This is a genomic window from Novosphingobium sp. FW305-C-30-35, assembly GCF_058783135.1.
In genome coordinates this window covers 228,909-344,251 of record NZ_JBYSYJ010000002.1, presented here as the reverse complement: position 1 = coordinate 344,251, position 115,343 = coordinate 228,909, and the positions used below count along the sequence as shown (strand labels likewise).

Sequence of the window (115,343 nt, the reverse complement as noted above, 5' to 3'; positions counted from 1 at the left end):
CCTTGCCGCTCTTGCGCAAATAGGCCGTGGCCAGCCAGTCGCGCAGGCGCGGCTCGTTGAGGTAATCGGAATTGCTGACCAGCACGGTGCTGTCGGTCGCCACAGGCTTCGCACCGCGCGCAAGGTAGGGCAGGTCGTCGGCCATCAGCTTGTCCTCTTTCAGATCAGCGACGCCGGCACGCGCACCGGCATCTCCAGCAGGTGCTGCGCCATGCTCTTGGCCGCCGCATCGAAGCGGGGCGATAGGTTGATCCCACCGCCTTGCGCATCGTGCGCCAGAAAGTTGATCGCATGGACGCCCGGCACTTCGAACCGCTCGACCCGGGCATGGGCCGGCTCATCGAACAGGTGGCGATACCAGTCCGTCACTGCTGCCACGGTCAGGCTCGCCCGGATCCACGGCAGAAATGCCGGATCGCGGGCAATGACCGCGACGTTGAACAGCCGCCCCTTGTCGCCACTGCGTGCCCACGCCAGCCGGATCAGCGGCACATCGACAAGTTCGCCATCGATCACCGCCGCTTCGCCCTCGATCTGCGGCAATGCCGCCGGATCGAACCCCGGCACCACCGGGTCGGCAAAGTCCAGCGCCACTCCATCAAGCGCCACCGCTTGCGTCACGCGGCGCCGGTCGATCAGGCCGAAGAACATGCCCGTCAGCGGAAAGGCGCGCGGCGCGGCGATGATCGGCGCGATCGAGGTGCCGACCGCCATGTTCATGATCGCTGTGGTCTGTTCGCGCCCGAACAGCATGCAGGCTGCCGGATTGGCATGATCGATCACGATCTTGAGCAGCACCTCGCGGGGCTCCAGCGCCTGCGCCCTCGGTCCCCACGCCGTCTCCGTGCCGATCACCTCGACATGGCTCTGCCGCCAAGGCCCCCAGCCGCGCTCCTCCAGCATGGCGGAAACCCGCTCGAGCAAGGCCTCTGCCGTCCGCCGCGCCTTGGCCACAGCATCGATCCCGCTGACCGGAATCAGCGCAACCGAGCGCCAGCCATCGTCATAAGTCCCGCACAGCTTGAGCGTTTCGGGCGCTGGATAGCCCTTGGCCCCGCGCACCAGAACCCGGTCCGGTCCCACTTGCTCCAGCCTGATCCCGGTAAAGTCGCACACCACATCGGGAACGATGTAGGCGCGCGGATCGCCCACTTCATAAAGCAGCTGCTCGGCAATCGTGCCCACCGAAACGAGGCCGCCCGTGCCATCGGGCTTGGTCATCACCACGCTGCCATCGGCGTGGCATTCGCCCACCGGAAAGCCGATGTTCGCCCAGTCCGGCACGTCTCGCCAATCGGTGAAGGTGCCGCCGGTCGCCTGCGCACCGCATTCCAGCAGGTGCCCCGCCACCGTGCCCGCTGCGAGCAGATCCAGATCGTCCGGTCCCCAGCCAAACTCATGGATCAAGGGCCCGAGGATCAGCGCGGAATCGACCACGCGCCCGGTAATCACCACGTCTGCCCCGGCATCCAACGCACGCGCGATCCCGAACGCGCCGATATAGGCGTGCATCCCGATCTCGCCCTCGGGCAGGGGCGCGCCGCTGTACATATCCCGTAAACCCTCGGCGCGCAGCTGCGGCACTAGATGTTCGACGTCGTCGCCAGTCACTGTCGCCACGCGCAAGGTCAGCCCCTGCTCGCGCCCGCGTTGGCGGATCATCTCGGCCAGGCCTTCCGGGTTCATCCCCCCGGCGTTGGCAGTAACGCGGATGCCGCGCGCCTTCAGTTCCGTGAGATATGGCCCGATGTGGATGTCGACGAAATCCGGCAGGAAGCCTGAGCGCGGATCGGCCTGCTTCATCCGCCGGAAGATGCCCATCGCCCCTTCGCCCAGGTAGTCGAAGGCAAGGTAGCTCAGCCCCTCGACCTTGAGCAGCCCCGGCACGGCAATCGCGCTGTCATTCAGCGCCCCGCTCGCCCCGCCGATGCGGACGACCTTGCCCGCTTCAGTCATTGGCCCCGGTCAGGTCCCGCGCCGCGACATAGCCGAAGGTCATTGCCGGCCCGATGGTCACGCCCGCACCCGGATAGCTTTCGCCCATCGCCGATGCCGCGTTGTTGCCAACGGCATAGAGCCCGGCAATCGGCTGCCCTGCATCGTCAACCACCTGGGCCTTGGCATTGGTGCGCAGGCCTCCGTTTGTGCCGATGTCGCCGGGATAGATTGGCATGGCGTAGAACGGCCCCTCGGTCAGCGGTCTCAGGCAGGGATTGGGCTGGTGGCGATAGTCGCCATACATCTTGTCATAGGCCGCCTCGCCGCGATGAAATTCGGGATCCTCGCCCTTGGCCGCGCCTGCATTGAACCGTGCGATCTGCAGCTCCAGCGCTGCCGGATCGACGCCCATGTCCCGCGCCAGCTCGGCGATCGTGCGCCCCTTCTTGAGGATCGACTTGACTGCACCCGATTGCAGCCAGTCCGGCACCAGTGGCAGCAGCGGCCCCATCGGGAACTGGTGGCGATACTTGTGGTCGAACACCATCCAGCTGGGGCTGGCATCGCCGAATTCGCGCTGCCGCCGGGCCATCTGCTGGCCGACGATGTGGTACGAAGCCGCCTCGTTGAGGTAACGCTGGCCCTTCTGGTTGACCATGATGCACCCCGGCAGAGCGCGCTCGATGGTGCACAGCCGCCCGCGATCCTCGCCGGGAACATGAAAGACCGGCGCGGCCCAGGCCGAATGCATGTTCATCGTGCCCGCGCCCACGGCCTGCCCTGCCCGGATCGCATCGCCTGTGTTGCTGGTCACCCCGCCCGATGCCCAGGCCTTGTTGTAGAGCGGCGCGTTCGCATCACGCATCTGCTGGTTCTTGTCGAACCCGCCCGCCGCCAGCACAACGCCCTTGCGCGCGCGGATGGCAAAGGGCTTGCCGTCCTTTTCCACCACCAGCCCGGCGACACGCCCGTTCTCGGTCACCAGCTCCTTCATCGGTGTCTTGAGCCACACCGGCACGCCTGCCTCATTCAGCGCGACCCGCAAGGCGCCGGTCAGCGCATTGCCCAGCGTCAGCCGCCGATCTTTGCGCGAAGTGAAGCGCAGCGGCCAGTCGAACCAGTACTTCGCCATGTTCTTCGCCAGCCCCGTCAGCCAGCCGGGACCGCGATAGAGCAACTGGTAGGTCTCGGCGAAGGTCCAGTTGAGATAGCCGAAGAGGCTCGCCGCAGGCGATGGCAACCGCTGCGTCTTGAGGTCCTCGCCCAGCAGCGTGCCGTCGAACATCTCGGGCAGGTGGGTGCGGTATCCGGTGACCGATCCCCCGGGGTTCTCGGCATGATAATCGGGATAGGGCTGCGAGGTGTAGACGACGCCGGTGTTTGCCGTCACCCAGCGCAGCATCGGCGCGGCGTTCTCGACATAAGCGCGGATGTTCTCGTCGGGCACGTTGTCAGCCGAAAGCGCGCGGACATATTTGAAAGCATCGTCCAGATTGTCCTCAAAGCCCATTGCCTTGGCCTGGTCGCTGCCCGGAATCCAGATGCCGCCGCCAGAGGTGGCGCTTGTTCCACCCCACAGCTTGTCCTTCTCAACCACCACGACTTCCGCACGGTTCTTTGCCGCCACCAGCGCGGCGAGCATCCCGCCTGCGCCCGATCCGACGACGACAACGTCGACCTCGCTCTGCCACTCCATGCCCATCTCGATCCTGTCCCGGATTCCTTGGCGGAAGCCCTTGCTATCAGGTAACGCAGATGCCGCCACAGATCTCCCAATGTCAACACCATGCGTAGCCGTGAAGACATGTTTTTACGAATATTCGAGAGAAACGCGAGAAATGCGCGTCTCCATGGGGAAATTTGGCCCAGATATTCCGCAAGATGCCAAAAGCCTCCGCTTTCCACCTTGATTATCGTAGGGCAATCAGCCATGGATTACGCAATAATGGACAATATGACGCTGCAAGGCAGAATCCTGCACGTCGTAGCCGCTCGGACGAGGAACCGCAAAGTTGTCTTCCAACCTCTACCCCCACCTGCTCTCGCCGGGCCGCATCGGCACTATGGAGACCAAGAACCGCATTGCCGTCACCGCGATGGGTGTAAGCTTGTCGGAAGATGACGGCACGGTAGGCGAACAACTGATCGCCTACCATGAAGAGCAGGCGCGCGGTGGGGCTGGCCTGATCATCTGTGGCGTGGCCGGCGTTGCCTGGCCGGTCGGCGCAGTGGCAATGCAGCAGACCGCGATCTCGGACGATCGTTTCATCCCCGGCCTCAGGGCACTGACGGACCGTGTCCATGCTCACGGTGCGAAGATCGCCACGCAATTGCACCACGGCGGATTCGTTGCCGGATACAGCTTCAACCGCTGGGGCCATAAGCTGTGGGGACCGGCCGTTCCGCCCGCGCCCAAGGGCAGCTTCATCGACTACTTCCTCATGGAGGAACTGCAGGCGCTGGCCGGCATGAAGATGCCCGAGCTCAAGGTGCTCGAACAGGCCGACATCGACCTTGCCGTGCAGCAGTTCGCACAAGGCGCGCGGCGCGCCAAGGAAGCCGGATTCGACGGGATCGAGATCCACGGCGGTCACGGCTACCTCCTGTCCTCGTTCACCTCGCCCTCTACCAACACCCGCACCGACCAGTACGGCGGCAGCGTGGAGAACCGCCTGCGCCTGACGCTTGAGGTCATCGCCGCGATCCGCGCCGAAGTCGGCCGCGATTATCCGCTGTGGATCAAGCTCGATTCACAGGAAGTGGGCAAGCCCGGCGGCATCACGCTGGAAATGGCCAAGGAGCACGCCCGCCTTGTCGAAGCCGCCGGCGTCGATGCGATCACCATTACTTCGTACCACGATACCTCTGTCGGAAAGCTGCACTCGCAGTCTAACATTCCGCATCTCGAGAACTGGAACCTCCCTGCCACGGCCGAAATCCGGAAGGCCGTGTCGATCCCGGTGATCGGCTCAGGCCGGATCGAGGTGGACAGCGCCGAAAGCGCCATCGCCAAGGGCGAGACCGATTTCGTCGCGATGGGCCGCAAGCTGCTGGCCGACCCGCACCTGCCGCGCAAGCTGACAACGGGCGAGACCGAAAAGGTCCGCCCCTGCGTCTATTGCTACACTTGCGTCTCGGCGATCTACATGGGCCAGCCCACGCGCTGCGCGGTCAACGCCAACCTTGCTCACGAGTTCGAAGGCGATGCGCCTGCCGCAAACGGCAATGCTCGTCACGTCGCCGTGATCGGTGGTGGACCCGGCGGCATGGAATCGGCCCGCAGGCTTTCGGCCCTCGGCCACAAGGTCACGCTGATCGAGAAGTCGGACCGCCTGGGCGGCACCCTGCGCTTTGCCAGCCTCGCCTATGAACCGAACGAACGCCTGCTCGAATGGCTGCGCCGTGAGGTGAAGGAGGCCGACATCGACGTCCGCCTCTCGACCGTCGCAACCCCCGAACTGCTGCGCGAACTCGGCGTAAAGACCGTAATCGTGGCCACTGGCGCGATCCGCGACATGCCGCCCATCCCCGGCAACGATCAGGACCACGTCTACTCGGGCGATGATATGCGCCGCATGATGCTGGGCGAAAGCTCTGACGAACTGAAGCGCAAGACCGGCCTGTTCACCCGTCTCGCCACCAAGGTCGGCGCGGCGACGGGTGCCACCGCCAATCTCTCGCTTGTGCGCAAGGCCACCCACGCCTGGATGCCGCTTGCGGATACCGTCACCATCATCGGCGGCGAACTCGTCGGCCTCGAACTTGCCGAATTCCTCAGCGAGCGTGGCCGCATCGTCACCGTGATCGAGGAAGCCCCGCGCATGGGCAAGGGCCTCACTCTGGTGCGCCGCATGCGCCTGATGGCCGAACTCGCCGAACATGGCGTCGGCCTCCACGCGGGCGCAACCACCATCGCCATCGGCAAGGACAGCGTGACCTTCACCGACGCTGCGGGCCAGCCGCAGACCGTTCCCGCCGGCAACGTCATCGTCGCCAAGGGCGCGCGAGGCGACCTGACGCTGGCGGATTCCCTCCGTATCGCCGGTTTCGATGTCCACGCCATCGGCGATGCGGGCGGCGTCGGCTATATCGAGGGCGCAATGCACGGCGCGCGGGCAGCGGTGCGCGCCATTCGCGAGATGGCCTGATGGCGCGTCCGGCAAACGGAACCCGAAGCGCCAGCAGCCTCGCCGCCCGCGTGTTCAGCTTTGACGCTACCGATCAGGCGATCATCCGCGAGTTGCGCAGCAACGGCCGCGCCAACAACCAGCAGATCGCCGAACGCCTCGGCCTTACAGCGACGACAGTCTCCACCCGCATCCGCCGGATGGAAGACGCGAACCAGTTGCGCGTCGTCGCGGTGTCCGATTTCTCCGCCCACGGCTTCAACGTCTTGCTGCGCATCTCGGTCGAGGTGGACGGGCGTCCAGCGTCGGAAGTCGCGGCGGAGCTTGGCGCCCTGCCCGAAGTCTTCGCCGCGCATATGGTCACCGGGCGCTACGACATCGACATGCTCGTCGCCCTGCGCGATTTCGACAGCCTGTCCGATTTCCTGCTGGACAAGCTCTCCACGGTCCGCGGCATCCGTACCCTGACACCGGCCATCGTGGTCGACATCATCAAGTACAAGTTTGACGAGGCCCCGATCGAAAGCCGGAGTCAGGAGGCAAGGCCCTGATGCCGAACGACCAAACTGCGCTCGATGCCCGCCTCAAGCGCGTACTGCGCTTCATGCCAGCGCCGCTGGGAATTGTTACGAGCTTTGACCCCGAAAGTGGCGCGCCGGTGGGCCTCGCCATGTCGGCATTGATGCCGGTATGCCTGGATCCTCCAGCAATGGCGATCTGTGTGAACCGCTCGGGTTCGGCGCACGATGCAATGATGCGGGCCGGACGGTTCTGCATCAACCTGCTGCAGGCTGGGCAGGACGGCCACGTCCGCCCCTTCGCCGATCCCGCTGCGCGCGAAATGCGGTTTCGCCAGGATGATTGGCGCCAACACGTCCACCATGCGCATGAGGGCCTCTGGCACATCGACAAAGCTCCCGCCGCGATCTTCTGCACAATCCGCGAGAATGTCAGATTTGGCACGCACGACCTGCTGGTCGGCGAGGTCGACGATCTAATCACTTCGGGCAGTGACGATATCGTCGGTTGGGCCAACGGCTCGCTCTATCGGCCCACTCCCATTTGCTGAAGGCACGACCATCATGACAGAAGCATCCCTCCTCGCCCGCATCGATCGGCTGGAGTCCCTCGACGCGATCCGCCAGTTGCCTGCCAAGTATTCGCTCGCTCTGGACATGCGCGACGGCGATGCCTGGGTAAACCTGTTCCCCGAAGACGTGCGTGTCGGCGGCGGCAAGACCGGACGCAAAGCCCTGCGCGATTGGTTCGACGAAACGCACTCTATGCAGTTCGACGGTACCAGCCACCATATCGGCGGACACATCATAGACTTCGACGATCCCGATCATGCGCAAGGCGTGGTCTATTCCAAGAACGAGCACGAATGCGGCGCCGAGTGGGTGCTGATGCAGATGATGTACTTCGACCAGTATGAACGCATCGACGGCCGCTGGTACTTCCGCCGCCGCCTGCCGCTCTATTGGTACGCCAGCGACATCAACAAGGCACCGGTGGGTGATCGCAAGATGCGCTGGCCCGGAGTGCCACCCTATCACGGCAGCTTTCATGATCTGTTCCCGAGCTGGAAGACCTACTGGGCCCGACAGGGACAGCCGCACGATGGACCTGTAGAGCCGCCCGCTCCACTCGAGAGGTTCATCGAGACGATGCGGCGTGGCGCGCCACTGCCCAAGCCTCGCGTGCGGAGCTGAGCGCCATGGCCGATGTATTCTCGCCCGTGAAAATCGGCGATCTTGCCTTGCGCAACCGCGTAGTCATGGCACCGATGACCCGCGACCGCGCCGGACCGTGCGACGAACCTACCGAACTCATGGTCGAATATTACCGCCAGCGCGCCTCGGCCGGGCTGATCGTCACCGAAGGCACTCAGCCGTCGCCAACCGGCAAGGGCTACTGGCGCACGCCGGGCATTCATTCGCCGGAACAGGTCGCCGGCTGGCGCAAGGTGGCCGATGCGGTTCATGCCGAAGGTGGCCTCATCGCGATGCAACTGATGCACGTTGGCCGCGCCGCCGTTCGCGCCAACAAGGACCCGGAGGCAGAAACCGTCGCCCCCAGCGCCATCCCCTGCTCCGATCCGATCCCCGGACCCGATGGCGTCCCCGTCGCCACCGAAATGCCTCGCGCATTGGCAGCGCACGAGATTCCCGGCGTGATCGCCGAATATGTCGCAGCTGCGCGCAACGCCCGCGCCGCCGGCATCGACGCGGTCGAACTGCACTGTGCCTCCGGCTACCTGCCGATGCAGTTCCTCTCGTCCAATTCAAACCAGCGCAGCGACGCCTATGGCGGCAACGCAGAGAGCCGCGTCCGCTTCGTGGTGGAAACGCTCTCCGCAATTGCCGCCGCCATTGGCGCGGGCCGCGTCGGCTTCCGCATCTGCCCAGGCGTTACCTTCAACGGCATGGCCGACGCCGATCCAGCCGAGACCTATACGACCCTGCTGAAGGCTGTGGACGGCATGGGCCTCGCATATTGCCACCTGATCCACATTCCCAACGCCGGGTTCGACAGCCTCGAACTCGTCCGCGCCAACTGGCGGGGCGCGGTGATCGAGAACTGCGGGCTCACGCTCGACAAGGCCAACGCGGTGATTGCGCAAGGCAAGGCCGAGGCCGTTTCATTCGGCTACGCCTATATCGCCAACCCCGATCTCGTGGAGCGCTTCCGTTCCGGCGCCCCGCTCGCGAAGGGGGACCGCGCCACATTCTACACCGGCCACGGCGACGATGCGCGCGGCTACACCGACTACCCGCGCGCGGGTTGAGCGAGGACACCATGAACAGACTTAAAGGCAAACGCGCCGTCGTCACCGGCGGAGCGCAGGGCATCGGCGCAGCCATTGCCCGGCGGCTGGCAGATGAAGGCGCGACGGTCGCCATTCTGGACCTTTCGGCGCAGAAGGCTGGCGCAGTCCTGCCCGCTCCCCACATCGGCGTGGCCTGCGACGTGTCGGACACCGCCTCGGTGGACGCCGCCTTTGCGCAAGTGGCTGACCAGCTTGGCGGGATCGACATTCTCGTCAACAACGCCGGGATCGGAAGCGCGCCGGGCGATGGCATGGCCGAATTCTATGCAGGCCAGGCTGCCCGCGCGGGAGGCGATGAAACTGCCTTTGCCGACCAGACCATCCACTGTGCTGACGAAGGCTGGTCAAAGGTCCTGTCCATCACGCTCGACGGCGCCTTCCGCTGCAGCCGCGCCGCAGTGCGGATGATGGCTTCACAAGGCGCAGGCGGTTCGATCATCAACATCGGCTCAACCGCTGCGCTCGCCGGCAATGGCCCGGTGCCCTATGTCACCGCCAAGGCCGCCGTCCTCGGCATGACGCGCGCCATGGCGCGCGAGCTTGCCCCGCGCGGCATTCGCGTAAACGCGGTCAATCCCGGCGCGACCGAGACTCCGATCTACGCGCCCCTGCCCGAAGAGGTGAAAGCCGCCGTCGCCGCGGATAGCGTAATGAAGCGCCTTGCGCGGCCAGAGGAAGTCGCAGGCGCAGTGGCTTATCTCGCCAGCGAGGATGCCAGCTTTGCCACCGGCAGCACGATAAATGTCAACGGTGGCGCCTGGTTCAGCTAAGCGAGGGCTGCCGACGCCTTCGAACCTGGTCAACGTGCAGCCGCGCCATTGATGAAATTCAGCGATAAGACGCGGATCTTTCGGCGCTATGCGCCACGTTTTCCATGACAACGGTTGGCAGGATGACGATGCAGGCCAGGACGTTGATCACGACGGCCAGTTCGAATGCGATCAGTAACCGCTCATCCGCGGCGTTAAAGCCAGTCGGGCCGACCGCCTCGGGGCTCCGCGTCTTTCGCTTCAGGACCATGAGCCACCTACACGATTAGAGACATCAGGACCGCCTTTCTACGCAAGAAGCCATTGGTTTCCAAGGAAGATTTTAAGTGACGGGATGCGTCTCGGCTTGTGTCGCCCCCTCTGCATGGTCAAAGTTGACCAAAATGCCGCAAAAAGCGGTGGGTTGCGCCTAGAAAGGCCGATATACGAAATTGTAAAGCTGTTATTTTGCGCATTAGGTTGACATTGGCGTGGCAACAGGTGCATTTGCGTTGAGATCAAGGAATCGGGAGAAGCAAAGCAATGGCTCATGACATGACCGGCCAGGTGGCCGTGGTCACCGGCGGTAGTGACGGCATTGGCCTTGCCACCGCCAAGCTGCTGGCAGCGCGCGGGGCCACGGTCGTGATCTGCGCCCGCCGCGAGGACAAGCTTGAAGCGGCCCGGGCCGAGATCGCGCAAGTCGGGAAGGTCGAAGCAGTCCGTCTCGACGTTTCCGATGATGCCGCCTTTACTGCGGTGATCGAAGACGTCGCCGCGCGGCATGGACGGCTCGACATGCTGGTGAACAACGCCATGTCGGTCCACTATGCCCCGATTTCGAAACTGACGCTGGAACACTGGCGCAAGGATTTCGCAGTCAATGCCGATGCCGTGTTCGTCGGCACCAAGGCGGCAATGGCGGTGATGGCGAAGCAGGATATTGATGGTCGCCAGCGCGGCTCGATCGTCAACATCGCCTCCACCTGCGGGATCAAGGCGTTGGCCAACATGGCAAGCTATTCGGCCTCGAAGGCCGCACTGGTCCACTTCACCGCAGCTGCGGCGATGGAAGGTGCCCCGCTCGGCATTCGGATCAACGCCATCGTGCCGGGGCAGGTGCAGACCGCCGCGACGCAGGACTATGAAAGCCGCGCGCCTGATTTTGCGGCCGCAACCACCCGCGCCATCCCGATGCAGCGCGGCGGCGAACCCGACGAACTGGCCGAGGCGATCGTGTTCATGCTCTCCAGCGCAGCCAGCTACATCACCGGCACTGCCCTGCCCGTCGATGGCGGCAAAGCCGCACAGCTCTACATGCCGGGTTGAGGCGCAGCGACATGAAGCTTGGATTTTCCGCCGCCGACGAAGACTTCCGCGCCGAATGCGCCGAGTGGCTGCAGGGCCAGATGGCGGGCGAATTCCGCGATATCAGGGGCGTGACCCAGCTTACCGCCATGCCCGAACGGCGGCGCGAATGGGAGCAGCAGCTCGGCGAACACCGCTGGGGCTGCATCGGCTGGCCGACGCAATGGGGCGGGCGCGATGCTACGCTGGCGCAGCAGGTGATCTTCGCCGAGGAATATGCCCGAGCCGGAGTTCCGGGACGCATCAACCACATCGGAGTGGAGCTGGCCGGCCCCACCATCCTCACATTCGGGACCGACGAGCAGAAGCGCCGCTTTCTTCCGGATATCGCCGCCGGCAAGACCATCTTCTGCCAGGGCTTTTCCGAACCAAATGCCGGGTCGGACCTTGGCAGCGTGCGCACCAAGGGGCGCCTGCAAGATGGCGAATGGATCGTGGATGGCCAGAAGATATGGACCAGCCTCGCCCATATCTCCGACTGGATCTTCGTCGTCACCCGCACCCAAGAAGGATCGCAAGGGCCAAAGGGCCTGACCTTCCTGATGATGCCGCTGGATCAGCCGGGCATCGAGGTCCGTCCCATACGCCAGATCAATGGCGATGCCGAGTTCAACGAGACCTTCTTCACCGAAGCGCGCTGCCCTGCCGACAGCCTGATCGGCGCACCAGGAGATGGCTGGAAGATCGCCATGGGCCTGCTTGCGTTCGAGCGTGGCGTGTCCACGCTTGGCCAGCAGATGGGCTTCCGCAACGAACTGGACGAAATCATCGCCGCGGCCAAGGCCACCGGCAAGGACCGCGATCCGGTAATCCGCCAGCGCATCGCCAGCGCCGAAATCGGCCTGCGGCTGATGCGCTACGGCGCGCTGCGGATGCTTTCGAACAGCGATCATTCCAGCATCGACGGCGCTGCCCTCACCTATAAGATCCAGTGGGCATCATGGCGCCGCCGCCTTGGCGAACTGGCGATGGACGTACTGGGCCAGGCGGGCGAAGTGGCCGCCGGCGGATCTTACGAATGGGACGTCCTGCCCAACCTGTTCCTGTTCAGCCGCGCCGACACGATCTACGGCGGCACCAACCAGATCCAGCGCAACCTGATTGCCGAACGCGGCCTTGGTCTTCCTCGCGAACCGCGCGGCTGATCGCCACGGCCGGCCCGCTTGCCCTTGCCCCGCTGCGTAGCGCGCTCTAGGCTACCTTACGCAAACGGGGGGAACGCCTTGTCTGAAGAAAAGCCGACACGCCGCGCCAAAGGTGCAACGCTTGACGATATCGACCTGCGCATCATCGAAGTGCTGCAGCGAGATGGACGCGCGCAATCCACGGTGATCGGCGAGGAACTGGGGCTGACCGGTAATCTGGTAGCGAACCGCATCCGGGCGATGGATGCCGCCGGGCTAATGCGCGTCGTTGCCCTGGCGGACTTTCGCGTACACGGCTATCGTCTGCTTGCCCGCATCCGCCTTCAGGTGAGCGGCCGCGCCCCGCTCGAGGTTGCGCATGAACTGGCACAGCGCGAACATGTGCTGTCAGTACACCTTACCTCGGGCCGTTACCCGGTCAGCTGCCTCTATGCCTTCCACGCCGCGCGCGAGATGATCGAGGCGGCGCGTGACGTTTCGGCCGGGATCGCAGGCGTCGAGGACGTCGACGTCGAACTGCTTAACACCGTCTACCGCTACAACACCGCCGTTGGCCCCATCGCCGCATGATCGACCAGTTCCCGCAGACCGACGAGCTAGACCGACAGATCGCCGAAGCCTTGGCCGACGATGCGCGTCTTTCTTTCCGCAAGATTGCCGCAGACCTCGGCGTCACCGAAGGCACGGTGCGCGGGCGGGTCAAGCGGCTGCAGACCGCGGGGCTGCTCAAGCTCGTCCCCATCGTCGATATCGCGCGCGGACTGGACGCTACCAACGCCGGCCAACATATGATGTTCGTGACGGTGAAATGCGCCAGCGGCAAGCTCGATGCCGTGCGCGAAGGCCTGCTCGCCCTGCCCGAGGTCCGCGCGCTCTACGACGCCAACGCCGCGCTGCGGCTGATCGCCATCTGCGTCCTGCCCAGCCTTGAAGACGCAGCTGCCGTCACCAACCGGGTGCTGGCGCTGGAAGGCATCCGCGAAGCCGAAACCGAGCTGGTTCTCCAGACGGTAAAATATAATGCCGCCATCGGACCCATCGCCACAGTGGAGGACTTGCGCGGAATGGATGCGAGTGCCGAAGACCAGCCTTGATTCTTCGTCCCCCGGGCTTGACCTGGGGGGTCAGAAAAATGGCTTACATCTTCAGACCTTCGCTCGCCGCCCTGCCCACGGCGCGGCGCGTTCCACCTGCCCAGCCAGCTGGAAGAGCAACCCTTCTTCGCCAAAGCGGCCAGTTACCATGATGCCGATAGGCAGCCCATCTTGCGACATTGCCAGTGGCAGTGACATGCTCGGCTGCCCGGTGCCGTTATAGATGCCGGTAAACGCGGTGAACGTGCCGACCTCGCGGCCCCAGTCCATCATCGAACGGCCGGTATCCAGGCCGATCCGGCCCAGCGGCAGCGGCGGCGCCGATAGCGTAGGCGAAAGAATCACGTCCCAGCGTTCCATGAACTGCGCGATCGTCACGGCAGCCGCCTGGTAGGCGTTGTTCCCGCGCGCAAAGTCCATGCCGGTGTAGCTCTTGCCCATCGCCACGAAATCGAGCGTCGTGCGCTCCAGCACGTCGGGGCCCAGTTCAATGCCCAGCGCCTTGGCCCGGTCCACGCAATCGGCAGCGACCGACGACGCCATCAGCGCAAAGCTGCTCGCCCCGATCGCCGCCATGTCGATCTTCGGCGCTGCCTCCTCGACATGGTGGCCAAGGCTTTCGAGCAGCCTGGCTGCCGCCTTCGTGGCCTCCACCACTTGCGGATCGACCGGCGCGCCAGAATACGGGCTGAGCATCAGCGCGATGCGTAACTTGCCCGGATCGCGCCCGACCTCCTGAAGGAACGGCCGTTCCGGCGTCGGTGCGCTATAGCGCGAGCCCGGCTCCACCCCGTGCGTCGTATCAAGGATCGCGGCGGAATCGCGCACCGTGCGGCTGACTGCGTGGTGGACCGACATGCCGCCCCATCCTTCGGTCCTGAGCGGCCCCATCGGCACCCGGCCGCGCGAGGGCTTGAGGCCGAACAGCCCGCAGGCCGAAGCCGGAATGCGGATAGAACCGCCGCCGTCGGTGGCGTGCGCCGCCGGAATTACACCCGCCGCCACCGCTGCCGCCGCGCCGCCCGATGATCCGCCCGCGATCCGCTCCCGATTCCAGGGATTGCGCGTCGGCCCCATGAGCACGCTTTCGGTCGTGCCGGTCAGGCCGAACTCGGGCGTGGTCGTCTTGCCGAAAATCACGAATCCGGCGCGTTCGATGCGGCGCACCAGTTCGGAGGTCACGCTGGCGCGCTGGCCCATGTAGAGGCGGCTGCCGTTCTCGGTGACTTCGCCGGCAATATAAGTGTTGAGGTCTTTCAGCAGCCACGGCACGCCGCTGAACGGCCCTTGCGGCAGGCCTGCCGCGATCGCCTTGCGGGCGTAGTCGTAGTGCTTCTGCGCCATGAAGTTCAGCTGCGGGTTCAGGGCCTCGGCCCGCGCAATCGCCGCTTCCAACAGCTCGCTGGCCGAAACCTTGCGCATTCTCACCAGCTCGGCAAGCCCGAGAGAATCGTGGGTATCGAGGACGTCGTTCATCGCGTGCGCATTCCCCGGCAGGCCGGCGGTTGCGGCAAGCGCAATTCCGCCGGCAAGGGCTTCCCGTCTGGTCGTCTTCACTTCACGTAGTACCGCGAATAGTACTTGCGGAATTGCGCGATCGGGCCGTCGCCTTCGCAGATCAGGGCATTGGGCTCAAACTTCTGGCGATCCCAGATCACCTTGTCCTGATCGAACTGCTTGCAGATGTCGCGGATGATGGCGCGGGCAACGCCGGCCCGCTCACCCTCGGCTTGAGCCCGGGGCTGGGTAAAGCAGAAGCGCACGTGGACATGGTCCAGTTCGACCGGGGTGATGCAGGCCACCAGCAGCGTCTCGGAAATGCCGGTAAAGCGCGTCCAGCTTTGCCCCGGACCCATCGTGTCATAGCTGATCTGGCCGTCGACCTCGCCCCACGGCGTACCCATCTTGGCCTTGACGTCGGCCCCGCGGCCCCATTCGCCCCAGCGCAGATCGCCCAGCGGCACGTTGGCGGTGCCGTGGATGTACTTGAAGTGGGCCACGTCCACGCCGTTCTCGGCCATGTTCTGGATCGAACCGTAGACGTTCCATTCGTAGATGTCGTAGTCGGTCCACTCAGGATCGGTTGCCTCGGGCAGGTGGACCACGTCGAAAAGCGGCGCGGCGTCCTCGGGATGATACCACACCCAGATCCAGCGGTTCGCCTCGGTGACATGCCAGGTCCGCGTACACTTGCGCTTCACCTGCGGCGGGATCGACTTCGAATAGGGGATTTCCTTCACGGTCCCCTCTTCCCCGTCATAGCGCCATGCATGGAACGGGCACTCGAGCAGGTTGCCATGAACCTTGCCGCCATGGCCCATGTGCGCGCCGAGATGCTTGCAATAGGCATCGAGGACGCGGACCTTGCCGTCCTCGCCACGCCACATCGCCAGGTCCTGCGAAAAATAGCGCAGCGGCTTAACCTCCCCCACGGCAAGGTTTGCCGAAAGGTCGATGGGATACCAGCCGAGCGGGAAGCCGATGTCGAGATTGCGTTCTGCCACCGAAGCACGGCCCGGTACCGGCGCGGTGCGCCAGTCGGTCAGGTCCTTGCCTTTCAGCTTCTCGAGGATCTGCCACACCGCCACTGGAGCGGTGCGGGCATCTGTTGCCACTGGATCCGCCATGGTTTCACTCCTGAATTGCCGGGGCGGGGGTTGTCTCCGCATGCCGGCGATCACTGGGGGGAGCAGACTTCCCGGCTCCCTGGGATTGCTTAGAGCCCGAACACCTTCATCGCGTTTTCGCGCAGGAACTTGGGCCACACCTCGTCCTTGAATGGCACGTTCTGCATGTCGGACATGATGCGATCGAGGCTGAGGCCCATCGGGAAGTAGCCGGCGTAGATCACCTTGTCGGCGCCACGCGTGTTGGCATAGTCGATGATCGCCTTGGGGTAGTGCTTGGGCGCAAAGGCGCTGGTCGAATAATAGAGGTTCGGCCATTTCAGCATCAGCTTCACCGCCAGCGCCTCCCACGGCTCGGCTCCGTGGCGCATGACCACCTTCAGTTCCGGGAAGAACCAGCAGACCTCGTCGAGATGCTCGACCTTCTGCGTCTCCATCGGGATGCGCGGGCCGGGAATGCCGACGTTCAACAGGATCGGCAGGCCCAGTTCCTCGCACGCGGAATAGATCGGCCACATATACTTGTGGTTGATCGCCACCTGCGGGAGCGTGCCCGAGGGGAACACCGAGACGGCGGAGAGGCCGACTTCGGCGTGGATGCGCTTGATCCGGCGGACTTCCTCGGTGCCGTTGTTCGGGTTGACCGGCAGGTCGAAGAAGAAGCGGTCGGGGTAGAGCTCCTTGGCGCGGTACGAGGTTTCGTTCTCGTTCCAGCCGACGAGCGCCTTCTCGACGTTGTGCTTGTCCATCTGCGCCACGGTCCAGGCGAGGTAATCGTCCTGCTTGCCCGACTGCGGAATGTCCTTGAACATGTATTGCGCGGGCATGGCGAACTGGCCCAGCGTCTGCTTGTCCTTGATCAGCGGGCGGAACGGCGCGAACCACTCGGCGCGGTCCTCGGCATCGGGAATGCCGAGCATGCAGTCGATGATGCCGATGTTGGTGGGCATGGCCATTTCGTTATTCTCCAGAGAGTTCCGGCCACAGCTTGCGCAAGGCGATCTTGTCGACCTTGCCCAGCGCATTGCGCGGCAGTGGCGTGGTAGTGACGGCGACCCGGGTGGGCGCCTTGTAGCGGGCAAGGCGGCTGGCGACCCATGCGATCACCCCCGCCTCGTCTATGTTCGGCGCGATGACCACGGCGACCAGCCGCTCGCCCAGCCGCTCGTCAGGCAGGCCGAAGGCAGCGCACTCGGTCAGGCCGGGGATCGTGCCCAGCACGCGCTCGACCTCGGCGCAGTAGATGTTCTCGCCGCCCGAGATGACCATGTCCTTCTTGCGGTCGACGATGAAGACATAGCCATCGCTATCGACCATCCCGACATCGCCGGTGCGCAGCCAGCCATCCTCGGTCAGCACGGCAGCGGTCTCCTCCGGGCGGTTCCAGTAGCCCTGCATGACCTGCGCGCCGCGCACCACGATCTCGCCGGTCTCACCTTCGCCCAGCACCTGCCCGTCCGGCCCTTCGATGCGCACTTCCACCATGGCGAGCTTGCGCCCGGCCGCCGCCGGTCGCGCCATGAACTCCGGCCCCACAGCCTGCGCGATCGCGCCCGAGCACTCGGTCATGCCGTAGCCGGTGCCGATCTGCGCATGCGGGCACAGTGCGTGGACTTCCTCGACGAGGTTGACCGGCAGCGCCTGTCCGCCACAGCCGATGTTGCGCAAGGATGAAAGGCTGGTCCCGTCGATCCGCGCGCGGTGCAGGATATCCCACAGCATCGTCGGCACGGCGCTGAACATGCTGATCTGTTCGGCAGCAATCAGCCGCGCCGCTTCGTCGGCATCCCAGCGGCGCATAATCACCACCTTGCCCCCACCCAGGAAGGGCGAAAGGAAGCCCGAGCCGAGCCCCGAAACGTGGAACAGCGGATAGACCAGCAGCGAGGCCTGCTGCGGCATCTGCGCCATCAGCGCCTCGGGCGTGGTGCCCATCTGCGCCGCCATGTTTCCCAGCACGATCATGCCCGACATCTGCGTCGACATCAGCCCGGTGATGACATTACGATGCGAAAGCACCGCGCCCTTGACCCGGCCCGTGGTGCCCGAGGTGAACAGGATCGCGCAGGGGTCGGCAGCCTTTGCCACACTGGCATCAGGACTGGTATCGGCAGTGCGGCGCGCCAGCTCGTCGGCGTTGAATGGCTTGGTCAGGTCGAGCACCCGGCCCTTGAACCCGGCCTCGCGGATCGCGGCAGTGCGCTCGCTGTCGGCCAGCACCACTGCCGGGTCGACATCTTCGAGCATCGCCAGCACTTCCGGACCGGAGCCACGGCTGTTGACCAGTACCGCCACCCCGCCCGCCTTCATCACGGCAAGGAACGCCACTAGCCATTCGGCGCGGTTGCGCATGGCAATGGCCACGCGGTCCCCGCGGGCGATGTGCAGGATCGGCACCAGCTGGTCGCGCCAGGAAAATACCTGATCGTAGGACATGCGCCGTTCGGCGCCCGCACTGTCGAAATCGACCACGCAAGTGCGGTCTCCAAACCGACGCGCGGATTCGATCAGAAGGTTGAGATCGGGCGGCGCGGCAACGAACTGGCGCAAGCCGTCACGCTCGCCGATCTCGAACGGCGATCCCGGCCCGGTCACGGGCGCCAGCACGGCATCGGGAGAGGCGACCACCTGCGGGCGAGTGTTATCGCGCAACATGTCGGACATCGCTCTCCCAAACCTCGTATCGCCTTGTCTGTCTCCTATGTATCGCGCAATTTGCGTATTTCAAGCGTCTTTTATTTGCGCATATGCCTTTCAAGCCCACACATAAGAGCCGCCCCGCGCAAACTGGCGGAATTGCGCGAGTCGCCTATCCGCCGATGGAGGCCAGCAGCGCGACTAGCTGCGCCTGGCGATGCACCCCGGTCTTGGCAAAGACCGATCGCAGCTGCACTTTCGCCGTGTTGTGGGCGATTCCCAGTCGCCGCGCCGCCTCGACCAGGCTCAGCCCCTCGCCCAGCACTGCGGCGAGACGCGCCTCGGCCATGGTCAGGCCAAGCAGGTCGCGCAGCACCTGAGGATCATTGCCGTTCTCCAGGCCCTTTTCCGGCCCCGCCTGCCGGTGCGGGCGGGCAAGGAACAGCGCCAGCGCCCCGGCCCCGCCGTGGATCGCGTTCAGCTCTACCGGCCGCGCCGTTACCACCAGATCGCCCCGCCCTGGCCGCTCGATGCGGAAGCGGGTAAGTCCGCGCTCGCCCCCTTGCGCCAGCAGCTCGCCCACCAGCTTGTGCTGCGCCGCATCGGCAAGGACCAGCTCGTCGCCCCTCCGGCGCAAGCCTTCGTCCTCTGCCAACAGCGCCTCGGCCAAGGCGTTGCTGCTGACGATGCGCCGGTTGCGATCCAGCACCAGCAGCGCAAGGCCCAGTCCTTGCGCGGTGGCGTGGAACATGCCGTGTTCGGCCCCGGCGAACTGCAGCTTCTCGAACAGCGAAACGGCAATACGCAAATGCTGCGCCAGCGCCTGCAGCCGCGCCCGCTCCTCCCGCGTGAAATCGGGCAGCGAATTGTGCCGGCTGACGCGGAAGCGCGCTTCATAGCGCCCCTCGTCCGGCCGCCCTCCCCTGCTTCCGGCCGAATGGCCGCCGCCAAAGTGCAGGTCGATCCCCAGCACCTGGTCGAACCCGCTGCTCGCCATCGCCTGGCGATAGGTAGCAAATGCGCTGTCCGGAAGCTGCGCCATGAACTCCGCATAGGATGTCACCACCCCGTCGCTCAGTCCCTGGAACGGGTCCTCGGCAAACAGCGTCTCGGTATAGGCGGCATCGAACTCCGCATCCGATCCCGGCGTGAGAAACGTCGCGGGCTGGCGCTTGCCGGGCGCGGTGATGATCAGCGTGGCAAAGCTCGCCTGCATCCACCGCGCCAGCGCTTCCAGAAACCCGCGCCACGGCTCCGCCTCCCCGTCCCCCACCGGGCCAACCCCGGCATAAAGCCGGGCCAGCAGATCCGAAAACCCTTCATCGACAGCGCCGCCCATCTACACAGCATAGGCGGCGCGCGCGCGGACTGACAGGGCTTATTCCGCCGCTTCCATCTCTCCCGCTTCGGCCACTTCGAGCGCCCTGAAGTGCGGGATCACCTTTTCGCCGATGTTGCGGATGGTTTCCATGATCACCTCGTGCGGGATGCCGCCCATCTGGAAGATGAAGAGGATCTCATTGGCGCCGGCGTCCTTCAGCCGCTGGACATAGCGGATGCAATCGTCGGGCGTGCCATAGGCGTCCTGCGCCACGGTGTAGTTGGAAAGGTGCTCGTCCCCCACCGGGATCGCCTCTTCGGACAGGTAGGCGATGGTCGCCTGCTTGCCCTGCTCCAGCACCTTGGCGTGATCCTCGGCGTCGAGGTCCTCGTCGACGGAGGGCTTGGCTCCGCCTTGATACCAGTAGGCGATGGACTCGGCGAAGAAGCGCTGGCCGCGCAGGCCGATCTTGCGCGCCTTCTCGCGGTCATCCAGCACGGTCGCGGCGCAGAGCGCGGCAAGGTGTTCGGTCGGGCGGAAGCCCACCTGATCCTCGGCCTTGCGGGTGCGGAAAGCCTCGCGATAGATCGCGTTCTTCTTGGCAATCTCGTCCGGCCCGGAAAAGCCCAGCACCAGCGCGCCGATGCCGCGGCTGCCGGCCGCCACCAGCGTGTTCTCGCGCGTGCAGGCCATGTACATCGGCGGATGAGGGTCCTGCCACGGGCTCGGGTGGATCGGACGCTTGGGGATCTTGATGTAGGTGCCGTCGTGCTCGATCTCGTCCTGCACCATGATCTTGGGGATCAGGTACATCGATTCATCGATCATCGGCTGCAGTTCGTTCAGGTCATAACCGAAGGTCCCGGCCTCCTGCTGCGTGCCGCCCTTGCCCACGCCGAAGTGCAGGCGCCCTTTCGAAAGAATGTCGAGCGTGGCGATGCGCTCGGCCACCTTGACCGGATGGTTCATCGCCGGCGGTAGGCAGACAACGCCGTGCCCGATGTGGATGCGGCTCGTCGCCCCGGCGATGAACGCCAGCACCGTCTCGGGAGCAGACATGTGCGCGTACTGCGTCAGCGCGGTATGCTCGACGCACCAGATGCAGTCGAAGCCCATCTCCTCGGCGAACTTGGCCTGCTCGACGATCTGGAGGAACACCGCGCGCTCGTTTTCGCGACTGGCATCCACCATCTGCGCTTCATAGATGATCGAGAATTTCATGGGGCATCTCTCCGGGCAGCCCGCGGCTCTTTGGCCTGTTCCTGGGCGTGTTGACGTTCCGGACCGAAAACTATCGCACCTGACACCATCGCGCATAACCCAATAGGGTTAGGCAGTTTTGCGCTTCCAAGTTTCCCTGCTGGATAGGCCCTGCCCTAGGCGTCCGCCGGATCGCACCAAAATAAAGGGCGGCGATGCAACCCGCGGATGTGCAGTCGCAGCACTGATACAGTTGCGCTGAGCTGGCCGGAGTGCCCCGCAACAGCGCAGCACTCCCTGCACAGGCCTCAAGCACATGAAATTCGGCCGACATACGCCTTGCGATCAGGCGTCGTCCGCGGTCGCGAATCCTTCTGTCATATCGTCCGGCTCGTTCGCCACAGGGTTACCAGGCACAAGCAGGGCCATGTCGCTCATGGTAACGTAGTCGAGCTTGCCGGTTCCCAGCACGGGCAGTGCTTCCACCACACGGATGTCACGCGGCACCATCAGTTCGGTCACGCCATTGGCCTTGGCCCAGCCTTGCAGCGCCTTGTGCTCTGCCGCAGTTGCAGTGGTGAAGAGCACGAGTTGTTCACCCTTCTTCGGATCTGGCCGGGTCACAACGGCATGGTCGAAACCGGGCCAGCATCTGGCAGCGTAGCCCTCGACGGCAGGGAGCGAGACCATCTCGCCGCCGATCTTGGCGAAACGCTTGGCCCGGCCACGAATGGTTATGAAGCCTGCCTCGTCAATGGTGACGATATCGCCGGTATCGTGCCAGCCTTCCAGTGGCGGCTGGAGCTTGCCCGGATCGGAGGCGAGATAGTATCCTGCCATGACGTTGGGGCCGCGAATGTAAAGGCGTCCGCCTTCCTCGATCCCGGGCACGGTTTCCAGGCGGGTTTCGATTGCGGGCAAGGCGCGGCCGACACTGCCCGCCATGAAATGCATCGGCGTGTTGACCGCGATGACAGGCGCCGCCTCAGTCGCGCCATAGCCCTCGAAGATGCGCAGGCCGAACTTGTCGGCATAGGTCCTTCGCGTCTCGTCACGCACTTTCTCGGCCCCGGCAAAGATATAGCGCAGTGAATAGAAATCGTAGCTGTGGGCCATGCGGGCATAGCCGGAAAGGAAGGTATCGGTGCCGAACATGATGGTGGCATTGGCGTCATAGGCCAGTGCCGGCACGATGCGATAGTGCAGCGGGCTCGGATAGAGGACCACCCGGATCCCGCTCAACAGAGGCAGCAACGTGCCCCCGGTCAGGCCGAAGGAGTGGAACACCGGCAAGGCATTCAGTACGATGTCCGAGGCGTTGAAATCAATGCGGGCAGCCAACTGTCCGCAGTTCGACAGGAGGTTGCGGTGCGTCAGCACGACGCCTTTCGGTACGCCCTCCGAGCCGCTTGTGAAGAGAATGACCGCAGGCGCATCGGGCGAGATTCCCAGCTTGAGATGCCGGTGTTCGGCACTGCTCGCACCCAGCAGGGCGCGCAGCTTTTCGAATGTCCCGATGGTTGCGCCGATGTCTTCGAGCCACACGATGCGCAGCCCGTCAGCCTCGAGCGCTGCAACCACGTCATGCAATTTGGCCTGATCGACAAAGGCACGGGCGGTGACAACAGTACGGATGGCCGCAGTGGCGCATGCCGAACGCATGTTGGCCGCGCCGACGGTGAAATTGAGCATGGCCGGAACGCGACCGATAGCTTGCAATGCGAAGAAGGCTGCTATCGCGCCATTCACATTGGGCATCAGCAGGCCAACCGCCTCGCCCAGCGCCGTATCGCGGGCCAGTCGTTTGCCGAGAAGGGTAGCTGCGGCGAACAGCTTGTCGTAGCTCATCGGTTCGCGCTTCACGTCCTCCACGACAAGTGCCTTGCCGCCATGGATGGCGCGGGCCTCGGCCAGAGCGCTGAACAAGGTGCGATCGGTGTCCGAGGTCGCGAACATCATCGCGCTCATCTCGTCGTAAAGCCGTCGTCCGGCAATCGCGCGACGCTGGCGCGCGGTCATTTCTCCTTCGATGGCGAAGTGGCGCGGCGGCAGGACCGTAAGCGTGATCTTCGGAAACCAACGCAGGCGCACCTTGCCCTGCATCCTCGAGAACCGCGTATATTGTGGTCCGTCGAGGCGCACCGGAATGATAGGCGCTTCGGCCTTGTCGGCAACCATGCCAGGGCCATCGAAAACTTTCATCAGCGCGCCGGTGCGGGTGATCCGGCCCTCCGGAAAGATCACCAGGGTTCGTCCCTCCTTCACTGCCTTGACCATCGCCTTGGCCGCCATCGGGTTGGTGGGATCGACCGGAAAGGCCCGGAACAGCTTCAGGAAAGGCTTGATCCAGACCGATCGCGCTATTTGGGTATTAACCGCGAAAGTGGGCTTCCCGGGCAGAAATGCCCCCAGCAGCACCCCATCAAGGAAGCTCACGTGGTTTACGACCACTACAGCACGTTCGCCCGCCCGGGGCATGTGTTCCATGCCAGAAACCTCCACGCGATAGAGTATGCGCAAGGTGAGACGGATCACGTCCTTGAACAGCGTCTCTGGCAGCAGCCAGACAGAGGCAAGCGCGACGAACAACGTGGCAAAGCCGAGAGCGCCGATCAGACCAGGTATGTCCACACCGGCGGCCAGCAAGCCCGTGATGGCAAGCACCGCGAGTACCGTGAGTCCGGCATTCACGACATTGTTGGCAGCGATGATCTGCGAGCGCTTGTCCTCGGGGCTGGCTACCTGAAGGATGGCATAGAGCGGAACGATGAACATGCCGCCGGAGACTGCGATCACTGCAAGATCAAAAAGAATATGCCAGGCGCCCGGCGTGCCGAGGAATTGCGGCACCGATGCTCCGGCGGTCCGCACCTCGAACCCGCTTGTGGCGATCCACAGATCGATCAGACCCGCGGCAAGGACAAGGGCCGAGATCGGCACGTAGCGGGCCGAGACCTCACCCTTCAGCAAACGATTCACGATCAGGGAGCCGACCGCAATGGCAACCGAGAAAATTACCAGAAACAGCGTCGCCACTTCCTGCCGTGCCGCCAGCGTACCCGAGACGAGCGGCGCGAACTCGCTCACCAGGACCGCGCCCGCAGCGAAGAACCAACTGATCCCGAGAATCGAAAGCCACACACCGCGACCTTCACGGGCTGTGGCGAGAATGGCCCGGGTTCCACGCCACAGGTTGCGATCGATCGCGTGGCCGTTGCCGCTTGGCGGGGCAGCGGGCACGGCAAGGCTCATCACAAAGCCAAGCAGCGCAAATCCAAAGGCGGCAAGCCCCGCTTCCCAAGGAGGGATGACGCCCGCCAGCAACTGTCCGCCAAGAATTGCAAGGAAAGTGCCTCCTTCGATCAATCCGGTGCCGCCCATCACTTCGCCAGCATGAAGGTGCTGGGGCAGGATCGAATACTTGACCGGCCCGAACAGCGTCGAGTGCACTCCCATGAGGAACAGGCTGGCAAGAAGCAGCGGAAGGGACAGGTACCAGAAACCGGCCAGCGCTATGGCCATGATTGCCACTTCGGCAGCCTTGATCCAACGGATGAGGCGCGCCTTGTCCATCGCATCGGCAAGCTGTCCGGCAAGCGAGGAGAACAGGAAGTAGGGCAGGATGAACAGGCCCGTAGCCACTGCTGCCAGCAACTTTGCCTTTTCGGGATCGGTCGAAAGGATGCCGAAATTGGCGAGGAACAGCAGCGCGAACTTCAGGAGGTTGTCGTTGAAGGCGCCGAGGAACTGGACCGAGAAGATCGGGCCGAAACGGCGCTTGGCAAGCAGGCTGAAATCGGGTGCGGACATCTGGAACCCTTTGCAATTCAAAGCTGCCATTACCGGAACAAGTGTTCCGGACGGGTTAAGGGCAGAAAACCAGGCCAATCCAGACCCTCTCCCCTTCACGACTCGCAGGACTAGTCGCAAATTATACATTGTTCAATTAAAATAATAGACAGTGTTCAATTTATGCCATAGCTATAGGCCATGGGACGCAGATCGGATCATAGCCGCGAGGAGTTGCGCGAAATCATCGTTGCCGCTGGGCATAGGCACATGGAGGAAGTGGGATTTGCACACTTCTCGGCGCGCGAAGTAGCCAAACGCATCGGCTATTCGATCGGCACGCTCTACAACGTCTTCGGCAGCTATGACGCGCTGATCCTTGCCATCAACGGGCGAACCTTGGCGCTGTGGCGCGACCACCTTCGGCGGCGTCTGGCAGCCGTGGGAGAACCGAGCCCCCCTCACGAAAGGCTCGCGGCAGCTATTACGGCCTACTTCGAATTTGCAAAAGACCACCGACACGCTTGGGCGGCAATCTATGATTTCCGGCTGCCGGAAGACTGCACGCCTCCTCCAGAATACCAAGCCGAAGTGCGCGCTATTTTCGACGTCGTCGTTCAGGAAGTGCGCGCCGCATTAACTCCCGACAGGAAGGATCTGGCGGAACACCTCACGCGCTCGCTGCTGGCGACTGTCCATGGACATTGCGTCTTTGCCATGAACGGAACCTTCATGATCCTTGCCGAGCCATCGCCGGTCGATGCCGCCCTGCAACGTGTAAAGGACGCGGTCGGGATCACTCCTTGAACCAATACCTGTGACCGAGAGCCGGATGCAGAAACTGCAACTATGAAGTAGCCGTTCGCATTTGCCAAAGAATGGAAGCTACCGCATATGCGAACTGCCTTTCAGGCATCCTCTCCCAAACTTTTCAAGGCTGGCCTTCGGGCCGGCCTTTCTTTTTGGGCTCTAATGCCATTTCGACAGATCCTGGCACAGCGGCACTTCCGAAGCGCGCGTTGACTTACTTCAGCCAGTGCCGCGCCAGTGCCACATGCAACCGGACGCCGGTTTCAAGCACGTTATCGTTGAAATCATACTGCGGATTATGGAGCGGAGCACCATGGGTGTGGCTGCCTTGCCCCAGCCAGATATACGCTCCGGGGCGCTGTTGCAGCATGAAGGAGAAGTCTTCCGAGGTCGGCGCAGGTTCGGGAGCAAGCTCCGCCGTTCCCAAGGTAGCAGCCACTCCGAGCACATCGGCGGCAGCTTGGGGATCGTTGATCGTGGCTGGATAGTAGCGGTCGTAATCCAGCATGCATTCAACCTCGAACGACGTCGCAATGCCTTTCAGTATTGCGCGCATCCGCTCCTCGATCCGATCCTGAACGACCGGGTCGAATGTGCGGACAGTACCGCCGACCATGACTTCTGCCGGTGTGACGTTGTGCGCGTGACCGCCGTGAATTTGCGTAACTGAAAGGACGGCTGACGCAGAAGGCGCCACGGCGCGACTGACGATGGTGTTGAGTTGCTGGACGAGGCTCGCCGCAGCAAGGATCGCATCAGGACTGTCCTGCGGTATCGCTGCGTGTCCGCCCTTGCCGGTCAGCGTGATCCGGAACTTGTCAGCCGCGCCCATGATTGCGCCGGGGCGCGTGCTGATCGTCCCGGCAGGAAGACCGGGCCAGTTGTGCAAGGTATAGACCCGATCACAAGGAAAGCGGTCAAACAGCCCTTCCTCGATCATCACGCGTGCTCCACCCAGCCCTTCCTCGGCAGGTTGGAAGATGAGGTGGAGCGTACCGGCAAAATCGGGATCGGCAGCCAGAACCCGGGCAGCGCCCAACAGCATGGCGACATGGCCGTCATGCCCGCAGCCGTGGAAGGAGCCGGGCGTCTTGCTGGCCCAGGGCAAGTTGGTCATTTCCTGAATCGGCAGGGCGTCCATGTCTGCCCGCAGGCCAAGTGTGCGCGATCCTTCGCGCCTGCCCTTCAGGACCCCGACAACTCCGGTCGTGCCGATGCCTTCATGCACTTCGATGCCAAGTGCGCGCAGCTCATCAGCAATGCGGCCTGCTGTCCGCTGCTCGCAAAACCCGAGTTCCGGATTGGCATGGATATCCCGACGCAGTGCGACGAGATCATTCAAAAGATCCGCTTGCAACTGAACCTGGTCAGCCATGCGTCTGTCCAAACAGGTTCTGGATCGGGAGTCTGTGCTTGATGAAGGGTGATTTGATCACGATGTAGCTGAAGTACTTCTCGATGCCGTAATCACTTTCGAGCATGCCTTCCATGATCGATTGATAGTGTGAAACACCGCGCGCCACGAACTTGAGCAGATAATCATAGCCGCCTGAAACGAGGTGGCATTCGACGATCTCGTCGAGCTTGGCAATGCGGCTTTCGAAACGGCTGAAATCGCCCTGGCGATGTTCGCTGAGCGTGACTTCGGTAAATACCGTGAGGTATTCACCCAGCTTGCTGAAATTCACGTGTGCGCCATAGCCCGTGATATATCCGGCCTTTTCCAGGCGCTTGACCCGCGTCAGGCAGGGGCTCGGCGAAAGGCCGACCGCATCGGCCAGTTCCACGTTGGTGATCCGGCCCTCCTGCTGGAGCTTGGCAAGGATCTTGAGGTCTATCCTGTCGAGCTTGGGTCCGGGCAGCATGGTTTGTTCCCCCGTCAGGCGTCTTGCAGCGCGACGACCGCGCGAATGTCGGGCTGCTCAAGCAGTTGGTCAAGCGACCGTTCTACCCGTTCGAAGATCATATCCATTTCGTCGAGCGAGCAGCATAGCGCCGGTGCAAAACCAATGACTGCATTGGCAAAACAGCGCACGATCACCCCATTGCCATAGGTCAGTTTCGACAGCCTTCCGCCAATGTCGAGCGATGGATCGAAAATTGCCTTCGTCGCCTTGTTCGGGGTCAGTTCGATCGCACCTAACATCCCGCGATAGCGTACGTCGCCAACCAGTGGATGTGACCCGATCCGTTCCATGTGTTGCGCGAACCGCTCACCCGTCACGCGGCCATTTTCCAGCAGGCCGCCCTCACGATAAAGGCGCAGCACTTCCAGGCCCACCGCAGCGGCCACGGGGTGGCCAGAATACGTCTGGCCATGGCCGATCGGCAGCGCGGCAGGCGCTGCGTCGGCGATGGTCTGGTAGACGTGGTCGGCCATGAACATAGCGCCCATCGGTATGTATCCAGACGTCAAGCCCTTGGCCGTGGTCATGAAATCTGGAGAGACATCTTCATCCAGACAGGCAAACAACGGCCCGGTGCGGCCAAAGCCGGTGATGACCTCGTCCACCAGCATCAGGATGCCAAGTCGGGTACATGCTTCGCGAAGAGCCTTGAGCCAGCCCTTCGGGGGCACGATCACCCCGCCCGAACCCTGGATCGGTTCGCAGCAAAATGCCGCCACGTTGTCCGCCCCGAGTTCTGCCACCTTGGCCTCAAGCGCTGCGACTGTGGAAGCGATCACGGCCGCGTCATCGTCCCCTTGAGGATGACGATACTGATATGGCGAGGCGATATGGTGCTGCCATGGCCGTGGCAGATCGAAATTGCGGTGGAAGTTGCCCAGCGCGGTTAGCCCGGCGCCAAGGCTACTAGATCCATGATATCCCCATTCCAGCGCGATGAAATGTTTCTTGTCGGGCTTCCCGGCGGCATTCCAGTAATGGACGATGTAGCGGATCGCGCTGTCCACCGCGTCAGAGCCGCCCTGGGTGAAGAACACATGGTCCAAGCCATCGGGCGCGGCGGCAGTCAATTCCCCCGCAAGGCGGATGGCCGGTTCACTGGCAAAATGGAAATAGCCCGTGGCATAAGGCAGGCGGCGCATCTGCTCTGCCGCAACCTCGACGATCGAATCCTGACCATAGCCGACATTGACGCACCACAACCCGGCAAAGGCATCGAGCAACTGGTTGCCGTCCGCATCGGTCAACCACATGCCCTTGCCGGTTTCCAGCACGATGGCGCCATGCTGCTCGTGCCCCCTGAACGACGTGACCGAATGGATCAGATGGTCGCGGTCGATATCGATGAGGGAACGGTTTGTTAGGTTGGTCATCGCGTTTCGTCCATTCCGTAGCATTCGCTGAAGGCTATGTCAGCGCCCCAAGCGGGTTTCGCCGAATGAGCAAGCAAATGATTATCGGCGTCCTTTTGACATGAAGGCGCGCGGCATATTCTGCCGCACGCCTCCTTTGCCCCGGCCTTGCAGGCCCGGCATGTCGCAAAGCTCAGAAGTACTTGAGCCAGGTGATGTCACGGCGGCGGCGCTTCAGGCGCGCATACCAGACCGTCGGCAGATAGAGCGGCACGATCATCGCCACGAACCACAGCAGCACCCAGTTGTAGTTGTCGAACATGTAGGCCGTGCCGTTGTTCGGACCCCAGATGGCAAGAGCACTGTGGTAGAGGATGCGAAGAACCGTGAGGTGCAGCAGATAGAAGAACATCGGTGCGCCGCCGAAGATCGCCAATGCCGCGACCAGGCGCGAGTCATTGATCTTCTCGAACAGCACGAGCAGCAGTGCCCCGCCCCCCAGCGTCGGCAGCAGGAACAGCAGCGACGGCGGATATTTCGTCATCGAGATGAAGCTGATGACCGTGCGAACCGGATCGCCTTCGACCACGAACCACGGCTTGTCGCCATAGACGTTGAGCAGGCGCAACAGCACAAACGCGGCGATCATGCCGAAGCCCAGCATGAGCAGGCGCTTCTGCCGGACTGCGGGCTCGACCTCTCCCGTGAACCAGGGCCCGATGCCGAAGCCGAGCAGGATCACGCCGAGCCATGCGAGGATCGGATAGGTTGTCTTGGCCACGAAGCCGAGCGGCAAATCGAACGCGTCACGCTGGTGCAGCAGGGCCCAGACCGGGAACAGGGCATCGTCCTTGGTCAGCACGATCGGATCAAGCAGGTTGTGGAAGCATACGATGCCAAGGCCCAGCGCAATGATCGCCGGCCGTGGCAGGCGCATGAAGGCCGCCAGCAGGATCATGCATATGCCGATTGCCCAGATCACCTGAAGCCAGAACGTCGGCTGCGGCACGATCCCCCAATAGAGCGGCGAGAGATAGACCAGCTCGATCACGATCAGCAGAAGGCCACGCTTGAGAAGGTATTCAGTGGTCTCCTCAACCGTGTGATTGACGCTGAAAAGGTAGACGCCAAGCCCGGTCAGCGCGACGAAGATCGGCGCACAGAAGCTCACCGCGAACCGGGCAAAACCAATGGCAGGGATGATGGTCAGGGCATTGATCGGGTCGGTCACCGGATAGTTGACGAACCACGTCTCACGCAGGTGATCGAGCAGCATCAGCACCATCACGAAACCGCGCAGCGCGTCGATGTTGGCCAGACGGGCATGGGCCGTGGCCTTTGTCCCTCCTGCTGCAAGATTTATGCCCCCGGGAGGCAATGTCATACTGGTGGCCATGATCCCTGCCCTCTTTCCTTCTTGAATACCTTGCCCTGCCGCATCTTGCATCAGCCCTCTGGCAGGAACAGATCCTTGTAGAAGCCGGTGGTCCTTACCGTGACCGTGACCGGCGTTTCGCCCTTGTTGCGGAAGTACCAGCCATGCGTGCCGTCGAACGGCGCGGTAAAGCTGCCCTTGCCGCCGGTCATCTGCTTCTCTTCCCAATAGCTGGTGAACTCGCCCTCGGCGGCGTTGACCTTTTCGCCATGCATATCGGCCTTCACCGGTCCGCCCTTGGCCGACCATTCGAAGACATAGCTTTGCCCAGCCTGCATGTGGGCTTTCACTTCCTGTCCACTGTGCGGCGCAAGCGTCAGCGTCATTTCGTCGCTGCGCATGTCGCCCTCGCGGACGATCGCGGCCTTGGTTGGGGTCGCCGGCCCAGAAACACGAGACTCGACCGGAGCCTCAGCCGGGGCGGGTGTCGCCTCCTCGCCGCCCGCCCCCATGCCGACGATTCCGGTCAGCCGACCAACGCCGGTCGGGTCGATGCCGTATTCCGCCGGCATCACGAACAGAACCAATATGGCAGCTGCAGCCAGCAATGCCCCGCCGGTTGCCTTGGCAAGCGTCGATGGCGGAACCTGGATCGAATTCACCGGATTTGCGATATCGGTCTGCATCACATCGCTCCAGTCGAGCCTTGCGTGAAAAAGCCGGTGAGCTGGAAGCCCACCAGCACGAAGCCCGCGCACATCAGCGCGGCATTGGCGGCAATGGCACTGCGGCGAAAGCTGCCGGTGGACCGCCACAGGTTCATCGCGATCAGGATTGCTCCCAGTGCGGTGAACTGGCCCAGTTCCACGCCGACGTTGAAGCTGATCAGGTTCGGCACCAGCCCATCGGCGGAGAGGGTCAGGTCCTGCAGCTTCGTGGCGAGGCCGAAGCCGTGGAAAATCCCGAAGATCAGCACTGCCGCCTTGGGATTGGGCGCCCGCCCGAACAGTGTCCGGAACCCGTCGAGGTTGTCCAGCGCCTTGTAGACCACCGAAAGCCCGATGATCGCATCGACGATGTAGGGGTTGGCGCGGATGTCGAACAGGACGCCCAGCAGCAGCGTGCTGCTGTGGCCGATGGCAAACAGCGTCACATAAGTGCCCACGTCCTTCAGCCGGTAGAGGAAGAAGATAACGCCGACCAGGAACAGCAAGTGATCGTATCCCGTCACCATATGCTTGGCGCCGAGGTACATGTAGGGGCCGATGGCCATCCCCGATGCGCCTTCTATGAAGGCACGGTCGTCCTCGCCCACGCCATGGGCGTGCGCTGCCGACTTCAGGGCAAGAATGATGATGAGGGCGATGGCCCACCCGGCCCATCGCAGCAGTCCTTGCGGAAGCGAAAGGGCAGTGGGGCGGACCATCACTGCTTCACTTTACCGTGAAGGAAGCGAGCGTCTTGGCTCCGCTGCCCTTGGCCGTGAGTGCGACCACAACCTTGGCACCAGCCGGGATCTTGAGCCCCGGTGCCGACATGCGGTTGCCGGCTTGCGCCGCAAGCGGCGTTTCCGCCTTGGCCCCCGCTGCCGTGACAATCAACTTGCCCGAAAAGCCCGTGGCCGCCAGCGGCTCGTCCTCTTCGGTGATGTAGATATCGACGCCCTTGGGTGCGCGGACCAGTTCGACAACGGTCTCACCGACCATTGTCACAACCCCGCCATGCAGCGGCTTCATGGAACCGTGGGCCTTGGCGGATACCGCGAAAGCGATCAGCGAAAGCCCGGCAAGGGCGGCGGTGATTCTTTTCATGTTCATTGCAATTCTCCCCGAGGCAGCGGTCATTCCGGCAGGTGTGGCAACACGAACGTGAGCGAGGCGCGGTGCTCCATTTGCTTGTACTTGGCCGGATTGTCCGAAGGTGCGACGAGGATACCGACGACCACGTTCAACCCCTGATTTCGCACCGGCAACGTGACATAGCCCTGCGCGTCGGTCATCGAAGGCTTCTGGTCGGGGTCATTCACGTAATCGTGCAGGATCGCCACGTTTGCCGCAGGCTTGCCTTCGAACATCGCCCGGAGGCGGATCGGCTGGCCCATCGCTTGCGGAATGGCATTGTCCGCCGGAATCAGTTGCAGCTTGTGGCCGGGGATGAGCGGCATGGGCTTCGATGGCAACTGGTTGATGTGGACGGCATACTTGAAATTATGCTCGCTCACCGTGGCATCCTTGACCTCGTCGAGGCCCTTGTTGTGCCAGGTGCCGGCGGCATCCTTGGACCACACGCCGTAGTCCATCACGGCTGCGACCACCGCCATCGGCTCATCACTGTCGACCACCGGGATCGCCCCCGCCGCGCGCAGCGATGCCGTTACCGGCAGGCCGTCGGCATCATAGCCGGTGACCGACGTGACCAGGGGCATGCGCTTTACCGCATCAAGATCGTCCGATCCGACGCCGTAGACCATGGCGAGCTGCTTGGCCCGCTGAGCGAACCAGATCGCGTGGGCGCTTGCGGTGCTCGAGGCGAAAGCCGCACCCACTGTCGCTACTGCGATGGCGGCTGAAATGTAAGGAGAAATCCTGCGCACGATGGTGGCCTCCGGACTGACTGGCCGGGCGTTTCCGGCAAGACAAGCTTATGACTCGCTGTCGGCATTTTTGCCCGAAAGGCCATGGCTGTCGACATGATGGCCCGTGATCTTGCAGCTTTGCGGCAGAACTTGTCGCCTGCCGCAAAACCATCCACACCCTGTCCCTTACTGAAGCGCCTCGGCGATTGCCTTGCCGCATTCTTCCGTGCCTGCCGCTCCCTTGAGGTCTCGCGTGCGTGCCGCAGGCGTTGCCAGAACCTGTTCGATCGCCCGCATTATCGCGGTGGCGGCATCGGTCTCACCCAGATGCTCCAGCATCATCGCGGCGGACCAGATCTGGCCGACCGGGTTGGCTATGCCCTGCCCGGCAATGTCCGGCGCAGAGCCGTGTACCGGTTCGAACAGCGAAGGGTGCTTGCCCTCGGGATTGATGTTGGCCGAAGGCGCCACCCCGATCGTGCCGGTGCAGGCCGGGCCGAGATCGGAAAGGATGTCGCCAAACAGGTTGGAGCCGACCACCACGTCGAAGCGGTCCGGGTTCATCACGAACTGCGCGGTCAGGATGTCGATATGGTACTTGTCGTGAGAAACGTCGGGATACTCGGTTGCGATCGCTTCCACGCGCTGATCCCAATAGGGCATGGTAATGGCAATGCCGTTGGACTTGGTCGCGCTGGTCAGGTGCTTGCGCTCACGCGTTTGGGCCAGATCGAAGGCATAGCGAAGCACGCGATCCACGCCGACGCGCGTCATGACGGTGTCCTGAATCACCAACTCGCGCTCGGTGCCGGGGAACATGATCCCGCCGACAGAAGAATACTCGCCCTCGGTGTTCTCGCGCACCACCCAGAAGTCGATGTCGCCCGGTTCGCGCCCGGCCAGCGGGCAGGGCACGCCCGGCATCAGCCGCACCGGCCGAAGGTTGATGTACTGGTCGTATTCGCGGCGAAACTGGATGATCGAGCCCCAGAGCGAAATGTGATCGGGCACGGTTTCGGGCCAGCCGACTGCGCCGAAGAAGATCGCGTCGGGCCGGCCGATTTGTTCCTTCCAGTTTTCCGGCATCATCCGGCCATGGCGCGCGTAATAGTCGCACGAGGAAAAGTCGTGCCACTTCTGCTCCAGCTCGAAGCCGTATAGCGACGCAGCCTTTTCCAGCACGCGCATGCCTTCGGGCATTACCTCGTTGCCGATACCGTCACCGGGGATCACCGCGATGGTGTGCTTGCGTGTATTGCTGCTCATGTAGTCCCCCTTGAGGCCGCGCAGATTCAGATCTTCAGGCCACCAATGTGGAAGGCCTTGGTTTCCAGATATTCCTCGATGCCCAGTGTTCCGCCCTCGCGCCCAAGACCCGATTGCTTGACACCGCCAAAGGGAGCCATTTCCATTGCTATGGATCCGGTGTTCAGCGCGATCATACCCGCCTCCAGCGCTTCAGCTACACGGAATGCACGATCAAGACCCGATGTGTAGAAATAGCTGGCAAGCCCGTATTCGGTGTCGTTGGCCAACAGAATTGCCTCGTCCTCGGTTTCGAAGCGGAACAATGGAGCCACCGGGCCGAAGGTCTCTTCGCGTGCCAGTCGCATTCCGGTATTTGCCTCGCCGATGATCACCGGGCGGGCAAAGTTGCCGCCTTGTGCGCCCTTGCCCGAGAACAGGATCTTCCCGCCCTTGCCCAGCGCATCTTCGACATGCGCCGACACCTTATCGGTCGCCGCACGATTGATCAGGGGGCCGGTTGTCGCATCGGCATCCATGCCGTTGCCGACATTGAGCGCCTCGACGGCAGCGCCCAAGCGCGCGGCAAATTCGTCGTAGATCGGTCCGTGAACGAGAATGCGGTTGGCACAGACACAGGTCTGACCGGCGTTGCGGAACTTGCTTGCCATCGTGGCCTTGACCGCCAGATCAAGGTCGGCATCATCGAACACGATCAGCGGGGCATTGCCACCCAGCTCAAGGCTCAGCCGTTTGATCGTGTCCGCACTCTGCCGCATCAACAGCGAACCGACGCGGGTCGATCCGGTAAAGGACAGCTTGCGCACCACCGGGCTTGCCGTGATTGCTTCGCCAATCGCCTGCGGCATTCCGGTCAACAGGTTGATCGTCCCCTTGGGGAAGCCTGCGCGGATTGCCAGTTCGATCAGGGCAAGCGCGGTGAACGGCGTCATTTCCGATGGCTTGATCACCACCGGACAGCCTGCAGCGAGCGCCGGTGCGCACTTGCGGGTGATCATCGCGGCCGGGAAGTTCCACGGCGTGATGGCAGCTGAAACGCCCACCGGCTCGGTCAGCACGATGATCCGGCGGTCCCGCTCGGGCGAGGCAATGTTGCGCCCGCCCACGCGGCGGCCTTCTTCGGCGAACCACTTTATGAAGGTAGCGGCATAGCGGATTTCGCCCTGCGCCTCGGCCAAGGGCTTGCCCTGCTCGGCCGTCATGATCCGGGCAAGGTCATCCAGATTTGCAAGGACCAGGCCGTGCCACGCCTCCAGCAGCGCGGCACGTTCGCCCGCCGTGCGCCGCCGCCAGTCGGCCCAGGAGGCCTGCGCCGCATCGATTGCCGCATTCGCCTCGGCAGCACCACAATCGGGCACGGTGCCGATTACTTCGCCAGTGGCCGGATTGGTCACCTCAAGCGCGGGAAGACCAGCGGAGATCCAGGCACCATCGACGAGAGCAGCCTGCCGCAGCAGGGTGGGATCCTTCAAGTTCAGCATGTTCAACCAAGCGCCTGTGCAGCAAGACCAAAGATAGCGACATTGTCGCCGGGAACCGGTGCGGGACCGAGTGCCATTCGCGTAACATGGCCCACCTCTGGCAGACCGACTTCTTCAAGCCAGGGGCCAAGCCCAGTCACCTCCGGCACGTCGATTCGACAGAAACTGCCCGTCTGTGTCCCGAGCCAGTGGGCAATCAGGGCCTTTGCGCCGGTGGTATCCGGCGCAATCACCGGACCGATGAGCCAGCCGCGGCCAAACCTTCGCATCACGGCAAAACCGGTCTGCTCGTGTTCACGGCACAGCACCACCGCGCTGCCGTCGGCAAGAAGGGCGTCGAGCACGGCCTTGCGGTCCATGCCCGTGGCCGAGGAGTAGAGCGCGTCAAGCACCTGTGCATCGGCAACTCCCATCGGTCTCACCCGTTCGCCGGGGCGGAGCTGGACGAGAGGCTGTACCGGCGCGATGCCCTGATGCTGATGGACCTTGCCCATCGCGACGAAACCGAGCTTCGAGTAAAGCGGCAAGCCTTCGTCAGTGGCATTCAGGATCACCGTAACGCCGTCCAGCCGCTTCAGCATGGCACTTGCCAGTTCGCGGCCAAGCCCACGTCCCTGCTGCGCCCTCGCCACGATGATCACGCCGATCATCGCAAAGCTTTCCCCAAATCGCCACGCCATGATCGTGCCACACGGCTTCCCATCCACCTCGGCAACCAGTCCGCTGCCAATAGCCAGCAGTTTCTCGAGGTCTTCTTCGCGGTGCGGCCATTGTTGCTCGAAGCACAAATCGGCGACATCGTGAATATCGTCTGTGGTCATGTCTCGCAGCACGATCTGCGTCGCGTCCTGAACTTTCATCCGATACTCCCGCGAAAATCACCACATCAGTTCGACCTGGGCCGCCGATCATCGCCCGTTCTATCTGGCAGTTATCAAAACTAGCTGCCGCATTTGACGGGTATTTGGAATTTTATTGCGAAATCCGGAAAAGCTGGCCGCAGCTAGAATTCCGAAACGTCAATCTCTGCACCGGGATCGAAGCGTGAAAGCCGATAAGGCCGCGGGTCGACGATAGGCTCTTGCCCCGTCGCGATGTCTGCCACCAGATGCCCCGCCCCCGGCCCGATCCCAAAGCCATGTCCACTGAAGCCGGCGGCGAGGATGAAGCCTGGAACCGCCGGTATCTCACCGATGACCGGCACGCCATCAGGGGTGCTGTCGACAAAGCCCGCCCATGTTCCAACGATGGGCGCCCGTGCGACTTCCGGGATGAGGCGCGACACGCGCTCCACTGTCAGGCGGATCGTCTTTGCATCCGGAGAGGGGTCGAGGATACGGCGCGCTTCCATCGGCGTCGGCCGATCCAGCGCCCACCGTGAAAGTGTCTCGTGTCCGGCGCGCAGGCCTTGCAGCCCCCCCGGGGAAACCTTTTTCCAGCGCTGCTTGAACATCGGAATGAACTGCTTCTGGAACTGCAGGAATTGCATCGTCGGATCGACCTTTGCCCGTCCGCTGTAGGCCAGCGCATGAGCGCCATCACCGCGCCGTGTGATCGACATCGAGTCCCCGTAGAATGCATCCGGCAGGCTCATGTGGCCTGTGCCAACGGCAAGGATCGACTGGCGCACCGTCGCCTGCGGGAAGCGCACGCCCAATTGGCGCATGAACGATGATGCCCACGCACCGCCGGCATGGATGACCAGCTTCGTGGCGATCGTGCCACGCTCGGTCACCACGCCGCTCACGGCCCCGCCGGTCGTCTCGATCCCGCGCGCCGCGCAGGCCTGATGCACCGTGCCGCCAAGCGCCATGATCGCCCGCGCCACAGCAGGGACCGCAAGACCGGGGTCCGCAATGCCGTCCATCTGCGAATGCACGCCGCCCTTCCAGACCTGCTTGGTGAAGCTCCCCTTCTCGGTAGCCTCCTGGCTGTTCAACATGCGCGTCTTCACGCCGATGGACCGGGCATAATCGCCCCACTTCGCCCACGTCGCAATTTCAGACTCGTCATTGCTGACATAGAACAGGCCGCAGCGCCGAAAACCCGTTTCCTCGCCGCTCTCGATCCCGAACTGCTCCCACAGGTCAAGCGCCTTGGTCGCCAGCGGTAACTCTCTCTCGTCGCGGTTCTGTTGGCGACACCAGCCCCAGTTGCGGCTCGATTGTTCCCCGCCGACGACCCCCTTTTCGATAAGCGCGACCTTGAGGCCACGCTTGGCCAGGTAATAGGCGGTAAAGCTACCGATCACGCCAGCTCCAATGACAACGACGTCGGCCTGACTGGGCAGTTCCGGAGTGGATTCGATGAACCTCAAGGGCGCGGGCATGTCATGCTTCTCCGATGATCGCGGACTTCATGCGAAACCAAGAATGGCCTTTACCTCGAGATATTCCTCGAAGCCGAAGAGCCCGTATTCGCGGCCGTTGCCGGACCGCTTGTAGCCGCCGAATGGAGCGTGAGGATCCCACGCCGGCGAGTTGATGTGGACTTGCCCCGTGCGGATGCGCAGAGCCACGCTGCGGGCCTGATCAAGGTCGGCACCGTGGACATGGCCGCCAAGGCCGTAGTCGGTGTCATTGGCGATCGCGACCGCCTCGTCGATGTTGTCGTAAGGGATGATGACCAGCACCGGCCCGAAGATTTCCTCCTGCGCGATGCGCATCCCACTGGAAACGTCGGAGAAGATTGTCGGCTGGACGAAGAGGCCGTGATCGAGCCCTTCCGGACTGCCAAGACCTCCGCATACCAGCCTCGCGCCCTCCTCGATGCCCACCGCGATCATCGTCTGAACGCGACGATGCTGCGCTGCATTAGCGATAGGACCAAGCGTCGTTGCATCCTCGGTCGGATCGCCCACGATGATGCCTTCGACCGTTCTGCGCGCAATTGCTTCGACTTGTGCCAGGGCTGAGCGCGGCACGATCATCCGCGTTGGCGCGCTGCACGATTGGCCGACGTTGCGGAATGCGGCCATCACACCCAACGGCACGACGCGCTCGAAATCGACATCGGGCAGCAGCACGTTGGGAGATTTGCCGCCCAGCTCCTGCGTCACTCGCTTGACCGTGGGGGCCGCACCTTGTGCCACCAATACGCCAGCGCGGTTCGATCCGGTAATCGAGATCATGTCGACATCCGGGTGCGCGGCCATGCCCGCGCCCACTTCGCTGCCGGTTCCGTTAAGCAGGTTGAACACACCTGCAGGCGCGCCGGCATCATGCACGATCTGCGCAAACATGATCGCGCTCAACGGCGAAAGCTCGCTGGGTTTCAGCACCACCGTGCATCCCGCAGCCAGCGCTGGGGCAACCTTTGCGGTGATCTGGTAGAGCGGCCAGTTCCACGGCGTGATCAGCGCGGCAACGCCGATGGGTTCGCGCACGATGGCCGTCGTGCCGCGCATCGTCAGGAACTCGTAGTCCCTCAGCACCTCGATCGCGGCCTGCACATGGCCCAGCGCGAACGGTACATGCGATGCGCGGGCAAAGCTGATCGCCGCGCCCATCTCCGTCACCAGCACCTGTGCCAGCGCTTCGGCCCGTTCGGCCATCAGCGCGTGGACGCGTTCCAGTAGCGCGATTCGTGCTGCCACGGGGCTTTGCGAGAATGCGGCAAAGGCCCCCCGCGCCGCCGCCACCGCCCGGTCAAGATCCGCCGCCGTGCCCGCCGCGACTTGCGCGATACAGTTGCCATTGGCGGGATTGATCACCGGCAGCCGTTCTGTGCCGGGCAGGTCGATCCACTCGCCGTCGATATAGGCCTTGCCCGTGAGCGGAAGCACCGCCTGCAGTGCGTCCTGCGCTGGATCGCTCATCCTACCATGTCCTTGTAGCGGTAGTAGGCGCCGACGAACGGCAGGAACCATGGCGTCCCGAAGTATCCCGGGATCGCTGGCCAATCGAAATCGCGCCACGGGTTCGCATCGGCCTTGCCGTCCAGCACCTCGGCCATGATCTTGCCCATGTACGTCGCCATGTGCGTGCCGTGGCCGCTGTACCCCATTGAATAGAACAGGCCGTCCCGCTCCCCGGCACGCGGCAGGCGGTCGCTGGTCATGTCCACCATCCCGCCCCAGCAGTAATCGATGCGCGCATCGGCCAGCTCGGGAAAGAAGTTCGCCATGGACCGCCGCAGGATCGTTCCGCTCTTGGCATCTGCCGCCGGATCGCTGCGGCTCGAAAAGCGCGCCCGTCCGCCAAAGAGGATGCGGTTGTCCGGGGTCGTGCGGAAATAGCTGACGAAGTTGCGCGTATCGACCGTGTTGCGCCGACGCGGCGTCAGTCGGTCAAGCAGATCCACCGGCAAAGGCTCTGTCGCGATCAGATAGGCTCCGACCGGCACCAGGCGACGGCGAAACCAACCCAGCGGCCCAACACGTGACGTGCCAGTAGCCAACAACACCTGATTGGCAATCAGGCTGCCGTGCGGCGTCGTCAGTTCATGGCTTGTGCCTGAAACGCGGCGCATCTTGAGCAAGGGGTTATGCTCGAAGATCGTACCGCCCCGCCGCACCACGGCTTCGGCCAGGCCCTGCCCGTACTCGCCCATGTGCATGTTGGCGCTCTTGCCGTAGAGCATGCCTCCGTAAAAGATGTCCGAACCGATTTCCGTCCGCAGGTCCTGCGGCATGACCAGGCTCGTCTCGGGATCGACATTACGCGCCAACAGATCCTGCGACCGCTTGATCTTCTCGAAATGCTCGGGCTTTGCCGCCAGCTTCAGCTTGCCGACGCGTCCGAAATGGCACTCGATGCCTTCCTCGGCCACGATCTGCTCCACCAGATCCACCCCGGCATCGAAGGCACGGTAAAGCATGTTCGCGCGATCCAGCCCGAACTTCTCGACCATGCCGCCATAGTCTTGCGCAAAACCGTTGTTGCACATGCCACCATTCCGGCCGGAGGCTGCCCCCGCCACGCGGTCCGCCTCGAGGACGACGACCTTCGCCCCCTTCCTGGCCAGCGCAAGCGCGGCGGAAAGACCCGTGAAACCTGCGCCAATCACGGCAACATCGGCAGTGCCACTTGGCCCGCCCGGCGCGCCCGAGGCAAAGGGCTTCGCGCTATCGAGCCAGTAGGAGGTCATCTTCATGTCGTTCTCCACCCTCGCGGGCTCCGGAAAGGAAGGCGGCGTCACCAACCCCGCATGCGTGGCCAATTGCCGACGATTGCGCGCCCCGTGCCATCGACTACGTTGTAGGCCTCGTGCTGCGCGCAAGTGGCGCAGGCGTGGTTGGGCAGCACCCGCACGCGCGAACCGATGGCCAGTTTCGGCAGAACGCCACCGCTGCCCGGGCGCACCTTGATGATGCCGTGCTCCTGGCTGGCGTCCTCCACGATCACGTCAGAAAACGGATTGCCGTCGATATCGCAGACCAGGCCATAACCCTGGTCCACCGGATGGCGCTGCGTCCCCCTGTCGCGCGAAAGGGCCATCCAGCCCCCGTCAGTCAGGATCCAACCCTTTTCCGGGCGATGGCCGATCACCGTCAGCAGCACCGATGCCGCAATGTCGTCCAGCGAACAGACGCCGATCCCGTGCATTACCAGATCGAAGAAGCTGAACACGCCCGCGCGCACCTCGGTCACGCCCGTAAGATCCTGCGCAAAATGCGCCGTCGGCGTGGAGCCGACGCTGACCACGGGCGAGGCATGGCCGGCAGCCCGCAGCATTTCCGCCGCCGCCACTGCTGCCGCCCGCTCGCCCTCGGCGGCTTCCGGCAAACCGGCGCCGCCGCGGGCATTGTAGGATTCTCCCGCGTGTGTCAGCACGCCGGCCAGTTCCACCCGTCCGTTCCGCAGTACGTCTGCAATAGCGACAAGATCAGGGTCGTCCGGCAGAACTCCCCCGCGATGTCCGTCGCAATCGATCTCGATCAGCACGGCCGGCATCGGCCCGCCATCTCCCGCCGCAGCAACCAGGGCTCGAGCCTGCTCCAGCGTATCGATCAGCACCGAAAGCCGCACGCCTTTGGTGACCAGCTTGCGAGCCCGCGCAATTCGGTCAAGGCTCAGGCCGACGGCATAAGTGATGTCGTCAAACCCACCTTCTGCAAAATACTCCGCCTCGGCCAACGTCGAAACGGTGATCGGCCCTGTTCCTTCCGGAAATAGCCTGCGCGCGACCTCTATCGACTTGCTCGTTTTCACGTGCGGTCGAAACCCGGTTCCAAGCTTTGCAAGATGCGCGCGCAGACGCGCGATATTGCGATCAACCTTGGTTACGTCGAGGATCAACGCCGGCGTCGCCACTGTTTCCAGCGAAACCGGAGTTGCCAATTCGGCGTCTAGGGCTGCAGCTTCGGTCATCAACATCCTGCCTGTAAGAATGGCTTCAGCCAAGCGACTGGTTCGAAAGCGCCACCAGCATTGTCCCCGGTGCAGAAACCGGCGGTGCGCCCAGCGCCATGATCGGCGCCCGGTCCACCTGTGGCAGGCCGATCTCAACCAGCCACGGTGCAAGGCCGCTCACATCGGTCACGTCGATCCGCACGAAAACGCCTTCATAAGCCGAAGCGAGTACGGCAACCATGGCCTTGGCATCCTCGGCACTGGCAGCAACCACCGGACCAATCACCACCCCGCGTCCCCAGCGCCTGACGCAGCCATAGCCCGAGATCACGCCCGCGCGCTCGACGACCACCGCGTCTGCCACCTCAAGCAGCGCGTCGAGCAGGACGCGTCGGTCCATGCCCGATGCCGCCGCATCGACCGCACCAATCGCCTCGCGGTCGCTTGGCGTTGCTGCCCGCACCGGTACGGCGGTGTCGATCGCAGGAACCTTGTCCAGCACAGCCTGGTGCTGTGTGATGAACCCGCAGCGGGCAAAGCCCAGCTTGGTGTAGAGCGGTTCGCCATCCTTGGTGGTGATCAGAGTGATCCGCCGTCCCGCCGCATCGGCCAGCAGTGCCGCCATCAGCCTCCCGCCAATCCCCTGCCGCTGCGCATCGGGTGAGACGATGATCATGCCGATCGTGGCGAAATCATCTCCATAGGGCCACCACAGCGCCGTTCCCAGCAACTTGCCCTCAGCTTCGACCGCATAGCCACGCCCCAGCTCGAAGGCAAATTGCCAGTCTTCTAGCCGGTACGGCCACTTGAGCGCCTGCGAGAGGCCCTGCGCCTGTACGAGATGGTCCGATCGCAGCGCAGTCACGCCGTTGCTGTCGCTCCCGACCTTGGCCCCCGACATCTGCAAGATACTCCTCCACACCAACCGCCGGCAGAAATTTAGCCTACGGCGCGCTGGCCAAGGTTAAAGCGGATTCGCGCTGGTAAAATGTTCCGAAAGCCGGAAATCTTCACGGCGGTCATGCGCAAGATGCCGTCAGGCGCGGTATAATATGCCGCCCCTGAGGCTCCAAAGTCAGCCAAGCGGGCGTTGCGTCGCAAAGACCTTCTTCACGTATTCCTCGCTCAACCATGCACAGCCATCACCGCGCACGAAGAGGCACACGTCGTCCTTGCCGAACGATACGCTGCCATTCCCGTCAGTGAATGTCACCGCCCCTTCCAACAGCAGCATCAGCTCCACCTGACGATAGGGGATCTGACGGCGGTGATAGGGCGTGGAATCCCAGGTTCCGGCGCAGAATTCGGCATTGGCCGAAACGTAGTCCGAAAAGCCCCGGCAGGTCGGCACCTCGCCCAGCAGGTTTTCGATTGCAGGCGGATTGGAGGGGTTGAGCGGCGCGTTCTTGTCGATCATCACCGGCGTGGTGCGGTTGCCCGCACGGTCCGTCGGCGCCGAATAGACCACCGCAAGCATATCGTCCGACGCGGTCCAGCCAAAGCCGCAGCCGAACGGCAGCGCGCAGCAGTCGTGTGCTCCTAGTGACAGCGTCGCGTCCTCAGCGGCAACCTCAAGCGAGCCTTGCAGCACCAGCACGAACTCATCGGCCGGCAGCGTTGAAACTTGCCCCTTGCCCCGCAGTGCGAAGGCAGAAACCACCGCCTTGTCATCGGCAAAAGCCGGAGCGGCACGGCCTTCAAGCCAGTCAGCCGACGGTTTGGCCACGGGCGCATAGGCGCGAATATCCATCACCGCACCTACTGCGGTCTGTCCGGCTTCCATTGTCGTCATGCGTTTTCTCTTTCCCATGCGGTAATCAGGCTGCGGGCAATGGTCAGGTCCTGCAGGGCAATGCCCGAACTGTCGAACACCGTGATCTGATCAGGCGACGTTCGCCCCTCGGCGCGCCCCAGCAGTACATCGCCCAGCGCGGTGATCCGGCTGCGATCGCCGGTGAAGTGCTGCAGGTCGCCCATCACCACCGCCTGCGCTGGATAATCGCAGAACAGCGCAGCGCGTTCGAAGAGCGCGGGTGGCAGCTCCTGCTTGCCCGCCGCATCCGATCCCATGCTGGCAATGTGCGTACCGGGTCGGACCCATTCCGCCTCGAACAGTGGCGCACGGGCGGGCGTTGCCGTCACGATGATATCGGCCCGCTCGCAGGCGCCCTGGGCATCGGCAAGCGTTGCCTTGAGGCCCTCAGCCTCGAGCGCCGCCACGAATTCGCGCCCCTTGGCCTCATCTCTCGCCACGACCAGAACTTGCGTGATCGGACGGATGCGGGAAATGGCCAGGCATTCGAACAGCGCCTGATTGCCAGCGCCAAATACGGCCAGCAGCGGAGCATCCGGCCGTGCCAGCACATCGGCGGCAACTGCATCGGCCGCCGCCGTGCGATAGGCATTGACCTTGCCCGCCTCGATGACCCACTCGACCCGGCCGATACTCTGGTCGAACAGCAGGATCACAGAGTTATGCCGGGGCAATCCGATCTCAGGGTTGCCAGGCCAGAACGAGCCGACCTTCAGCCCCGCAAAGCTCCCGGTCGAGGCCGACTTGATCGAAAAGCGGTTGGTTGGGGCAGTGCCATGGGCAAGCACCGCTGGAAAGAGAACCGCGTCTTCGACGACCGCACACAGCGCTTCTCTCGCCGCGGCATAGGCCATCTCGTGCGTTACGAACGCAGCAGACTCTTCTTCTGTGATGAACTTCAAGACTGGTTCCCGTCCATTTGCAGCTCGCGGCCTGCCAGATCGGGCTCTGTCCGGTGACACAGCACCACATTGCCTGCATCCATCACCCGCAGCGGCGGCGGACTGGTATCGCACCGCCCCGCTATCGCTACCGGGCAGCGCGGCAGGAACCGGCAAAGCCCGGCATCGCCTTCCGCCAGGCCCAACTGTGCCTTGCCCTTTTGCCCTACGCCCGAAAGCCAATCCGTCCGCAGTTCGGGCACCGAGGAAATCAGCAGGTCGGTATAGGGATGATAGGGCGGCGCATCGTAGGTTGCGCTCTGGCCGCTTTCCACGCGTGTGCCCTTGTAGAGCACGACGATCTCGTCACACAGTGCCTTCACCGTCGCAATATCGTGGCTGATGAACAGATAGGCCACGCCAAGATCGCGGCGCAATTCTGCCAGAAGTTCAAGGATCGCCTCGCGCACCACGGTATCCAGTGCCGAGGTCACCTCGTCGCACAGAATCACGTCCGGATTGGCCGCCAGCGCGCGCGCCAGGTTCACACGCTGCTTCTGCCCGCCCGAAAGCTCGTCACAACGCCGCTCCGCCACCCCGGCCGGAAGCTTGATCAGATCAAGCAGTTCGGCCACGCGTGCCTTGGCAGCAAGGCCGCTCATGCCATGATAGAAACGCAGCACGCGTCCGAGGATCTCGCCAACTGAATGCGCCGGGTTCAGCGCAACGTCCGCATTCTGAAACACGATCTGGATGCGGCGCAATTCCTCGCGGCTTCGCGCGCCGAGCGAGGCCGCCAGCGGCTGACCATCCAGCACGACCTCGCCCGCCGTAGGAGCCAGAAGCCCCGCCACTACGCGCGCCACCGTCGATTTGCCCGAGCCTGATTCCCCAATCACTCCCACGGCGCCGCCGCGCGGTACGGTCAGGCTGACATCGCTGAGCACAGGATGCGCGGGGCGTCCCTGCCGGTCGACCGGGCCGTATCCTGCATGAATGCCGTTGATCGATAACAATGGGGCAGACCCGGCCGCACTCGGTACGGAGGCTTTGACCACGGGCTTGGCCGCTGCCAGCAGTGTGCGAGTATAATCGTCGGCAGGCGTCTCAAGCACTGCTTGCACGGTATTCTGCTCACGCACCGTCCCGCGATTGAGCACGAGCACGCGGTCCGCCATCTGCGCCACCACCGCCAGATCGTGCGAAACATAGACGCCGGTTGCGCCCTGTTCGCGCACCACCTTGCGGAAGGCCTGCAGCACTTCCACCTGCGTGGTAACGTCCAGCGCCGTCGTCGGCTCGTCAAAGATCACCAGATCGGGCCGCGTGATCAGCGCCATCGCCGCCATCAGGCGCTGCAGCTGCCCGCCTGAAAGCTCATGAGGGTAGCGGCTGCCGATGGTCTGCGGATTGGGCAGCGCCAGCGCCTCGAACAATTCGACCGCGTGCCTGCGCGCATCGGCGTCCGATGCAGTGCCATGGATCAGCGCAGGCTCGATCACCTGCTCGATCACCCGGCGCGAAGGATTGAACGCAGCCGCCGCGCTTTGCGCAACATAGGTAATGCGATGCCCGCGCTGCGCGGCCAGACTGCTGGCCCCTGCACCATCAAGCGCGGCATCGCCAACCCTGATCTGGCCGGATATCCTCGCCCCGCCGCGGGCATAGCCCATGAGCGAAAGCGCAATCGTTGTCTTGCCCGAACCGGATTCCCCGATCAGCGCCAGCACCTCGCCGCGTTGGATGGCAAACGAGACGTCATCGACGATGCGCAAAGGAGAGCCGTCTGCCGCACGGACAGTCACGCACAGGCCTTCCACCTTCACATGGGGCTGCATCGTCATTCGGCCTTCCCCTGCGTGGCGGCATCGATCAGCAGGTTTACTCCAACCGTCAGGCTGGCAATCGCCACGGCGGGCGCAATGATCGCCAGCGCTCCTTCGGCAAGGCCAGAAGTGTTCTCGCGCACCAAAGACCCCAAATCTGCATCAGGCGGCTGCAGCCCAAGGCCCAGGAAGCTGAGGCCAGACAGCAGCAGCACGATGAACACGAAGCGCAGGCCGATATCGGCAAACAGCGGCTTGATCATGTTCGGCAAGACTTCCACCAGCGCCAGGTGCAGCCGCCCTTCGCCCCGCGCCCGCGCCACTTCCACATAGTCCAGTTTGGCCAGCCCCACCGCCAGTGAGCGGGCAATACGGAAATTGCCGGGCACGTAAGTGATGGCAATGATTGTCGTCAGCAGCACCAGCGAGGAGCCGAACGCCGCCACCAGCACCAGCGCAAAGATCTTGCTGGGGATCGAGATCAGCGTGTCCATGGCGCGCGAAAGCAGTTCGTCCAGCCAGCGTGGCCCCACTGCTGCGGTCAAGGCCAAGCCGGTGCCGATACTGGCGGCAATCGCCACTGCTATCGCAGAAAGCCCGACGGTAAAGCGCGCGCCGGAAAGCAGGCGGCTCAGGACGTCGCGCCCAAGGAAATCGCTGCCCAGCCAGTGGGCACTGCTTGAACCAGCAAAGACTTCCTGATTTACGAAGGAGCCCGGCGGATAGGGCGCAATCCATGGCCCGATCACAGCAACCACGATCCAGAACAGCACCAGTGCAAGACCGATCTTGCCCGATAGCGGCAGGCGCCCTGCACGGCGAATGAGATTGGCCATGGTCATCCCTGTCGCAAACGTGGATTGGCGAGGATGGCAACCGTGTCGGCGATCAGCACCAGCAGCAGGTATGCCGCGCAGAAGATCATGGCGCAGGCCTGCAGCAGCGGCATGTCGCGCGATGTCACCGCATTGACCATCAGGCTGGCCAGCCCCGGATAGCTGAAGATCGTCTCCACGATGATCGCCCCGCCGAAAAGGTAGGAAAGGCTCAGCGCCATCGCATTGGCAATCGGCCCCACTGCATTGGGCAGGACATGGCGCACGATCAGGCGCGCTTGCGAAACGCCCTTCAAGCGCGCCATTTCCACATAGGGTCGGTCCAGTTCGGCAATGATTGCCGCCCGGATCATTCGCCCCAGCTGAGCAATCACACCCACGCCCAGAACCATCACCGGCATGGCATAGGCACGCAGGAACTCGCCCAGTGTCGGGTCCTGCGGCACAATGGTGATCGACGGGAGCCACAGCAGCTTTACCGAAAACACCAGCACGGCAATCGTCGCCACCAGGAACTCCGGCAGGGCCACCATCGCCAGCGTCATGATGTTGAGCGCGCGATCCGTCGCCCGTCCCCGGGTGACAGCTGACACTATGCCAATCAGAAATGCGAACGGCACCGCAAATGCGGCCGTAAGGCCTGCCAAAGTCAGCGTATTCGGCAGCCGCTCCGAAATAATGTCGGCCACCGGCTTGTTGGCGACGATCGAATTGCCCGGATCGCCCACGGCGATGGCCCGCAGCCATTCGAAGTAGCGGACCACGGCCGGCCGATCGAGGCCCATCTCATGCCGCAAAGCCGCAATCTGTTCGGGCGTTGCGCCTTGCCCCAGCAATTCCTGCGCCGCATCGCCCGGCAGCAGGCCGCTGATCGTGAAGACCACCGCCGAAACCAGCAGCAGGGTGATGAATGCAAGGCCGATGCGCTTGGCCACCAAGCGGGCCGGACCGCGCCAAGGCGAACCAGAAGCTGCGCCGCTCATGCTTCAAGCCACACGTGTTCGCCGAAAGAATAGCCCATCAGGCCACCCAGCGGGATTGGTTGAAGCCCGCGAATGCGTCGGTCATAGCCGTCGAGAAGGCTTATGAACACCGGAATGCCCAGCCCCCCGGTGCGATGGATCATCCATTGCATCTCGCCATAGATCGCCTTGCGCAGTGCCGGGTCGCGCGATTGCCGCGCCTCGATCAACAGCTTGTCGAACTTCGCATTCTTCCACCCCGCCTCGTTCTCCGTCGCCTTGGACTGGAAGAACAGGCTGAACTGGAGGTCGGTCGTTGGCCGCTGGTTGATGTTCCCGAAGGTCAAAGGGTGTTTCATCCAGTGGGTTGACCAATACCCGTCACTTGGCACGCGATTGATCGCCAGATTGAGCCCGATCTGCGCGGCGTGCTCCTGAAGGATCGACCCCATGTCCACGGATTGCGTTGCCGCCGGCGAGACATAGACCGGCAGACGAGTGCCCAAGAGGCCAGACCGCTTGAGCAGGAACTTCGCCTTGTGCGGGTCGAACGCGCGCTGCGGAATGTCAGCGTTGAAATAGGGATCCAGCGGCGAGATTGGCTGGTCGTTGGCAATCGTCGCAAAACCCCGGAACAGCGCCCGCTTGATCAGGTCCCGGTCCATCAGGTGCTTCATCGCCAGCACGAAATCGGGATGGCCGGTCACTGGATTGTCCTGCCGCATGACCAGATCGGTATAGAGCCCTGACTTGGTCTCCATCACCAGATGCGATGACGATGCCCGCACCCGCTTCACCGATCCCGGACTGACAGAGATGCACATCTGCACGTCGCCCGAAAGCAGAGCGTTTACCCGTGAAAGCTCGTCCGGAATCGCGATCAGCTCGATCTCGTCGAGATAGGGCTGCCCCGGCTTCCAGTAGTTGGGATTGCGCTGCACGATCGTGCGGATGCCCGGCGCGAAAGCCTTGAGCGCGAACGGCCCGGTACCATTTGCCGTGCTGAATTCCCGCCGTCCGTTCTCCACGATCACGAACTGAGGCTGCGCCAGAATGATGGGAAGGTCGGGATTTGGGCCGATCAGGCGCAATTCCACCTCGTGCGCATTCACCCGGCGGGCACTGGCGAACTGCTCCGCCACTGCCTTGACCTTCGATCCCACCGCCGGATCACGGTGACGCAGCAGCGAATGGACAACATCGCCAGCATCGAGCGACTTGCCGTTGTGGAACTGCACGCCGCGGCGCAGGCGGATGGTCCACGTCACATTGTCGGTGGATTCGATCGATTCCGCCAGACCCGGCTTCACCGCCAGCCCGCGATCGTATTGCGTCAGTCCGCTATAGAGCAGGAACATGCGCATGTAGTCGCTGGAATTGCCCGCACGCGCCGGGTCCAGGGTATCGGAAGTCGATGCGACGATTCCGGCGACGCGAATCCGGCCGCCCCTGCGGGGTTTCCCGATCAGCCTGTCGGCAGGGGCCAGCGCGACCCCCGCAGCAAGGCTTCCCAGCAAGAGACGGCGCGAAAGCATCAGAGGCCGACGACCGCGGGAAGCGCGCCGATGTGCGGAATTTCCACATCGCGATAGTTGGCGTTCGAAGGCTCATGTCCGCGGCCGACAAACACCCGGCAGCCAAAGCCGAGGTCGGTCGCGGTATTCTGGTCATAGCGGAAGCTCGACGAGACATGCATGCCCACTTCCGGTCCCATGCCGAGCTGGTCGAACATGTACTCGAATGCCTGCATGCGCGGCTTGTAGGCCTGCGCGCTCTCGGCGGTGTAGACCTTGTAGAATGTCGCGCCGAGCTTTTCGACGTTCGACATGATCTGGCTGTTCATCGCGTTGGAAAGGATCACCAGCGGGATCTTGTCGCAGATCTTCGAAAGGCCACCAGGCACGTCATCGTGCGGCCCCCAGGTCGGCACCGCTTCATAAATCGCGGTCGCCTCGGCCAGGCGGAACTCCACACCCCACTTCTTCGAACAGCGCTCCAGCGAATTGGCTAGGACTTCGCTATAGGGCTTCCAAGGACCCAGCACCTCATCGAGCCGATAGGCTGCCCAGTCATTGCAGAATTCCGGCAGAGCCTCGGCGGCAATGCGGTCAGCATAGAGTGCCGTCGCCATCTCCGTCATGCGGAAGCGGGTCAGCGTGCCGTAGCAATCGAAGCTGATGAACTTGGGCGTGAAAACAGCTGTGGTCATGATCGAAACTCGTTTCCTGTTTCTGGCCCCGTTGACTCTTGAATTCTCGAGGGCCTTGTGACCGGGAAAGATGACCACCGATCAGGCAGAACTTGCACCCGTTCGTTCAAGCCGGGCAAGGCGCGCTGCACTGTTCTGATGGGATTCCGCAGCACGTCATGCCGCACTTCAATAGCCCCGCTTGCGGTCGACTTCGCCCAGCAGCGCATCACCCGCCAGCAACCGCTCAAGATTGTCGGCCAAGACGTTACCCGCCGTCTCGTGTCGCGTCTCCGCTGCCACGTGCGGCGTCAGGAAAATGGCGGGATGGCTATAGAATGCATGGCCCTCGGGCAGTGGCTCCGGGCAGGTCACGTCAAGCATGGCTGCGCGCAACTGCCCTTGGTCCAGGGCTTCGATCAGGTCTTCGGCAACCAGATGACCGCCCCGCCCGGCATTGATGACGGCACTACCGACCGGCATCTTGGCAAAGGTCTCACGGCACAGAATTCCGCGAGTCTCGTCCGTCAGTGGTAGCAGGCAAACGAGAATGTCCGCCTGCATCAGAAATGCATCCAGTTGCTCCGTGCCGGCAAAGCACTCCACGCCCGCGATCTCCCGCCGGGTCCTGCTCCAGCCCGACAACGGAAAGCCCAGCGGCTTGAGCACGTCCAACGCCGCTCGCCCCAGTTCACCCAGGCCCATCACGCCGATCCGGCTTTCCGACGCCAGCCGCGTGTGCCGATAGGTCCAGCGCCCGGCCCGCTGTTCCGAAATGAAGAACGGCAGGTCGCGATGCAGGGCAAGGCAAGCCATCGCCACGTATTCTGCCATGCCGGTAATGATGCCCTGCTCCACCATTCGCACCACCCGCACCTGTGGTGGCAGCGCGCCGATAGGCAACTGGTCGATACCAGCACCCACGCTGAACAGGATCTCGAGGTTGGGAAACTGCGCAATGAAGTCCGGGGGTGCATTCCAAGTGGCAATATACCGGACGACCTGCGGATCGACGCTGTCCTTGCCCCAGTGCAGAAAGGGCATTTGCGGAACGCGCGAGGCAACGATCTCGCGCCACACCCGACCGCGTTGTTCCAGACCGTGATAGAGCAGTGTCACTTGCGCATTTTCCTTTGCCGCCACCACATCATGGGGCCGGTGATCGAAAGAGCCATGATTGCCAGTGCCTCCAGAAGAAGCATGAGCATTCCGAAAATTCCCCCGCTGTCGCCAGTATGCAAAGGCAGGACCTTCATCCACAGGGCCGGACTTTGCGCGGCCGGAACGACGTGCAGCAGCCTTGCGTCCGAAAGCCTGACCGAGACGGCATGAACTGCCAATGGCCCTTCTTCCGGCGCGCGGAAGTTCACGTCGATCCGGTCAGCGGCCGGAAAGCGCACGTCCCGTATTGCCGCGGCAGGATAGGCTCGCGTTGCCGATCCCATCGCCCCATCGAGTTGCATCGGACTTGCCACAAAGGCCGTGGTTGCCATCGGCGCGGCGGGTGCCAAATCGGGAGCGGCAAGCAGCACGCCAGTCACCGCGCTGAACAGCACCAGCAGCGATGCCAACACGCCCCCGCTGCGATGCCATTGCCGCAACCGCACGCGCGCGGGCATCTTCGGATTGATCTTCAGCGATGTCTTCCAGCGCCCGGCCGCAGGCCACCAGAACCCTAGCCCGGTCCCGGAGAGCAGCAGCAGTACGATGCCATTCAGCGCGACAACGACAAGGCCGACCGTGCCGGACATCAACCGGTAATGCCACTGCAGGGCAGCCTCCAGCGGAAAAGCCCAGATTCCACCTTCGCGCAGGATAACGCCCGATGCTGGCTCGATTGCCGCATAGTGCATGCTACCGTCGGCTCTGGCCAATTGCGCCATTACCGGCCCGCCAGGATATGCTGGCAGGTATAGCCGCTTAAGATGCATGCCGGTACGGGCCGCGGCCGCTGCAAGCGCCGGAACCCCGAGCAACGGACCATCGGAGCCTTGCGGTTCCAGAACGTAGGCAAGCGGCTCCCGCAGCAACAGGATTGTGCCCGTCAGCGCCTGCAGGAAAATCAGCGGCACGAACAGCAGGGCCATACGGCGATGCCAAGTCAGAAAGCCGCTACGCGCCATGGGAGCTTTGCCGAAAAAGTCGGGTTGCCGGAGCGGGGGCTCCGGCAACCCGGTTCATCAGAACGTGAAGGTAGCGCGCACGTTGAACGCCCGCGGCGCACCCGGCGCAATCCAGAACCGCGAGTAGGATGCGGTATAGAACTCCTTGTCGAACAGGTTGGTCACGTCTGCCGTGAGCTTGATGTTGTCAGCCGGTTCATAGCTCGCCATTGCGCGTGCGATGATGTAGCCGGGCAGTTCAAACGTCGTGCCGGTCTCGCCCAGCCGCTTGCCGACATAGTTTACGCCCGCCCCCAGCGTGAAGCGCTGCTCACCCAGTGTGAAACCCTTGTTCACGATCAGGTTCGCCGCATGCTTGGGAATGTTGATCAACCGGTCGCCCGGATTGATGGCCAGCCCGAAGTCCTTGTCCCCCGCCGACGTGGTCCATTCGGCATCGAGGAAGGCATATGTGGCGATGATCGAGATATCGCCCGGTAGATTGGCGTTGAAGTCCACTTCGACACCGCGCGAGCGGGCCGCACCGCCGGCAATGGAGAAGCCGGCATTTGCAGGGTTCGTATCGGCGGTCAGGATGTTGTTCTTCTTCATCGTGAACGCGGCAATCGAGCCGCTCAGCGCACCGCCGGGTTCACCCAGTCGCAAGCCCACTTCATAGGACTTGCTCATTTCCGCCGGGAACGGTCGGCTGGCTGCGTCGACCCCGCTGTTCGGACGGAAGCCTTCGCCATAGCCCGCGAAGATCGAGAGATCGTCGTTGATCTCGTAAAGCGCACCGGCCGTCGGGCTGAACTGCTTGATGTGGACGTTGGTTGTCCGGTTGTTGTTCCGGTTCAGCACGGTCTGGCGATAGTTGTCGTAACGACCGCCAACGCGCACCTTCAGCCTTTCACCAAGGTCGATCTGGTCCTGGAAATAGACGCCCCAGGCCTTCTGCGTCTCATAGGTATTGGTCAGCGGCGTCGCGCCGAGAGCCAGCGTCTGGCCATAGACGGGGTTGAAGATATCAACCGCGTAGTTTGCGGCGGTAACCGGTGTACCCGCGGTATAGTTTGCAGGGCGACCGCGCAGCTGAAGCAGGTCGATCCGGAAGCGATCCCAGTCCGCGCCCAGCAATACGTGGTGTGTGATCCCGCCGGTGTAGAACTTGCCCGAGATTTCGCCGCGCACGACAAGATTGTCGGTGCTGTAATCGCGCGAACGGCGCTGGCGGGCGAGGAAATTGCCGGGCTTGCCCAGCGTCTGGCGGCGGTTGGTGCCGAGCGGATCGAGTTCTGCCTCGCTCGAGAAGCCCTTGAACTCCGTCTCGCGGTAACCGAAACCGGCGAGGAAGTACCAGTCGCCCCCCAGCTTCTGCTGGAACTGCACCTGATGCCCCAGCACATCGACCCGCATGTCACCATCGCCCGGCTCACCGAAGAAGGTCGAGCGGTCAACCACGCCAAGCTTGTTGTTCACCGCGATCGTGCCGCGATCGAACGGCACCCGGTTGTGCATGAATTCCAGCTCGTAGGAGATGCTGGTGTCCTTGCTCGGCGCGAACAGGATCGAAGGATTGGCTGTGTAGAGCGTCTGGTGAATGGTATCGCGGAAGGTGTCGCCGTCCTGCGCCGCGCCATTCAGGCGGATCGCAACAGTGTCGCTGAGTGAAAGATTGTAGTCCGCCTCGACACGGTAGGTGTTCCAGCTGCCACCCTGAACGGCAAAGGTGCCGAACGTGTCGCCGACCTTGGCCTTCTTGGTGGTGATGCTGATCGTGCCACCGGGTTCGCCGCGGCCGAAGACGGCGCCGTTGGGACCCTTCAGGATTTCGATCTTCTCGATGTTCGATGCATCGCGCGGGCCGCCATAACCGCGGCCGCCATTGAAGCCGTTGACGAGCACGCCGCCTGCGAAGTTCTCGTCACCCGCAAAGCCGCGAATGGCAAAGCCGTCGAACAGACCGCCGAAGTTGTTCTGGCGCGAAACGCCGCTCGACAGGTCGAGCGCGGCATCGAAGCGGGTGATGTTGAGGTTCTGCAGCGTCTTGGCGTCGATCACCTGCACGCTCTGCGGAATGGAGGCGAGCGGTACGTCGCCGCGGTACTGCTGCCGCTGGCCGATGACGACCATTTCCTCGGCAGGTGCCGCCTCTTCCTCTGCGGGGGCTGCGCTTTGCGCCCAGGCAGTGATCGGCATCGCTCCCATGGCAACGCCGGCAATCAGCGCGCCCTTTACTGCGGACATTTTCTTCATCGCAACTTCACCCCTCGTCTGTGATGCGTGTCTCCGATCCCGCCCCAACCATGTAACATTGTTACATCGCCTTCAAGCGAAACCGTCGGTTTGAACCGTCCTGCGTCTTTGTTCTTATCCGTCGAGCTTATGGGTCCGCAGACGAATCTTCCGTCGAAAGGGTGCGCGGCGACGAACGATTATTGTGAAAAAGGGATGACACCGGAGTCTTTGTGCCGTCACGCCCGTTTCCGGTGGGCGCAAGGCCCTTGCAGCGCGCCCTTTCGTCGTGCGGGGCATTCTCCGCTGCGCCGGCGCCCCCAATCAGTGATTTCTGCTGAAAGCCTTCTGCTTTCCGCTCAATCCGTTCGCCATCGGCCAATATAAGGTCTCCAGTGCATACGGGAGGAGCCGCTAGTGACCCGCGAATTGCCCAATCATTCGGTCGTTGCTATGGGCTGCGCAATGCGGGAACTGCTGATCAGACTTGCGATCGTTTTCTCGGTCCTTCTGGCCGGAATGCACTTCCCTGCCCATGCCGCGCAGAATGCTATCGATGGCGAAGTCGAGGCATATACCTGCATTGAGCATGGTGAAGGCGACACTGCTGGCAAGCATTCCGCCCAGCCCGATGATCAGGCAGGGGAAGCGGCCCACCATCATCACAGCCCGATGGTCATCGGCATGGACCCGAAAGCCGGGGCAAACGACCTTGCTCCAACGCCGTCATTGCACTTCCCGGCCAGGGCCACAGCACTGACTTCGCGCAAGACAGTCCCTCCGCTTGAGCCGCCATTGACCTGATCCCTTGTGCAGGGCGGTTCGTTCACGAGCCGCCACGAACTTGCGTTCAGGAAAGGCATTGCAATGAATACCCGCAATTTGGTTGTGGGCGGCACCTTGGCCGTCCTCGTGGCTGCTGCAGGCGGTTACGCGCTGGTCAACAACGGCACCGCACCGGCGCCTCAAGCCGAGCAGGCTTCCGCGCCCGCAGCGCCGATGGAACTGACCGACGCCCAGTTCGCCCGGCTCGGCATCAAGACGGCTGTTGCGCGCCTGAGCGGAGAAGTGCCCCTGGGTGCAGTTCCTGGCGTCATCACGCTTCCCCCCGAAAGCCGGGTGGCCGTGACAGCCGCCCTGCCCGGCGCGATCCGGCAGGTCTTCGTGATCGAGGGACAGGAAGTGCGCCGCGGACAGCCGCTGGCAACAATGGTCAGCCGCGACGCGATGGAACTGGGCGGGTCGCGCAGCCGCGCATCGTCGCGCGTGTCGCTGGCAAGGGCGAACCTCGCCCGCACCGAAGCCCTCTTCAAGGAAGGCGTGATTGCCGGCGCGCGCGTGCAGGAAGCGCGGGCCGAACTTGCTCAGGCGCAGTCGGAAGCGGGTGAGGCCTCGCGTATCCTGGCAGCCTCCGGCGCCAGCGGCAGCGGCATGGTAACCTTGCGCGCGCCGATTTCAGGCCGCGTGTCCAAGGTCGGCGTGCAGACCGGTGGGCCGGTCGACGGCATGACCGCGCCTTTCGTGATCGACGCGGCAAATGCGTACCAGCTCGATCTGCAGTTGCCAGAGAGGCTGGCCGCGAATGTCCGCCCCGGCATGACCGTAGCCCTGCCCGGCATCGCCACAGGCCGCATTCTGTCGGTCGGCTCCAGCATCGATCCCGCAACGCGAAGCGTGGTTGCCAAGGCAACCATTGGCGGCGCGCAAGGGCTGATCGCCGGCAAGTCGGTAATGGTCACCATCGGTGCGGGCAGCAGCGGCGAAGTGGTGAGCGTCCCTTCCGCTGCATTGACCCGCATTGCCGAAAAGGACGTGGTCTTCGTCCGCTCCGGCAATCGCTTCGCGCTGCGCGAGGTTCGCCTTGGCGGCAGCGGCAATGGCGAGACTGCGATCCTGGCGGGCCTGAAGCCCGGCGAGGTGGTGGCAACCAGCGCAATCCCCGAACTCAAGATGCTGCTGGGCGGCGGGGGTGAGTGATGCTGAGACGCCTTGTTGAATGGTCGCTGGGGGCACGGCTTGCCGTGCTTAGCCTCGCGCTGGCGCTGGCGATTTTCGGAGGCTGGTCGTTCCAGAACCTGCCGATTGACGCATTCCCCGATATCTCGACCACGCAGGTCAAGATCATCATGAAGGCTCCGGGGATGACGCCGGAGGAGGTCGAAAGCCGCGTCATCACCCCTATCGAAATGGAGATGCTGGGCATCCCCAACCAGGAGATCCTGCGCTCGGCCGCCAAGTACGGCATTGCCGACATCACCATCGACTTCTCCGACAGTACCGACATCTACTGGGCGCGCACCCAGGTCGCCGAACGTCTCAACAACGTCATGGCCGATCTGCCCTCGTCGGTGGAAGGCGGCCTCGCGCCGATCTCGACGCCGCTCTCCGATGTCTACATGTTCACCATCGAAGGTCCGCAATCGCTGGCGGAAAAGCGCCGCGTGCTCGATTGGGTCATCCGCCCTGCCCTGCGCACGGTGCCCGGCGTGGCTGACGTGAACTCGCTCGGTGGTCATGCCGAGACGTTCGAGGTTCGGCCCGATCCCGGCGCCCTCGCGGCGGCTGGCCTGACCTATCACGATCTCCAGACCGCGATCGAAAGCGGCAACCGCAATGATGGCGCCGGCAGGCTGGCCAATGGCGAAAGCACGCTTATCGTGCGCTCGGTGGGCGCCATCCAGACCGCCGATGACCTTCGCGCCATCGTCATCCGCAGCCAGGCCGGCACTGTCCTGCGCCTTGGCGACGTGGCGACGGTAACCACCGGAAGCCTGACCCGCTATGGCGCCGTGACCAAGAACGGCACGGGCGAGGCGGTCCAAGGGCTCGTCATCGCCCTGCGCGGCGCCGATGCCAGCAAGGTCGTCGAAAACGTCAAGACGCGCATGACCGAAATCGAAAGCGGTCTGCCCCAGGGCATGACGATCGACGTGTTCTACGATCGGTCCGAACTGGTCGGCCACGCTGTCTCGACCGTGGAGAAGGCCCTGATCGAGGCGAGCGTGCTTGTCGTCCTGCTGCTGTTCCTGTTTCTCGGCAACGTCCGCGCCTCGCTGATCGTGGCGGCAGCCCTGCCCATGGCAACGCTGATCACCTTCATCCTGATGCGCTGGCTGGGCATGTCGGCCAACCTGATGAGCCTTGGCGGCCTTGCCATTGCCATCGGCATGCTGGTCGATGGCGCGGTGGTCGTGGTCGAAAACGTCGTCGATCGCTTTGCCCATCCGCACCACGGCTCGACCAGCAAGCTCCATCAGGTTCTTGTCGCCACCAGCGAAGTGGCAACCCCGGTTGCCTCGGGCATGGCGATCATTGCGCTGGTGTTCCTGCCGCTGCTCACGCTGCAAGGATTGGAGGGCAAGCTGTTCGGCCCGGTGGCGATGACGATCGTGCTGGCACTGGCCGGCGCCCTGGTCCTGTCGCTCACGCTGATCCCGGTCCTGTCCTACTTCGGCCTGAAGCAGGATGGAGGCCACGACGACCCATGGCTGATGCGCCAGTTGAATCCCCGCTATCATTCGGCCCTGCAATGGGCGTTCGAAAACCGGACGCGCGTCTACGCCATGGCCGGCGGGTCGCTGCTTGCAGCGGCGGTTGCCTATGGCTTCATCGGCAAGACCTTCATGCCGACGATGGACGAAGGCGCGGTGCTGATGCAGCTGGAAAAGCAGCCAAGCATCGGGCTGGACCACACCATCGCGGGAGACCTCAGGGCCCAGAAGCTGATCATGTCGAAGGTGCCCGAGGTGCAGGACATCATCGCCCGTGTCGGTGCTGATGAACTCGGCCTGGACCCGATGTCGCTCAACGATACCGATACCTTCATGCGCCTGAAGCCGCGCGAGGAATGGCGCGAGCAGGACAAGGAATGGCTGATCGAGCAGATTCGCCTCGCCATGGAGGAAATGCCCGGCGTCGAAGCATCGTTCACCCAGCCCATCGAGATGCGCGTTTCGGAAATGCTTACCGGCGTGCGGGGCGATCTGGCGCTCAAGATCTTCGGGCCCGACCTTGAAACCCTCGGTCAGATTGCCGCCAAGGCACAGGATCGGCTGCGCAGGATCGGTGGCGTTACCGAGGTCAAGACCCTGGCGGACGACAAGGTCGATTACCTCCAGATCGATATTGACCGCCTGGCTGCGGGCCGTGCCGGAATGCCGGTAGCCGAACTGCAGGACGTGCTGCGCGCCCAGCTCGAAGGGACCGACGCTGGCGTGGTTGCGCAAAGCCATCGGCGCGTGCCCATCGTGATAAAGGGCGATCCGGCCAATGCCGGGAGCCTCGATGTCTTTGCGAACCAGTTGATCCGCAGTCCCGACGGCACGCTGCTGCGCGTAGGTGATGTGGCCCGCGTCCATCAGGTCGAAGGCCCGGTCAAGCTCGACCACGAGAACGGATCGCGCTTTGCGGTGGTGCAGGCTTTCGTTTCGGGGCGGGATCTCGTCGGTTTCGTCGACGAGGCCAAGGCCGACATTGCCGCCAATATCCAGCTGCCGCCCGGATATCGCCTGGAATGGGGCGGTCAGTTCGAGAACCAGCAGCGCGCCTCGGCCCGGCTCGGCGTAGTCCTGCCGATTGCCTTGCTGCTGATCTTCGGCGTGCTGTTCTGGACCTTGCGCTCGATCAGGGCCTCACTGCTGATCATCGCGATGATTCCCTTCGCAGTCGTGGGCGGGATCGTGACGCTGGCGGTGTCGGGCGAGTATCTCTCGGTGCCCGCCTCGGTCGGGTTCATCGCCCTGCTCGGCATCGCCGTGCTCAACGGGCTCGTCATGGTCACGTATTTCCGCCAGTTGCGCGATCAGGGACTGACCCTTGAGCGAGCCGTCCGCCAGGGTGCAGAGCGTCGTCTCCGCCCGGTGCTGATGACCGCCGCGATCACCGCCTTCGGCCTCGTGCCGCTGCTGTTTGCCAGTGGTCCGGGCTCGGAGATCCAGCGGCCGCTGGCGATCGTCGTGATTGGCGGTCTCTTCACCTCGACGCTGCTCACCCTGTTCCTCCTGCCGATGCTCTATGAGCGGTTCGGCGAAAATTCCGCCGAGCGCGCTGCGCTCGATGGCGGGATGGAAGGCGCTTCAGCATGAAGTACAATCTTGTTCTTGCATGGCCGCTGCTGATGGCGGCCCCGCTCCTTGCCCAGACCAGCGACCAGTCGCTCCCCGGCCTCTCCGATGCCGCCGTCGTGGAGGCGATCGAGGCCCACCCCCGGTCTCGCGCGGCCGATGCCAGGGTTGAAGCTGCACGGCAGGAGGCGAACGCGCTAGGTGCCACCCAGAACGAGTTCACGGTGTCCGGCGATGTCAGCCGGCGCACCATCCAGGACGAAGGGCGCTACGCTGAATACACCGTTTCGCTGGAACGTCCGATCCGCCTGCCGGGCAAGTCCGCGCTTGACCGCAAGGCCGGCGCTCTCGGTGTCCGCGTTGCCGAACTGCGCGCCGAAGACGCCCGCCACCAGCTGGCGCTGCAACTGAACGAGCTGTGGTGGGATTGGGTCGCGGCAGCTGCCGAGGCCAGCACGCTGGCCCAGACGCAACAGACGCTGGAGCGCGCCTATCGGGCAGTGGACAGCCAGGTGCGCGTGCAGGATGCTGCGCAAGTGGATGCCGACCGGGCCATGGCCGAGGCCGCCATGAACCGCGCCGGGCTGGATGCGGCGCTTTCCGGGGCAGGAATTGCGCGCGAAAGGCTGGTCGCCCAGTTCCCGCAACTGGCCTTGCCTGCCGAAGCGCCACCGTTGTCCAAGCCGGGGCTGCCACCTGAGGAACTTGCCCGCCTGCGCGAAGCCGTCATGACCTGCAATCATGAACTCCCCGCGGCATTGGCCGAATCCGAGCGGCTCGCCGCCCTGGCTGAGCGCAGCCGTCGCAACCGCATCGCTGATCCGACTATCGGCGCGCAGTTCTTCAGCGAACGGGGCGGACTGGAACGTGGCGCCGGAATCGTGTTTTCGATGCCGATCGGCGGCCGCTACCGCGCAGCGCTCTCCGATCAGGCCGCAGCCGAGGCGCAAGTTGCTGTTGCCGAAGCCGCCAGCGCCCGTTTTGACGTGATCGAGATGGCCACGACAGACTACTCGGCAGCGCTCGGGACAGTGCAGGCATGGAAGGCGACAGCGGCGGCCGCAGCCAGCAGCAGGCGTGCGGCCGACCGGCTAGAGGCCGGCAATCGCCTCGGTCACGTCGATCTCGCCGATCTGCTTCTCGCCGAGCGTCAGGCAAAGGATGCAGCTCTGGCCGAAACCCAGGCACGGGCCGCAGCGCTGCGGGCCGAGACGAAATTGAGGATCGATGCCCATCATCTCTGGCTCGATTGCAGCCACGAACAGGGCGCACAGGAATGATCCAGTAGTTGTCGGATTTTCGTTTCACCGTTTTGACTTGCGTGTGTCGAAAGCGGGACGGCAGGCTGACAACTTACGGAAAAGTGCGTTAACTGCGCGCTTGACCAGCAGTTTGAGGTTGACGGTCGTGGTGTTGCTGCGCAAACCGCAAGGCCTGCCGTCACGGCACCATGGCACGGGGACCGATGAGCCAGATTTTCAGTTTCGACGCGACCGACCAGGCGATCATCCGCGAATTGCGGGCGAACGGGCGGGCCAACAACCAGCAGATCGCCGAAGTCCTGGGGCTTACGGCGACGACGGTGTCAACCCGCATCCGCCGCATGGAAGATGCCAACCAATTGCGCGTTGTCGCTGTGTCGGACTTCACCGCCCACGGTTTCAACGTCCTGCTGCGCATCTCGGTCGAGGTTGACGGCCGCCCGGCGTCAGAGGTCGCGCAGGAACTGGGCGCCCTGCCCGAAGTGGTCGCTGCGCACATGGTGACCGGTCGCTACGACATCGACATGCTCGTCGCCCTGCACGATTTCGACGACCTTTCGGAATTCCTGCTCGACAAGCTTTCCACCGTGCGCGGCATCCGCACGCTGACGCCACACATCGTGGTCGACATCATCAAGTACCAGTTCGACGTCGCTCCGATCGAGGGCCGCCCCGGCGAGAGCCGCGGCAATGGAGGGAATGCCTGATGGCCGCGGTTCAGCTTGACGCACTTGACCGCCAGCTGGTCGACATGCTGGCGCTCGACGCACGCATCTCCAACCGCAAGATCGCGGCAGAACTCGGCGTTACCGAAGGCACCGTGCGCGGGCGCATCAAGCGGCTGCAGCAGGACGGCCTGATCGCCTTTACCGCGATCACCGGGTTCGAAATGGGCAAGCTCGCCCGTCTCGCTTTCATCAACGTCCAAGCCGATGTCGACCGTGTCCGAGAAGTGGCACAGATCATCGCCGAGGTGCCGGGCGTCAACGCCGTGCTGATCACCATGGGCCAGTTCAACATCACTGCGATGAGCCTGATCGACGAATTGGACGAACTGGTCGAACTGGCCTCCGACAAGATCTTGTCCATCGACGGCGTCCACCACGTGGAAACCTCGATTGCGGTCAAGACGGTCAAGTACAACGCCCGCATGGCCAAGATCACCAAGCCGGAAGTGGTCCCCGACGACGATTGAGAGCCGCAGCGCTCACGACACCAAGAACCGATTTGGCGATTGTTTCCCCGGGGAAACACGCTGAAGTGGTTCTTCGATGTGGGTGAGAAGCTGGTCGATCAGCCCTCCAATAAGGCTGCTCGCACCATCGCCCGCAGCATGTCCTTGCGTACCTTGCCGCTGGCCGTACGCGGGAAATCGCTGACGAATTCGAACCGCTCGGGGATCTTCTGACGGGCAAGGCCCGATGCGGAAACGTGTGCCACCAGGTCCCCGCTGCCGGCCTCGCCTGCAAGGATGACATAGGCGCAAACGCCTTCGCCAAGGCGCTGGTGCGGCATGGCAACGATCGCCGCTTCCTTCACCGCAGGGTGCGTGTGCAGCACGTCCTCGATTTCCTTGGCCGAGATGTTCTCGCCACCGCGAATGATGAGGTCCTTCTTGCGACCCGTGATCGTGACTGCGCCAGAATCGTCCAGCACGCCAAGGTCGCCGGTGCGGAAGAAGCCGTCCGGCGTGATCGCCTCGGCGGTCTGTGCTGCGTCGGCGTATCCCATCATCATGCCAGGGCCACGTGCAAGGATCTCGCCTTCTACTCCGCGCGGCAAGGCGTGGTCCTCGTGGTCGACAATGCGGACTTCGTAGTCCACCACTTCACCGTCGGTCGTGGCGGCAAGACTTTCGTCGCGGGGCCAACCGAATGTCACCAGCGGCACTTCGGATGCACCGAACACGCGGAATGCCCTGCAGTTCTCGAAGGCAGCGTTGGCCGCCGGGATGAGGTCTGCCGGCACGGCCGCGCCACCGCATGCGAAAAAGCGAAAGCTCGGCAGGCCCGTGCCGGCAGCCCGCGCAGCCGCCGCCAGTTCCACCAGAAACGGTGTCGCCGCCACTGTGCCGACAAGATCATGCTGCTCTATCAGGGCAAGCGCCTCGTCGGCGTTCCAGGCTTCCATCAGGACGGAGCGAATTCCGCAGATGAATGGCGCTTCGAGGCCGTTGGCGTAACCGGATACATGCGTGACCGGCGAGGGCATCAGCGTCGCCTCACCTTCCGCCAGGCCCCAATGCCGCCCGCTGGCAGCGACGATATGGGCCAGCGTGCAGTGGCTATGCAACACGCCCTTGGGGCGCCCGGTGGTGCCCGATGTATAGAGCACCATCTTCACGCCCAGCGGGTCAACCTCAGGGGCATCGAAGGGCACGCCGCGCCCGGCGGCCACCAGCGCCGCAAAATCGTCAGGCCCGTCACCGCGTACTGTGAAGACATGCGCAAGATCGGGGAGAGATTCCTGGCAGCGTCGTGCCATCGCCGCATAGTCGACCTTGCGCCAAACCTCCGGCACGAAGATCGCGCGGGCACGGCAATCGCCGAGCATCATCGTCACTTCGGCGTCACGGTAGATCGGCACGATCGGATTGACGACAAGGCCCGAAAGCGCCGCCGCCAGATTGATCACGGCTGCTTCGCGCCAGTTGGGCACCTGAAACGCAACCACGTCTCCGCTGCGCAGCCCGCGATCCTGCATCGAGGCAGACAGTGCCTCGGCCTCGGCCAGCACCTGTGCGAAGGTGTACTGCCCTTCCCCATCGATGAAGCACACGAAGTCCGGCGTCGCCGCGGCCCGCTCACGGGCAAGGTCTGCCAGCGTCTTGCGCTGCCATGCCTGCCCTTGCGCAAATTCGCGCTGATGTGGTGCAGGAATCGGCAACCAGTCCCAGGGTTTTGCAGTGTTCTCGTTCATGCCCTGCTTGTTCCAAGCGCCCGAGCGCTTCAGCAATTGGCGAAAAGGTGAGTAACCTAGCCCCTGTCACAGCTTTCGCACCGCACCGGTGCACGGCATGGTCGCAAGCAACATTGGCTACAAGGCCACGGAGAGGCAATACCCAGATGGACCGTATCGAGCGCATCGGACAAGTCGCTGAAATCATGCGCGACTATGTCGAGAACAAGAAGACCTTCCTGACCGACAGCACCAAGCGCGTGCCGGTGCGCAGCTACACTGATCCGGACCAGTGGAAGGCGGAAATGGAGCTGATCTTCAAGCGCGTTCCGCTGATGCTTGCCTTCACCGCCGAAATGCCCAACCCCGGCGATTACAAGGCGATGGATGCCGTCGGCATGCCGGTGCTGATCAATCGCGACAAGACCGGCAAGGTCCGCGCCTTCCTGAATGTCTGCTCGCATCGCGGCGCTCCGGTGGCGAACGAAGGCCACGGCAATTGCCCGCGCTTCACCTGCAAGTACCACGGCTGGACCTTCGGCCAGGACGGCAAGCTGATTGGCATTTCCGAAGCATCGAAGTTCGGCGAGGTCCGCAAGTCGGAACTGGGCCTGCGCGAGCTGCCGTGTCAGGAAAAGGCGGGCATGATCTTTGTCGTGCTCACCCCCAACGCACCAATCGATGTTGATGCGTTCTATCGTGGTTTCCTCGAGGATTTCGAAGCGCTCGAGTTCGACAAGTGGACCTACATGGGCAGCCGCGTGATCGAGGGTGCCAACTGGAAGATCGCCTATGACGGCTATCTTGAAGGGTATCACTTTGCCTCGCTCCACCCCGAAACGATCTTCCCGCGCACGCCGTCCAACTGCATGCACTACGAAGGCTTCGGCCCGCACCAGCGCATCGGCTTCCCGCACCACAAGATCGCCGAGGCCCTGAAGGACGTGCCGCGCGAGGAGTGGGGCACCCAGGAGAACAACGGTTTCGACTTCGTCCGTATCATGTTCCCCAACGTCTCGGCCTTCATCGCGCCAGAGATCACCCAGGTCGCCCAGCTCTTCCCCGGGCCGACACCGGGCGAGAACCGCACCGTGCTCAACTACCTGCGCCGCGAACCGATCCGCGACGAGGAGGACCGCGCAAACGTCGAAGCGGCGATGAACTTCTTCCGCGACGTCACCTATACTGAAGACTACCTCATCGGCCTCGAGATCCAGAAGGGCCTCGAAACCGGCGCGCATGACGAGCTGGTGTTCGGTCGCAACGAGCGCGGCAACCAGTACTTCCACGAATGGCTTGACTGGTATCTGCAGGACGATCCGGACCTCCCCGAACCGCAGATGTGAGGGGGCGCGGGCCCATGAACCCGATCTCCCTGGCGTCCGGTGTCGTGCCCGAATTCGGCCCTGTGGACACCATCGAAGCGGCCCGGGCCGGCGGTTTCGACATGGTCGGGCTCTGGGTGGACCCAGGAGAGTGGACACCGGCACACACCCGCGATGCACGCGCCGCGCTCGCGGCTACCGGCCTTCCGCTGCTCGATGTGGAGGTGATCTGGCTCAAGCCAGATTCAGCGATGGACGATCACCGCAAGGTGATCGACGTCGGCACGGAACTGGGCGCGCGCAACGTCCTGTGCGTCTCGTCCGACCCGGACCATGGCCGTACCGCCGCGCGCCTGTTCGATCTGTGCCGCCATGCCGAGGGCTCCGGCATTCGCGTTGCATTGGAGTTCGGGATTTTTACCGAAGTCAAGAATTTGCAGGACGCGCTCGGCATTCTCGACCGGATCGACCATCCCCTCAAGGCACTTCTGATCGACCCGATCCACGTCGATCGCTCGGGCTCCTCGATCCCTGAAATCGCCAAGGTTGATCCCGTCCTGCTGCCCTATGCGCAGTTCTGCGATGCGCCTGCCGAGCGCCCCGATCCCTCGGACTTCGGCGCCGTCATCCGCGATGCGATCGACCTGCGCGAACAGTGCGGTGAAGGCGCCTTGCCACTTGCTGCGCTCTATCACTCGCTGCCACCTGGCATTCCGCTTGCCGTCGAACTGCGCTCCGAAGCCTTGCGAGATGCCTTCCCGCACCCTGCCCTGCGTGCGGCAGCCGTGGCCGAAGCTACCCGGAGCTGGCTGGAGGCCCACGCGTGACGGTCACTGTGCTCACCCTGCTCAAGCGCCGCGAAGGTATGAGCAAGGCCGACTTCATCGCCTATTACGAAAGCCGCCACCGCCTGATCGGCGAAAAGGTGCTGCAGGGGTGGGCCACGCGCTACCAGCGCAACCATCTTCACCCGCTCGACGGCTTGGACCAACCCCATGATTTCGACGTCGTGCTGGAAATCGACTTCCCGGACCAGCAGACTTGCGACGCCTGCTTCGCCGCAATGGCCGATCCGGCGATCATGGGCGAGATTTTGGCGGACGAGGAACGTCTGTTCGACCGCAGCCGCATGCAGACCTATCGCGTCGAGGTTCGCGCGTCCTCGCTCTGATCAACGCAGGATCGGTTTCAACCGGGCAAGGTCGTTGCGGATGGTGGTGGCGGCAACGCCCGCCTGCCCCATCGCATGGCTGATCTGGTCCAACCCACGCGTCACGTCCCCGGCCGCATAGAGGCCCTCAACGCTGGTGCGCTGGTGCGCATCGATTTCGATGCATCCTTCCGCGTTTGCCTTTGCCCCAAGATCAAGGGCGAGGTCTGAGCGGATCAGCGAACCCAGCGCCGGATAGACGGTGTCAAACGCCAGTTCTCCATCCGGCGTTGGCACGACGATCGTTTCGCCGGTGATGCGCAAGGGGTGGCATGGTCCATTGACCAGCTTCACGCCGGCGCCTTCAAGCGCTCTACGGTGGCTCTCTTCGATGCCATGCTCACCTTCGGGCGCGATCAGCGTCACGTTCCGCGAAAAGCCCCGCAGGAACAGCGCTTCGTTGTGGCCATGTTCGCCCGTGCCGATCACGCCGATGCGCTTGTCGCTCGCCTCGTATCCGTCGCATATGGGGCAATAGCGCAAAAGCCCGCGCTGCAGTGCCTCGTCATGAACCTCCGGTGCCATTGGCGGCTGATTGTTCACGACGCCTGTCGCCAGCAGAACCGTGCGCGCCTTCAGATCCCGTTCGCCCGCCGTCGCCACGAACAGCGCATCGGCGCGCGCCAGCCTTTCGACCAGCGCGGCTTCGACCGCGACGCCGAATTCGGCCGCCTGATCCCGCATCAGCCGGAGCAACGCCTTGCCTTCAATCCCGCCGGGGTATCCAGCGTGGTTGTGCGTGCGAGGGATCAGCGCGGCACGGCTGTGGCCGGCATCGACCAACGCCACGCGCAAGTGAAACCGGGCGAGGTAGATCGCGGCGGTAAGGCCCGCAGGCCCAGCGCCGACAATCAGGCAATCAAGTGCTGGAGTGTCCATCCCCGCCCAAACCCGTCAGGGCCGGGCGGTTCCGAAAAAGCGCAGTCAATCGGCAAAGACCGTGCGATAAGATCGGCGCGTAAACTTCCAGAGCCCGTCGATCCGCTTCAACTCGTCATCGTAGCGCCCCGTTGCGCGGACGCGCTTGCCGGAGGCCGGATCGTCGAAAATCTCGATGGTGTAGGCCACTGCCCGCGCCGCATCGCCATCAACCTCGATGGAACCGGGCTGCATGAAGTAGACCATCGGCTTCGAGCAGTTGTCGAGACCATAGTGCTTCATCGATTTCGTCCATCCGGCGACGATGGCGGCCTTGCCCGAAAAACCGCCGAGGTCGGGATATTCGGGCAGTTCCCAATAGGCATCCTCCGCCCAGATGGAGCCCCACAATTCGGGGTCGAGCGTCATTACCCCGTGGGCATGGGTGTCCATCAATTCACGGATCGCCATGCGATCCTCAAGCGGTCCTGAAAAAGGCATCATCCTGCTCCTTACCAGGGGTGGGTCTCACCGTTCCACTTGAGGAAGTCGCCCGAACGCTCGAGCGTCCATTCGCGGGTGATCTTGCGGATGCCCTCGGCACTCTCGACCGGGGTGATGTCTGCGCCTTCCCCGCCCATGTCCGTCTGCACCCAGCCCGGATGAATGATGCCGACGATCACGCCACGATCCTTGAGGTCGATGGCGACTGATCGCATCAGGCGGTTGAGCCCTGCCTTGGCCGCGACATAGGAATAGTAGCCGCCATAGGGCCAGGTCGATGCGGCCAGCTGGCTGGAGAAGTTGATGACTTTCGCGCCCTCGCCCATACGGGGGAGAAACGCCTGCAACACGCGCAGCGGGCCCTGCACCATGATGCGGAAGACCTCGTCCCATTCGGCCCAGTCGGAGCTTTCCAGTTCCGCAGGCCCCGAACCGCTGACGCCGGCAACGTTGTAGAGCACGTCGATCGCCTCGCCTGCCGTTTCGGCAGCGCCTGCCTTGACCGAGGCATCGTCGGCCACGTCGAAACGGTGGACGGTCAGGCGTCCGTCCGATCCTGCGACGAGATCGGCGAGCGCGCCTGCGCTTTCAGGGTTGCGCACAAGCGCGATCACCCGGTCGCCCGCCGCAACATGCTGGCGAGTCAGTTCCAGGCCGATTCCGCGCCCGGCACCTGTTATTGCCACGGTCGTCATGCTTTCGTCTCCCACTACAGTCTTGTTGCGGCCGAATCCGGCAGTCTTGCCGGATTTCGAATCAGTTCAGCGGGTCATACAGGCTGCGGATGCTGGCGATGGTCAGCTTCAGCACCTTCTCGATCCGCTCAGGCCCCATGACCGGTCGCTGCAACAGCAGGCCGGAATGGACGGCGATGGCGAAATCGCTGCCCAGCTTCATCGCTTCCCACTGGTCCTGCCACTGCGGGAACGATTCGATCATCTCGGCGATCCATACTTCATCGTAACGCTGCGCCGCAGGAGCGAACGCGGCATTGAGCTCGGCATCCGTGCGGGCGGCAACGGCCAGTTCGAGATAGGCTGCATATTCGCGCGTCTGCACGCTGCGCCAGTGTGCTTCGGTGGCAAGATCGATCAGCAGCGCATCGCGGCTTTGGGCCATGGCGGCAATATAATCATCCAAGAACAGGCGCATGCGCTGGTAGAAGATGTGTTCGACCACCGCCGCGACGAGATCTATGCGCGTGGCGAAGTGATGATGCATCGCCCCGCGCGAAACCTGCGCGCGCTCCGCCACCTGGGCGGTGGTCAGGCCCTGATAGCCACCTTCGACCAGGCAATCGACGGCCGCCTCGAGCATCTTCAGTCGCGTCTGCGCCGACTTGCGTTGCTGCCAGCGCACCGGCTCGCCCTCGCCCAGCGAGGTCGGCCGCATCGCGGCAAGCATGCGCTTCTGCATCGTGGAGCCAGCCATCGTCATTGTCCTGTCATGCCCGGGTTTGCCGCGCAAGACCGCCTGACAAAACGGCCAGTTTAATCCGACGGGCGACGGAGAGCATAAAACCGGCAGACGCGCCGGTTATACCGAATCGCGCTGACAGGAGCGGCGACACGGCCATGCCGGCGCCTTTGGGAGGGATCGAGATCATGACAAAACGGAACAGGCCTTTCATGACGAGCAGCCTTGCGGCTCTCGCCATTGCCACGCTGCCCGCCGCAGTCCAGGCACAGGACGCACAGTCGCCTCAGGCGCAAGCCGATGAAGCCCCGGCAGGAGGCCTCGGCGAAATCGTCGTCACTGCCCAGAAGAAGGCCGAGAGCATCCAGTCCGTGCCGATTTCCATTGCTGCTGTCGGCAGCGAGACGCTCGCGGCCTACAATGTCACGACGCTGCAGGCACTTCAGGGCTCGGTCCCCAACGTCCAGATCGACAACTTCGCCAATACCCCCAACAATGCGGTGTTCACCATCCGCGGCATCGGCGTGATCGAGCCCGACCCTTATGCCGGCAACACCGTGTCCATCGTGGTCGACGGCGTGCCGCAGTTCTTCTCCATGGGTGCGCTCCTTGATACCTACGACACCAACCGCGTCGAGATCCTGCGTGGGCCGCAGGGCACGCTGTTCGGCGCCAACACCACCGGCGGTGTTGTCAACGTGGTGACCAACCAGCCTACCGGTGAATTCGGCGGCTATGTTCGCGGCACTTATGGCAACTGGAACCGCTTCGACATCAACGCTTCGGTCGAGGCGCCGCTTGCCAAGGATCTCGTCAGCGTCAAGGTTTCGGGCATCCACACCCAGCGCGATGGCTGGACCACCAACGTGTGGAACGGCGAGGACATGGGCCGCAAGAATGTCGATGCGGTGCGCGGCCAGCTCTATATCACGCCCAGCCCGGACCTGAAGATCACGCTGCAGGGGGAATATGTGGAAGCCCGCAACGGCGCGCCGATCGTCGTGAATGGCGGTCTGCCGGGAGAAGGCAACTACGTACCCGAAGGCACGTTCTGGAACGGCGCCAAGCTGCCCATGTACCGCAGCCCATGCGCGGTCCCCAACCAGCCCTGCAAGGCGCCGGACAAGTACTTCTCGGGCAACAACGAAGTGCCCGACCGGTCGGACATGACGACGAAGTTCTTCATCGGCACGATCCAGTACGACAATACGCCGCTGGGCGATATCACGGCGATCACCGGCTACAAGAACTTCACCCTGTTCGAGTACACCGACCAGGACGGCACGGCGAAGACCAACAACGCCACGCGCCGCCGCACCCGTGGCTGGCAGTTCAGCCAGGAACTGCGCAGCGCGTTCTCGGCTGGTGACAGCTTCAACGCTGTGGCGGGTCTGTTCTACCTGAAGACTCACTACAACCACTACCAGATGTATCATCTGGACTTTGCCCTGCCCGGCCTCGTCCAGTTCAACCAGCAGTTCCAGGGCACCGAATCCTTCTCGGCCTTCCTGCAAACTTACACCCAGATCACCGATCAGCTGAAGTTTTCGGCAGGTATCCGCTACACCCACGACGAGGTCGATGCGCGCTCCACCCTCGATTACGGCGTCGGCGCTCCGGCGCTGACTTCAGACAACTTTGCCGTGATTCCCACCATCGTTGTCGGCGGGCAGACCGTGCAGCAGGGCCGCGACCTGCGCAACGATCCGCACGACATCGACGTTGGCGGCAAGAAGGGTTGGAGCAACGTCGGCTGGAAGATCGGTCTGGATTATGAAGTCGGCCAGAACCAGCTGATCTACGCGAGCTGGGCGCGCGGCTTCAAATCGGGCGGGTTCACCGGCCGCATCGGCGTGGCCGCTGACGGTGACACGCCGTACAACCCGGAGAAGGTGGACACCTTTGAAGTGGGCCTCAAGGCCGACTTCCTCGACCGTCGCCTCCGCACCAACTTCGCGGCGTTCTATACCAACTATCGCGACATGCAGGTGGCGCAGATCTACTTCGATCCGGCGACCAACGTGCAGGGCAACCGCATCCTCAATGCGGCCAAGTCCGAGATCAAGGGCTTTGAGCTTGAAGTCCAGGCCATCCCTGTCGAAGGCCTGACCCTGCGCGGCTCGCTCGCCTACCTTGACACCAAGTACAAGAGCTTCCTGTACTATGATCCGGTGGCGGCGAAGTTCATCGACCTCAAGGGCTTTGCGCTGCAGAATGCGCCGAAGTGGGCCTCGACCCTGGGCGCCAATTTCACCCACGAGTTCGCCGGCGGGTCGAGCGTCATGGCCGACGTCAGCTGGATGTATACCGGGCAGAAGTTCTATACCGCCGTGGTCAACACCCCCCGCTCCTCGATCCAGCCGACCTATTACGTAGACGCCCTGCTGACCTATTACGGCCCGGACAAGCGCTACTCGATCGGCCTGTGGGGCAAGAACCTTTTCGACAAGCGCTATATCTCCACGGTCTACGACAGCCCCGGATACATGGGTCTCGTTGGCTATGCCCCGCCCCGCCAATTCGGCGTGACGGTCGGCTACAACTTCTGACCTGACGGAATCCTCCCTGGCCCCGGTCGTTCCACACAGACGACCGGGGCACTTTTTGTTTGCAGACACGAAGGACAGACAATGGCCAATGGCAAGATGGAAGGCCGCGTAGCGATCATCACGGGCGGCGCATCGGGGCTCGGCGCGGAAGATGCCCGCCTGCTCGCCCGCGAAGGCGCAAGGGTTGTCATCACCGACATGCAGGAAGACCTGGGCCGGGCAACCGCCGCGGAAATCCCGGGTTGTGTCTTCATGCAGCATGACGTGCGCGACGAAGGCCGATGGCACGAGGTCATCGCTGAAACCCTGCGCCTGTTCGGCAGGCTCGATACGCTGGTCAACAATGCAGGGCTCGTGCGGTTCGGTACGATCGAGGACCTGCCCTACCCGGATTTCCGTCTTCAGACCGAGGTCATGCTGGGAGGCACATTCCTGGGATGCCAGGCGGCGATCCCGCACATGAGCAAGGACGGTGCCGGTTCCATCATCAACATGGCGTCGATCGGCGGGATCAAGGGCATCAGCGCCATCCCCGCCTACGCCGGAGCAAAGGCCGGGATCATCGGCATGACCCGCTCGATCGCGGTCCACTGCCGCGAGCAGGGCTATCGGATCCGCTGCAACTCGATCGCGCCGGGCGGCATCGTCACGCCGATGACCGCACAGGCACTGGCCGAACTCCCGGCCGACAACGCCGGTCTGGAACAGGCAAACAACCATGGCATGGGGCAGCCCATCGATATTGCCAACATGGTGCTGTATCTGGCGTGCGACGATGGGCGGCACATCACCGGCACCAACATCGTCATCGACAATGGCGAGACGATGGGCTGATCGTTTTGAGGGGGCGGGGCAGAGGCATGTCTCCCCCGCCCCCGGCGGCTGATACACAAATCCTTTCCAACCATTTGTGGTAGCGCTATCGTCTGAGTAATCAGGCGGAAGAGTCTGGAGCAACCGGGAAAGGAAATACGTGAAAAGATCGAGCACCATGACTCGAAGGCAAGGCCTTGGCATCATTGCTGGCGGCGTTGCCATGCTCTCACGGCCGGTGGTCGGCCTGGCGGCGACGCCACCGCTATCCCTGTCCGCTCTGGCCGCCGCAAAGGGCATGCGGTTTGGCTCGGCCGTCGCCGGTGGTGGTGGCGGATCCTGGAGAAATCCCGCGCTTGCCGATTTGCTCAGGCGCGAATGCGCGATTGTGGTCGCCGAAAATGAGATGAAGTGGCAGGCCATCAGGCCCTCGCCCACTTCATTCGATTTTGCGGCGTTTGACGGGATTGCGGCCTTCGCTGCGCAGAACCAGATGAAGTTGCGCGGCCACACGCTGCTTTGGCATCGACCGAAGTGGATGCCGCGCTGGCTGGAAAGCCATGATTTCGGTTCGCGGCCCGCAACCGCCGCAGCGGCGATGATGGCCAATCACGTAGAGACTGTCTGCGCCCGCTATCAGGGCCGGATCGTATCCTACGACGTGGTCAATGAAACCGTGCTGCCCGAGGATGGATCGCTGGCCGAGACAGCGCTTTCGAAGGCCATGGGCGGGACCGAGGCGCTGGTCGACCTTGCGTTCCGCACGGCGCGCAAGGCTGCTCCGGGCGTCGAGCTGGTCTATAACGATTACATGAGCTGGGAGCCTGGCAACGCCCTCCACCGCAAGGGTGTGCTACGATTGCTGGAAGGCTTTCGCAGGCGCGGTACCCCGGTCGACGCGCTGGGCGTGCAATCGCATCTCATCGCACCCTTGCCCGATGCCGCCCACCGCCGGGAATGGCAGCGTTTCGTGGATGACGTGGTGGCGATGGACTACAAGCTCGTCATAACCGAGTTCGACGTGCGCGATCGCGACCTGCCTGTCGACATCCCCAGCCGGGACCGCACAGTGGCCGACACGACCAAAACCTATTTCGAGATGATGCTCGATTATCCGCAGCTGAAGGACGTGCTCGCGTGGGGCCTGGTCGATGCCTACTCATGGCTGCAGGGCTTCGAGCCGCGTGCGGACAAGGCCGAGGCGCGCGGGTGCCTGTTTGATTCCGCGTTCAAGCCAAAACCGGTGCATGCTGCCTTGGCCCAGGCTTTCAGCGCGGCCCGCCCCCGGGCCTGAACTGTTCACAGCCGGGGGACATTGCCCCCGGCCATTCACTCAATGGTTATCCCGAGGCAAGCCCATCGTCTGGGCAATGCGCTGGTACTTCTCTGCGCCTTCGAGAATGGCGCCTGCGGAAAGCTGGCCAACGCGTTCGCGCTGGATTTCCTGCCACGGCGTTTGCGAAGGCGGATAGGCATAGCCTCCTGCCGCCTCAAGCGCTGCTCGGCGCGCTGCCAGTTCTTCATCGGAAACCAGCATGTTGGCCGTGCCCTTGCGCAAGTCGATCCGCACGCGATCGCCGGTCTTGAGTAAGGCAAGGCCACCCATTGCCGCCGCTTCCGGGCTGGCGTTGAGGATCGAAGGGCTGCCGCTGGTGCCTGACTGGCGGCCATCGCCGATGCAGGGCAGCGCGGTAACACCTGCGCTTATGAGATAGGAAGGGGCCCGCATGTTGACCACTTCGGCCGCGCCGGGATAGCCAATCGGCCCGGCCCCGCGCATGAACAGCAGCGTTTCAGGCGTGATACCCGTCGCAGGATCATCGATGCGCGCGTGATAGTCTTCCGGGCCATCGAACACGACCGCCGGGCCTTCGAAGGCATCGGGATCGTCCGGGTTCGACAGGTAGCGCTCCCGGAATTCGTTGCTGATCACGCTGGTCTTCATGATCGCGGAATCGAAGAGGTTCCCCGAGAGCACGATGAAGCCGGCATCCTTGACCAGAGGCTGGTCGTACGGACGGATCACCTTCTCGTCCTCGATCACCGCATTACGGCAATTCTCGCCCATGGTCTTGCCGTTCACGGTCATCGCGTTTTCGGCGATGAGGCCCTGTGCGATCAGCTGGCCCACCACCGCCGGCACGCCACCAGCGCGATAGTAGTCCTCGCCGAGGTACTCGCCGGCAGGCTGCAGGTTGACCAGCAACGGCACCTTGTGGCCGAGGCGCTGCCAGTCGGTCAGCGGCAGGTCCACTCCGACGTGACGCGCTATGGCGGCCAGATGGATCGGTGCATTGGTCGACCCGCCGATCGCCGAATTGACGACGATGGCGTTGTGAAATGCATCGAGCGTCATGATGTCCGAAGGCTTGAGGTCCTCGTGCACCATGTCAACGATGCGCTTGCCGGTGCGCCAGGCGCACTCCTGCCGGTCACGATAAGGCGCAGGAATGGCGGCCGACCCCGGCAGCATCATGCCCAGCGCTTCGGCAAGGCTGTTCATGGTCGTAGCCGTGCCCATCGTGTTGCAATAGCCGGTCGACGGTGCCGAACTGGCGACGAGCTTGATGAAGCCCTCCTCGTCCAGTTCGCCCTTGGCCATCAGTTCACGGCCCTTCCAAACGATCGTACCCGATCCGGTACGCTCGCCCTTGAACCAGCCGTTGAGCATCGGGCCGACCGACAGCGCGATGGCTGGAATGTTCACGGTGGCCGCCGCCATCAGCAGCGCGGGCGTGGTCTTGTCGCAACCAGTGGTCAGCACCACACCGTCGATCGGATAGCCGTAAAGCGCTTCGACCAGGCCGATGTAGGCAAGGTTTCGGTCAAGCCCTGCCGTGGGGCGCTTGCCGGTTTCCTGGATAGGATGCACCGGAATCTCCAGCGCGATCCCGCCCGCCTCGCGAATCCCTTCGCGCACGCGCTCCGCCAGCACGATATGGTGACGGTTGCACGGCGAAAGATCGCTGCCCGTCTGCGCAATCCCGATGATCGGCTTGCCCGAACGCAGCTCCTCAAGGCTCAACCCGAAGTTGAGATAGCGCTCAAGGTAGAGCGAGGTCATGTCGATATTGTCGGGATTGTCGAACCACGCGCGCGAGCGGAGCTTCGGGGCCTTTGGAGAGGATTCGGTCATTGCAGCTTTCAGCTATTCGAGTGGAGTTCAGCGCCGCTTCGGCGCGACGCTGACGCGGTAGATCATGGCGTGGCGATAGGGCTTGCCCGGATCGACACGTGTGGACACGAACTTGGCCTGGTTGGGGGCATCCGGAAACTTCTGCGGTTCAAGCGCGATCCCGTCTCCCATGCGGTAGACATGGCCCTGCTTGCCGAGCACCGTCCCATCAAGGAAATTACCGGTGTAGAACTGCACGCCGGGTTCGGTCGTCAGCACTTCGAGCACGCGGCCAGAAGCAGGGTCTTCCAGCCGTGCGGCAAGCTGCGGCGTCGCGGTAACGCCCTTGTCGAGCGCGAAGTTGTGGTCATAGCCGCGACCGATGGCGATCTGGTCGTCCCGCCCATCGCGCAAGCCGTTGGCAATGCGCTTGGGCCGACTGAAGTCGAACACCGTGCCCGCCACCTTGCGAAGCTCGCCGGTGGGGATCAGGGTGGCATCGACAGGGGTGTAGCTTGACGCCGGGATCATCAGCCGGTTGCCCATGGCACCCATCGGCGCCCCCTCCCCGGCCATGTTGAACAGCGCGTGGTTCGTCATGTTGACGATCGTCGGCTTGTCGGTCGCCGCTTCGAAGGTGATGCCAAGATTCCCGCGCTCGTCCAGCGTATAGGTCACCTTGGTATCGAGCTTGCCGGGATAGCCTTCCTCGCCATCGGCGCTGACGTAGGAGAGCACCACGCTCGCCACCGGGCCCGACTTGATCGAGACCACCTTCCAGTTGCGCTTGTCAAAGCCCTTCACGCCGCCGTGCAGCGAATTGCCGAGGTTGTTCTGGGCGAGCTGATAAGCCTTGCCATCAAGCGTGAAACGCCCCTTGGCGATGCGGTTGGCATAGCGGCCCACCGTCACGCCGAAGAAATTGGGCTTGGCCTCATAGGTCTGCACATCATCATAACCCAGCACGATGTCGGCCACCTTGCCATCGCGCGAGGGCGCCATCAGCGACTGCAGCGTGGCGCCATAGGTCAGCACGCGGGCGGAAACGCCATTGGCAGCCTTCAACGTGATTGCGAAAGCCTCGGTGCCGTCGGCCAGCCTGCCTGCGCTTTCCTGTTTCGCTTCGGCCGCGCTGACCGACTGGGCCAGCAGGGCAACCGGTGCGGCCAGTGCCAGCATCAGCAGGGTGCCGTTGTTCGGCTTTCCCGCAATCCTCATCCTCTCGATCCTTTCGGAGACGTGCATTGTCCTTGCGCCATTGACGGCGAGCGTTCGCGGATATAGTCCGACAAATAGAATTTGCGCAAGACGGTAAGCGTACCGCAGCGCGCACCGGGCAAGAGAGAGGAAGCGCAAGTCCATGCCGCCAGTGGCTTCACCCCAGGGAAATACCGCGATCGAAGGCGATTCCAACGTGTGTTACGGCCCTGCGCTGACCCTTCTGGCCAGCCTGTTCTTCATGTGGGGGTTCATTACGGTCATCAACAACACGCTGCTGCCACACCTGCGCAGCGTGTTCGACCTGAACTATACGCAGACAACATTGATCGAATCGGTGTGGTTCATCGCGTACTTCGTTGCCTCGATCCCCTCGGCAAAGCTGATCGAGAAGATCGGTTACCAGAAGTCGCTGGTGATCGGGCTGCTGGTGATGGCAGCAGGCGCGCTGGGCATGATGCTGGCGGCGTCGATCCCGTCCTATGGGGTTACCCTGGCGATGCTGTTCGTGATCGCCAGCGGCATTACGCTGCTGCAGGTTGCCGCCAATCCCTATGTCGCCGTGGTCGGCAAGCCGGAGACCGCGTCCTCGCGCCTGAACCTGGTGCAGGCGATGAATTCTGCCGGAACGATGCTTGCGCCGATGTTCGGCGCATACCTGATCCTCGGTCGCTCAAAGGGCGGCACGGCCACGTCCGATGTCGTACTGACACAGGCCGAGCGGCTGGCCGATGCGCAATCGGTGATCCTGCCTTATGGCCTCGTTGCCGTCGTTCTCATCGTTCTTGCCGTGATCATTGGCCGGTTCCCGCTCCCAGCCATGGGCAGCGCAACCCAGCGACTTGCGCCCGAGGAACGGGCAAAGCTTTCGCTGTGGAAGCACCGCAATCTCGTCTTCGGCATTCCGGCAATCTTCATCTACCTGATCGCTGAAATCGGTGTGGCGAACCTTTTCGTGAACTTCGTCAGCCAGCCGGAGATCGCCAACCTGACGCATGAGAAGGCCGGCCAGTATCTCACCTTCCTGTGGGGCGGCATGATGGTCGGGCGCTTTCTGGGCTCGGCGATCATGCAGAAGGTGGACGCAGGCCTGGTGCTTGCCGCCTTCTCGGTCGGCGCCTTCGTGGTCATGCTAGTCACCGTCTTCACCACTGGCCCTGTCGCGATGTGGGCGCTGATCCTTGTCGGCCTGTTCCACTCGATCATGTTCCCGACGATCTTCACGCTCGGCATCAAGGGCCTGGGGCCCTTGACCGAGGAGGGTTCAGGCCTGCTGATCATGGCCATCGCCGGTGGCGCACTGGTCGTCGTGCAGGGCTGGCTGGCCGATGCCTATGGTCTGCAGACCTCTTTCCTGCTGACGGCTGCGTGTGAATTGTATGTGCTGTTCTATGCACTGTGGGGTTCAAAGACCACTGCCGATCCTGCCTGACGCATAGCTATGAACGCCCTTCGGCCGGATCGCACATGGTTGCGCTCCGGCCATTCTGATAATATGTCAGACTAAATCAGGAGATTTTCGATGACAGAATTCCGCTCCGTGGTAGCCGCCACGGGTGAGCCGACCGGTCCTGCCTTTGCCGTGCATGGACCCGCTGAAGTCGATGCCGCCTGCGCCGCAGCTGCCGCCGCGTTCGACGTCTACCGCGCCACCAGCCGCGAAGAGCGCGCTGCCTTCCTCGAATCCATTGCATCAGAGATCCTCGCCATCGGCGATGATCTGATCGAAGCAGCAATGAGCGAGTCCGGCCTTCCGCGTGCGCGCCTCGAAGGCGAACGGGGCCGCACCGTGGGCCAGCTGCGCCTGTTTGCAGACGTTGTCCGCAAGGGCGCCTGGCAGCAGTTGCGCATCGATCCGGCCCTGCCCGATCGTCAGCCCCTGCCCCGTCCGGACATCCGCCTGCGCATGATCCCGGTGGGGCCGGTCGCCGTGTTCGGCGCATCAAACTTCCCGCTCGCCTTTTCGACGGCTGGAGGGGACACCGCCTCGGCGCTAGCGGCAGGCTGCCCGGTCGTGGTCAAGGGACACCCCGCCCATCCCCGCACTGGCGAACTGGTTGCGGGGGCGATAGCCCGTGCAGTTGCTGCCTGTGGCCTGCCGGCCGGCGTGTTCGGCCATCTCTTGGGTCCGTCGAACGAACTTGGCGCGGCGCTTGTGCAGGATCCGCGCATTGCCGCAGTCGGCTTCACCGGCTCGCGCAGCGGCGGCCTTGCGCTCGTCCGGCTTGCCCAAGGCCGTGACGTGCCGATCCCGGTCTACGCCGAGATGTCGAGCATCAACCCGGTGCTGCTCCTGCCCGAAGCGCTGAAGGCGCGGGGGGGGGCGCTCGGCACGGCGTTCGTCGGCTCGCTCACCATGGGTGCGGGCCAGTTCTGCACCAATCCCGGCCTTGTGCTGGCCATCGAAGGCGAAGGCCTCGAAGCCTTTATTGCCGCTGCCACCGAAGCCGTCAGGGCCGCGACTGCCCAGACGATGCTGACGGGCGGCATCTGCAAGGCCTATCAGTCGGGCGTCGCCGCGCTTGAAACCGCACCCGGCGTAGAAAAGCTGGCCGAGGGCGTTGCCGGCGACGCAATGCAGGGCCACGCCGCGCTGTTCCGCACCACTGCGCAGGCATTCCTCGCCGACAAGGCTTTGGGCCACGAGGTGTTCGGCGCCTCTTCTGTTGTCGTCGTGTGCAAGGACGAGGCAGAACTGGCCACAGTCCTTGCCGGACTCGAAGGCCAGCTGACAGCCACCCTGCACATGGACGCCGCTGATGAAGCGCTCGCCGCGCGGTTGATGCCGGTGCTTGAACTGAAGGCCGGGCGCATCCTTGCCAATGGCTGGCCGACCGGCGTCGAAGTATGCCACGCCATGGTCCATGGCGGTCCCTTCCCGGCGACCTCCGACCCGCGCACGACCTCGGTCGGAAGCCTCGCGATCGACCGCTTCCTGCGCCCCGTCAGCTACCAGAACCTTGCCGCCAATATGTTGCCGCCCGAACTTCGCGATGATGCGCGTGGTGATGGTGCGCCGCGCCTGATTGACGGCACGTTGACGCTCTGAGCGCCTGACAGGAGACCGCATCATGTCCCTCCGCCTCCTGCAGCACCGTGCCAGCAATGGAACGCGCAGTGTCATCCTGGCCAATGGCGCGGCCGCGCATGTCCTCGAAGGAGTTGCCCGCACCACGGACCTCGCCCGCCGCGCCATCGCCGCCGGAACGTCGCTGGTGCAGGAGGCGAAAGCCTGTCCGGTTGGCCCGTCAATAGATCTTGCGGCAGAGTTCGAAGCAGGCCGCTTCCTCACGCCGATCGACCACGAAGATCCGGCGCATCTGGCCCTGACCGGCACAGGCCTTACCCACCTCGGCTCGGCCGAAGGGCGCGACAAGATGCATCGGGAGGCTGCAGCGGCTGCCCATCAGACCGATTCCATGCGCATGTTCCTCGAAGGGCTCGAAGGCGGCAAGCCGAGCGATGGCCGGGTCGGCCAGCAGCCCGAATGGTTCTACAAGGGCGATGGCAGCCAGCTGGTCGGACCCGGCGAACCGCTGGAGATGCCGGCATTCGCGCAGGACGGCGGCGAGGAACCGGAACTGGCTGGCATCTACCTGATCGGCCCGGACGGCACACCGTTCAGGCTCGGCTTCGCGCTTGCCAACGAGTTTTCGGACCACGTCACCGAACGCCACAATTACCTGTGGCTGGCGCATTCCAAGCTGCGCCGGGCCGCACTGGGCCCTGAACTGCTGATCGGCGAGGCCCCCACCGACATTCGCGGCACCAGCCGCATACTGCGCGATGGCGTGGTGCAGTGGGAAAAGCCCTTCCTCACCGGCGAGGACAACATGAGCCATAGCCTCGCCAACCTGGAGCACCACCACTTCAAGTACGAGTTGTTCCGGCGCCCCGGCGATGTGCATGTCCACTTCTTTGGCACCGCTACACTCTCATTCAGCGATGCAGTACGCACGCAAGTGGGCGACGTGTTCGAGATCGAGGCGGCGCCGTTTGCACTGCCGTGCCGCAATCCGCTGACGCAGACGGCAGGCGATGCTTCCGCGCCGCTCAAGGTGCAGGTACTCTAAAGGCATGGACCCGATCAGGATCGCCGTTATCGGCGTGGGCAAGATCGCCCGCGACCAGCACTTGCCCGCTATCGCTGGCAATGGCGCGTTCGGACTTGCCGCGACGGTCAGCCCGCATGACCCCGGCGTAGATGGCGTGCCCCATTTCGCCAGTCTGGACGAGTTGCTTGCGAGCGGTCCGGCCGTCGACGCCGTCGCGCTGTGCACCCCGCCACAGGTACGCTACGATCTGGCCAGCACCGCGCTTGCGCGCGGCGTCCACGTCTTTCTCGAAAAGCCACCGGGCGCGACGCTGGCTGAAGTCGCCGCGCTGGAAACGCAGGCAGACAAGGTCGGCGCCACGCTGTTCGCTGCCTGGCATTCGCGCTTTGCCGCCGGGGTTGCTCCAGCCCGAGCCTGGCTGGCCGAACGGCGCATCGACAATGTCGAGATCATTTGGCGTGAGGACGTGCGGGTGTGGCATCCGGGACAGGCGTGGATCTGGGAGCCGGGCGGCCTGGGTGTCTTCGACCCCGGAATCAACGCATTGTCGATCGCAACCCGCATCCTGCCCCGGCCGATCTTCCTGCAGTCCGGGACACTCGAAATCCCCTCCAACCGCGCCGCCCCCATCGCTGCCGACCTGAGCTTCCGCGATAGCACCGGCGCGTCAGTCCACATGGACCTCGACTGGCGGCAGACCGGCCCGCAAAGCTGGGACATCGTGGTGGAAACCGATGCCGGCACGCTCAAGCTGTCAAGCGGCGGCGCGGTACTGACGCTACCTTCGGGCACCAGCCATGACGAGGATCACGAGTATCCCGGCCTCTACGCCCGCTTCGCCACTCTGATCCGCACCGGCCGCAGCGACGTCGATGTAACCCCGCTGCGCCTCGTTGCCGACGCCTTCCTGCGCGCGACGCGGGTCAGCGTCGAACCGTTCGAGGATTGACCATGCCTGGCCCGGTGCGACGCGTTATCGGCGACTGGGGCAGCACCCGCTTGCGCCTGTTCCTCGTGGAGGACGGCGAGACGACCGCACGCTTGGATGGCCCCGGCGTGACCCAGCTGGTGGAACCGGCGGAGCGATCGCTGGCTCGCCTGCTCTCGGTCTGGCTGGCAGACGGTCCGATCAAGGCGATCACGCTGTGCGGCATGGTCGGGTCTCCCGCAGGCCTCGCCGTTGCTCCTTATGCCCCCTGCCCGGTCGATGCGGAGGGCTGGCATCATGGCCGCACCCGGCTGCGCGTGCTGGGCCACGATGTCGAGATCCTGCCCGGTCTCTCCTGCCGGACCGGCGATGGCGTGCCCGAGGTTATGCGCGGCGAGGAAACGCAGGTCTTCGGCGCAATGGCGCTGAATCCTGTCCTGCGCGATGGCGATCATCTCTTCGCCCTTCCCGGCACCCACGGCAAATGGGTCAGCACCAGCGACGGCACCATCACCGGCTTCCATACGGCTCCCACCGGCGAGGTTTTTGCCGCGATTACGGGCCACACCTCCCTGACCGGCCCGGACGCGCCCGGCGAGGGCAGCTTTGAGGATGGCTTCGGACGCGGGCTTTCCCGTTCGGCCGAAGCATTGCCGGGTGCTCTGTTCGAAGCTCGCGCGGCGCGCCTGCTCGATGGCCGCTCGCGCGATTGGGCCAAGGGCTATCTCTCGGGCGTGCTGATTGGGGCAGAGGTGGCGCAGTTCGGCAGAGGCGCGCGGAACGTGACATTGATCGGCGATCCCGCACTTGCCGCGCTTTATGCGACCGCGCTTGCACACCACGGCGGTTCATCGCAACTGGTCGACGGCGAACGCGCCGTCGTGGCCGGACTTGCCCAAGCCATAACACTTGCTGAAAGTCTGCGCCCGTGAAGGTCGAAGAAGTCCTCGCCGAAGGCGTTCCGCCCATCGTCGCCATCCTGCGCGGCATACGCACCGAGGAAGCGGTGGACATAGCCGCTTCCCTGGTCGAGGCGGGTGTGCGCCTGATCGAAGTGCCCTTCAACTCCCCCGATCCGTGCGGGTCGATCAGGGCCATGGTGAAAGCGCTGGGTGACCGCGCCGCCTTTGGCGGCGGCACGGTAACCAGCACGGATCTTGCCGAACAGCTCGCGGCGGCCGGCGGCACGTTCATGGTCTCGCCCAATACGGACGCCGCGGTCATTGCCCGGTCGCTCGAACTCGGCATGGACGTCCTTCCAGGGTTCCTGACGCCCACCGAAGCCTTCGCGGCACTTGGCGCAGGCGCGCGGGACCTCAAGCTCTTTCCCGGCTCCGTCTTGGGCAGCAGCTATATCAAGGCCATTCGGGAGGTCCTGCCGGCGGAAGCGCGCATATGGGCGGTCGGTGGCGTTGGCGTGGCCAATGTCGCAGAGTTCCGCGCGGCCGGGGTGTACGGGATCGGTGTCGGGGGCAGCCTCTACCGGCCCGGCGACGATGCGGCGACCGTGGCTGCGCGCGCAGCGTCCCTAGTGGCAGCCTGGAAGGCAGCTTCCTGATTTCTGCTTGAAGCAGTGCTTGCCAAGCGTTCACCCCGACGCTAATTAGAATGCATATTTCAGATTGCCGTCAGGTTTAGGTAGCGCTATCATCGCCGCAGCAATTACGCGAAAGGCTGGAAAACCGGCCTGCAAGGGGATGTCATGATGAAGGCGAGAATCACCACTGCTGCCCTGTGCCTGACCAGCGCGCTTGCGCTCGTCGCCTGCTCGAAGGCCGCGAACGAAGCGCAGCCCGCAAATGGTGGGGCACCTGCAAGCGCCTTCCGTGATCAACCTCTGGTCAACGAGATCTACACCGCTGACCCTTCCGCCCACGTCTTTGACGGCAAGATCTACATCTACCCCTCGCACGACATCGAAACGCCGACGCCGGACGACGATCTGGGCAACCAGTACGCCATGCGCGACTACCGCGTCTTGAGCATGGACAAGGTTGGCGGCAAGGTCACCGTCGGTCCTGTCGCGCTTGACGTGAAGGACGTGCCTTGGGCCTCACAGCAGATGTGGGCGCCCGATGCGGCCTACAAGGACGGCACCTACTACCTGTACTTCCCGGCGCGCGACAAATCGAAGGACAAGAACGGCCTCGGCGCGTTCCGCATCGGCGTCGCCACGTCGAAGAGCCCGATGGGCCCGTTCGTGGCCGAAAAGGACCCCATTCCCGGTTCGTTCTCGATGGACCCCGCGGTGTTCACCGACGACGACGGCACTGCCTACATGTACTTCGGCGGCATCTGGGGTGGGCAGCTTCAGCGTTGGGCCACGGGTAAGTATGATCCAAACGGCTCCGACACCGATCTCATGAAGGATGACCAGCCCGCGCTGTCCGGCAAGGTCGTCAAGATGAACCCCGACATGAAGACTTTCGCGGAGAGCCCTCGCGACGCGGTGATCCTGGGCGAAGATGGCAAGCCGGTACTGGGAGGCGACCACGAGCGCCGCTTCTTCGAAGCCTCCTGGGTCTTCAAGAAGGACGGCAAATACTACTACACCTACTCGACCGGCGACACGCACTTCCTCAACTACGCCATCGGCACCAGTCCGTATGGACCGTTCAAGTACGCCGGCCAAATCCTCAAGCCCGTGCAGGGCTGGACCACGCACCACTCGATCATCCAGCACGATGGCAAGTGGTGGCTGTTCTACGCCGACACGCAGCTCTCCAACAAGAACCACCTGCGCAACGTCAAGGTGACCGAGCTGACCTTCAACCCCGATGGCTCGATCCAGACGATCGATCCCATGAAAGCGAAGTAAACCCCAATGTTCCTCGGCATCGATGTCGGCACCAGTTGCGTAAAGGCGGTCGTCACCGCCGAAACCGGGGAGGTCCTGGCGCAGAGCAGCTCGGACCTTACCGTTTCCCGGCCTCACCCGTTGTGGTCCGAACAGGCCCCTGCTGACTGGGTGGACGCAGCGCACAAGGCGGTGCTTGGCCTCGATGCCGCCTTGCGCAAGGGCGTGCGCGGCATCGGCCTTGCGGGGCAGATGCACGGCGCAACCCTGCTGGGCTCGGACGACAAGCCGCTGCGCCCTGCCATCCTGTGGAACGACGGCCGCAGCTTTGCCGAATGTGCGGAGATCGAGGCCGCCGAACCTCGCGCTCGCGAGATCTCCGGCAACATCGCCATGCCTGGTTTCACGGCTCCCAAGCTGGCGTGGGTCCGCAATCACGAACCGGACGTTTTCGCCGCCACGCGGACGGTCCTGCTGCCCAAGGACTACGTCCGGCTCGCCTTGACCGGTGAAAAGGCAAGCGACATGTCCGACAGCGCCGGCACTCTCTGGCTCGACGTCGCCAAGCGCGCCTGGTCTCCGGAAATGCTCGCCGCCACTGGCCTTGACGAAAGCCACATGCCGCGCCTGCATGAAGGGCCTGACGTGACGGGCGTGCTGCGCGAAGATGTTGCCAGGGCCTGGGGAATGGACCGCGTGCCGGTGGTCGCAGGCGCTGGAGACAATGCCGCGGGCGCATTGGGCGTCGGCGTGCTGTCAGACGGGCAAGGCATGCTTTCGCTGGGTACATCGGGCGTGATCTTCGTGGCCAATGCGGCATTCCGGCCCAACCCGGCCGAGGCCGTCCACGCCTTCTGCCACGCCTTGCCGGGCGTGTGGCACCAGATGAGCGTGCACCTGTCCGCCGCCTCGTGCATCGACTGGGCAGCCAAGGCCTGCAACGTGCCGGGCCCTGCGGAGTTCTTCGCCCTTGCCGAACAGTCCGGCGCCGCCTGCGGGCCTGAGCTATTCCTGCCATACCTCTCCGGCGAGCGCACTCCGCACAACGATCCGCACATTCGCGCGGCGTTCCTCGGCCTCGGTAACGAAAGCACCACCGGACGCATGGCCGCCGCCGTGCTTGAGGGCGTGGCCTTTGCCCATGCCGACGGGATCGATGCCCTGCGCAACGCCGGTACGCAGATCGACGAGTTGTGCGTGATCGGCGGCGGCTCCCGCTCGGCGCACTGGGGGCGCGTCCTCTCGAGCGTCCTCGGCGTGCGGCTCGTCTATCTCCACGGTGGCGAAGTCGGCCCGGCGCTGGGCGGCGCCCGTCTCGCGCAGATCGCCGTGACCAAGGCTTCCGCCGCCGAAGTCTGCACCCGCCCGCCGGTTCGTGCCGTGATCGAGCCTGATCTCGCCCTCGCCGCATCATTAGCGCCCAAGCGCGCCCGTTTCCGCGCAGCCTATGCCGCGCTCGCCCCGATCAAGGAGTAACTTGTATGTCCGCAGCCTATTTCGATGAATTCGCGACCGTCCGCTACGAGGGTCCTGACAGCACCAGTGATCTTGCCTATCGCTTCTACGACAAGGACCGCATGGTCTTCGGCAAGCGCATGGAAGACTACCTGCGCTTTGCCGTCTGCATGTGGCACACCTTCTGCTGGCCCGGCAGCGACGTGTTTGGCGCTGGCACGTTCGATCGCCCCTGGCTCAACGGTCCGCAAGACGAAAGCGCCGCCCGCGCCAAGCGTGAAGCCGCTCTCGCCTTTGTCGAGAAGCTCGACCTGCCGTTCTACTGCTTCCACGATGTCGACGTGATGGCACCGGCCGAGAGCATCGGCGAATTCCGCGCCAGCTTCGCTCGCGCCGTCGATCACCTCGAAGAGCTGCAGGCCAGGCACGGCCGCAAGCTGCTGTGGGGAACGGCCAACCTGTTCGGCCACCCGCGCTACCTTGCCGGCGCCGCCACCAGCCCTCGCCCGGAAGTCTATGCGTGGGGTGCCAGCCAGGTGCGGGATGCTCTTGAAGCTACCCATCGTCTCGGCGGCTCGAACTATGTTTTGTGGGGCGGGCGTGAAGGTTACGACACGATCCTCAACACCGATCTCAAGATCGAGCAGGAAAACTTCGGTCGCTTCCTCAGCCTCGTGGTCGAACACAAGCACAAGATCGGCTTCAAGGGCACGATCCTGATCGAACCCAAGCCGCACGAGCCAACCAAGCACCAGTACGACTTCGATACCCAGACCGTGTACGGCTTCCTCAAGCGCTTCGGCCTCGAAAACGAAGTCAAGGTCAACATCGAGGCCAACCACGCAACGCTTTCGGGCCATACCTTCGAGCATGAAATCGCCATGGCCGGCGCGCTCGGGGTGTTCGGTTCGATCGACGCCAACCGCGGCGACCCGCAGAATGGATGGGACACCGACCAGTTCCCCAACTCGGTCGAGGAACTGACTCTGGCCTGCATCGAGATCGAACGCGCTGGTGGGTTCACCGACGGCGGTTTCAACTTCGATGCCAAGGTCCGCCGCCAATCGGTTGATGCAGTTGATCTTTTCCACGGCCACATCGGCGGCGTCGATGTCATTGCAAAGGCCCTGCTGCGTGCCGAGGCGATCATCGCCGATGGTCGCATCGATGCCTTCCGCGCCGAACGCTACGCCGGTTGGAACGGAGAACTGGGGGCAACCATCCGCAAGTCAAGCCTCGCCGAAATCGCGGACCTCGCCGTGGCGCAGGATCTCAAGCCGGCCCCGGTCTCGGGCCGTCAGGAATGGCTGGAGAACATGCTCAACCGGTTCTGATCAAACTGGTCTGAGTAAAAGCAGAAGCCCGCGGCACGAATGCGAGTGCCGCGGGCTTTTTTACGTCTTCGACGTTGATAATTATCGTTGAAACCTCACCCTCTTTAACTCATACAATTAGAAAATATGAGAGGATGACATGATTCGGACCTCGGCCCTTCTTGCCGCGGTGGGCGCAGCGCTTTGCGCGCCTGCCACACCCGCGATTTCACAACCGGCCCCTTCGCTCGCCCCATACTTCGTGCCAGCCACAACCGGCAGCACCTCGGTTCACGAAGATGGCTTCATTCGTCGCTGGCTGCTGCTTGAGCCGATCACAAAGCCCAATCGCACCAACCAGCTCTTTACCAGCGACTACGTGCGCAAGGCCTTTGCTGAAGACCGACCCGCAGGTCTCGACCGCAAGCTGCCCAGTGAAGGCCAGACCGTTTCGCACAAGGGCGCTGCCCTCACCTGGCATGCGCTCGACGCCACGCAATGGGACGCCAAGCTGTTCTACTTCGCGGCCGCCTACGGCAAGCCGACTTACGGCGTAATCTTCTGGGCAACGACGGTGATCGACGCGCCACGCGAAATGCCCCAAGCTCGTCTCGCAGTCGGCTCCAACTCCGCATCGATGTGGTGGCTGAACGGGAAGGAAGCCGCGGCCTTGTTCGGCGACCGTCGCATGGTCATGGACGATGTCGTCTCGCCCGCGCTCGGTTTGAAAAAGGGTCGTAACGTGCTGCACGGCGCGGTCATCAACGGCCCCGGCCTGTCCGATTTCGCGGTCCGCTTCGTCGACGACAATGGACAGCCGATCCGCGATCTCAAAGTTACCCTGCGCTGAAAGGCCTGTGATGAACACCAAGCTCCTCGCCGCCGCAGCTCTCGCCGGCATTGCCGCCCCGCTTCTCGCGCAGAGCAACCCCGTCGCGCAGATGGAGGGCGAGCCTTACATCCATGATCCCTCGACAATTGCGCATTCAGATGGTCGCTTCTACACCTTCGGCACCGGCAAGGGCGGCCTGGTGTCGTCTGACGGCTGGACCTGGAAAAGCGGACCGGTTCGCCCCGGCGGCGGCGTAGCGCCCGACGTGATCAAGCTGGGGGATCGCTACTACGTGGCCTGGGCGGTCGGCGGCGGCGGCATGAATGGCGGCCACAAGAGCGACGTGAAGATCATGTGGACGAAGTCGCTCGATCCCGCGTCCAGGGATTTCGGTTTCCACGAGGTCGGCACCGTGGCTTCGAGCGATGGCTTCGAGAACAACGATGCAATCGACCCGGCCTTCCTGCTCGCCGAAGGGCGCCTTTGGCTCAGCTACGGCACCTACTTCGGCGCGATCCGGATGGTCGAACTTGATCCAAAAACTGCCGAACGCCTGCCCGGCAACCAGCCCGTCGATATCGCGATCGACATGGAGGCAACCGCACTGCTCCATCGGGATGGCTGGTACTATCTGCTCGGCACCCATGGCACCTGCTGCGACGGGCCCAACTCGACCTACAATATCCGCGTCGGCCGTTCGAGGAGCCCGCTAGGCCCTTATGTCGACAACTTCGGCGTGCCCCTGCTCAAGGGTGGCGGCAAGCTGGTCTGGGGATCGAACGGCCGGGGTCGCGGCGCTGGCCATTTCGGCCTGGTTGAGCTCGGCGATGGCGTGGAAAAGTTCTCTTTCCACTACGAAGCCGACATGGACCGCTCCGCGCGCAGCGTTCTCGCAATCCTGCCGCTGACCTGGAAGAACGGTTGGCCAGTGGGACAGGAAAACCTGCGCCCCGGCACTTACGAGATCCAGTCCGAGCGCGGCGGCGCGCTGCAATTGGCGGTGGACGAAGTGCGCTTGCCCTGGTCGTGGACCGGTTTCGGCCCGCCCAAGGAGCCGGTCAAGCCCGTGCCGGACCAGACTCTGGAGCAGAACCAGACCGTGTGGCCCAAGGGCACGATCGCGGTCGACATGGGTACGTATCAGGTCCGCCCAAACCAGCATTGGACAATCGAACCCGCGGCCGGGGCCGGTGGCTGGTTCGGCGCGCCCTATATGAAGATCGTCATCGCCGGAACGAACCGCGCTCTTGCCGCCACGCCGTCGGGCGATGTCGTGACAGTGCCGGAATACACCGGCGCACCCGAACAGCTCTGGCGGATCGACATGCTGCCGGATGGCACCTATCGAATCGTCCCGAAGACCACGCCCGATCCCATGAAGCCCCTGGCCTTGGCCGCTGTCGGGGCCAGCACGCCGCGGCTCGTCCGCTTCGACACGGCGTCCGAGGCCGGCAAATGGACCTTCCGTAGGCCATGACGGCAAAGGACTGACAGTTCGATAAGGGTGACCCCCGACCATCGAACTGCTGGACTTTGCCGAAATTGCGCCCAAATAGGGCACAGGGGCGCAAGGAGCTGAAAGTGTCGCGAAGCAAGGAACAGGGCGGGGACGCGATCGACAGGTCTGACAAATCTTTACGCCTACACGGCAGCATCGCGCGCGATCTAGGTATTGCCATTGTCACCGGTAAATACGCCCCCGGCCACGTGCTGACGAGCGAGGTCGATTTTGCCGAGCGCAACCACATTTCGCGCACCGCCTATCGCGAGGCAATCCGTATCCTCGCCGCCAAGGGCCTGGTCGAAAGCCGCCCGAAGGCAGGCACCAAGATCACCGATCCGTCGCGCTGGCACATCCTCGATCCCGACGTTCTTGCCTGGACCTTCGAGGGCGAACCCAGCCAGGCCGCGATTGACGACCTGTTCGAGCTGCGACTGATCATCGAACCGGCGGCCGCCGAAATTGCTGCCACCCGCCGGACCGGTGCGCAACTCGCGCAGATGGGCCACGCGCTCGAGGAAATGGCCAAGCACACGCTGGCTTCGCCGCTCGGTCAGGCCGCGGACCAATCGTTCCACACCACGCTGCTGAAGGCGACTGGCAACATGGCGCTGATCTCATTGGCCAGCACCATCTCGGCTGCGGTGCGATGGACCACGATCTACAAGCAGCGCAAGCGCAAGCTGCCGCGGGATCCCTTGCCAGATCACCGCGTGCTGTTCGATGCCGTGGCCGATGGCGACGGCCCTGCCGCCCGTGCTGCCATGCAGAAACTGATCGAACTGGCACTTGCCGATATCGATCCGCCGGCGCGCGCCTGAGGTATAGCCGTCTGCAGCTTTTCGCTGGACAGCCCAGTATTTAGTCATACTTATTATCCGGCGGCCTTACGCTGCCGGATATGGCTCTTGCACGCCGATCCGCGATCCAGAAAACACCATCGTACGATGGTCATCGGACTACGGGAAGCGGGATGCCAATCACACGCAGGCAGGCAATCGCAGCGGGTGCTGCTGTTGCTGGACAGGGAATTGTCGGACTTCCTGCCAAGGCTGCGCCCCCCGCGCCCCGGCAGGATGTGCTGTGGTATCGCCAGCCTGCCTCGATCTGGACCGAAGCCCTTCCGGTTGGCAACGGCAGGCTCGGAGCAATGGTCTTCGGCGGCACCACGTCAGAACGGATCCAGCTGAACGAAGACACGCTGTGGAGCGGCGGCCCTTATGATCCGTTGAACCCGAAGGCTGGTCCTCAAGCGGTGGAGCACATCCGCAAGCTGATCGCGCAGCGCCGCTTTGCCGAAGCGGAAGCCCTCGCCAACGACTGCCTAATCGCACGGCCTGTCTCGCAGATGTCCTATCAGACCTTCGGCGATCTCTTCATCGACATGGACCTTCCCGGCACGCCAAGGACCTATCGCCGCGAACTTGATCTCGACAAAGCCATCGCCACAACCCACTTCGCCACCTCCACCGGCACCATAACGCGCGCGGTACTGGCAAGCCCCGTCGATCAGGTCATCGCCATCCACCTCTCGGCCAGTCACGGCGTCACGCTGAATTTGGCCGTTCGTTTTGACACGCCGCAAGACGCGACGGTCCGCGCCGCCGGCAATGCAATCCACGCAGAGGGCCGCAATCGGGCAGATCACGGCATCCCCGCCGGCCTGGGCCTCGCCGCAAGGATCACCGCCAGCGCCCAAGGCGGAAGCGTCCGGACGGAAGGCGCCACGTTGGTCGTCAGTGGGGCCTCGCACGCGACCATCCTCGTCGCGCTCGCGACCAGCCACGCCGGCGATCCTGCCGCCACCGTCGCCCGCCAGATCGCCAATGCCAGCGCCCGGCCATGGGTGGCCTTGCGCGATGCTCACATCGCCGAGCATCGCCGCCTCTATCGCCGCGCAGCGCTTCACCTCGGCCCGGCCAGCCCCCTGCCTACCGACGAGCGCATCAAAGCCAATGTCGAAAGCGACGAACCCGCCCTTGCCGCGCTCTATTTTGCCTATGCCCGCTACCTGATGATCTGCTGCTCGCGCCCCGGCACACAGCCCGCGAACCTGCAGGGCATCTGGAACGAGAGCACCAAGCCGCCGTGGGGATCGAAGTACACGATCAATATCAACACCCAGATGAACTACTGGCTGGCGGACCCTGCAAACCTCGGCGAATGCGCCGAGCCGCTGCTGCGCATGGTGCGCGAACTTGCGGTCAGCGGTGCGAAGACCGCTCGCGCCATCTATGGGGCAAGGGGCTGGGTTGCCCACCACAACACCGATCTCTGGCGCGCCTCCAGCCCGATCGATGGTGCCGCATGGGGCATGTGGCCGATGGGCGGCGCATGGCTCTGCAACGCGCTGTGGGACCGCTGGGACTATGGCCGTGACCGGGCATGGCTGGCCGCAATCTACCCCCTCATGCGCGGCGCGGCAGAGTTCTTTCTCGAGACCCTGCAGCCCTCGTCCCAGGGCCTGATCACCTCCCCCTCGATCTCGCCCGAGAATCGCCACCCGTTTGGCGCTTCGGTCTGCGCCGGCCCAGCGATGGACCGCCAGATCCTGCGAGACCTGTTCGATCGCACCGCAGCTGCCGCCACCGTTCTGGACCGCGACGCCGATTTCGCCGAGCAGCTGCGCCACACCCGCTCCGCCCTCGCGCCTGACCGCATCGGCAAAGCCGGGCAGTTGCAGGAATGGCTCGAAGACTGGGACGAGGCTGCGCCCGAACAGGACCATCGCCACGTCTCGCACCTCTATGCGCTCTATCCTGGCCACCAGATCAACCCGGACGGCACGCCAGAACTGGCGAGGGCAGCGCGCGTCTCCCTCGACCGACGCGGTGATGAATCAACCGGATGGGCCACCGCCTGGCGGATCGCCCTGTGGGCGCGGCTGCGGGATGGCGAGCGGGCGCACAAGATCCTGCGCAGCCTGCTTTCGCCCGCGCGCACTTATCCCAACATGTTCGACGCGCATCCGCCCTTCCAGATCGACGGCAACTTCGGCGGCAGCACCGCAATGATCGAAATGCTGATGCAAAGCCGGGGCAGTTCGCTTCATCTCCTTCCCGCGCTTCCCCGGGCCTGGCCTTCTGGCAGTGCCCGAGGGCTGATTGCGCGAGGCGGGGTGGCAGTCGATCTTAAGTGGACGGAAGGACAACTTGTTCAGGCCGTGCTGCAACCGATGGAAAGTGGCACGGTCGAGGTGCGCCTGGGCGAAATCCGCCGCACCATCACTCTCTCTGCCGGGCGTCTTGTGACGCTGAAGGGCTCCACCCTGGCGATAAGCTGAAACCGCTTGCGAACCCATGCGTTGCGCTGGCACTTGGGTGCATGCGGGTTCGGCCGCAGGATGGGGGAATGATGCTGGAGCGTAGCAAGATCGAAAAGGGCGGATTCGTCCTGTTTCTGGTACTTGTCACCGTCGGGTTGACGCTTGTCGTATCGCATTTTCTTGGCGCGATGCTGTGGGCCGCGCTGGCCGCGATCATGTTTCATTCGCTGAACGAGCGCCTGCTCGAACGGTGGCCGGAAAGGCGCAGCCGCGCCGCTGCCATGACGCTGCTGATCATCACCTTCGCGGTGATTATCCCTGCCATGCTGATCGGAACGATGGTGGTGGAACAAGCTTCCGGCGTATTCGCGCAACTGCGCACCGGTGAGCTGAATTTCTCCGCCTATTTCAAACAAGTACACGACGCTCTTCCGGTTCGGCTTCAGGACCTGCTCGGCAATGCCGGTTTTGGTACGTTCGAGACCGCGCAGAGCCGCATTTCCGAAGCCCTCGGCAACAGCGCCAGCGCAATCACGCAGCGCGCACTGGCCTTTGGCGCAAATGCGGCATCCTTCCTTCTTGCTTTTGCTGTAGGCCTTTACGTCACGTTCTTTATGCTGCGTGATGGATATGTGCTGGGTCCGCAGATTGTCCGCGCCCTGCCTCTTGCGGATTCGATCGCCGCCCAGATCGTCGAGCGGTTCGTCGCCGTGGTACGTGCCACGATCAAAGGGTCGGTGCTTGTTGCCTTGGCACAGGGCGCACTTGGCGCGATCACTTTCGCAATAGTCGGTCTGCCCGCCTCACTGCTCTGGGGTGCGCTCATGGCCATTGCCGCACTGCTACCCGCGATCGGCCCTGCCATCGTCTGGGGCCCGGTCGCGATCTACCTCTTCGCCACGGGTGCGATCTGGCAGGGCGCAGTCGTGATCGGATCGGGCGTCATGGTCATCGGCCTTGCCGACAACGTCCTGCGTCCGATGCTGGTCGGCCGCGATACCGGCATCCCCGACTGGCTGGTTCTGGTGACAACGCTGGGCGGGATCGAGTTGCTAGGCCTTTCCGGCATCGTTGTCGGCCCGGTGGTCGGGGCCCTGTTCCTCACCGGCTGGCAGATCCTGACCGAACAAAGACTGGCGCTTCACCCTGCCGAGAGACAAGGCGAAGCGCCGTGATCTTCACTTCGGCAGATCGACCACGCGGTCTACTCTGAAGGTCGTCTCGGTCCCCGGCAGTCCGCTGTCGGGCTGGCCCCCGCCCAAGTTGAGGCGATAAGTCCCCGCAAAAACCTGCCTCACTCCGTCCGGCCGCACGGCCGAAAGGTCACGCGGCGAAAGCTCCAGCGTCACCGCCTTGCTCTCGCCCGGCTTCAGGGAAACCCGCTGAATCCCGCGCAGCGCCACGCGCGGGGCACCGGGCTGATCGGGGAAGCGCAGGTAGGCCTGCACCACTTCCTCGCCTTCGCGCGCGCCGGTGTTGGTCACCTGCGTCGTCACGCGAATGCCATTGGCCGTGCTGCCGCCAACCGGATCGACCTTCGCAGGGCCATAGCCGAATGTCGTGTAGCTCAGGCCATAGCCAAAGCCATAAACCGGCTTGCCGGTGAAGTAGCGATAAGTCCGCCCCTTCATCGAATAATCGGTGAATGCCGGCAGGTCCGCCGTGTCCTTGTAGAACGTCAGCGGCAGACGTCCTGACGGATTGGTCTTGCCTGTCAGCACATTGGCCACGGCAAGCCCCCCGGCCTGACCTGGATACCACGCCTCTACCAGTGCACCGGCATTGTCCCTCGCCCATGACAGGTTGATCGGGCTGCCGTTCATCGCCACGACGACGAGCGGCTTGCCGAGCGTGCGCGCCCGGATCAGCAGTTCGCGCTGATCCATCGGCAGTTCCAGACTGGTCTTGTCACCGCCGTCGAAGCCCTCGATCTTGAGCGGCATTTCCTCGCCTTCAAGGTCCGCCGTCAGGCCGACCACGGCGACCAGCACATCGGCCTCGGCCGCGCCGCGCGCCAGATCGCCCCAGGGGTCCTTGCTGATGCGCTTCCAGAACAAGCCCGGCCCCGCCGCGCCGCCTCCTTCGATATCGAAGTGCAGCGGATAGCGCTCGCCCTTCTTCAGTTCGACCTCGACGTACTTTGGCGGCTCACCCCACAGCGAGTAGTGATCGGAGGTGATCACGGGCTTCCCGCCGATCTCGATTGCGCCCTTCACCGCGGTCACGCCCATCTTGTACAGGCCGCTTTCCGGCGCCACGAAGAAGCCGTCCCACACCACCTTGTGCGCCGGGCTCACCTCTTTCAGCTGCATCGCGCTGCTTTTCAGGTTGGTCTCGATCCGCGTGACCACCGGCTTTGCCGTGAACGTCCGTTCGCCGCGCGGCTTGTCGGGATCCACCGCGTTATAATAGACTGCCTTCAGCCCCGGCTTCCCGTCAGGCGTCAGGAAGTTGCCATCCGTCACCAGATCGCCGTCGACGATCGACGGCGAGAACGGCACATAGTTGACCTGCGCTCCCGGCATCGCGCGGCGCAAGCCCTCGACAACCGAGATTGGCGGCGCGGAATTGGCAGAGGAGTAATTGCCCCGCAGCACCCGCGTCGCATCGCCCAGGGGTCCGATCACCGCCACCCGCGCGCCGGCCTTCAGCGGCAGCACGCCCGTGTTCTTGAGCAGGACCAGGCTCTTCTCGGCAGACTTGAGCGAAAGGTCCCAACCTGCCTGCGTGCCCACTGCGCTCACCGGCGTGGCATTGGGCTTGCGCGCGCTCATCCCGCCCAGGTCGCCATTGCGATAGCGTGCCGAGAACAGCCGCACCAAAACGCGGTCAAGGTCGCCTTCGGTCAGGTAGCCCGCCTTCAGTGCCGCCTTGTAGCGGTCGGCCAGCCCCTTGGCCTCACCAATGGTGCCGGTGTGGCATTCGTTGTCGACGCCCGCCAGCAGGCCTACCGCCACGCCCGAGGCAGCATCGGGCGCATACTTGTGGCGATCATAGATATCGACCACCGCATCGCAGTCCGAAACGACATAGCCTTTGAAGCCCCACGCCCCGCGCAGCCTGTCCTTCAGTAAGAGATCGCTCGCGCAGGCCGGCTGCCCGTCAACGCGGTTGTAGGCGCACATGATCGATCCGGCCTTGCCCTCGACAATCGCGGCGCGGAACGCGGGCAGATAGGTGTCTTCCAGATCGTGGCGCGAAACCATGATGTTGTCGGTATGCCGGGTCGGTTCGGGCCCTGAATGCACCGCAAAGTGCTTGGGGCTGGCGATCACGTCGGGCAGATCCGGGTTCGGCCCCTGGATGCCCTTCACGTAAGCGACGCCCAGTTGCGCCGTCAGGTACGGGTCCTCGCCATAGGTCTCCTGCCCACGGCCCCAGCGCGGATCGCGGAAGATGTTAATGTTGGGCGCCCAGGTGTCGAGCCCGGTGCCGATCTTGCCGAGATGCCCGGTCTGCCGAGCCAGCGTGTGCAGGCCCTGCAGTTCGGTGCTGATCACCCGTGCCACGTCATGGATCAATGGCGGGTCGAACGTGGCAGCAAGCCCGATGGATTGCGGGAAGTTCGTGGTCGGGACGGCACCGCCCGCGCCATGCAGGCTCTCGGTCCACCAGTTGTAGGCCGGCACGCCAAGGCGCGGGATAGCCGGCGCGACATTCAGCAATTGCTCCACCTTCTCGTCGGTGGTCATCTTCGCCACCAGCGCTGAAGCCAGCCGGTCCGCCTCGGCCCGCGGATCAACCTCCTGCGCGTTGGCGGTGGACAGAGTTAGCGTTACCACGCTAACGGACCCAAGCAGCAGTCGCGCGAGGCCGCGCGTTGGCAATGAACTGGCGATCACGATTTTCCTCTCAAGTATCCCGTGCCGATGCGACCCGGCAGGGCTGGTCGTTGCGGATCAGACTGGCTGCAATCCGTATTTCACGATGCGGTCGATCAGGTCGCGATGCCTGGGCAGTCCACTCAGCATTCGCGCAGTGACGTCGGCATTCTCTGCCCGCGCCCGCCGCGCCTCTCGCACTTCCGGTTCGAGCGTGCGCGCGGAGACCTCGGTTCGGAAACCCATGCCATAGAGCACGTACTGATAGGATGCCGAAGGGAACACCTCGTCCACCCGGTCGAACTCCTCGTGCATGTAGGGCCCCTGATACTGCCACAGCGCCATCAGCTCCTGCAGCCTCTCGGGAATGGAGGCCGGGTCCATGTTGTCCCGCCAGAACGCCGTATCGCGTCGCTGGCTCAAGACGTAATGCAGCTTGAGAAAGTCGATGATCCGGCCCCAGCGGTACAGCGTCTTCTCGTTGTAGCGCCGCGCCACCACGTCCATAACCTCGCGCACCGGGGGCATCTGGTCTGCGATCATCTTGGCCGAAAGCTCGATCAGCACGATGGCGGAGGCTTCCAGTGGCTCGAGGAACCCTGCCGCCAGCCCCACGGCAACGCAATTGTTCTTCCAGAACAGTTCGCGGTGGCCCGAACGGATATCGATCTTGCGCACCGCAAGACCTTCCGCCGCCGGGCCCACATAAGCGCGCAGTTCCGCCTCGGCATCCTCGCGGCTGATATGGCGGCTTGAATAGACGTGCCCAACACCCCGTCGCGTCGGCAAACCGATGTCCCATATCCACCCCGCCGATTGCGCGGTCGAGATCGTGTGCGTTGCCACCGGCGCATCGGGGGCGGGGTATGGCACCTGCATGGCGAGCGCGGTGTCGCAGAAGAGCACGTCGTTGCAGTACTTGAAGCCGACGCCGAGCGTCTGCCCCAGCAGCAGGCTGCGCATGCCGGTGCAGTCGATGAACAGATCGCCGCTGATTTCGCCTGCCTGCTCGGTCGCGATCGCGCGAATGTCGCCGCTTTCGTCCTGAAGCACTTGGCGCATGTCTGCCAGCACGTGGCGCACGCCCAGCTTTTCGGTGCAATGCCGCTGCATGAACGGCGCGAACTTGCCGGCATCGAGATGGTAGGCGTAATTCGCCTGCCCCTCGTACTCGGCATTGACCATCGACTTGGGCGCCAGGTTCTCGTCGCAGAGCCGCCCTTGCGGACATACCGCGTCGCAGAAGGTCTCGCCGTTGTCGCCACCCTCGTTCAGCGTGCCCGCCAGCCAATGCGGCGCAAGGTTCAGCTGCCCGAAGCGCTGGGGCAGGACCAATGGATGATAATAGGCGTCGTCCTCGGCGCCGGTGGTCCACTTCGCAAACAGCGCGCCTTGCTTGAAGGCGGCATCGCATTCGCGGAAAAAATCGGTTTCGGAAATGCCCACGCTCTTGAGCGTCGAGCGCAGCGTAGGCCAGGTCCCTTCGCCCACGCCTATGATCGGCACGTTGGGGCTTTCCACCAAGGTGACGGAGAAGTCGTGTCCGATCCGGGCCTTGTGCTTTGCGGCAATGATCGCTGCGGTCAGCCACCCGGCCGTTCCGCCACCGACAATCACGACATCGCGCACTGCACGAACCATCCGCGCACCTCTCCGTCCTGCTTTTGCAGCAGTGCCGGGGCACGAAGCTCCGGCACCACCATCACGTCTTGTCAGTATTTGAAACGGGCGCCGAAGACAAAGCGGCGACCGTAGTTGAACGTGTCGAGCGACATGTTCGAAAAGCGACCATAAGTGCTGTAGTTCGAGTTGTTGAGGTTGGTGCCCTCGACAAAGACCGACAGCTCCTTGGTCACTTGGTAGCTTGCGCTGGCATCGATCTGGAACTGACGGTTCACGTTGACCGGTTCCGCACCGAAGGTGCCGCCCTGCTGCTGGCCAAGGCCAAGCAGGTACTTATCGCGCCAGTTACCGGCAACGCGCACTTCCAGACCGTTCTTGTCATAGAACGCCACGAGGTTCGCGGAGTTGGCAAGGCCGGTGATGGCAAAGGCCGAACCCGAGATGTCCGCCGTGTTGAAGGTGCGGTTGGTATTGACCAGCGTGGCGTTGGCGTTGAACCCGAAGCCGGTTTCGCCGAAGACCTGCTGCCAGGCGATTTCCACGCCGCGCACCACGCCGTCCGGACCGTTGACCTTGCTGTTCACCTGGAACTGCGCGGGCTGGTTCGTGAACGGATCGACCACGCCGTTGATCGTCTGGGTGCTCACGCCGCCGACGATGAAGTTCGAGATGAACTTCATGAAGCCGTTGACCGCGACGTACGAGTTGGAACCGTAGTACCATTCGACACCGAGATCGAGGTTGTCGGCAAGGTAGGGCTTGAGGCTGGCGTTGCCGCCCGATGCCGCAAGGCTGCCCCTGCGCAGCGTGCCGAGGTTGATCGTCGGGCGCAGATCACCCAGCGCCGGGCGGGTCAGCGTGCGCGATGCATCGAAGCGCAGGATCAGGTTCGGCTTCACCTCCAGCTTCACGTCAAGGCTGGGCAGGACGTAGTTGTAGGAAATGCTGCGCTCGATCAGCTGCTGCGGCGTGAAGGTATCGACCTGGATCAGCGTCGGGTCGGTCGGCACCGTGATCAACTTCACCGGATTGCGGCCAAGCGCGCCCGAAGTCAGCTTGGTGTACTCGTCGCGTACGCCGGCGCTGACCTTGAACGGCATATCACCGATCTCGCTCTCGAAGTTGATGCGCAGATAGGCCGCAAACGTCTGCTCCTTGACGTTCAGCACGCTGTCCGGGTTGAACGCAGGCGCAGTGGTGCCGCGTCCGGTCGCCTCGAGCACCCGGTACACCGCCACCGGATCGTACTTGATGATCGCAGGAGCTAGGTTGCCTTGGTAGCCAGGGATGAAGTTGTTGGTGCTGATGATGCCCTGATAGACGCTGTCCGGCAGCGGTGCGACTGCGCCGGTACGGCCAGACGGCGCGCCATAGCCGCCATAGCGGAAGAACGTGCCGTTCACGAACGGGCTTTCGCCTTCCTGGTGGTACTTGTTTTCCTGGAAGCTGCCGCCGAAGTGGACCTTCAGGTTGTCGCCGTCCCACTTGCCGCCGATCTTCACCTGCTTGACGAGGTTGGTGAAGTAGTTGGGGAAGCCGGCAATCACGTGGCTGCCGATCAGCGACTTGTCGGTAAAGCGCGAAACGTCGCCACCCGGCCCCACGTCGTGGATGCTGGGCAGGAAGTTGTTGCTCGGCCCGCCGATCTTCACGCCGGTATTGGCGCCAAGGATCGTCGAATAGCGGCTGCACGAAGTCGGCGCGGTCGTCGGGCCCGCACCGGCGGGATACGTGCAACCCGTCGACAGGAACGGCCCGTTCGGATCGGCATTGGTGCCGCCGTAACCGATGTCCATCGCGTTCTGGTAGCCGTTGCGGCCGGGATTGAGGACCGAGCGCGAGAGCGATGCGTCGAAGTCGAAGCTGAGCTCGTCGGTCGCATCCCACTTCAGGTTGCCGCCGAACATGTAGGTCTGGTTGATCGTCCGCGCCAGGCTGGCGTTGAAGTCCATCGGCGTGCCGAACTGGTTGAAATCAACCACCGTGCCGTTGCTGTCCTGCTTCACATTGCGCAAGTCGTCACCGTTGAACCATGCGCCGTAGCCATAGGTCGCGGTGTTCAGCGTCTGGCGGGTGAAGTTGCCGTCCAGCGTCAGCAGCACATCGTCACCGGCCTGCCACTGATAGGCAAGACGGCCGTCGATGCGCTCGTCCTTCGTGGTAATCTGGTTGGCGCCAACCTGCTGCGGGAACCAGCCCAGCACGTTCTTCTTGGCAGGCGTGAAGTCGTTGGTCTGACAGGCCGCCTGCGCCTGGCACTGATAGAAGTAGTTGCCGATCCACCCCGGGATGAAGACCTGGTTGGTTTCGGTATCGACGCGGCGATAGGCGGCGTAGGCCAGGATGCCCATGGTGTCGTCGGCAAAACGCGTGCTCGCGAGGGCCGCACCCGAAGGCGTAACCTTGCCGCTGCGGTCCTGAACGGCACCGGAAGCCTTTACCGCAAACTTGCTGTCTGCGCTGTCGAAGGGCTTGGGCAGGGCAACATTGATCGTCGCACCGATGGCGCTGGCGCCCAGTTCGACGTCGGGAGTCTTGTAGACCGAGATGTTCGAGACGAAGTCCGAGCCGATCGTCGTGAAGTCAACCGCACGGCTGCCCGAAGCGGTCGAAAGGCGACGCCCATCGAACTGCGTGTCGTTGAAGTCACCGCCAAAGCCGCGCACGGTCACGCCATTGGCTTCGCCGCGGGCGCCAGAACGCTGGATCGAGATGCCGGGCAGGCGCTGCAGTGCGTCAGCCACGTTGGCATCGGGGAACTTGCCGATGTCTTCGGCCGAAATCGCATCGACCACGCCCGAAGCCGTGCGCTTGATCTCCATGTTGCGCTGGAGCGAGCCACGAATGCCGGTGACGATGATTTCGGCGTTGCTCGGCTCGTCGTTCATGACCGAGCTTTGCGCTTCCTGCGCCGCAACCGGCATCGCCATGGCAAGCGCGATCGCGCCTGCTGCACTTCCGATAAGGAAGCGTGAATTGATGGACGTCCTCATACCCTCTCCACTGCTACTCTGACGGCCCCCCCGCCCGGGAAGGTGATCTGCATCCGGCTGCCCCACACGACAGGACCGGCAGCCATGACGAAGCACGCGCAATCGGAGAAGCATCGCGCAGGCGAACTGCGATTTCCCTTCAGCCTCTCAACCCTGCAGGCGCTCTGTCGGCGTCACCTTGCGAGACCGGTGTAACTGATCTAGGTAGCGCTATCAATACCAAATTGTCTGCGCAATGGCACCTTGGTTGGATAGTGTTGCAACAAGGCCGCGGATGGCGTTAGATCAGCCATGTTAGCGCGCACATGAAGTACCGGGCATAACCGCGATAAGCTGCCTGAAAAACAGGGAAAGACGGGAGAGGACGAATGGCTGAGCAACTCGAGATCCTGAACAGCGAGGTCCATCGCAACCTGGCTATGCACCCTCTTGCTGGCGCGCATCCGCACATGGTGCAGATCTCGCTGCCCGAAGTCGAAGCGGCCGCATCCTGCTGTCCGGTCATGCTGGCCAAGTCCCCCGAAACAGGGCGATTCGCCATCGTCGCGTTATTCGGATTCTCGCCCGAAGAAGTCCTCGTGGAGGGTGCGGGCACTGGAAACGCTGCGTTTCTTCCGCTCGACCTGCAACGGCAGGGATTTTTTGCCTCTGACAAGAACATTGCCGTCGATCTTGCTCATCCCCGCTTCGCGCCCGGAGGCACAATTCCCCTGTTCGATGCCATGGGCGGCCCGACCGACGAGATGCGTCTCGTCCAGCGCGCCATCGGCACCTTGATGGGCAACGCGGCAAGGACGGAAAGATTCATTGCCGATATCGTCGAGGCGCGGCTGGTCGAGCCGGTCGACATTTCCCTGAAGTTCGACGATGGCCAGACCGTCGCCCTGAATGGCCTCTACACGGTCAGCGGCGATGCGCTTGCAGATCTCGATGATACTAGAATCATCAGACTATTTAGAGACGGCTCCCTGGCTGCTGCATTGGCGATCCGCGCGTCGCTGCGCCAGATCGGCCAGCTTGCCCGCAGGCGGAATGAACGTCTCGCCATGCCTGCCAGCGGCTGGGCATGACATGGCCGGACAGGCCCGGCCAGAACTGACAGAAATCTCGAAAGACCACACCGCGCTGGTCAGCGCGGAGGCGTTTCGCGTTCAAGTTATTGAAACGGGTCGGCCCGCGGTGATCAGGGGCCTCGGCGCGGCTTTGCCAGCGACACGGGCCGCAAGCGCAGAGCCAGGCGCAGTGCTGGACTATATGCTTGGATTTGCGAACGAACGCCGACCACAAGTCTTCCAGAGCGATCCGATCAACGCGGGCCACTATTTCTATTCGGACGATCTTTCCGGCTTCAACTTCACGCGCAGCGAAATGGCGCTCAGCGATGCCTTCCACGCGATGCTGGCCCACGCGGCCGATCCCTCGGCGCCGACGACCTATGTCGGTTCGCTTGTCGCGCCCGCCTATCTTCCCGGCTTTGCCGAGACCAATCATGTTGCCATCGTGCCCCGATCTGTCGAACCACGCCTGTGGATCGGCAATCCGTCCACCGCTGCGGCTCACTACGATGCTTACGAAAATCTGGCCTGCGTGATCGCCGGAGAGCGCACGTTCACGCTCTACCCGCCTGATGCCATTGGCGATCTCTACGTTGGTCCGATCGACAATACGATGGCCGGCCAACCCGCGAGCCTCGCCGCCCGCAATCCGGACCCAGCGCGCTTCCGCCGCTTCGAAAAGGCCCGCGCCCGTGCCATCGCCGTTACCCTGCAGCCGGGCGATGCCCTCTTCCTGCCCAAGTTGTGGTGGCACCAGGTTGAAGCCAAGGCCCCGATCAACGTCATGCTCAACTACTGGTGGGACGCCACTGCCACCGGGCCTGACGCGCCCTCGCTGTCTATGCTCCACGCCATGATCGCCATAGCCGAACGCCCAGAGGCAGAGCGCATGGCCTTCCGCGCCTTCTTTGATCACTACGTCTTCCGCACCGAAGGCCACCCCCTTGCCCATTTGCCCGAAGACCAGCGCGGCGTCCTCGGCAATCTCAAGGCCAACTACGGCCAGATCCGCGCCATGCTCCTCCGCGCACTGCGCGGCAGCTGACAACAACCAGAACCAACCTCGGGAGATTGACCAATGCGCCTTTTGCCTATGCTGGCCCTCTCAGCCCTCACGATGGGAGCGCTACCTTCAAGCGCATACGCGCAAGTGCAGACGCCTGCACCCGCTGCCATTGCTGGCGCACCCAAGACCACGGTCCAGAAGATCTCTGTTCACGCCACGGCCCTCGAAGGCGCGCTTGAAGGCGATAGCGCCGATCGTGACGTGTTCGTCGTCCTGCCGCCCAGCTACGCGCGGAACCCGAAAGGCCGTTATCCGGTGGTCTATGCGCTCCATGGCTACTCCATCGGCGCGCAGCAATGGATGGGCGAGATCCACGTGCCGCAGGTGATCGAAGGCGGCATGGCCCAGGGTGCGCGCGAGATGATCTACGTCTTCCCCGACAGCAAGACCGTGCACAACGGCTCGATGTATTCCTCGTCTGTCACCACCGGCGATTTCGAGTCCTTCATCGCCCGCGATCTTGTGACCTACATCGACAGCCACTTTCGCACCCTGCCCACGCGCGAAAGCCGCGGTCTCGTCGGCCATTCGATGGGCGGTTACGGCGCCACGCGCATCGGCATGAAGCATGCCGACGTGTTCGGCGCGCTCTACCTGATGAGCCCGTGCTGCCTCTCCGCGCGCGGCCTGTTTGGCGTCACGCCCGAGGCAATGAAGGCCTATGCCGCGATGAAGAGCCCGGCCGACTCGGCCAGCCTGCAATGGGCACAGCGCGGCACCCTGGCGGCTGCCGCCGCCTGGTCACCCAACCCGAAGAACCCGCCGCTCTATCTCGACCTGCCGTTGACCGCCGAGGGCAAGGCCCGCGATGACGTCATGGCGAAATGGGCCGCCAACGCCCCGCTCTCCTTCGTAGACCAGTACATCCCGAACATGCGCCGCTACGCTGCGATTGCCATGGACGTGGGCGACAAGGACGGCCTCAAGACCGATACCGAAACCCTGCACAAGGTCCTCGAAACCTACGGCATCACCAACAGCTTCACCCTGTACGAAGGCGATCACACCAATCGCGTCGCGTTCCGCTTCCAGGAACAGGTCGTGCCGTTCTTCAGCAAGCACCTCGCGTTCGGAGCAACGAAGTGAAGCGCCTCACTGTCGCCGCCCTGCTCGCAGCAACCACCCTCGCATCCTCGGCCAACGCCGCCGACAAGCCGCTCGAGGCCCGTGGCACCTGGAGCGTAACGACGCGTGGCTCCGCCCCGCGGCCGCCGATGGGCTGGAACAGCTGGAACGCCTTCGGCACCGACATCGACGAGGAAAAGGTCATCGCCTCGGCGCAACTGATCGTTGATTCCGGGCTCGCCGCCAAGGGCTACCGCTACGTCAACATCGACGATGGCTGGTGGGCGAAGCGGCGGCAGGCTGATGGCCGTGTGCTGATCCGCACCGACAACTTCCCTTCGGCCCGAACGGCTGATGGCAACACCAGCTTCCGCCCTTTCACCGACCGGCTTCACGCCATGGGCCTGAAAGCCGGCATCTACAGCGAGATCGGCCGAAACAGCTGCGGCCAGATCTACGGCGATCCCGCCGGCCCCGGCCAGCCCGCGGGCACCATGGCCGAACGCGAGATCGGCCTCTACGGCCACATCGATCAGGACATCGCGCTCTATTTCGGCGAATGGAACTTTGACTATATCAAGGTCGACGGCTGCGGCATCCGCGCGCTCGCCGCTGACAGCCCGCAGGTCAAATCCGGCCGGCTGCGCGCGCTGGATCCGCTGATCGACTACGACACCATCCCGCGCACTAATACCCCCGCAGTGAAGGGGCTGTTCGATCAGGTGGGCCAGGCGCTGTCGCGCAACAAGCCTGGCAACGATTTCGTCCTGTCGATCTGCCTGTGGGGTTCGGCCGACGTCCGCTCATGGGCGCGTACCCTCGGTAACCTTGCGCGCACCAGCGAGGACATCTCCCCCAATTGGGAGCGGATGCTGCACAATCTCGATTCCGCCTCCCGGCGTGAACTTTACGCCAAGCCCAACAGCTGGAACGATCCCGACATGCTGTTCATCGGCAGCGGCGAGTTCGACGATGCGCACCTCACCGAGGCGCGTTCGCACATGTCGCTGTGGGCGATGCTCAACGCACCTCTGATCATCGGCTTCGATCTGCGCAAGGCCTCGCCCGCAATGATGGGCGTGCTCGGCAATGCGCAGGTCATCGCGCTCAATCAGGACGCGGCCGCGCATCAGGCCGTGCTGGCCTATGATGGCGACAGCGTTCAGATCTTCACCAAGACGCTGGCCGACGGCACCAAGGCTGTCGCCCTGTTCAACCGCACCGGCAGCCCGATCGACGTGAAGCTCATCGCGTCGCACCTCAAATACCGCGCCGATCAACCGATTACCCTGACTGACCTGTGGGACGGCGACACGAAATCCTTCACCAATGAAATGCCGGTCCATCTCGAACGCCACCAGACCCTGCTGTTCAAGGCCAGCGGCACGCGCGAGCACGCGCAAGGCCTTTACCTGTCCGAGCAACCCGGCAACGTGAACCCGGCGGTCGACGGTATCGTGCATCCCATGGCCGACCCGATGGTCTATCGCGGCCTTCTGCCCTGGCGCTCGACCAAGGCCGATGGCGAACATCCCGTTTATGGCGGTTGGGGCGGTGCGCGGGCAGATGCGACCCCCTTCGCCCAGACTCCGAAGATCGCGGGCAAGACCTATCACAACGCCATCGGCACCCTCGCCAACTCTCGCCTCGAAGTCCGCAACACCGGCTTCTCGACCTTCACCACCCTCGCCGGGATAGACGACTCCGTCGCCGACCCAACCGCTCGCGTCCGCTTCTCGGTCCACGCCGATGGCAAGCTGCTGAAGCAGACCGGGTGGATGAAGCCCGGCGACGCGCCTGCCGCCATTGCCGTGCCGGTCAAGGGCGCGAAGATCGTGGAACTGGTCGCCGAAGGAAACCGCCCGGAGATGCAAAATGTGGCGGTCGACTGGGCCGAAGCGGCGCTCGACCGCTAGGCTTGGCGCCGCACAAGGCGCCAGACCCGCATCACGCCCAGCACCACCAGCGCCCAGAAGCCAAGATCCGCAAGGAACGGGCCGGGCCGGAAGTCATCCTCCGGCCCGATCTGGTGCGGCACGGAAGTGGCCGTGCTGTCCGCCAGAAACGGCGCGGGCCACCCCGCCACCTCGCGCGGCAACCAGTTCTGCTCGAGCGGCCCCTCGAACCCATACATCGCCCGTTCGTCGGACGCGGGATGGATCAGCGCGCTTGCGCAGGTGAGGAGCAAAGCGAAGGCGGCAACGAGGATCGATCTCAGCATCACAGCCAAAACGCGGCAGCAAACGCAAAGTGCCGCCCCCAGCGGACGGTCTACGTTCCGCTGTTCAGGACCGCGTTTCTGGTGGCGAGGTCTTCAGCCAGAATAATTGGTTCGGCGCCAAACGGCAGTGATCTCCAGCGTCTCGGCAAGGACCGCTCTGGCAACTTCGTACTGTCTGAAAACGGTTTCGCCGGACATTCGCCTCATCATGCTGACTTCGGCGCGCAACGTTGATCTTGTGACACCCTCCGGTCCTTTTTGATGAGGTCCTTACTTTTTCGGATGTCGGATCATCGCCTGCTGACATTCGCTGGATGAAGCTTGGCAAGGCTCGAGCGTCTCCTGCCGCGCAAGCATAGCCCAGATCTATACCCGCATAGGGAATCATTTCTTTTTTTGAGGGATAACTTTCGGCATCTCCGCGCCTTGACTGGGTCAGGTGGGAGAACCGCAGCGATGTGCCGGAAAAAACGATCGCTCGACGGGAAGGTCTCAGGCCGTGTCCACGAGTTCGACACGAGAGGTGTCCTTCTGGCGCAGCGATAGTTTCGACCCCGATTGGACCACAGCTCAACGTTGGGCCGAATTGGCAGCACGAGACGTCTTCATCCAAGAATACTCGTCATTCACGATGAATACCACGTGCGAATAGGCATAGAACTCGAAGAAAAAAGGCGTCTCTTCTTCATAATTTCGACAATCGAGAGACATTATTCCGATAATTCAATTTCAGGGAGATAAAGATGAACAGATACAGATTGATGGCACTGGCGGCGTCAACTGCGATTGCTTCATATTCATGGTCAGCGAATGCCCAGGATACAACTGAAGGCGCTGGCACCGATGCGAATGCCGACGTGTTCGGGGACATCGTCGTGACAGCCTCGCGACGGGCAGAGCGCTTGCAGGAAGTGCCGTTGGCCGTGTCAGCACTGGGAGCTGAACAGATCGCCAAGGGAGGATTCCAGCGCCTGCCCGACTTGCAGTATCAGGTTTCTGGCCTTCAGTTTGGCAGTTCCCCGAACGACAGTGGTTTCCGTCTGCGTGGCGTTGGCTCGGCAGGCGGTTTCGCCTCGTCGTCCGAACAGAATGTCGGCACCGTCGTCGACAACGTCGTGATCCCCTTCGGCAATCCGCTCAACAGCCTGGGGGATCTCGAGCGGGTGGAAGTGCTCAAGGGCCCGCAGGGTACCCAGTTCGGCAAGAACGCTTCTTCCGGCGTCATCAACATCACGACGGCCAAGCCCCGGTTCGACGGGGTCTCGGGCAAGGCGTACGCATCGTACGGTGAATTGAACGAGGTCAACGCCAACGCCTCGGTCAACCTGCCATTGTCGAGCAATGCCGCTATGTCGGTGTTCGGCTTCTACCGTCGGAATGATGGCTTCCTCGAGAACGTCCTGCGCGATGAAATGTGGGGTGGTGAACGCAGCTATGGCGCGCGCGCCAAGCTGCTTTGGGAGCCGTCCGAAGATCTCAGCGTCTACGTGATCGGCGACTATTCCAAAATCAATCGTACAGGGCCGGGGCAACTCTGGACGCTTAACTCCCTGCCAAACAGCGCCAAGCCGGGAACCGGCTTTAATCCGCTGATGGCATTACGCTTCGCCAATCTGTCAGCCTTGGGCGTCACGCCGGGCTTCGAGAACGGCAAATCGGTTGAAGACTATCCAGGGTACAGCTCGGAGCAGAACTTCGGAGCCTCGATCGAAATCAACAAGGAGCTGGGGAGCGGCTATAACCTTACGTCCGTCACCGCCTACCGTGGCCTGAACGAAGGTCCGCAGGCATTTGCCATCGATGGCAGCAGCTTGCCGATCTTCAGGGCCCAGCCAACCGGTGTCGATCAGACATTCTTCAGCCAGGAACTGCGCCTCTCCTCGCCCAAGGGCTCGCAGCTCGAGTTTACCGGTGGCTTCTACGCATCGGTTCGCAAGGTAGGCGACGCTAACGACTTCAATCGCGCCCAGTTGCGCCCGGCCTTCCCGTTCACACCGATTGCTCTTGGACCGACGCTGAGTGCCACACCGATCATCAATATCTCGGCAGGGCAGAGTAACACCCAGACAAAGTCTGATTCTTACGCCGGATTTATTGACGGCAAGTTCCACATGAGCGAGCAGTTCGCCCTTCTCGGCGGTTTCCGCGTCCAGAATGACAAGGTCAAATCGTCGTCGTTCTCGATCGTCGACCCGGCCGTCGCACCCGCAACGGTCGATTTCTCGACAACGCCGCCAGGATTCGTTGTCCCCTATGCACCGCGTGCACTGCAAACGGGCAGCGTGTCGAAGACAGGATGGTCAGGGCGAGTCGGTGCCGAATACAAGCTGGCGCCTGATGTCATGGTGTTCGCGACCGTTGCCCGTGGTTACCTGGGACCGACCGTGACGTTCTCCGGGCTCACGGGTGCAAAGTCCAGCGTCAATCCCCAGACGGTCCGCGACGTGACAGTTGGGCTCAAGAGCCAGCTGTTCAATCGGACAGTCACCTTCAATGCCAACATGTTCTTCGATCAGTACAAGAACCTCCAAACCTCGGTCTTCAACGGAACCGAGTTCCTGACGGAGAACGCCGGTGGTTTCCGCGCGAATGGCTTTGAAGTGGATGCAGCTTGGCGCGTCAGCCCCGAGTTCAGCCTGAATGGAGGCTTCACTTATTCGGACACCAAGTTTACCGATTACGTCACGGCCTGCCCAAGTGTCGTCAAGGCCGGCTACACGTGCTTCACCCAGAACGGAACCAGTCTGATCCAGGCGAAAGGCGAGCCCTTGTCCGGAGCACCGAAATACAGCGCTACGTTGGGGGCAAATGTCACCCTGCCAATCAGCGAAAGCCTGCAGTTCGATTGGGCAGCAAACGGGTACTATCGAAGCAGGGTTCAATATGACGTGGCAAGCGCGATTGCTTCCCAGCCAGGATTCGTGACCATCGGTCTCAATGCCGGCATCGGTCACCCGGACGGGAATTGGCGCCTCGGCGTGTTCGCCCGCAACCTGCTGGACAAGCGCTTCCATGCATCAGTGATCGGATTGCCCTTTGCAGATGCAGGCGGCGCCGTGAACTGGTTGACGCGTGAAGGGCGTCGCACCTTGGGGGCAAGCCTGGAAGCTAAGTTCTGACAGGCTACAGGTCCCGCCTTGCTGCCTCGCTTTCTAGGTTAGCGAGGCGGGACGCCTTGCAACTGCTAAGACACTGGAGGCTAAGCCAGACAGAACTCGGCTTGGTATCGAATTTGGGCAAACTCGTAAGATTCTGATCGACGTATGGGAGAAGTATCGTGAAGCGAGTTTCACGGCGAGAGTCCTTCAAGCTGGCTGCCATCGGAACTGCGGGCTGCCTTCTGGGCGGTCTGAGCGAACTGGCGCGTGCCAGCGAGCCAGAGGAATTTGCCTACGTTCACCCTCAACTGCGCCCCTTTGCCAAGCAACTCATGGCCATGCTTGAACCCATGCCCGAGCTTTCCGAAAAAAGCTTGTCATTCACCCGGAAGGCAATGGGCGGATGGGCGCAGCCTCCCCTCCAAGCCCCCGCCTGGACCAGACAATCTGTACCTGGTTTGATGGGCCACCCGGCGGTCACCGTGTACGTCGTCAACAGCGACGCGTCGAAACGCCGTCCGGCAATCCTTCACACGCACGGCGGAGGCTTTGTCAGCGGCACAGCTATCAGCATGGTTGCTGACCTGCAGCGTCTGGCTTTGGAATTGGACTGCACGATCGTCACAGTCGATTATCGTCTCGCGCCGGAAACACGATATCAGGGATCCATTGCAGACAACTATGCAGCTCTCGAATGGCTTTACGACAATGCGACATCCCTTGGCGTCGATGCAGGCAGGATCGCCGTTATGGGCGAGAGCGCAGGCGGCGGGCACGCAGCGCTGTTGGCCCTCAAAGCGCGTGATGTCGGCAAGGTCCCGATCGTCGCACAGGTTTTGATATACCCGATGCTGGATGACCGCACCGGAACCGTGGAGACGCCAAAGGCTCCGATCGGCACGATTGTCTGGACTGCTGCCAAGAACCGGTTCGGGTGGGGTGCGTTTCTGGGGATGGAGCCAGGCATGGATGCTGCTCCTGTGGCGGCAGTGCCAGCACGCCGATCGGATCTGGCTGGCCTGCCGCCAACCTTCATCGGCGTCGGAGCTATCGACCTTTTTGTCGATGAGGACATAATGTACGCCAAGCGTCTGATCGCTGCCGGCGTTCCGACCCGGCTGGAAGTCGTGCCTGGGGCGTTCCATGGATTTGACGGGATCGCTGCTTCAACCCAGGTGGCGAAGAACTTCCATGAGTCGAAAGTAGCTGCTTTGCGGAGCGCTTTCGCTTGACAGACTTATCACCTCAACAGGCAGTATGAGCGCCCAGCTGTCCCCGCTTCGGGTGAATTGTTACATCCAGCCCAAGTGAGAACATTGCCTCCAGAGCCAAGCTTTGGGACGGGTTCGGCACAAGGGGGGAATGAGATGGTTGGTACAACTGTGGCTGGCAGGTGGGGACTGTCGCTGGCAGCGCTTGCATCGTCGATGCTGGTTGCTCCTGCCCATGCCGAGGAGGCTGAAGACCAGGCAGCTTCCGGCACGATCCAGGAAATCACCGTCACTGCTCAGAAGCGCAGGCAGTCTGTGCAGGACGTCGGGATCACCCTTTCGGTCGTCAGTGGCGACAGCCTGGCCCAGGCCGGCGCCAGCTCCGTCACCGACCTGACCTCGCTGGTTCCCAATATCCAGGCGAACTACGGCGCCGGGCAGGTTGCGTTCAACGTCCGCGGGATCGGGACCAACGAATTCTCCGCCAACCTCGATTCACCGGTCGCGATCAACGTCGACGAGGGATACCTCGCCAAGACCTTCATGAGCGGTCTCCTCCTGTTCGACATCGATCGCGTGGAAGTGCTCAAGGGTCCGCAAGGCACGCTGTTCGGGCGCAACGCCACTGGCGGCGCGGTCAACTTCTTCACGCGCCGCCCGACGAGCGAACTCGCTGCCGGAGGCACCGTTTCGTTCGACAATTACCGTACGCTTCGCGCGGAAGGCTATGTCAGCGGCCCGCTCAGCAGCACGATCTCGGCGCGCCTTTCGGGCATGGTCACGGACCAGGGCCGCGGGACCTATCGCAATCTCACGCTCGGCCGGCGCGAAGGCTTCGAGAAGAAGTGGGCCCTGCGTGGCCAGCTTCTTTGGGAAAGCGGGCCCGACAGCGTGCTGGTGACCGTGTTCGGCGGACAGCAGAACGGCGAGCTTCAGCCTTACGAAGGCGTCGGCGTATTCACCCCGGCTTCGGTAGCGGCAGGTGCCCCGGTGTTCTGCGGCGCTTATCTGGCGGGGCGTGCCACGGGCGGCAACAGCGGCTGCGTCAGGGGCACGGACGGCCTGTTTCCGGGCGACAACGACCCGTTCACCTCGAACAACAACCAGCCTCATACCGTCCGCAACCGCTCGATCGGCGCAACCGTGCGCTATGAGCACGAGTTCGACGGCGCGACGCTGACCTCGCTGACGTCCTATCAGACCTTCACCCGCCGCCAGCACGAAGACTCCGACGGAAGCCCGGTCAACACCATCGACGTCGACTATTACAACCGGATCCGCCAGTTCAACACGGAGCTGCGGCTGACCTCGAACGGGCAGGGCCGCTGGAACTACGTGCTCGGGCTCTATTACGAGCGCGACGCCTATCGCAACGGCGATTACCTGCAGATCGCGCGAGGCGCAGCACCCGGATTCTACAGCCCCTTCACCCAGACGAGCGACGCGATCGCCGCGTTCTTCCACAACGACGTCCAGCTGACCGATCATCTCAGCCTGACCGCCGGTGTCCGTTATTCCTGGGAGAAGGTCGGCCTGAAGGGCGGCACGTTCGCCGGAACCGGACTTGGCGGCAATCCGCTGGCCCCGACGACGATCGTCGCTACCCTGGCCCAGGCCGACACCAGCCGCGCCGACGACGACGCCAACTTCAAGCTGGGCATCGAGTGGAAGCCGGACGTGTCCGGCATGTTCGACAAGTTCATGCTTTATGCGAACGTTTCGACGGGCTTCCGGTCAGGCTCCTACAATGCGGAGTTCACCGCCACCCAGTCTGCGCTGACTTCGCTCGCCCCCGAAAAGATCACCGCATACGAGGCAGGGTTCAAGTCGCTCCTGGCCAATCGCACCATGCAGCTCAACGCCGCAGTGTTCCACTACGACTTCCGCGATGGCTTCATCAACGTCGACAGCGCAACCTCGCCGATCCCGGTGACCATCAACGCAGCCGCGATCAACACCTGGGGCGCGGAGCTTGACTGGCAGTGGCGGCCCATCAACGACCTGTCGGTGGGCATGGTGCTCGGTTGGCTCGACTCCAGGATCGACAGCGACATCACTTCGGGCGGCGCCAGCCTCAAGGGTGCCCGCACCGTGCAATCGCCGCGCTGGACCTTCACCGCGCAGGGCAGCTACATGCCCGCCATCGGCAACGGCCTGAAGCTGATCCTTGCAGCCGACGGTAACTGGCGCTCGTCGCAGTTCTTCGAGACGGTCAACTCTCCCTCCAGCCTTGAGCCGGGTTTCTGGCTGGTCAATGCGCGCGCCGGAATTGGTGCCGAGGACGACCGGTGGAGCCTCTCCGCGTTCGCCCGCAACCTTACCGACACCCATTATCGTACCTACGTCAATGACTTGTCCGGATTTGGCTGGGTGCTCAACATCTACGGGCAACCCCGGACTTATGGACTTGCCGCAAACTTCAAATTCTGAGGTTGGAAATGGCCACCTTGACTCCCCGTATCGAAGTGCGTGAGGCTCCTCCGATCATACGGAGCGGCCGCGTCATGAAGCCAACGATCGTCTCATCCGGTTACGTCGTCGATCAGGAAGAGGAGCCGCTCGCGCGTCTCACCGAGGGTCTCGACCGCGCCAGCGGACTGGAAGAGCGTCTCGATGTCCTTCACGACTTTCTGCTGGGTTGGAAGCAGTTTGTCTACGGGTGGTCAAGCGGACCGCTTGGAGGCCAGTGTGGCAATGTGCCTGTCCTTGTGCGGGCGTTCCCGACGAACTGGGACCGGCAATGGGACCGGCACAGCCGCCACGATCCATACTTCCTTTCGGCTGCCAACAGCCGCCGCCCGGTTCGCTGGAGCGACGTGCAGAACAGCGCGGACCTGCTGACCGCACCGCAGCGCGATTGCATGCATTATATCTCGGATCTCGGCCTGACGGACGGGATTACCGTGCCAGTCCATGTCCACGGCCGCCGGTTCGCCTTTCTCACGGCGCTGGGCACCGAATGCAGCGCCCAGGACGCCTGCCGCCAGGAAATGACCGCGCTGCTGACCATGGTTGCGCACTACTTCGATAACCACCTCTGGGCCACGACAGAACAGATGGTTGCCGGCCAGATCGCGCTCAGCCCGCGCGAGCATCAGTGCCTGGTCTGGTCTGCCTACGGCAAGACGATCGAGGACATCGCGGCCATCCTCGATATCTCGGCCGAGACGGTCAGGGTCTATATGAAACGCATCAACCAGAAGCTGGCGGCAGCGAACCGGACCCATGCCGTCGCCAAGGCGCTGCACATGGGTCTGATCTCGCTGAACTAGGCTTCGCGCCACACCCCAGTCCGACAAGAACGTGCTCCCGCGCGGCTGCCCAGCCTGCGCGAGAGCCAAGCCGTGCCGTCGAAGGAGGCAGGAAATCATGCAGTACCCACAAGCCATCAGGGACCGGCAGGCTGATTACGTTTTCATGTTCGAACGTCGGCTTGCCCAGAAGCTCGCCACGACGATCACGGAGGGAATGATCGAAGAGCATCGACGCAAGCCTTGGGGCCAGCACGGCGATGCCCTGGAGCGGGTGCTCAATTTCTTCCGGCGCGGCGGCCTTGCCGGGAAGGTCGGAATCTTCCAGCCCGATCCTGCCCGACCTGTCTATCGCCTCATCCGTTTTCCCGGCGTCCGCGGCGGCTCGGCCACGATCATCGATGGCGAGCCCGCGACCAGCCTCGCAGAGGCGCATCACGCGGCCTTCCTCCAGCGGATCGCAGACCTGAATTCACAGCTTGCAGGGGACGAGGCATGAGCGCGCCCGGCAACCTCACCGGCTATGCCGATCCGCTCAACGCCCGCTGCGGTGGCAGTGTCGATTTCATGCTGCACGATGCCACGCCAGGCACGGCAGAGATCAGTCTCGTCCGGCTGCTGCACGGCGATACCAACCCGCTCGGGCCGGGTTTCGTCGAGAAGGAAGTAACCGGCGTCACGCTGCCCCGGACCGTGGCGGTCGGGCCGCAATATGTCCCGCTCGGCAGCTGGGCCAGGGCCCGGGACCCTGACGGAGTGCTCAGTGCTTCCCTGCCCTCGGCCACCCTCTTCGCCTTCATCAAGCCGACGACGCCCGGAGCGCGCGAACAGATCA

General features: G+C 63.4%; 96 protein-coding genes (2 of these 96 cut by a window edge). 47 read left to right on the top strand and 49 right to left on the bottom strand.

The genetic code is table 11. From position 1 onward, the window contains the following. The 3 genes in view from AC3WLM_RS18305 to AC3WLM_RS18295 are tightly spaced (at most 14 nt apart) and all read right to left on the bottom strand, a layout consistent with a single transcriptional unit that may run on beyond the window. Positions 1-145, bottom strand: the start of a protein-coding gene (locus tag AC3WLM_RS18305) for a Coq4 family protein (RefSeq protein WP_492478348.1). Its footprint begins 674 nt before the window's first position; the window shows 145 of its 819 coding nt (coding positions 1-145); the start codon lies at positions 143-145; its stop codon lies off the left edge, out of view. Between the two features lie 14 nt (positions 146-159). Then, complete coding sequence (locus tag AC3WLM_RS18300; RefSeq protein WP_492478347.1) at positions 160-1,956, bottom strand: acyclic terpene utilization AtuA family protein; 1,797 nt, start codon at positions 1,954-1,956, stop codon at positions 160-162. Then, positions 1,949-3,703 (bottom strand): FAD-dependent oxidoreductase, encoded by a 1,755-nt coding sequence (locus AC3WLM_RS18295; protein WP_492478346.1) that lies wholly within the window; start codon positions 3,701-3,703, stop codon positions 1,949-1,951. Before AC3WLM_RS18295 ends, AC3WLM_RS18300 begins: the two co-directional genes overlap by 8 nt. Positions 3,704-3,950: 247 nt before the next feature. Here AC3WLM_RS18295 and AC3WLM_RS18290 point away from each other — a divergent pair, with 247 nt between their 5' ends. The 6 genes from AC3WLM_RS18290 to AC3WLM_RS18265 are packed head-to-tail and all read left to right on the top strand — an operon-like array spanning position 3,951 to position 9,665. Then, positions 3,951-6,086, top strand: coding sequence for an oxidoreductase (locus tag AC3WLM_RS18290; RefSeq protein ID WP_492478345.1), 2,136 nt, complete (start codon positions 3,951-3,953; stop codon positions 6,084-6,086). Beyond that, positions 6,086-6,616 carry an Lrp/AsnC family transcriptional regulator gene (locus tag AC3WLM_RS18285; protein ID WP_062344497.1) on the top strand — a complete coding sequence of 177 codons (531 nt, stop codon included), beginning with the start codon at positions 6,086-6,088 and terminating at the stop codon, positions 6,614-6,616. Before AC3WLM_RS18290 ends, AC3WLM_RS18285 begins: the two co-directional genes overlap by 1 nt. After that, the gene (locus tag AC3WLM_RS18280) at positions 6,616-7,134 is read left to right on the top strand and encodes a flavin reductase family protein (RefSeq protein WP_492478344.1); all 519 of its coding nucleotides are present in this window, start codon (positions 6,616-6,618) and stop codon (positions 7,132-7,134) included. Before AC3WLM_RS18285 ends, AC3WLM_RS18280 begins: the two co-directional genes overlap by 1 nt. A 13-nt stretch (positions 7,135-7,147) precedes the next feature. Then, positions 7,148-7,777, top strand: a complete 630-nt coding sequence (locus AC3WLM_RS18275; protein ID WP_492478343.1) for a nuclear transport factor 2 family protein — start codon at positions 7,148-7,150, stop codon at positions 7,775-7,777. Positions 7,778-7,782: 5 nt separating this feature from the next. Then, positions 7,783-8,853, top strand: a complete 1,071-nt coding sequence (locus AC3WLM_RS18270; RefSeq protein WP_492478342.1) for an alkene reductase — start codon at positions 7,783-7,785, stop codon at positions 8,851-8,853. An 11-nt stretch (positions 8,854-8,864) separates the two neighbouring features. After that, positions 8,865-9,665, top strand: coding sequence for an SDR family NAD(P)-dependent oxidoreductase (locus tag AC3WLM_RS18265; protein ID WP_492478341.1), 801 nt, complete (start codon positions 8,865-8,867; stop codon positions 9,663-9,665). Positions 9,666-9,723: 58 nt separating this feature from the next. Here AC3WLM_RS18265 and AC3WLM_RS18260 read toward each other — a convergent pair whose 3' ends face one another. Beyond that, the gene (locus AC3WLM_RS18260; protein WP_492478340.1) at positions 9,724-9,915 is read right to left on the bottom strand and encodes a hypothetical protein; all 192 of its coding nucleotides are present in this window, start codon (positions 9,913-9,915) and stop codon (positions 9,724-9,726) included. Positions 9,916-10,187: 272 nt separating this feature from the next. Between AC3WLM_RS18260 and AC3WLM_RS18255 the strand changes: the two genes are divergently transcribed. The 4 genes from AC3WLM_RS18255 (at position 10,188) to AC3WLM_RS18240 (ending at position 13,251) form a co-directional block, all read left to right on the top strand. Then, entirely contained in the window at positions 10,188-10,973 is a 786-nt protein-coding gene (locus AC3WLM_RS18255) for an SDR family NAD(P)-dependent oxidoreductase (protein ID WP_193828808.1), read from the top strand. Positions 10,974-10,984: 11 nt separating this feature from the next. Then, positions 10,985-12,157 carry an acyl-CoA dehydrogenase family protein gene (locus AC3WLM_RS18250; protein WP_492478339.1) on the top strand — a complete coding sequence of 391 codons (1,173 nt, stop codon included), beginning with the start codon at positions 10,985-10,987 and terminating at the stop codon, positions 12,155-12,157. Between the two features lie 78 nt (positions 12,158-12,235). Next, entirely contained in the window at positions 12,236-12,727 is a 492-nt protein-coding gene (locus AC3WLM_RS18245) for an Lrp/AsnC family transcriptional regulator (RefSeq protein ID WP_052242557.1), read from the top strand. After that, on the top strand, positions 12,724-13,251 hold the full coding sequence (locus AC3WLM_RS18240) for an Lrp/AsnC family transcriptional regulator (RefSeq protein ID WP_193828806.1): 528 nt from the start codon (positions 12,724-12,726) through the stop codon (positions 13,249-13,251). Before AC3WLM_RS18245 ends, AC3WLM_RS18240 begins: the two co-directional genes overlap by 4 nt. Positions 13,252-13,302: 51 nt before the next feature. Here the strand turns inward: AC3WLM_RS18240 and AC3WLM_RS18235 are convergent, their stop codons facing one another. The 7 genes from AC3WLM_RS18235 to AC3WLM_RS18205 form a co-directional block, all read right to left on the bottom strand. Next, entirely contained in the window at positions 13,303-14,808 is a 1,506-nt protein-coding gene (locus tag AC3WLM_RS18235; RefSeq protein ID WP_492478338.1) for an amidase, read from the bottom strand. Then, positions 14,805-15,878, bottom strand: coding sequence for a Rieske 2Fe-2S domain-containing protein (locus AC3WLM_RS18230; RefSeq protein ID WP_230487930.1), 1,074 nt, complete (start codon positions 15,876-15,878; stop codon positions 14,805-14,807). Before AC3WLM_RS18230 ends, AC3WLM_RS18235 begins: the two co-directional genes overlap by 4 nt. Positions 15,879-15,967: 89 nt before the next feature. Continuing rightward, positions 15,968-16,834, bottom strand: coding sequence for an amidohydrolase family protein (locus tag AC3WLM_RS18225; RefSeq protein WP_062345230.1), 867 nt, complete (start codon positions 16,832-16,834; stop codon positions 15,968-15,970). 4 nt (positions 16,835-16,838) lie between these two features. Next, positions 16,839-18,542: a class I adenylate-forming enzyme family protein gene (locus AC3WLM_RS18220; protein WP_492478337.1), complete on the bottom strand. Its 1,704-nt coding sequence runs from the start codon at positions 18,540-18,542 to the stop codon at positions 16,839-16,841. Positions 18,543-18,687: 145 nt separating this feature from the next. Continuing rightward, positions 18,688-19,854: a helix-turn-helix transcriptional regulator gene (locus tag AC3WLM_RS18215; RefSeq protein ID WP_193828803.1), complete on the bottom strand. Its 1,167-nt coding sequence runs from the start codon at positions 19,852-19,854 to the stop codon at positions 18,688-18,690. 39 nt (positions 19,855-19,893) lie between these two features. Next, entirely contained in the window at positions 19,894-21,057 is a 1,164-nt protein-coding gene (locus AC3WLM_RS18210; RefSeq protein WP_193828802.1) for an LLM class flavin-dependent oxidoreductase, read from the bottom strand. A gap of 324 nt (positions 21,058-21,381) precedes the next feature. After that, positions 21,382-24,846: an acyl-[ACP]--phospholipid O-acyltransferase gene (locus AC3WLM_RS18205; protein ID WP_492478336.1), complete on the bottom strand. Its 3,465-nt coding sequence runs from the start codon at positions 24,844-24,846 to the stop codon at positions 21,382-21,384. A 213-nt stretch (positions 24,847-25,059) separates the two neighbouring features. On the opposite strand from AC3WLM_RS18205, the gene AC3WLM_RS18200 reads away from it, so the two are divergent. Further along, positions 25,060-25,632, top strand: coding sequence for a TetR/AcrR family transcriptional regulator (locus AC3WLM_RS18200; RefSeq protein ID WP_492478335.1), 573 nt, complete (start codon positions 25,060-25,062; stop codon positions 25,630-25,632). A 217-nt stretch (positions 25,633-25,849) separates the two neighbouring features. Here AC3WLM_RS18200 and AC3WLM_RS18195 read toward each other — a convergent pair whose 3' ends face one another. The 26 genes from AC3WLM_RS18195 to AC3WLM_RS18070 all read right to left on the bottom strand — a co-directional run bounded on the left by AC3WLM_RS18195 (position 25,850) and on the right by AC3WLM_RS18070 (position 54,748). Continuing rightward, on the bottom strand, positions 25,850-27,010 hold the full coding sequence (locus tag AC3WLM_RS18195) for a M20 aminoacylase family protein (RefSeq protein ID WP_492478334.1): 1,161 nt from the start codon (positions 27,008-27,010) through the stop codon (positions 25,850-25,852). Continuing rightward, entirely contained in the window at positions 27,003-27,500 is a 498-nt protein-coding gene (locus AC3WLM_RS18190) for an Lrp/AsnC family transcriptional regulator (protein ID WP_039335969.1), read from the bottom strand. The genes AC3WLM_RS18195 and AC3WLM_RS18190 overlap by 8 nt, the downstream gene beginning before the upstream one ends. 14 nt (positions 27,501-27,514) lie before the next feature. Beyond that, the gene (locus AC3WLM_RS18185; protein WP_492478333.1) at positions 27,515-28,915 is read right to left on the bottom strand and encodes an aspartate aminotransferase family protein; all 1,401 of its coding nucleotides are present in this window, start codon (positions 28,913-28,915) and stop codon (positions 27,515-27,517) included. Positions 28,916-29,087: 172 nt separating this feature from the next. Then, positions 29,088-30,290, bottom strand: a complete 1,203-nt coding sequence (locus tag AC3WLM_RS18180; protein WP_492478332.1) for an acetyltransferase domain-containing protein — start codon at positions 30,288-30,290, stop codon at positions 29,088-29,090. 50 nt (positions 30,291-30,340) lie between these two features. After that, complete coding sequence (locus tag AC3WLM_RS18175) at positions 30,341-30,955, bottom strand: hypothetical protein (protein ID WP_039335963.1); 615 nt, start codon at positions 30,953-30,955, stop codon at positions 30,341-30,343. After that, complete coding sequence (locus tag AC3WLM_RS18170) at positions 30,955-31,695, bottom strand: HupE/UreJ family protein (protein WP_492478331.1); 741 nt, start codon at positions 31,693-31,695, stop codon at positions 30,955-30,957. The genes AC3WLM_RS18175 and AC3WLM_RS18170 overlap by 1 nt, the downstream gene beginning before the upstream one ends. Positions 31,696-31,702: 7 nt before the next feature. Then, entirely contained in the window at positions 31,703-32,086 is a 384-nt protein-coding gene (locus AC3WLM_RS18165) for a hypothetical protein (RefSeq protein WP_062345216.1), read from the bottom strand. A gap of 23 nt (positions 32,087-32,109) precedes the next feature. After that, positions 32,110-32,862, bottom strand: coding sequence for a DUF4198 domain-containing protein (locus AC3WLM_RS18160; protein WP_039335958.1), 753 nt, complete (start codon positions 32,860-32,862; stop codon positions 32,110-32,112). Positions 32,863-33,030: 168 nt separating this feature from the next. Next, positions 33,031-34,110, bottom strand: coding sequence for a tartrate dehydrogenase (locus AC3WLM_RS18155; protein WP_492478330.1), 1,080 nt, complete (start codon positions 34,108-34,110; stop codon positions 33,031-33,033). Positions 34,111-34,136: 26 nt separating this feature from the next. Further along, complete coding sequence (locus AC3WLM_RS18150; protein ID WP_492478329.1) at positions 34,137-35,591, bottom strand: NAD-dependent succinate-semialdehyde dehydrogenase; 1,455 nt, start codon at positions 35,589-35,591, stop codon at positions 34,137-34,139. Positions 35,592-35,593: 2 nt separating this feature from the next. Beyond that, complete coding sequence (locus tag AC3WLM_RS18145) at positions 35,594-36,451, bottom strand: GNAT family N-acetyltransferase (RefSeq protein WP_193828793.1); 858 nt, start codon at positions 36,449-36,451, stop codon at positions 35,594-35,596. A 143-nt stretch (positions 36,452-36,594) separates the two neighbouring features. Continuing rightward, positions 36,595-37,920, bottom strand: coding sequence for an NAD(P)/FAD-dependent oxidoreductase (locus AC3WLM_RS18140; RefSeq protein WP_193828792.1), 1,326 nt, complete (start codon positions 37,918-37,920; stop codon positions 36,595-36,597). A 27-nt stretch (positions 37,921-37,947) separates the two neighbouring features. After that, positions 37,948-39,408 carry an aldehyde dehydrogenase family protein gene (locus AC3WLM_RS18135; RefSeq protein WP_492478328.1) on the bottom strand — a complete coding sequence of 487 codons (1,461 nt, stop codon included), beginning with the start codon at positions 39,406-39,408 and terminating at the stop codon, positions 37,948-37,950. Beyond that, complete coding sequence (locus tag AC3WLM_RS18130) at positions 39,405-40,685, bottom strand: NAD(P)/FAD-dependent oxidoreductase (RefSeq protein ID WP_492478327.1); 1,281 nt, start codon at positions 40,683-40,685, stop codon at positions 39,405-39,407. The genes AC3WLM_RS18135 and AC3WLM_RS18130 overlap by 4 nt, the downstream gene beginning before the upstream one ends. Before the next feature lie 41 nt (positions 40,686-40,726). Further along, complete coding sequence (locus AC3WLM_RS18125) at positions 40,727-41,908, bottom strand: alanine racemase (RefSeq protein ID WP_492478512.1); 1,182 nt, start codon at positions 41,906-41,908, stop codon at positions 40,727-40,729. 19 nt (positions 41,909-41,927) lie between these two features. After that, positions 41,928-42,785 carry a GNAT family N-acetyltransferase gene (locus AC3WLM_RS18120; RefSeq protein ID WP_492478325.1) on the bottom strand — a complete coding sequence of 286 codons (858 nt, stop codon included), beginning with the start codon at positions 42,783-42,785 and terminating at the stop codon, positions 41,928-41,930. 174 nt (positions 42,786-42,959) lie between these two features. Then, the gene (locus tag AC3WLM_RS18115; protein ID WP_492478324.1) at positions 42,960-43,676 is read right to left on the bottom strand and encodes a cupin domain-containing protein; all 717 of its coding nucleotides are present in this window, start codon (positions 43,674-43,676) and stop codon (positions 42,960-42,962) included. Further along, positions 43,673-44,599: an ornithine cyclodeaminase family protein gene (locus AC3WLM_RS18110; RefSeq protein WP_492478323.1), complete on the bottom strand. Its 927-nt coding sequence runs from the start codon at positions 44,597-44,599 to the stop codon at positions 43,673-43,675. Before AC3WLM_RS18110 ends, AC3WLM_RS18115 begins: the two co-directional genes overlap by 4 nt. Continuing rightward, positions 44,596-46,422: an ABC transporter ATP-binding protein gene (locus AC3WLM_RS18105; RefSeq protein ID WP_492478322.1), complete on the bottom strand. Its 1,827-nt coding sequence runs from the start codon at positions 46,420-46,422 to the stop codon at positions 44,596-44,598. The genes AC3WLM_RS18110 and AC3WLM_RS18105 overlap by 4 nt, the downstream gene beginning before the upstream one ends. Further along, a complete protein-coding gene (locus AC3WLM_RS18100) occupies positions 46,419-47,240 on the bottom strand; it encodes an ABC transporter permease (protein ID WP_492478321.1) in 822 nt (273 codons plus the stop codon). Before AC3WLM_RS18100 ends, AC3WLM_RS18105 begins: the two co-directional genes overlap by 4 nt. Before the next feature lie 2 nt (positions 47,241-47,242). After that, positions 47,243-48,223 (bottom strand): ABC transporter permease, encoded by a 981-nt coding sequence (locus AC3WLM_RS18095; RefSeq protein WP_492478320.1) that lies wholly within the window; start codon positions 48,221-48,223, stop codon positions 47,243-47,245. Then, entirely contained in the window at positions 48,220-49,737 is a 1,518-nt protein-coding gene (locus tag AC3WLM_RS18090) for an ABC transporter substrate-binding protein (RefSeq protein WP_492478319.1), read from the bottom strand. Before AC3WLM_RS18090 ends, AC3WLM_RS18095 begins: the two co-directional genes overlap by 4 nt. Beyond that, positions 49,737-50,411 carry a haloacid dehalogenase type II gene (locus AC3WLM_RS18085; RefSeq protein ID WP_427467077.1) on the bottom strand — a complete coding sequence of 225 codons (675 nt, stop codon included), beginning with the start codon at positions 50,409-50,411 and terminating at the stop codon, positions 49,737-49,739. The genes AC3WLM_RS18090 and AC3WLM_RS18085 overlap by 1 nt, the downstream gene beginning before the upstream one ends. A 168-nt stretch (positions 50,412-50,579) precedes the next feature. Beyond that, entirely contained in the window at positions 50,580-51,509 is a 930-nt protein-coding gene (locus tag AC3WLM_RS18080; protein WP_492478318.1) for a 2-hydroxyacid dehydrogenase, read from the bottom strand. Beyond that, on the bottom strand, positions 51,506-52,513 hold the full coding sequence (locus AC3WLM_RS18075; RefSeq protein ID WP_492478317.1) for a PepSY-associated TM helix domain-containing protein: 1,008 nt from the start codon (positions 52,511-52,513) through the stop codon (positions 51,506-51,508). The genes AC3WLM_RS18080 and AC3WLM_RS18075 overlap by 4 nt, the downstream gene beginning before the upstream one ends. Positions 52,514-52,570: 57 nt before the next feature. Beyond that, on the bottom strand, positions 52,571-54,748 hold the full coding sequence (locus tag AC3WLM_RS18070; protein WP_492478315.1) for a TonB-dependent siderophore receptor: 2,178 nt from the start codon (positions 54,746-54,748) through the stop codon (positions 52,571-52,573). Between the two features lie 444 nt (positions 54,749-55,192). Between AC3WLM_RS18070 and AC3WLM_RS18065 the strand changes: the two genes are divergently transcribed. The 6 genes from AC3WLM_RS18065 to AC3WLM_RS18040 all read left to right on the top strand — a co-directional run bounded on the left by AC3WLM_RS18065 (position 55,193) and on the right by AC3WLM_RS18040 (position 62,247). Next, complete coding sequence (locus AC3WLM_RS18065) at positions 55,193-55,531, top strand: hypothetical protein (protein ID WP_492478314.1); 339 nt, start codon at positions 55,193-55,195, stop codon at positions 55,529-55,531. 63 nt (positions 55,532-55,594) lie between these two features. Beyond that, positions 55,595-56,704, top strand: coding sequence for an efflux RND transporter periplasmic adaptor subunit (locus AC3WLM_RS18060; protein WP_492478313.1), 1,110 nt, complete (start codon positions 55,595-55,597; stop codon positions 56,702-56,704). Next, a complete protein-coding gene (locus AC3WLM_RS18055; RefSeq protein WP_492478311.1) occupies positions 56,704-59,811 on the top strand; it encodes an efflux RND transporter permease subunit in 3,108 nt (1,035 codons plus the stop codon). The genes AC3WLM_RS18060 and AC3WLM_RS18055 overlap by 1 nt, the downstream gene beginning before the upstream one ends. Then, positions 59,808-61,070 carry a TolC family protein gene (locus AC3WLM_RS18050; protein ID WP_039335929.1) on the top strand — a complete coding sequence of 421 codons (1,263 nt, stop codon included), beginning with the start codon at positions 59,808-59,810 and terminating at the stop codon, positions 61,068-61,070. The genes AC3WLM_RS18055 and AC3WLM_RS18050 overlap by 4 nt, the downstream gene beginning before the upstream one ends. Before the next feature lie 185 nt (positions 61,071-61,255). Next, complete coding sequence (locus AC3WLM_RS18045; RefSeq protein WP_052242549.1) at positions 61,256-61,759, top strand: Lrp/AsnC family transcriptional regulator; 504 nt, start codon at positions 61,256-61,258, stop codon at positions 61,757-61,759. Continuing rightward, positions 61,759-62,247: an Lrp/AsnC family transcriptional regulator gene (locus AC3WLM_RS18040; protein ID WP_039335926.1), complete on the top strand. Its 489-nt coding sequence runs from the start codon at positions 61,759-61,761 to the stop codon at positions 62,245-62,247. Before AC3WLM_RS18045 ends, AC3WLM_RS18040 begins: the two co-directional genes overlap by 1 nt. A 98-nt stretch (positions 62,248-62,345) precedes the next feature. Here the strand turns inward: AC3WLM_RS18040 and AC3WLM_RS18035 are convergent, their stop codons facing one another. Further along, positions 62,346-63,971, bottom strand: a complete 1,626-nt coding sequence (locus AC3WLM_RS18035) for an AMP-binding protein (RefSeq protein WP_492478309.1) — start codon at positions 63,969-63,971, stop codon at positions 62,346-62,348. A gap of 146 nt (positions 63,972-64,117) precedes the next feature. On the opposite strand from AC3WLM_RS18035, the gene AC3WLM_RS18030 reads away from it, so the two are divergent. Genes AC3WLM_RS18030 through AC3WLM_RS18020 form a run of 3 tightly spaced genes read left to right on the top strand, consistent with a single transcriptional unit; the run spans position 64,118 to position 66,446 of the window. Further along, positions 64,118-65,296, top strand: a complete 1,179-nt coding sequence (locus AC3WLM_RS18030) for an aromatic ring-hydroxylating oxygenase subunit alpha (RefSeq protein WP_492478308.1) — start codon at positions 64,118-64,120, stop codon at positions 65,294-65,296. 14 nt (positions 65,297-65,310) lie between these two features. Further along, positions 65,311-66,102 carry a sugar phosphate isomerase/epimerase family protein gene (locus tag AC3WLM_RS18025; RefSeq protein WP_492478307.1) on the top strand — a complete coding sequence of 264 codons (792 nt, stop codon included), beginning with the start codon at positions 65,311-65,313 and terminating at the stop codon, positions 66,100-66,102. After that, the gene (locus tag AC3WLM_RS18020) at positions 66,099-66,446 is read left to right on the top strand and encodes an EthD domain-containing protein (RefSeq protein WP_492478306.1); all 348 of its coding nucleotides are present in this window, start codon (positions 66,099-66,101) and stop codon (positions 66,444-66,446) included. Before AC3WLM_RS18025 ends, AC3WLM_RS18020 begins: the two co-directional genes overlap by 4 nt. Here the strand turns inward: AC3WLM_RS18020 and AC3WLM_RS18015 are convergent, their stop codons facing one another. From AC3WLM_RS18015 to AC3WLM_RS17995, 5 genes are all read right to left on the bottom strand, one after another. Continuing rightward, the gene (locus AC3WLM_RS18015) at positions 66,447-67,364 is read right to left on the bottom strand and encodes an NAD(P)/FAD-dependent oxidoreductase (RefSeq protein WP_062345177.1); all 918 of its coding nucleotides are present in this window, start codon (positions 67,362-67,364) and stop codon (positions 66,447-66,449) included. It lies immediately after the preceding gene. Between the two features lie 45 nt (positions 67,365-67,409). Then, positions 67,410-67,844 carry a nuclear transport factor 2 family protein gene (locus AC3WLM_RS18010; RefSeq protein WP_492478305.1) on the bottom strand — a complete coding sequence of 145 codons (435 nt, stop codon included), beginning with the start codon at positions 67,842-67,844 and terminating at the stop codon, positions 67,410-67,412. Positions 67,845-67,855: 11 nt separating this feature from the next. Beyond that, a complete protein-coding gene (locus AC3WLM_RS18005; RefSeq protein ID WP_039335916.1) occupies positions 67,856-68,542 on the bottom strand; it encodes an SDR family oxidoreductase in 687 nt (228 codons plus the stop codon). Positions 68,543-68,603: 61 nt separating this feature from the next. Further along, entirely contained in the window at positions 68,604-69,278 is a 675-nt protein-coding gene (locus AC3WLM_RS18000) for a TetR/AcrR family transcriptional regulator (RefSeq protein ID WP_492478304.1), read from the bottom strand. A 13-nt stretch (positions 69,279-69,291) separates the two neighbouring features. Next, a complete protein-coding gene (locus AC3WLM_RS17995; RefSeq protein ID WP_427467105.1) occupies positions 69,292-69,477 on the bottom strand; it encodes a hypothetical protein in 186 nt (61 codons plus the stop codon). Between AC3WLM_RS17995 and AC3WLM_RS17990 the strand changes: the two genes are divergently transcribed. The 3 genes from AC3WLM_RS17990 to AC3WLM_RS17980 all read left to right on the top strand — a co-directional run bounded on the left by AC3WLM_RS17990 (position 69,476) and on the right by AC3WLM_RS17980 (position 73,919). Beyond that, positions 69,476-71,812, top strand: a complete 2,337-nt coding sequence (locus AC3WLM_RS17990; protein WP_492478303.1) for a TonB-dependent receptor — start codon at positions 69,476-69,478, stop codon at positions 71,810-71,812. The two genes, AC3WLM_RS17995 and AC3WLM_RS17990, sit on opposite strands and share 2 nt — an antisense overlap. Positions 71,813-71,893: 81 nt before the next feature. After that, positions 71,894-72,646, top strand: a complete 753-nt coding sequence (locus AC3WLM_RS17985; RefSeq protein WP_039335915.1) for an SDR family oxidoreductase — start codon at positions 71,894-71,896, stop codon at positions 72,644-72,646. 157 nt (positions 72,647-72,803) lie between these two features. Beyond that, a complete protein-coding gene (locus tag AC3WLM_RS17980) occupies positions 72,804-73,919 on the top strand; it encodes an endo-1,4-beta-xylanase (RefSeq protein WP_492478302.1) in 1,116 nt (371 codons plus the stop codon). Between the two features lie 39 nt (positions 73,920-73,958). Here AC3WLM_RS17980 and AC3WLM_RS17975 read toward each other — a convergent pair whose 3' ends face one another. Next, positions 73,959-75,761 carry an IlvD/Edd family dehydratase gene (locus tag AC3WLM_RS17975; protein ID WP_492478301.1) on the bottom strand — a complete coding sequence of 601 codons (1,803 nt, stop codon included), beginning with the start codon at positions 75,759-75,761 and terminating at the stop codon, positions 73,959-73,961. A 27-nt stretch (positions 75,762-75,788) separates the two neighbouring features. After that, complete coding sequence (locus AC3WLM_RS17970; RefSeq protein ID WP_039336024.1) at positions 75,789-76,919, bottom strand: aldose epimerase family protein; 1,131 nt, start codon at positions 76,917-76,919, stop codon at positions 75,789-75,791. Positions 76,920-77,100: 181 nt separating this feature from the next. Here AC3WLM_RS17970 and AC3WLM_RS17965 point away from each other — a divergent pair, with 181 nt between their 5' ends. From AC3WLM_RS17965 to AC3WLM_RS17900, 14 genes are all read left to right on the top strand, one after another. Then, positions 77,101-78,390 (top strand): sugar MFS transporter, encoded by a 1,290-nt coding sequence (locus tag AC3WLM_RS17965; RefSeq protein WP_492478300.1) that lies wholly within the window; start codon positions 77,101-77,103, stop codon positions 78,388-78,390. Between the two features lie 90 nt (positions 78,391-78,480). Further along, positions 78,481-80,007 (top strand): aldehyde dehydrogenase (NADP(+)), encoded by a 1,527-nt coding sequence (locus AC3WLM_RS17960; protein WP_492478299.1) that lies wholly within the window; start codon positions 78,481-78,483, stop codon positions 80,005-80,007. 22 nt (positions 80,008-80,029) lie between these two features. Then, complete coding sequence (gene araD1, locus AC3WLM_RS17955; protein WP_492478298.1) at positions 80,030-81,031, top strand: AraD1 family protein; 1,002 nt, start codon at positions 80,030-80,032, stop codon at positions 81,029-81,031. Between the two features lie 4 nt (positions 81,032-81,035). Next, positions 81,036-81,962, top strand: a complete 927-nt coding sequence (locus AC3WLM_RS17950) for a Gfo/Idh/MocA family protein (RefSeq protein ID WP_492478297.1) — start codon at positions 81,036-81,038, stop codon at positions 81,960-81,962. A 2-nt stretch (positions 81,963-81,964) separates the two neighbouring features. Next, a complete protein-coding gene (locus tag AC3WLM_RS17945) occupies positions 81,965-82,873 on the top strand; it encodes a 2-dehydro-3-deoxygalactonokinase (RefSeq protein ID WP_492478296.1) in 909 nt (302 codons plus the stop codon). Beyond that, on the top strand, positions 82,870-83,499 hold the full coding sequence (locus AC3WLM_RS17940; RefSeq protein WP_039335903.1) for a 2-dehydro-3-deoxy-6-phosphogalactonate aldolase: 630 nt from the start codon (positions 82,870-82,872) through the stop codon (positions 83,497-83,499). Before AC3WLM_RS17945 ends, AC3WLM_RS17940 begins: the two co-directional genes overlap by 4 nt. A gap of 147 nt (positions 83,500-83,646) precedes the next feature. Further along, positions 83,647-84,759 (top strand): glycoside hydrolase family 43 protein, encoded by a 1,113-nt coding sequence (locus AC3WLM_RS17935; RefSeq protein ID WP_492478511.1) that lies wholly within the window; start codon positions 83,647-83,649, stop codon positions 84,757-84,759. Between the two features lie 6 nt (positions 84,760-84,765). Continuing rightward, positions 84,766-86,214 carry a xylulokinase gene (xylB, locus tag AC3WLM_RS17930; RefSeq protein WP_492478295.1) on the top strand — a complete coding sequence of 483 codons (1,449 nt, stop codon included), beginning with the start codon at positions 84,766-84,768 and terminating at the stop codon, positions 86,212-86,214. Between the two features lie 5 nt (positions 86,215-86,219). Continuing rightward, positions 86,220-87,527 carry a xylose isomerase gene (xylA, locus tag AC3WLM_RS17925; RefSeq protein ID WP_062345154.1) on the top strand — a complete coding sequence of 436 codons (1,308 nt, stop codon included), beginning with the start codon at positions 86,220-86,222 and terminating at the stop codon, positions 87,525-87,527. Between the two features lie 241 nt (positions 87,528-87,768). Continuing rightward, complete coding sequence (locus AC3WLM_RS17920; RefSeq protein WP_492478294.1) at positions 87,769-88,356, top strand: acetylxylan esterase; 588 nt, start codon at positions 87,769-87,771, stop codon at positions 88,354-88,356. 10 nt (positions 88,357-88,366) lie between these two features. Then, a complete protein-coding gene (locus AC3WLM_RS17915; RefSeq protein ID WP_492478293.1) occupies positions 88,367-89,815 on the top strand; it encodes a family 43 glycosylhydrolase in 1,449 nt (482 codons plus the stop codon). Between the two features lie 104 nt (positions 89,816-89,919). Beyond that, positions 89,920-90,660: a FadR/GntR family transcriptional regulator gene (locus tag AC3WLM_RS17910; protein ID WP_052242544.1), complete on the top strand. Its 741-nt coding sequence runs from the start codon at positions 89,920-89,922 to the stop codon at positions 90,658-90,660. Between the two features lie 152 nt (positions 90,661-90,812). Beyond that, positions 90,813-93,122, top strand: coding sequence for a glycoside hydrolase family 95 protein (locus AC3WLM_RS17905; RefSeq protein WP_492478292.1), 2,310 nt, complete (start codon positions 90,813-90,815; stop codon positions 93,120-93,122). 71 nt (positions 93,123-93,193) lie between these two features. Then, entirely contained in the window at positions 93,194-94,279 is a 1,086-nt protein-coding gene (locus tag AC3WLM_RS17900; protein ID WP_193828846.1) for an AI-2E family transporter, read from the top strand. Positions 94,280-94,282: 3 nt separating this feature from the next. On the opposite strand, the gene AC3WLM_RS17895 is transcribed toward AC3WLM_RS17900, so the two are convergent. The 3 genes from AC3WLM_RS17895 to AC3WLM_RS17885 all read right to left on the bottom strand — a co-directional run bounded on the left by AC3WLM_RS17895 (position 94,283) and on the right by AC3WLM_RS17885 (position 101,541). Then, positions 94,283-96,886, bottom strand: a complete 2,604-nt coding sequence (locus AC3WLM_RS17895; protein ID WP_492478291.1) for a glycoside hydrolase family 3 C-terminal domain-containing protein — start codon at positions 96,884-96,886, stop codon at positions 94,283-94,285. A gap of 117 nt (positions 96,887-97,003) precedes the next feature. Beyond that, the gene (locus tag AC3WLM_RS17890) at positions 97,004-98,566 is read right to left on the bottom strand and encodes a tryptophan halogenase family protein (RefSeq protein WP_492478290.1); all 1,563 of its coding nucleotides are present in this window, start codon (positions 98,564-98,566) and stop codon (positions 97,004-97,006) included. Between the two features lie 71 nt (positions 98,567-98,637). Next, entirely contained in the window at positions 98,638-101,541 is a 2,904-nt protein-coding gene (locus tag AC3WLM_RS17885; protein WP_492478289.1) for a TonB-dependent receptor, read from the bottom strand. Positions 101,542-101,909: 368 nt separating this feature from the next. Between AC3WLM_RS17885 and AC3WLM_RS17880 the strand changes: the two genes are divergently transcribed. The 4 genes from AC3WLM_RS17880 to AC3WLM_RS17865 are packed head-to-tail and all read left to right on the top strand — an operon-like array spanning position 101,910 to position 106,643. Further along, on the top strand, positions 101,910-102,611 hold the full coding sequence (locus AC3WLM_RS17880; protein WP_492478288.1) for a SapC family protein: 702 nt from the start codon (positions 101,910-101,912) through the stop codon (positions 102,609-102,611). Then, positions 102,574-103,641, top strand: coding sequence for a cupin-like domain-containing protein (locus AC3WLM_RS17875; protein WP_492478287.1), 1,068 nt, complete (start codon positions 102,574-102,576; stop codon positions 103,639-103,641). The genes AC3WLM_RS17880 and AC3WLM_RS17875 overlap by 38 nt, the downstream gene beginning before the upstream one ends. A 33-nt stretch (positions 103,642-103,674) precedes the next feature. Continuing rightward, entirely contained in the window at positions 103,675-104,748 is a 1,074-nt protein-coding gene (locus AC3WLM_RS17870; protein ID WP_492478286.1) for an alpha/beta hydrolase, read from the top strand. Next, on the top strand, positions 104,745-106,643 hold the full coding sequence (locus tag AC3WLM_RS17865) for an NPCBM/NEW2 domain-containing protein (protein WP_492478285.1): 1,899 nt from the start codon (positions 104,745-104,747) through the stop codon (positions 106,641-106,643). Before AC3WLM_RS17870 ends, AC3WLM_RS17865 begins: the two co-directional genes overlap by 4 nt. Here the strand turns inward: AC3WLM_RS17865 and AC3WLM_RS17860 are convergent. Further along, entirely contained in the window at positions 106,640-106,948 is a 309-nt protein-coding gene (locus AC3WLM_RS17860) for a hypothetical protein (RefSeq protein ID WP_039335882.1), read from the bottom strand. The genes AC3WLM_RS17865 and AC3WLM_RS17860 overlap by 4 nt on opposite strands. Positions 106,949-107,691: 743 nt before the next feature. Here AC3WLM_RS17860 and AC3WLM_RS17855 point away from each other — a divergent pair. From AC3WLM_RS17855 to AC3WLM_RS17830, 6 genes are all read left to right on the top strand, one after another. Further along, a complete protein-coding gene (locus AC3WLM_RS17855; protein WP_492478284.1) occupies positions 107,692-110,067 on the top strand; it encodes a TonB-dependent receptor in 2,376 nt (791 codons plus the stop codon). 158 nt (positions 110,068-110,225) lie between these two features. Next, the gene (locus tag AC3WLM_RS17850) at positions 110,226-111,278 is read left to right on the top strand and encodes an alpha/beta hydrolase (protein ID WP_492478283.1); all 1,053 of its coding nucleotides are present in this window, start codon (positions 110,226-110,228) and stop codon (positions 111,276-111,278) included. Positions 111,279-111,413: 135 nt separating this feature from the next. Continuing rightward, a complete protein-coding gene (locus AC3WLM_RS17845) occupies positions 111,414-113,687 on the top strand; it encodes a TonB-dependent receptor (RefSeq protein WP_492478282.1) in 2,274 nt (757 codons plus the stop codon). Between the two features lie 74 nt (positions 113,688-113,761). After that, positions 113,762-114,529 (top strand): helix-turn-helix transcriptional regulator, encoded by a 768-nt coding sequence (locus AC3WLM_RS17840; RefSeq protein WP_492478281.1) that lies wholly within the window; start codon positions 113,762-113,764, stop codon positions 114,527-114,529. Between the two features lie 97 nt (positions 114,530-114,626). Further along, the gene (locus tag AC3WLM_RS17835) at positions 114,627-115,007 is read left to right on the top strand and encodes a N,N-dimethylformamidase alpha subunit family protein (RefSeq protein ID WP_492478280.1); all 381 of its coding nucleotides are present in this window, start codon (positions 114,627-114,629) and stop codon (positions 115,005-115,007) included. After that, positions 115,004-115,343, top strand: the 5' portion of a protein-coding gene (locus tag AC3WLM_RS17830; protein WP_492478279.1) for a N,N-dimethylformamidase beta subunit family domain-containing protein. Its footprint extends 1,937 nt past the window's final position; the window shows 340 of its 2,277 coding nt (coding positions 1-340); its start codon is at positions 115,004-115,006; the stop codon falls past the right edge of the window. The genes AC3WLM_RS17835 and AC3WLM_RS17830 overlap by 4 nt, the downstream gene beginning before the upstream one ends.

What these genes read in the sequence shown, in the direction of transcription:
- AC3WLM_RS18300 (WP_492478347.1), bottom strand. Translation starts at nt 1,956, where the DNA reads ATGACTGAAGCGGGCAAGGTCGTCCGCATCGGCGGGGCGAGCGGGGCG.
- AC3WLM_RS18285 (WP_062344497.1), top strand. Translation starts at nt 6,086, where the DNA reads ATGGCGCGTCCGGCAAACGGAACCCGAAGCGCCAGCAGCCTCGCCGCC.
- AC3WLM_RS18280 (WP_492478344.1), top strand. Translation starts at nt 6,616, where the DNA reads ATGCCGAACGACCAAACTGCGCTCGATGCCCGCCTCAAGCGCGTACTG.
- AC3WLM_RS18275 (WP_492478343.1), top strand. Translation starts at nt 7,148, where the DNA reads ATGACAGAAGCATCCCTCCTCGCCCGCATCGATCGGCTGGAGTCCCTC.
- AC3WLM_RS18270 (WP_492478342.1), top strand. Translation starts at nt 7,783, where the DNA reads ATGGCCGATGTATTCTCGCCCGTGAAAATCGGCGATCTTGCCTTGCGC.
- AC3WLM_RS18265 (WP_492478341.1), top strand. Translation starts at nt 8,865, where the DNA reads ATGAACAGACTTAAAGGCAAACGCGCCGTCGTCACCGGCGGAGCGCAG.
- AC3WLM_RS18260 (WP_492478340.1), bottom strand. Translation starts at nt 9,915, where the DNA reads ATGGTCCTGAAGCGAAAGACGCGGAGCCCCGAGGCGGTCGGCCCGACT.
- AC3WLM_RS18255 (WP_193828808.1), top strand. Translation starts at nt 10,188, where the DNA reads ATGGCTCATGACATGACCGGCCAGGTGGCCGTGGTCACCGGCGGTAGT.
- AC3WLM_RS18250 (WP_492478339.1), top strand. Translation starts at nt 10,985, where the DNA reads ATGAAGCTTGGATTTTCCGCCGCCGACGAAGACTTCCGCGCCGAATGC.
- AC3WLM_RS18240 (WP_193828806.1), top strand. Translation starts at nt 12,724, where the DNA reads ATGATCGACCAGTTCCCGCAGACCGACGAGCTAGACCGACAGATCGCC.
- AC3WLM_RS18230 (WP_230487930.1), bottom strand. Translation starts at nt 15,878, where the DNA reads ATGGCGGATCCAGTGGCAACAGATGCCCGCACCGCTCCAGTGGCGGTG.
- AC3WLM_RS18225 (WP_062345230.1), bottom strand. Translation starts at nt 16,834, where the DNA reads ATGGCCATGCCCACCAACATCGGCATCATCGACTGCATGCTCGGCATT.
- AC3WLM_RS18220 (WP_492478337.1), bottom strand. Translation starts at nt 18,542, where the DNA reads ATGTCCGACATGTTGCGCGATAACACTCGCCCGCAGGTGGTCGCCTCT.
- AC3WLM_RS18215 (WP_193828803.1), bottom strand. Translation starts at nt 19,854, where the DNA reads ATGGGCGGCGCTGTCGATGAAGGGTTTTCGGATCTGCTGGCCCGGCTT.
- AC3WLM_RS18210 (WP_193828802.1), bottom strand. Translation starts at nt 21,057, where the DNA reads ATGAAATTCTCGATCATCTATGAAGCGCAGATGGTGGATGCCAGTCGC.
- AC3WLM_RS18205 (WP_492478336.1), bottom strand. Translation starts at nt 24,846, where the DNA reads ATGTCCGCACCCGATTTCAGCCTGCTTGCCAAGCGCCGTTTCGGCCCG.
- AC3WLM_RS18195 (WP_492478334.1), bottom strand. Translation starts at nt 27,010, where the DNA reads ATGGCTGACCAGGTTCAGTTGCAAGCGGATCTTTTGAATGATCTCGTC.
- AC3WLM_RS18190 (WP_039335969.1), bottom strand. Translation starts at nt 27,500, where the DNA reads ATGCTGCCCGGACCCAAGCTCGACAGGATAGACCTCAAGATCCTTGCC.
- AC3WLM_RS18185 (WP_492478333.1), bottom strand. Translation starts at nt 28,915, where the DNA reads ATGACCAACCTAACAAACCGTTCCCTCATCGATATCGACCGCGACCAT.
- AC3WLM_RS18180 (WP_492478332.1), bottom strand. Translation starts at nt 30,290, where the DNA reads ATGGCCACCAGTATGACATTGCCTCCCGGGGGCATAAATCTTGCAGCA.
- AC3WLM_RS18175 (WP_039335963.1), bottom strand. Translation starts at nt 30,955, where the DNA reads ATGCAGACCGATATCGCAAATCCGGTGAATTCGATCCAGGTTCCGCCA.
- AC3WLM_RS18170 (WP_492478331.1), bottom strand. Translation starts at nt 31,695, where the DNA reads ATGGTCCGCCCCACTGCCCTTTCGCTTCCGCAAGGACTGCTGCGATGG.
- AC3WLM_RS18165 (WP_062345216.1), bottom strand. Translation starts at nt 32,086, where the DNA reads ATGAACATGAAAAGAATCACCGCCGCCCTTGCCGGGCTTTCGCTGATC.
- AC3WLM_RS18155 (WP_492478330.1), bottom strand. Translation starts at nt 34,110, where the DNA reads ATGAGCAGCAATACACGCAAGCACACCATCGCGGTGATCCCCGGTGAC.
- AC3WLM_RS18150 (WP_492478329.1), bottom strand. Translation starts at nt 35,591, where the DNA reads ATGCTGAACTTGAAGGATCCCACCCTGCTGCGGCAGGCTGCTCTCGTC.
- AC3WLM_RS18145 (WP_193828793.1), bottom strand. Translation starts at nt 36,451, where the DNA reads ATGAAAGTTCAGGACGCGACGCAGATCGTGCTGCGAGACATGACCACA.
- AC3WLM_RS18140 (WP_193828792.1), bottom strand. Translation starts at nt 37,920, where the DNA reads ATGCCCGCGCCCTTGAGGTTCATCGAATCCACTCCGGAACTGCCCAGT.
- AC3WLM_RS18135 (WP_492478328.1), bottom strand. Translation starts at nt 39,408, where the DNA reads ATGAGCGATCCAGCGCAGGACGCACTGCAGGCGGTGCTTCCGCTCACG.
- AC3WLM_RS18130 (WP_492478327.1), bottom strand. Translation starts at nt 40,685, where the DNA reads ATGAAGATGACCTCCTACTGGCTCGATAGCGCGAAGCCCTTTGCCTCG.
- AC3WLM_RS18125 (WP_492478512.1), bottom strand. Translation starts at nt 41,908, where the DNA reads ATGTTGATGACCGAAGCTGCAGCCCTAGACGCCGAATTGGCAACTCCG.
- AC3WLM_RS18120 (WP_492478325.1), bottom strand. Translation starts at nt 42,785, where the DNA reads ATGTCGGGGGCCAAGGTCGGGAGCGACAGCAACGGCGTGACTGCGCTG.
- AC3WLM_RS18115 (WP_492478324.1), bottom strand. Translation starts at nt 43,676, where the DNA reads ATGACGACAATGGAAGCCGGACAGACCGCAGTAGGTGCGGTGATGGAT.
- AC3WLM_RS18105 (WP_492478322.1), bottom strand. Translation starts at nt 46,422, where the DNA reads ATGACGATGCAGCCCCATGTGAAGGTGGAAGGCCTGTGCGTGACTGTC.
- AC3WLM_RS18100 (WP_492478321.1), bottom strand. Translation starts at nt 47,240, where the DNA reads ATGGCCAATCTCATTCGCCGTGCAGGGCGCCTGCCGCTATCGGGCAAG.
- AC3WLM_RS18095 (WP_492478320.1), bottom strand. Translation starts at nt 48,223, where the DNA reads ATGAGCGGCGCAGCTTCTGGTTCGCCTTGGCGCGGTCCGGCCCGCTTG.
- AC3WLM_RS18090 (WP_492478319.1), bottom strand. Translation starts at nt 49,737, where the DNA reads ATGCTTTCGCGCCGTCTCTTGCTGGGAAGCCTTGCTGCGGGGGTCGCG.
- AC3WLM_RS18085 (WP_427467077.1), bottom strand. Translation starts at nt 50,411, where the DNA reads ATGACCACAGCTGTTTTCACGCCCAAGTTCATCAGCTTCGATTGCTAC.
- AC3WLM_RS18075 (WP_492478317.1), bottom strand. Translation starts at nt 52,513, where the DNA reads ATGGCGCGTAGCGGCTTTCTGACTTGGCATCGCCGTATGGCCCTGCTG.
- AC3WLM_RS18070 (WP_492478315.1), bottom strand. Translation starts at nt 54,748, where the DNA reads ATGAAGAAAATGTCCGCAGTAAAGGGCGCGCTGATTGCCGGCGTTGCC.
- AC3WLM_RS18065 (WP_492478314.1), top strand. Translation starts at nt 55,193, where the DNA reads ATGCGGGAACTGCTGATCAGACTTGCGATCGTTTTCTCGGTCCTTCTG.
- AC3WLM_RS18060 (WP_492478313.1), top strand. Translation starts at nt 55,595, where the DNA reads ATGAATACCCGCAATTTGGTTGTGGGCGGCACCTTGGCCGTCCTCGTG.
- AC3WLM_RS18055 (WP_492478311.1), top strand. Translation starts at nt 56,704, where the DNA reads ATGCTGAGACGCCTTGTTGAATGGTCGCTGGGGGCACGGCTTGCCGTG.
- AC3WLM_RS18050 (WP_039335929.1), top strand. Translation starts at nt 59,808, where the DNA reads ATGAAGTACAATCTTGTTCTTGCATGGCCGCTGCTGATGGCGGCCCCG.
- AC3WLM_RS18045 (WP_052242549.1), top strand. Translation starts at nt 61,256, where the DNA reads ATGAGCCAGATTTTCAGTTTCGACGCGACCGACCAGGCGATCATCCGC.
- AC3WLM_RS18040 (WP_039335926.1), top strand. Translation starts at nt 61,759, where the DNA reads ATGGCCGCGGTTCAGCTTGACGCACTTGACCGCCAGCTGGTCGACATG.
- AC3WLM_RS18035 (WP_492478309.1), bottom strand. Translation starts at nt 63,971, where the DNA reads ATGAACGAGAACACTGCAAAACCCTGGGACTGGTTGCCGATTCCTGCA.
- AC3WLM_RS18030 (WP_492478308.1), top strand. Translation starts at nt 64,118, where the DNA reads ATGGACCGTATCGAGCGCATCGGACAAGTCGCTGAAATCATGCGCGAC.
- AC3WLM_RS18025 (WP_492478307.1), top strand. Translation starts at nt 65,311, where the DNA reads ATGAACCCGATCTCCCTGGCGTCCGGTGTCGTGCCCGAATTCGGCCCT.
- AC3WLM_RS18015 (WP_062345177.1), bottom strand. Translation starts at nt 67,364, where the DNA reads ATGGACACTCCAGCACTTGATTGCCTGATTGTCGGCGCTGGGCCTGCG.
- AC3WLM_RS18010 (WP_492478305.1), bottom strand. Translation starts at nt 67,844, where the DNA reads ATGCCTTTTTCAGGACCGCTTGAGGATCGCATGGCGATCCGTGAATTG.
- AC3WLM_RS18005 (WP_039335916.1), bottom strand. Translation starts at nt 68,542, where the DNA reads ATGACGACCGTGGCAATAACAGGTGCCGGGCGCGGAATCGGCCTGGAA.
- AC3WLM_RS18000 (WP_492478304.1), bottom strand. Translation starts at nt 69,278, where the DNA reads ATGGCTGGCTCCACGATGCAGAAGCGCATGCTTGCCGCGATGCGGCCG.
- AC3WLM_RS17990 (WP_492478303.1), top strand. Translation starts at nt 69,476, where the DNA reads ATGACGAGCAGCCTTGCGGCTCTCGCCATTGCCACGCTGCCCGCCGCA.
- AC3WLM_RS17995 (WP_427467105.1), bottom strand. Translation starts at nt 69,477, where the DNA reads ATGAAAGGCCTGTTCCGTTTTGTCATGATCTCGATCCCTCCCAAAGGC.
- AC3WLM_RS17985 (WP_039335915.1), top strand. Translation starts at nt 71,894, where the DNA reads ATGGCCAATGGCAAGATGGAAGGCCGCGTAGCGATCATCACGGGCGGC.
- AC3WLM_RS17980 (WP_492478302.1), top strand. Translation starts at nt 72,804, where the DNA reads ATGACTCGAAGGCAAGGCCTTGGCATCATTGCTGGCGGCGTTGCCATG.
- AC3WLM_RS17975 (WP_492478301.1), bottom strand. Translation starts at nt 75,761, where the DNA reads ATGACCGAATCCTCTCCAAAGGCCCCGAAGCTCCGCTCGCGCGCGTGG.
- AC3WLM_RS17970 (WP_039336024.1), bottom strand. Translation starts at nt 76,919, where the DNA reads ATGCTGGCACTGGCCGCACCGGTTGCCCTGCTGGCCCAGTCGGTCAGC.
- AC3WLM_RS17965 (WP_492478300.1), top strand. Translation starts at nt 77,101, where the DNA reads ATGCCGCCAGTGGCTTCACCCCAGGGAAATACCGCGATCGAAGGCGAT.
- AC3WLM_RS17960 (WP_492478299.1), top strand. Translation starts at nt 78,481, where the DNA reads ATGACAGAATTCCGCTCCGTGGTAGCCGCCACGGGTGAGCCGACCGGT.
- araD1 (WP_492478298.1), top strand. Translation starts at nt 80,030, where the DNA reads ATGTCCCTCCGCCTCCTGCAGCACCGTGCCAGCAATGGAACGCGCAGT.
- AC3WLM_RS17950 (WP_492478297.1), top strand. Translation starts at nt 81,036, where the DNA reads ATGGACCCGATCAGGATCGCCGTTATCGGCGTGGGCAAGATCGCCCGC.
- AC3WLM_RS17945 (WP_492478296.1), top strand. Translation starts at nt 81,965, where the DNA reads ATGCCTGGCCCGGTGCGACGCGTTATCGGCGACTGGGGCAGCACCCGC.
- AC3WLM_RS17935 (WP_492478511.1), top strand. Translation starts at nt 83,647, where the DNA reads ATGAAGGCGAGAATCACCACTGCTGCCCTGTGCCTGACCAGCGCGCTT.
- xylB (WP_492478295.1), top strand. Translation starts at nt 84,766, where the DNA reads ATGTTCCTCGGCATCGATGTCGGCACCAGTTGCGTAAAGGCGGTCGTC.
- xylA (WP_062345154.1), top strand. Translation starts at nt 86,220, where the DNA reads ATGTCCGCAGCCTATTTCGATGAATTCGCGACCGTCCGCTACGAGGGT.
- AC3WLM_RS17915 (WP_492478293.1), top strand. Translation starts at nt 88,367, where the DNA reads ATGAACACCAAGCTCCTCGCCGCCGCAGCTCTCGCCGGCATTGCCGCC.
- AC3WLM_RS17905 (WP_492478292.1), top strand. Translation starts at nt 90,813, where the DNA reads ATGCCAATCACACGCAGGCAGGCAATCGCAGCGGGTGCTGCTGTTGCT.
- AC3WLM_RS17900 (WP_193828846.1), top strand. Translation starts at nt 93,194, where the DNA reads ATGCTGGAGCGTAGCAAGATCGAAAAGGGCGGATTCGTCCTGTTTCTG.
- AC3WLM_RS17890 (WP_492478290.1), bottom strand. Translation starts at nt 98,566, where the DNA reads ATGGTTCGTGCAGTGCGCGATGTCGTGATTGTCGGTGGCGGAACGGCC.
- AC3WLM_RS17885 (WP_492478289.1), bottom strand. Translation starts at nt 101,541, where the DNA reads ATGAGGACGTCCATCAATTCACGCTTCCTTATCGGAAGTGCAGCAGGC.
- AC3WLM_RS17880 (WP_492478288.1), top strand. Translation starts at nt 101,910, where the DNA reads ATGGCTGAGCAACTCGAGATCCTGAACAGCGAGGTCCATCGCAACCTG.
- AC3WLM_RS17875 (WP_492478287.1), top strand. Translation starts at nt 102,574, where the DNA reads ATGAACGTCTCGCCATGCCTGCCAGCGGCTGGGCATGACATGGCCGGA.
- AC3WLM_RS17870 (WP_492478286.1), top strand. Translation starts at nt 103,675, where the DNA reads ATGCGCCTTTTGCCTATGCTGGCCCTCTCAGCCCTCACGATGGGAGCG.
- AC3WLM_RS17860 (WP_039335882.1), bottom strand. Translation starts at nt 106,948, where the DNA reads ATGCTGAGATCGATCCTCGTTGCCGCCTTCGCTTTGCTCCTCACCTGC.
- AC3WLM_RS17855 (WP_492478284.1), top strand. Translation starts at nt 107,692, where the DNA reads ATGAACAGATACAGATTGATGGCACTGGCGGCGTCAACTGCGATTGCT.
- AC3WLM_RS17845 (WP_492478282.1), top strand. Translation starts at nt 111,414, where the DNA reads ATGGTTGGTACAACTGTGGCTGGCAGGTGGGGACTGTCGCTGGCAGCG.
- AC3WLM_RS17840 (WP_492478281.1), top strand. Translation starts at nt 113,762, where the DNA reads ATGAAGCCAACGATCGTCTCATCCGGTTACGTCGTCGATCAGGAAGAG.
- AC3WLM_RS17835 (WP_492478280.1), top strand. Translation starts at nt 114,627, where the DNA reads ATGCAGTACCCACAAGCCATCAGGGACCGGCAGGCTGATTACGTTTTC.